A 115343-nucleotide genomic window follows, 5' to 3' on the forward strand; every position below is an offset into this window, starting at 1 on the left:
CCGGGTGCTCCGTGCCGACGAAGACGAGGCCGCCGGGCACCAGCGCGCCGGTGGGCGGAGGCGGCGTGCCCGGCGGCAGCTGTACCTTGATCGTGTCCCAGTCCGGTGTCCTCTGCGCGGTGGTGACATAGCCGGTGGCCGCCACGAAGGCACTGAACTCGTCGTTGGTCACGTGGTGCCGGTCCATCCAGAATCCGTGCACGCGCACCGTGTGCGCCGGACGCTCGTTGTCCTGCGCGAGCGGGCTGTCGCTGCCCATGCGGTAGGCGCCGCCGGGTACCCAGGCCATCCCGCGCGGGCCATGGACGCCATCGCCGAGGATGACCTGGGGCGCGGCCCCGGCCGCGGCGGGCGCCGCCGTGCCGGCTCGCGTGGCGAACATGGCGGCGGCCGCGCCGGCCGCTGCCAAGACGATGGCGGCGCCGATCCATCGCGCCGGGCGTAGCTGCCTGGAGAACATAACGTTGCGGTTTCCGTGTTGCATGATGTCTATCCTCGCGGCGCCCGGCCTGCCGCGTCAATCGAGCCGATCGAACCGATCGAGCCCGCCGCGCGAGCGATGGCCCGCATACCATGTCCTTCCCCGCCCATTTCAATGATTCAGTGGACTAGAACTTGTGGCGGATACCCATGGCCGCGCCGATCTGGCTGTTGCTGCCCGGCGTCAGGTAAGCGCCGTTGGCAAAGCTGATTGCCGCCGAATCGAAGTTCAGGCCGGAGTTCTTCACATAAGCGACCGTCAGATAGACGTCGGTGCGCTTGGAGAAGGCGTAGTCCGCAATCAGGTTCACCTGCCACGGGTTGACCGGATTGAGCGCCGGCTGCACCGCGTTCGTGCGCAGGATCTTCTGATTGTCGTAGTAGTACGCAAGGCTCAGCGACAGCGCCGAAGTCAGGTCGTGGTTGACACCGACCCACCAGAAATCGTCGCGCAGCAGCGTGTTGCCGCCCGCGTCCTTGTTCTGGCCCCAGCGGTAGCCTGCCACGAACTTCGTGCGCGGCAGGTAGTAGGCGAAGGCCAGCGCCGCCTTCTTCACCGTGCCGGGACTGCCGGCCGTTGCGGCGGGGTTCCACTGGTCATAGCTGGCCGTCACGCCGAAGCGGTTGTCCAGGTACATCGCGCCCGCGCCGTAGGCGGTGTTGTCCCTGGCGTGGCCCGGCGTCTCGCCCGCGCCCTGCCCCGCGAGCGGCGTCAGCCCGAAGGCCGGTGTGCCGACGCCGAAGCTGTAGTGGGCCTTGACCGTCACCGGCCCCTTGACCGCCTGGTAGCTGATCACGTTGTCCTGCCCGTAGGTCGTGCCCAGCAGCGCAACGATCGGCTCGAACAGCAGGGCATACTTGCTCGGCGAGAAGTTGCCCAGCATGGTGAACATGGTCGTGTCCTGCCGGCCGAGCGCGATCTGGCCGAGACGGTCGCTCTGCAGGCCGACATAGGCCTTGCGCCCGAACAGGCGCCCGCCCTGCAGCGACTGGCCGGTGTCGGCACCGAAGCCGCTCTCGAGCACGAACAGCCCCTGCAGGCCGCCCCCGAGATCTTCGACGCCGCGCAGGCCCCAGCGCGACCCCGACAGCCCGCCGTTGGTCTCCATGCCGAACTTGTTCCCGCCCGGCTTCGATGTCACGGCGCCGGTGACCGGGTTGATCGTCGGTGCGCTGCCGGCCAGGTGATTGATGTATTCGATCGGCACGTCGATCACACCGTACAGGGTCACGCCGGACTGCGCGTGCGCGACGCCGGCGGCCGATGCCAGCAAGGCCGCGCCGGCCAGGGACTTGGGCCACTTGCGCGATGCGGGCGATGCGGGCGATGCGGGCGATGCGATCGACTTCGTGGACTGGGGAAACCTGATGATCGTCTTCTGCATGATTCTCCTCCTCTTGCTTTGTTCTGGTATGTGCGGGCCCGGCGTGGCGGCGGCGCGCAGGGCGCGGCACCGCCGCCATGGGACTCAACGGCCGAAGGTCCGCTCCTCGAGCTCGGCATCGCCATGCAGGACGAGCTCCCCGGCGGAGCGCCCGAGCGCGAGGCGGTAGCGGCCGGCGTCGATGCGCCAGTGCGCCTCGGCGGCCTGGAAGCGCGCGAGCAGGCGCGCATCGGCGCGCACGCTGACGCGCGCGGACTCCCCCGGACGGAGGAAGACGCGCTGGAAGCCGAGCAAGCGCATGCGCACGTCGCCGGCCGCTTCCGTCAGGTACAGCTGAGGCACGTCCGCACCCTCGTGCGCCCCGGTGTTGGTCACCGTGAAGGTCGCCGTGACGGTCTCGCCGGCATCGATGCGCAGGTCGGCGTAGGCGAACCGGGTGTAGCTCAGTCCATGGCCGAAGGCGAACAGCGCCTGCCTGTCCGTGCGGGCGAACCAGCGGTACCCGACCTCGGCGCCCTCGTGGTAGTGCACGCGGATGGGCGTGCCCAGTTCGACGTCGGCACCCGGCAGGCGCGGATGGGGGGTCTGCTCGACGCTGGCCGGGAACGTGACCGGCAGGCGCCCGGACGGGTTGACGTCGCCCGCCAGCACCTCGGTCATGGCCTGCGCTCCCGCCTGCCCCGGATACCAGGCCTGCACGATGGCCCTTACCTTGGCGTGCCACGGCATCGCCACCGGATTGCCGGTCTGCAGCACGACGATGACGTTGTCATGGACGCTCGCGAGCGCGTCGATCAGGGCGTCCTGCCCGAACGGCAGGGTCATGTCCGGGCTGTCGAAGCGCTCACCCTCGTGCCGGATCGCGTGCACGATGACGGTGTCGCAACGCCTGGCCAGCGCCACCGCCTCGGCGATATGCGCGCCGCTGTCGTAGGACACGGCCGCTTCCGGGAAGCGCTGGCGCAGCGCCGCCAGTGGCGACGGCCCGAACAGCCGCATGGTGGTGGGCCCCAGCAAGGGATGGCTGCGTGCGGGGATCTGCGCCGCATAACCGGCGGGCGGCATGACCTGGCTCGAGCCGTCGCCGGACAGCACGCCGGCCTGGGCATAGCCGCCGATCACGGCGATCCTGCCCTTGCCCGGCGCCAGCGGCAGCGCCTCCCGCTCGTTCTTCAGCAGCACGATGCCCTGGCGCGCCGCTTCCAGCGCCACGCCGTGATGCGCGGCGAAGTCGACCGGCCCGCAGGGGCGTTCCTGGTCGATGCCCACCGCATAGTAGGAGCGCAGCATGCGCCGGACCATCTCGCTGATGCGCGCCTTGGGCACCTTGCCATCCTCGTACGCTTGCCGCAGCGGCCCGTTGAACCATTCCTGCGCATCGAGCTGCGCGCCGGAATGCTGGTCGAGCCCGTTCAGGGCGAACTCCCAGCCGTACACGGCCAGCCAGTCCGACATCACCCAGCCCTTGAAGCCCATCGCGTCCTTGAGCGTCTCCTGCAGGAGGGCGCGGTTGCCGCAGGCATAGGCGCCGTTGACGAGGTTGTACGCCCCCATCAAGGCACCCGGCTCGCTTTGCTCGATGGCGATCTGGAAGGCCAGCAGGTCGCTCTCGCGATGCGCGGCCGGATCGATGACGGCATCCAGGAAGAACTTGTTGGTTTCGCTGGCGTTGAGCGAGACGTGCTTGAGCACCGCGAGCACGCCTTCCTCCTGCGTGCCGCGGACCATGCCGGCCCCCACCAGGCCGGACAGCAGGGGATCTTCGGAGACGTATTCGAAGTTCCTGCCGTTGCGCACCTCGCGCACCAGGTTGATGCCGCCGCCCAGCGCCACGTTGAAGCCGCGCGCGCGCGCCTCCTTGCCGATCACGCAGCCGATGGTCCGCGCCAGCGCCGGATTGAAGCTCGCGCCCAGCGCGAGACCGGCGGGAAAGGCGGTGGCACCGTCGCCCTGGCCGCCGGTGTGGCGCAGCCCCAGGCTCGCATCCGCCATCTTCAGGGACGGGATGCCGAGGCGAGGCACGCCGCTGGTGTAGCCCGCGATGACGGGCAGTTCCGCCGGCACGCGCGGCTCCCTCTCGGTGCGGCCGAAGACCCGCACCATCAGGCTGTACAGCAGCGAGAAGCGTTCGTCGTCGGTCATGCGCGACTCGGTCTCGCTGGCACGCAGGTCGGGATCGGCGCGGGAGGAGCAGGAAGCCGCGGCAGGCGGGGACGACGGCATGGCTTCCCTGCCGGGAGGATGAAGTTCGGGCATCGGGTGGTTCCGGGTTGGAATGGCTGCGCCAAGGGCGCGAGAGTCCGAGCGCGCGGCGGGGACCGCGCGGTCAACGAAGAAACGGAGGTTCAGGGGAAGCTCGCGGCGATCAGGGCGCGGCGCCGGCAGCGGCCCGGCGCCGCCCCAGTTCGTGCAGCAGATCCCGATGCATGCCCGGCGTCACCGGGTAGAAGTAGGCGAACACCATGCCCACCACGAGCAGCGCCATCGGCCCCTGCCACAGCATGGCCCAGATGCCGTCGAGGGTCGCCGGCGCCTGGGCCTGGTTGGCGGCGAAGCCGAGCGCGCCGAGCAGGTGGCCGACGCCGCCGACGGCGATGGCGAGCGCGCCCTTCTGCGCGAAGGCGATCACGCCGAAGATCGTGCCTTCGCCGCGGATGCCGGTGCGCCACTCCCCGTACTCCACGGTGTCGGGGATCATGGCCCACGACGCCAGCAGGGTGGCGGCGCTGGCGAAGCCGATCACGCCCAGCAGCAGCAGCAAGGCGGGCACACCCGGCGTGCCGAGCGCGCCGAGCACGGCATAGGCGCCGATGGCAAGCCCGCCGCCGGCCAGGGCCACCAATCGCTTCGACGTGCGCCGCATCAGCCATGCCCACAGCGGCACGGCGATGAAGACCTGGAGTGCGACCACGCCGAGCGCGGTGCCGATCAGGTCTTCCCGGTGCAGGGCGTACTTCAGCACATAGGGCAGTGTCTTGGACAGGAAGGTACCGGCGGCCATGAGCGCGACCGACATGCCGCAGACCAGCAGGAAGGCGCGGTTGCGCAGCACCACCGCCAGGGCGTCGCGCACGGAGAGGGTGTGCGCATCGGCTTGCACGCGCTCCTCGGTGGAAAGGAAGGTCAGCAGGAAGACCGGCAGCGACACCACCGCGTACAGGGTCATCACCGCCAGGAAGCCCTGCTTCTCGTCGCCCGCGCCGAACCCATGCACCAGCTTCAGTGTCAGCAGCGCCACCAGCAGGCCGGCGCTGCTGGCGCAGACCATGCGGGCGGCGGCCAGGCCGCCGCGCTCCTGGCTGCTGCGCGTCAGCGTCGCCATCAGCGAGTTATAGGGCATCGACAGGACGGTGTAGGCGGTGCGGAACAGCATGTGCGTGCCCAGCACCAAGGCGAGCAGGCGATCGCCGGTGGCCGCGCTCGGATAGAACATCGCGATGAAACTGAGCGCGAGCGGGATGCAGCCGAACAGCAGGTAAGGCCGATAGCGGCCCCAGCGGGTGCGCGTGCGGTTGGCGAGGAAGCCTGCCACCGGATCGCACAGCGCGTCCCACAGCATGGCGGCGCCGAAGATCCACCCCGCCGTGGCCGCGGACAGCCCGACGACGTCCGTGTAGTAGTACAGGAGGTACAGGGTGGTCGCCTGCCAGTACAGGTTGAAGGCGAAATCGCCGATGCCGAAGCCGAGCTTCGTGCGCAGCGTGAGCCTGTCGCCGCCGGCCGGCACGGCGGCCGGGGCCTCCGGCCGGGCCGGCGACGTTACCGAGTCGAGATTTGCAGCCATCGTTCCACGCCCCTCGCCCGCAAGCGATCCCGGCGAGCAGCGTTTCCCCCTGGAAACCGCTGCGCCATCCGCCGTAAAATTATCCACTCGGATAATTTATCAATGGCGCTCCGGAAGCGTCAAGCGAGCGCGGCTCAGTACAATCCCTGAAACGACGCCGTGCGGCGCCACGCGATACGCTCCAGGCCGCGGCGCAGATCGCCTGGACGATCGCGCCATCCGGCGTGAACCCCTGAGGAATCTGTAGATGCGCACTGCCAGGCAGGCACAACAGGAACGAAGTGAACAGACGCGAGCCCAGATACTCGGCATCGCCCTGGAGCAGTTCTCGACACGTGGTTTCGATGCAGTCAGCCTGCGCGAGATCGCGGAGATGGCCGGCGTCAACCACGCCATGATCCGCTACTACTTCGGCGACAAGGAAAGCCTCTGGCGCGAGAGCGTCACCTACCTGTTCGAGCGCTTCGCGCAGGAACTGGAGCCGCCCCGGCCCGGTCCGCAGGGCTACGCCCTGGAGGCGGTGCAGGAGTACATCCGCAACTATGTGCGGTATTGCGCGCGCCATCCCGAGCACGCGCGCCTGATGATGCAGGAGGCCAATCGCGACTCCGAGCGCTTGCAGTGGATGGCGCAGGCCTTCATCCGCCCGCGCCACGACCTGACCGTGCCGCTGATCGAGGTCGTCAGCCGGCAGACCGGCGGACTCGCGCGGATCGATCCGGTGATGCTGCTGTACATGGTGACCGCCATCGCCCAGGTTCCCTACCTGCTCACCGCCGAAATGAAATATGCGCACGGCATCGACGCCTTGCGCGAGAAGACCATCGAGGCGCATTGCGAGGCCGTGCTGGCCTTCATCTTCCGCTGAAGGCCGGCGCGGGCCGGCGCGGGCTCAGGCGCGGCTGCCCGCCGCCGGCGCCGCCGGGGAGGCGCCGGCATCGATACCCAGCGCGGCGATCTTCTTGTACAGCGTGGCGCGCCCGATGCCGAGCGCACGGGCGGCTTCCGCCACGCGGCCGCCGGCGGCGCGCAGCGCCTCGGCCAGCAATTGCCGCTCGAAGGCTTGCATCGCCGCCTCGTAGCGCAGCGGCGCGGCCTCGGCGGGCGGCGCCGGTTCGTCCTCCATGGCGGCTTGCGGCAACACCTCGCTGCCGCGCCCGTCGCCGACGAAGCGCGCCAGCGCGCGCGCGTCGATGCGCTCGCTGTCGGACAGCATCACGGCACGCTCCAGCGTATTGCGCAGCTCGCGCACATTGCCCGGCCAGCGATAGGCGCACAGCAGCCGCAACGCGGCCTCGTCCAGTTCCAGGTGACCGGCCTCGCGCTGGGTGGCGAGCTTGTCGAGGATGGCATAGGACAGCGCCTCGATATCGCCCGGACGCTCGCGCAGGGGCGGCACTTGGATGGTCAGCACGTTGAGGCGGTAGTACAGGTCGGCGCGGAACCTGCCCTGTGCCACCAGCGCCGGCAGGTCGGCCGAGGTGGCGGCGATGATGCGCGCATCGGCGCGCACGATGCGGTTCGAACCCAGCGGCTCGAACTCCTTGTCCTGCAGCACGCGCAGCAGCTTGCCCTGCAGCGGCAGCGGCATGTCGCCGATCTCGTCGAGGAAGAGCGTGCCGCCGTGCGCCAGCTCGAACTTGCCGACCCGCCCCTTGCGGTCGGCGCCGGTATAGGCGCCGGCGGCCGCGCCGAAGAACTCCACTTCGAGCAGCGCATCGGGGATGGCGGCGACGTTGACGGTGACCAGCGGCTGGTCGGCGCGCGCCGAGGCGCCGTGGATCGCATGCGCCAGCAGTTCCTTGCCGGTGCCGGTCTCGCCCAGCAGCAGCACCGGCGAGTCGAGCTGCGCGGCGCGCCGGGCCAGGCGCTTGGTCTCCAGGCTGGCGGCGCTGGTACCGACGAAGCTGGAGAAGGTGTACTTGGCGCGGCGCGCCTGCGCCAGCGACTGCCGCGTGGCGATCAGTTCGGCCTGCAGGCGCGAGTACTGGCTGAACAGCGGCGTCAGCGCACGCAGTTCGTCGAACAGAGCGAAGCCGACCGCGCCGATGGTCTGGCCCTGACCGTCCTTGATCGGCAGGCGCGTGACCACCAGCGGATCGCGGCCGCTCTCCAGGATGTCGAGCAGGATGGGCTCGCCGCTGGTCACGACCTCGCGCATCAGGCTGTTGGGGATGACCGCCTCGCAGTCGCGGCCGATGGCGTCGCGCGGGTCGGTAAAGCCGAAGCGTGCGGCGTAGAGCCGGTTGATCCAGACGATGCGCGCGTCGCGGTCGACCACCACGGTGCCCTCGCTGGAACGGTCGAGCGTGTCGAACAGCGTCTGCATGGCCAGCTTCCTGACGTGGCCGTAGTCGGCCAGCAGCGTGCCGCTGTCACCGCCGGGGTCGATGCCGATGCTGCCGTCGGCGCCGCTGGCGGCGTCGTTGCGCGGAAGATCCATTGTTTTGTCTCGAAGGGGGTCGCGTATCGCTGGCGACCTCGAATTCTCTGGTTGGAGACAATGCGGTCTCGATAGCGAGACAGCATTGCAGCCCTGTCATGCGGGAGACATGGCGGGCTCTTAGGCTTCATCGCGTGCTTCGCGGCGGGGCCCCGCCGCGCGGCGTGGCTGCGGGTGCGCCGGTGGACGTCTCCATTTGGAGACAAATTGTACCTGCCGCCGGCCCGCGCCCCGCGCGCGCGGCCGCCGGCAGGCGCCGAGACACCGCCCCGATGCCTGCCAGGCCGCGCCAGGCAAGGCTTTGCGGGCAAGTGGCACGCTTCGTGCGATGCCACGCCGCCGCACGGCGCGACGTACGCCGCGTGCCATCCCTTCCCCCGACAACGTGTCCGCACGGACCATCCGATTGGAGACAAGATGTCCTTCATCATCGTGATCGCCGCCCTGGCGTTCCTGATGCTGGTCGCCTACCGCGGCTATAGCGTGATCCTGTTCGCCCCCGTCGCCGCCCTCGGCGCCGTCCTGCTGATCGACCCTGGCGCCGTGGCGCCGGTGTTCTCCGGCATCTTCATGGAGAAGCTGGTCGGCTTCGTCAAGCTGTACTTCCCGGTGTTCCTGCTGGGCGCGGTGTTCGGCAAGGTGATCGAACTGTCCGGCTTCTCCGAGTCGATCGTCGCCGCGGCGATCAAGTACATCGGCCGTTCGCGCGCCAACGCGGTCATCGTGGCCGTGTGCGCGCTGCTGACCTATGGCGGCGTGTCGCTGTTCGTGGTGGTGTTCGCGGTCTATCCCTTCGCCGCGGAACTGTACCGGCAGAGCAATATCCCCAAGCGGCTGATGCCGGGCGCGATCGCCCTCGGCGCCTTCAGCTTCACCATGGATTCGCTGCCGGGCACGCCGCAGATCCAGAACATCATCCCCACCACCTTCTTCAAGACCACCGCCTGGGCGGCGCCCCTGCTGGGCACCATCGGCGCGGCCTTCATCGTGGTGGTCGGCCTGTCCTACCTGGAATGGCGCCGCCGCGCGGCGGCCGCGCGCGGCGAAGGCTATGGCGATTCGCTGCTGAATGAACCGGAGCGGGTCGATTCGACCGACCTGCCCAATCCGGTGCTGGCGATCGCTCCGCTGATCCTGGTCGGCGTGGCCAACTTCGCGCTGACCAAGCTGATCCCGCAGTGGTACGGCGACCAGTACACGGTGGATCCGTCGATACTGCCGGGCGTGCACGCTCCGCTGAACGTGTCGATCAAGGGCGTGGTGGCGATCTGGGCCGTCGAGGGCGCGCTGCTGCTCGGCATCCTGCTGGTGATGCTGACCGCCTTCGGCCGCGTGCGCGACCGCTTCGCCAACGGCACCAAGACCGCCGTCTCCGGCGCCCTGCTGGCCACGCTGAACACCGCGTCCGAATACGGCTTCGGCGGTGTCATCGCGGCGCTGCCGGGCTTCCTGGTGGTCGGTGACGCATTGAAGAGCATCCCGAACCCGCTGGTCAACGCCGCCGTCTCCGTCTCGACCCTGGCCGGCATCACCGGCTCGGCGTCGGGCGGCATGAGCATCGCGCTGGCCGCGATGTCGGACACCTTCATCAAGACCGCGCAGGAAATGCAGATTCCGCTGGAGGTCCTGCACCGCGTGGTCGCCATGGCCAGCGGCGGCATGGATACGCTGCCGCACAACGGTGCGGTCATCACCCTGCTGGCGGTGACCGGCCTGTCGCACCGCGAGTCCTATCGCGACATCTTCGCGGTCACGCTGATCAAGACGCTCGCCGTGTTCTTCGTCATCGCCACCTTCTATGTGACCGGCCTGGTCTGATCACGCACAGGATCCCCACCCTCATGACTACCTCCCCCTCTTCCGCCCCGCTCGCGGGCAAGACCGCCCTCGTCACCGGCTCCACCAGCGGCATCGGCCTCGGCATCGCCAAGGCGCTGGCGCAGGCCGGCGCCAACCTCGTGCTGAACGGCTTCGGCGACGCCGCCGGCGCACTGGCGCAGATCGAGGCGCTTGGCGTGCGCGCCGCGCACCACGGCGCCGACATGAGCCGCCCCGCCGAGATCGAGGCCATGCTGGCCTTCGCGGCGCAACGCTTCGGCGCCGTCGACATCCTCGTCAACAACGCCGGCATCCAGTTCGTCGCCCCCATCGAGGACTTCCCCGCCGAGCGCTGGGACGCCGTCATCGCCATCAACCTGAGCGCCACCTTCCACGCCATGCGCGCCGCGCTGCCGGCGATGCGCCAGCGCGGCTGGGGCCGCGTGATCAACATCGCCTCGGTGCACGGCGTGATCGCTTCGGCCGGCAAGTCCGCCTACGTGGCGGCCAAGCACGGCGTGATCGGCCTGACCAAGGTGGCCGCGCTGGAAACCGCGCGCACCGGCATCACCGTCAACGCGATCTGCCCCGGCTGGGTGCTGACGCCGCTGGTGCAGCAGCAGATCGACGCCCTCGCCGCGCGCGAGGGCCTGACAGTGGAAGCAGCCTCGGTGAAGCTGCTGGGCGAGAAGCAGCCTTCGGCGCAGTTCGTCACGCCCGCGCAGATCGGCGCGCTGGCGGTGTTCCTGTGCTCCGACGCCGCCAGCGAGATGCGCGGCGCGGAACTGAAGATCGACGGCGGCTGGACCGCGCAGTAAGGCAGGCGGCTGCAGCAGGCGGGCGCGCGCCGCGCGCTCCCTGCCTGCCGCGCACGCCACCCGGCAGGCGCATGCGCTCGGTGCAGTTGATGTAGCCCTCGATGCACACCGGCGCTTCCCCCCGCGCTTGCGCGACCTGATCCTCTCTCCCCGCCCGCCGGGCGCACACTGCGCCCGCGCAGGCATCCTCGGCGCACCTCGCCTCCCTCCCCGAGTGCATGAAAAAAACGGCGCCCCCGACCCGGGGGCGCCGTAAAGCGGTGCGGGGAAGCACTTACGCTATGCCGGCCAGGCCGGCACCCGTGCAATAACGGCCGGCACCGGGCCGCATTGAGCGCCGAGGCGGCGCCACAGGCCCGCCTGCGGCACGATGTCGCAGTCTGCCGCCACACGAATGCGGCGAGAACGCCGCAATCGCGGCACCGCTTGCCGGAAATTGCCACGGCACCCCGCATCCGCCGTAAATCCCGCCACCCCCCGACCGTTAACCGATGACGACCCTCGCCGCGCAACGCGGCCCGGATCGTCCGCGGGCAGGCCCGTCCGCCCCGCCATCGACAGGACATCGACAGGAGCATCCCCCATGAAGATCCGCGACATGAAGATCGGAACACGCCTTGCCTTCGGCTTCGCGGTCATCCTGGCACTGCTGGTCCTGAACACCGCGTTCAGCGTCTACCGCATGCGCGAACTCTCGCAGCAGACGCGCGCCATGATGAGCGAGCCGCTCGCCAAGGAACGGCTGGTGGCCGACTGGACCTCGCTGGTCGCGGTCGGCATCGTGCGCACCTCGGCCATCGCGCGCAGCAGCGATCCCGCGCTGGCGGGCTTCTTCGCGGAGCAGACCAAGGCCTCCTCGGCACGCGGCGCCGCGCTGATGAAACAGATCGAAGCGCAGGCCGACGAGACCGACAAGCCGGTGCTGCGCCAGGCCGCCGAGGTGCGCCAGGCCTACATCGCCGCGCGCGACGAGATCATGAAGATCAAGGGCAGCGCCAGCGAGGCCGAGATCGAGCGCCTGATGCAGGAGCGCTACCTGCCCAGCGCGAAGGGCTACGAAGAGGCGCTGCGCTCGCTGCTGGACCTGCAGCGGCAATCGATCAACGCCACCGCGCAGCGCATCGACGCGCTGGCCGAACGCACCCGCACGGTGCTGATCGTCACGGCGGCGCTGGTGGCGGCCTTCGCCATCGGCTTCGCCTGGTGGCTGACGGTGGGTATCACGCAACCGATGCGGCACGCGGTGCAGGCGGCCCAGCGCGTCGCGCAGGGCGACCTCTCCGGCCAGGCCGGCGCGCAGGGCGGGCCCTATGCGCGCGACGAGTCGGGCCAGCTGCTGCAGGCGCTGGCCGAGATGCGCGGCAGCCTGAACGGCATCGTGCACGAAGTGCATCGCGGCACGCAGACCATCGGCGGGGCCTCCCGGCAGATCGCCGCCGGCAACCTGGACCTGTCCTCGCGCACCGAGCAGCAGGCCAGTTCGCTGCAGGAGACCGCGGCGTCGATGGAGGAACTGACCTCCACGGTGCGGCAGAACGCCGACAACGCGCGCCAGGCCAACCAGCTCGCCGTGTCCGCCTCGGCCGTCGCCAACCACGGCGGCGAGGTGGTGGCGCGCGTGGTGCAGACCATGGAGTCGATCCACACCTCGTCGCACAAGATCGTCGAGATCATCGGCGTGATCGAAGGCATCGCCTTCCAGACCAATATCCTGGCGCTCAATGCCGCGGTGGAAGCCGCCCGCGCCGGCGAACAGGGCCGCGGCTTCGCCGTGGTGGCCGGCGAAGTGCGCGCGCTGGCGCAGCGCTCGGCCAGCGCGGCCAAGGAGATCAAGAGCCTGATCGACGCCTCGGTGGCGCAGGTCGGCGAAGGCAGCGCGCTGGTCGGCCAGGCCGGCAGCACCATGGCCGAGATCGTCGAGAGCGTGAAGCGCGTCACCGACATCATGGGCGAGATCACCGCCGCCACCCAGGAACAGACCACCGGCATCGAGCAGGTCAACCAGGCCATCACGCAGATCGACGAGACCACGCAGCAGAACGCCGCCCTGGTGGAACAGGCCTCGGCCGCCACCCAGGCGCTGGAAGACCAGGCACGCCTGCTGCTGCAGGCGGTCGGCACCTTCCGGCTGGACGCGGGCGCTGGCATCGAGGCCGCGCCGCCGGCGTCCGCGCAGCCAGTACAAGCCGCCCGCGCCGGCAAACCCGAGGCCGGCGCGGGCGCCACGCAGGGCACGGCGCCGCGCTCCCGCCGGCAGCCGGCGCGTCCGGCCCGGCTGCCGGCGCAGCGCCTGGAGCCGGCGATGGCACAGCCGCAACGGCAGGCCGCGGCGGCGCGCACGACCGCGGCATCGTCGGACGATTGGGAGCAGTTCTGAGCCGCGCTTCGCCGCGCGACGGACCCGCTCAGCGCATCGCTTCCACCTCCACCTGGGAGCGCGGTATCCCGGTCGACGGCGACGGATCGTCGGCGAAAGGCTCGCAGCCGGCCTGGCGGCCGTCCTCGACGAGCCAGCCAGTCATCGATGATGCCCGTCTTCGTTCTCCATGCAGGCCGCCGGCACGGCGCCGGCCGACGATCGTTGCGGTACGCACGGTGCATGCGGCACACCATCGCCGAGCGCGGCGAAACCGCGCGCCAGGTCGGTGATCAGGTCCTCCACGCCTTCCAGTCCGATATGCAGGCGGACCAGCGGCGTGCTGCCGGACCAGTCGCCGACCGAGCGCGCGCGGGCCATGTCGGCCACCGTGGCCAGGCTCTCGAAGCCGCCCCAGCTGGCGCCGATGCCGAACAGCGACAGGCTGTCGACGAAGCGCTCGGCCGCGGCCAGGCCGCCGCTGCGCAGCGCGAACGACAGCAGGCCGTTGGTGCCGCGGCAGTCGCGCCGCCACAGCGCGTGGCCGGGGTCGCCGGGCAGCGCCGGGCAGTACACGCGCGCCACCTCGGGCCGCGCCTGCAGCCACTGCGCCACCGCCAGCGCGCCGGCCTGGTGCTGGGCCAGACGCGCGCCCAGCGAGCGCATGCCGCGCTGCACCAGGTAGGCATCGTCGGCGCTGACCGCCATGCCGAAGGCGTCGGCCAGCGCGGCCAGCCGCGGCCAGGCGGCCTCAGTGGTGCAGACGGTGCCCATCATCACGTCGGAATGGCCGCCCAGGTACTTGGTGGCGGCCATCAGCGAGATGTCGGCCCCCAGCGCGAGCGGCTGGTACAGCAGGCCTGAACCCCAGGTGTTGTCGGCCGCCACCAGCGCGCCGTGCGCGTGCGCCAATGCGGCGATGGCGGGCAGGTCGCACATCTCGTAGGCCAGCGAGCCCGGCGCTTCCACGTAGACCAGCCGCGTCTCGGGCCGCAGGCGGCGCGCGAGGTCGCTGCCGTCGGCGGCATAGAAGCCGGCCGTCACGCCATGCTCGCGCAGGAAGCCGCCGGCCAGGTTGCGCACCGGCTCGTAGACGCAGTCGGGCAGCAGCACGTGCTCGCCGGGACGCAGGCAGGCAAGCAAGGTCATGGCGGCGGCGGCCAGGCCGCTGGGAAAGAGGCGGGTGCGGTAGCCGCCTTCGAGCTCGGTGACCATGTCCTCGAGCGCGAAGGCGGTGGGATTGCCGCGCGCGCCGTAGGTGAAAAGGCGTTCGCTGGCGCGGCGCGCGCGCATCTCGCGCATCTCGGCGGTGGAGGCGAACAGCACCGTGCTGGCGCGGACCACCGGCGGGTTGACCGGCTGCCCGCCCGGCACGTCGGCATGGCGGCCGGCGCGGGCAAGGCGGGTCGGAAGGGTGTGCTTCATGGTTGGCCTTCGGAGTGGACGGGCGGAAGTGGCGGACAGCCGGGGCGCGGCGCGGTCCCGGCGATCGCCTCGCAAGGGCCGTGCCGCCGCGGGGTCTTCAATCCAGGTGCGCGCCCGACAGCTTGACGATCTGCGACCAGCGCGAGATATCGCTCTTGAGCTGCGCGCCGAAGGCCTCGGGCGAACTGGCCACCACGTCGCTGCCGCCTTCGTTGATCTGGCGCACCACGTCGGGCTGGTGCAACACCTGCACCAGCGCGCGGTTCAGGTGCGCCACGCGCTCCGGCGGCGTGCCGGCGGGCACGAAGATGCCGTACCAGTCCTCGAAACGCAGGTTGCGGTAGCCCAGTTCCTCCAGCGTCGGCACCCTGGCGAACACGCCCAGCCGGCGCGGGCTGGTCACTGCCAGCGCGCGCATGCGCCCGGCCTGCACGAAGCCGGCCACCGACGAGGTCGAGGTGATCAGCACGTTCACCTGGCCGCCCAGCAGGTCGTTGATGGCCGGGCCCGCCCCCTTGTAGGGCACGTGCTGCAGCGAGACGCCGGCATCCTTGTCCAGCACCACGCCGACCAGGTGCGACAGCGTGCCGTTGCCCGGCGTGGCAAAGGTGATGCGCTGCGGCTGCGCCTTGGCCTGTGCGGCCAGCTCGGCGAAGGTCTGCCAGGGCGCGTTGGCCGCCACCACGATGGCCAGCGGCGCGGCGTTGATCTGCGTGACGGGCTTGAACTGCTTGACAGGATCGAAGCCCGGCGCGGCGTACAGCGTCGGGTTGACCGCCATCACCGAGACCTGCGAGGTCAGCAGGGTGTAGCCGTCGGCCTTGGACTCGGCCACCGAGCGCGTGCCGATATTGCCGCCGGCACCGCCGCGGTTGTCGACCACCGCCGACTGCCCCAGCACCTCGGCCAGGCGGCTGGAGACGATGCGCGAGACGGCATCGTTGCCGCCGCCCGCCGGGAATGGCGAGACGATGCGCAACGGCTGCGCCGGGTAACCGCTCACCGGTGGCAGCGGCGCCAGCGGCTGCGCGACCGCGGCCAGCGCCACGCTGCCGGCGGCGCCGCACGCCCCGGCCAGCGCCGCCAGGCGCGCCAGCGCGGTGCGTGCACGGCGCCGGACCGGCTGGCAGTGCGCGGGCGGGCCGCCGGACCCGGGGGTATGCAGCGGCGCGCGCAGGGACAGCGGCCGCGCGGCGAGCACGTGCGGCGCCGGCTTCCGGGCGGGCTTCCGGGCGGGCGTCAGGGCGGGCTTCAGGGCCGACGACAGCGCGCGCAGCAAGCGGGCGGAACGGCCTGGCGAGGGAAAGCGGAACATGAGACCTCCTGGGGGCGGATGGGTGAGTCCTGGCAAGGCGCGGGCCGGGGCCCGGCCGCGTGTCTGCACCTTCGAGCAAGGCGGGGAATCGTGGCCGCGCGACTCTGTCCGGCCCGGCGCGTCCGGCGTTGCCACGAGGGCGACGGCGCGGACAGCGGGCTCGGCCTGGCGGGGTCGCTTGCGGCGGTTCATGTCAGGCGGGTGGCGGGTGGCGGATGGATGCCGGGTCGACGGCCGGTGGATCGCAGGTCGAAGGCCGGACGGCGGTGGTTCAGGCCGCCGGCAGGAAGCGGAACAGCGCCAGTTCCTGCGCATCGAGCTGGGCCACCAGCCCGGTTTCCCAGGCCAGGTAGCGGCGCGCCGCCTCCTTGTTGCCGTCATGCCGGTCGTGCACGAAGAACAGGAAGTCGATGCAGCGCGCGTCGGGCAGTGCCTCCGGTGCGCCGTTGCCGCGCCGCAGCGGCAGGCCGGCGGCCTCCCAGGCCTCGATGCCGCCGGCCAGGCGGCGCACGTCGCCATAGCCGAGCGCGGCGAGGTCGGCCGCCGCCAGCGCGGCGAGGTCGGCCTCGCCCACGATCACCAGCGTGGTGTCGCGCGGCACGCCGGCCAGGTCGGCCGCCAGGCGCGGCCGGATCGACCACAGGCTGCCCGGCACGCGCGCGGCGCGGAAGGCCATGCCGGGGCGCAGGTCGAGCGCGGCCATCTGCTGCGCGGCGAGGCCGTCGCGCAGCTCGCCCGGCGCCACCTCGGCCAGTGCGTTGCCGGCACCGGCGGCCAGCGGTGCCGGCGCCGCCAGTCCGGCGGCGCGTCCGGCCTCGAGGCCGCCCGCCAGCACCACCGCGTCGTGGCCCATCTGGCGCAGCCAGCTCGCCACCACCAGCGCGCGCACGCCTTCCACGTCGAACAGCACCAGGCGCGCGCGGCGCACGCCGAGATACTGGTCGGTGGCCTGGATCAGCTGGCCGCCGGGCGTATGCTGCGCGCCGGGCAGCGAACCGGCGGCGAATTCCTCGGGCGTGCGCACGTCGCACAGGAAGGTGCTGCGGTCCGCATCGGCCAGCCATTGCGCGGCGGTGGCGGCATCGATGCGCGGCACGCCGGCGCGACCGGCCAGCGCCTCGGCGGCTTGCCGCGCGGCCTCCTGCCCGGCCGGCCGGGTGTGCTCGGGATAGTGGGCGGTGCCGCCATGCTCCAGCGTGAAATCGTTCAGGTACCAGCCCTGCGTGCCGTTCTCCAGCGCGTAGACCGGGTTGGGCACGCCGAGGTTGATCAGGGTCTGCGCGCCGATGATGCTGCGCGTGCGGCCGGCGCAGTTGATCACGATCGGCGTGGACGGATCGGGCACCAGGTCGCGCAGGCGCCAGGCCAGCTCGCCGTTGGGGCAGCAGCGCGCGCCGGGAATGTTCATCTTGCGGAATTCGCCGAGCGGACGGCCGTCGAGCACCACCGGCGCTGCCGCGCCCGCCTGCAGCGCGGCCAGCTCGGCGGCGCTGACGCGCGGCGTGCCGTAGTGGTGCTCGGCCAGCTCGCCGAAGGTCTTGGACGGCACGTTGACGCCGGCGAACAGCACGTAGCCGGCGGCCTGCCAGGCGGGCACGCCCCCGGCCAGCGTGAAGACGCGGCGGTAGCCCAGGGCCGCCGCAGCGCGCGCGGCCAGCGCGGCCACGCCGTCGCCGTCGTCGGCCAGCACGATGCGCGTGGCCAGGCTGGGCGCGAGGCGGCCGAGGTCGAGCTCGAAGCGGCTGTAGGGCAGCGGCACGGCGAGGAAGGGATGCCCCTCGCCGTACTGGCCGTGCTCGCGCACGTCGAACAAGGCGATCTCCTCGTCGTCGTGCAGCCAGGCCTTCAGGGTGCGGGCATCGATGGATTCCGCCGCGGGGCGGTTGGCGGGGCGGTTGGCGGGGCGGTCAGCAGGCGTGGACATAGGGTGTGTCGGGCAAGATTCGGGCAGGTATTCGGGCAGGTCTCCGGCCAGCACCAGGGGGACGACGCTGGAGGCAACCGGCGGAAAACAGGCAGGAAACAAAAAAACGGGCAAAAGCGGGCCCCGCCTCTCCGCGCGGGGAGGCTCGATCCGCCAAGGTCCGATCAGGCGTGTGGCGATGGCGGCGGCGGGCCGGCACGGCAGTCCGTGCCGGCCCGCCGCTCAGGCGCGCGGCAGGTTCAGCGCCGCGTCTGCACGCCGACCTGCATCACCTGGCAGGTGCCTTGCTCCAGGTCGAAGCTGAGGCGCTCGGTCAGCGTCTCCAGCGCGCGGCCGTACATATGCAGGTGGCGGATGACGTCGTCGCCGCGGATCTCCACCGAGTGGATGTCGTCCGGCAGCAGGGCGATGCCGGTGCCGGGACCGACCTCGACGGTATGCGAGTGCGCCAGCGTGCCGAAGCCGGGACGGCTGCCGTCGTCGGTGCGCCGGTAGACGTCGTTGTATTCGATGCCGCTGACCCCGGCCACGCAGGCCCAGGTGGTGTGGTTGTGCGGCGGGATGCGCTTGCCGGGGCGCATCACGTTCAGGTAGAGCGCGTAGGTCTGGTCGGGATCCTCGGCGATCAGGTAGCGCGCCTGGCGCTCGCCTGCCTCGGGCGGCGGATAGTCGCCCTCCGACCACAGTTCGGGCCGCGCGGCGAGGTCCTGCACGCGCGCCAGCACCTGGGCCAGCGCGGGACGCGTGACGCCCTCCGTCTCTACAATATTCCTGATGGATTGAAGGGTCTCATCCACCGTCGACTTGCGTTGCTGTGCCACCGACATGTCTCTAGAATCCTTATATTGATATGATTTTTTCGTGCGATTTTTCGCATCGGTCATCTCACTGTAAAGAAATCCCTGTGGCGATACCACTTAGCCACCCAAGAAAATCCATTAGCAAACCTGATGAATGGAAACCTTCGATCTTGATCTGCTGCGCACCCTGGTGACCATCGCCGACTGCGAGACATTCGGCGCCGCCGCGGTCAAGCTCGACCGCACCCAGTCGGCGGTCACGCAGCAGATGCAGCGGCTGGAGGAGCAACTCGGCCTGAACCTGTTCGAGCGCCAGGGCCGCAACAAGCAGCTCAGCCGGCACGGCGACAAGCTATTGGAGTACGCGCGCCAGTTGCTGGCGCTCAACGACGAGGCGCTGCGGGTGATGCGCGAGGGTGACCTGACCGGCTCGCTGCGCATCGGCGCGCCGCACGACGTGGCCGATACGCTGCTGCCGGGCCTGCTGTCGCATATCGCGCGCGCCTCGCCCGCGCTGCGGCTGGAGATCCACGTGGGACGGAGCCCCTTCCTGATGGAATCGCTGCGCCGCGGCGAGATCGACCTGACCCTGTCGACGCGCGAGGACAGCGCGCTGGACGGCTTCCCGCTGCGCACCTCGCCCACCATCTGGGTCTGCGCGGCGGACTTCGCCTACGAGCGCGGCGCACCGGTGCCGCTGATCCTGGCCGACGAACCCAGCCTGTTCCGCCGGCTGGCGCTGGACGCGCTCAAGGAAAGCGGTGTGCCGTGGCGCGCGGCCTACCTCGCGCCCAGCCTGATCGGCATCAAGGCCGCCATCCGCGCAGGGCTGGGCGTGACCGCGCGCAGCATCGACCTGCTGGGCGCCGACATGCGGGTGCTGGGGGACAAGGACGGGCTGCCGCGCTTGCCCGACGTGACCTACTACCTGTGGGCGCGGCCGAACGCGGTCAATCCGGTGGCGCGCCAGGTGTTCCTGATGCTCAAGGCGACGCTGCAGCGGGGGTTGGGGGCAGGCTGAAGCAGCGACGCTGCGGTGCGATGGCACTGCGGCGGCGGGCCATGCACCGGGCCGCCGCCCATGCCGCCCGCGCTGCTTGTGTCACGCTGGCTTCGGTCGCCCTCGACTCAATCGCCCTTGAAGCCGGATGCCTTGATGACCGGGCCCCAGCGTTCCGACACGCCGCTGACATAGCGCGCCACCTCCTCGGGCGAGGAACCGGCCAGCAGGTCGTAGCCGGTACGCTCCAGCTTGTCGCGCACATCGCCCATCGCCAGCGCCTTGCGCACCGACTGCTGCCACTGCCCCAGCACAGCGGGCGGCGTGGCGGCCGGCGCATAGAGCAGGTAGCGCGAGGCGGCCACCAGCTCCGGATAGCCGGCCTCGGCAAAGGTGGGCACGGCTGGCAGCGCGTCGGCGCGCCGCTCGCCGGCCACGGCCAGCACGCGCAGCTTGCCGGCGCGATGGTATTCGACGAAGGTGGTGGTGGCATCCATGCCGGCGGCGATCTGCTTGCCCAGCACCTCGGTGACCAGCGGGCTGCCGCCACGGTAGGGCACGATGGTGCTGCCGGTGCGCGCACGCGCGACGAACTCGGTGGCGAGGAAATGCAGCAGCGTGCCGACCGTGCTGATGCCGATCGAGTGAGCCTTCGGCTCGGCCCGCGCGGCCTGCACGAACTGCGCCAGCGTCTTGTAGGGCGCGTCGGCCGGCACCGCCAGGCCGAACTGCACACCCGCCACGTCGGTGATCGCGGTGAAGTCGGTGGCCGGCTGGTAGCGCAGGTTGCTGTAGATCAGCGGCGCGATCACCATGGTGTCGACCGGCGTCAGCAGAACCGTGCCGCCGTCGGCCGGCGCGTGCTTGAGCGCCTCGGCGGCGACGCGGGTGCCGGCGCCGGGCCGGTTGTCGACCAGCACGGTGCGCCCCAGCGTGTCCTTCAGCTTCTCGGCCAGCAGGCGCCCCATGAAGTCCGCCGGGCCGCCCGGCGGGAAAGGTACGATGATGCGCGCCACCGACTGGGCACTCGTGGCACTGGCGGCGCTGGCGGCGCGCGGCAACGCTGCGCCGGCACAGAGCGCGGCGGCGCCGGCCAGCCAGGCGCGCCGCGAATAGCGGGACGCGCCCGCGTGGTTGTCGTCTTGCATGTCTCCTCCTGGTTGCTGCCTGTGTTCTCGCCAGGCTAGTGGTCGTACGGCTTGTTGTCCTGCTGCGCGGCGGCGCACCGCGCGGCGTCGCACCGCATGCCGTGGCCCGGCGCGCTGCGACCGTCCGGGACGCCGCGCGGCGCGGCGCCCGCCGCCGTTCAGCGCGCGCTGAACGGCAGGAAGCCTGCCGCCCGCTCGATGACTTCGCCGGCGCGCAGCAGCAGGTCTTCGCGGAAGCGCCACGCCACCAGTTGCACCCCCATCGGCACACCACCGGCCAGGCCGGTGGGCACCGACAGGCCCGGCACGCCCAGGCCGGCGGTGGCCAGCAGCGGGCTCTGCGCCGCCACCAGCGCGCGCATGTCTTCCACGCTGCCGGTATCCATGTCCTGCCGCACCGGGCGCTGCCACGACACCGGCATCAGCACCAGCGGATAGCGCTCGAAGAACACCGCCCACTGGCGCGCCAGCGTCTGGCGGCGCGCCAGGCCGTCGAGGAAACCGTCGCGGTCGGTTTCGGCCATGCCTTCCATCATGTTGTGCAGGCTGCGGCGGATGGCCTCGTCGCCGTGCTCGCGCACGCCCGCGACGACGCTGCGGCGCGCGTCGTCGGTGGTCAGGGTGCGCCACAGTTCGGCGGCCTCGAGGAAGCCGGGCAAGGCGGCCTCCTCGACCACGTAGCCGGCCGCCTGCAGCCAGCCCGCGGCCTGATCGAGTGCCGCGCTCACGGCGGGATCGACGGCAATGCCCGGGCAGTGCCGGAACAGCGCCACGCGCAGCGGGCCCGCCGGCAGCGGCAGTTCCAGCGGCACCGGTACCCATGACGGATCGCGCGCATCATGGCCGGCCATGGCGTGGAAGCCCAGGCGCAGGTCACCCACGCTGCGCGCCAGCGGCCCTTGCACCGACATCAGTTGCGGCGTGATGCTGCGCTCGGCGGTGGCACTCGGGTTGTAGGCGGGGACGCGGCCCACGGTCGGACGCAGGCCGGCCACGCCGCAGGCATAGGCCGGATAGCGGATCGAGCCGCCGATGTCGTTGCCATGCGCGAGCGCGCCCATGCCGGTGGCCACCGCGGCAGCCGCGCCGCCGCTGGAGCCGCCGGGGGTGACGGCTGGGTCCCAGGGATTGAGCGTGCGTCCGTGCAGGCCGTTGTCGGTGAACCAGCGCCACGAATAGGTCGGCGTATTGCTGCGCCCGACGATGATGGCGCCGGCGGCACGCCATTGCGCCACCAGCGGCGCATCCTCGCGCGCGATGTGGTCGCGCAGCGGGATCACGCCGTTGCTGGTGGCATGGCCGGCCTGGTCGACGTTGATCTTGATGGTGACCGGCACGCCGTGCAGCGGGCCCAGCGCGGCGCCCGCGGCGCGCGCGCGGTCGGCGGCATCGGCGCTGGCCAGTGCCGCGTCGGCCAGCACCTCGGTGAGCGCGTTGACGCGCGGATTGCATTGCGCGATGCGCTCCAGCACGCTGGCGGTGACTTCGCGGCAGGACACATCGCCATGGCGGACGGCCGCCGCGACTTCGGCGGCGCTCAGGGACCACAGTGCAGCTTGGGCAGGCATGGTGCAGGACTCCACAAGTTGAGGGTGAGGGCAAAAGCGATCCCCGCCGCCCGCTTGCGGAAGAAGCGGGCGGTCCAGGCAGCGTCAGGCAACCGTCAGGCAACCGTCAGGCAACGATCAGGCAGCTGTCAGGCAGCGGGGCGGAACCCGGCGCGCGGCTGCCCGCGCGCCGGCGGAAACAGTGGCAGCGCGCTCAGTCGCCTGGCTCGGCGCCGGTCAGCAGGCCGGCGCGGTCCATGCGCGCCTCGGCCTCCAGCGCCAGCGCCTCCGCGCATGCCATGTGCTCGCGCATCAGCTCGCGCGCGCGCGCCGCGTCGCGCGCACGGAAGGCGTCCATCAGCCCGGTGTGGCTGTGCAGGACGTCCTCGTCGAAGCGGTCGAAGCCATCCTGCGCGTGGCGCACGATGATGACGCGGCGGATGATGTCGTTGAGCAGGCGGCAGAACAGTGCCAGCATCGGGCTGTCGCAGGCGTCGGCGAGGCGGTCGTGGAACAGCAGGTCGGCCTCGCGCCGCGCGTTCCAGTCGGCGCTGCCGCCGTGCGCCGGATGGCTGAGGCCGATCAGCGCCTCCAGTTCCGCCAGGTCGGCCTCGCTCAACCGGGTCGCCACGTTCGCGGCCAGTTCGGGCTCAACGGCGCGCCGCAGCGCGTACAGCGTCCTGATGTCGACCGGCTGGAAGTAGAGATAGCTGGACACCGCATCCAGGCAGCGCTCATAGGAGGGCGGCGTCAAGGTGGCGCCGCCGTTGGGCCCGGTGCTGACCGACACCAGGCCCTGCACCTGCAGCGCGGCCAGCGCCTCGCGCACGGTGCCGCGCGAAACGCCGAGCTGCTCGATCAGCGCCGCTTCCTGCGGCAGCCGGTCGCCGGCCTGCTGCTCGGTATCGACGATCCAGCGCTTGATGCCGGCCACCACCTGGTCCGAGCGCTTGATGCGCTTGCCGGCGGGGAGCGGGGGCTTGGGAGGAAGGCTCATCGGCTTCGGTCTATTTATGATGATAAATAGGATAAATAGCACCGGACATCGATTCGATCCAGTGAGGGTGTTCCCTTAGCCGGCGGCGCGGCTGCTCTTCGCCGCCCCGTTGCTCCGCAGCCCCACCGCTAGCGCGAAGCATTGACCTTGCATTGCGTATCGATCGATATAGTATTTTCTATATCGAACGCCACAAAACAGTGCACGCGCTGCCGCCCTCATGCCAAGACCCCGCGAATTCAACGAAGCCGATGTGCTCGACGCCGCCACCGACGCGTTCTGGGCACACGGCTACGAAGCCACCTCGACGCGCGACCTGGTGCGCGAGACCGGCCTGACCCAGCCGAGCCTGTACAACGCCTTCGGCGACAAGCGCGCGCTGTTCCGGCGCGTGCTGGAGCATTACCTGGAGCGCTCGCTGCGCGAGCGCATGGCGCACCTCGAAGCGGCGCACGCACCGGCCGAGGCGATCGCGGCCTTCTTCGGCGAGACCGTCGAGCGCTCGCTGAACGATCCGCTGCGGCGCGGCTGCCTGCTGGTCAACTCGGCGCTCGAGGCACGGCCCGAGGACGCCGACCTGAGCGCCGCCATCGCGCAGGAGATCGGGCAGATCGAGGCCTTCTTCGTACGTTGCCTGCGCGCCGCCCAGGCCCGCGGCACGCTGCCGGCGGCCACCCCGCCCGAAACCGGCGCCGCCCACCTGCTGGCCGTGCTGCTGGGCGTGCGGGTGCTGGCGCGGACACGGCCGGAGCGCACCTTGATCGCGACCGCCGCGGCAAGCGCGCTGCGCCTGCTCGGCCTGCCGCCGATGCCTCCCATGCGACCGATTGCGCCGGCCGACGTCGATGACGGCGTCGCGCCATCCTCGCCGCGCGACTCGCCGCGCCACCGCTAGGTGCCTGCGTGCCCGGCGCCCCACGTTGTCATCTCCGCCGCCGGCGCCAGCGCCGGCCGGCCCCTCTGCGACCCGCGCCATCGTTGCCGCGCGCCGCCAAGGAACCGTCATGCCTGAGTCCAGCCTTGCCGCGACGGCGAATGCGACCGCGAACTCCACCGCGAGCCCTGCGGCCGGCACCATCGCCCTCGCCATCCTGGCCGACTTCAGCGCCAGCCTGCCGGCCCTCGGCCTGGCTCTGCAGGCCATCGGCGCGGCCCTGCTGATGCTATTCTTCCTTCCTTGTCTGTAGAACGACCTTGCCCATTGCGTGTCGTTGTGTAATGGCGTTCAGTGCATCGTTCGCCTCGGCAAGCGGGAAAACCCGATCCACGTGAGCGCGGATTTTTCCCTCGCAGTGCCATGCGAATATCTCGGAGAAGCCATCAGCGACTCTGGAGGGAAACCTGCTTCTGTAGTAACCCCGATAGAACCCGATGAGATCGAGGTTTTTCACTAAAAAAATATTGGGGCGGATCTCCGGCAACTCGCCACAGGCAAATCCGATGACGATGTATCGTGCTTCTGCCTGGCAACATCGAATCGCAAGCTGAGTGAACTCGCCGCCAACAGGATCGAAGACAACATCCACCCCCTCAACGCCCAACGACTCGCGGATAGCTCGCCTCCAATCTGGATGACTGTAGGTTAAGCCCAGATCTGCACCGCCATGCGATACCGCAAAATCGGCACGCGCCTGCGTGCTGGCGGCAGCCACAACCTTTGCTCCTGAGGCCTTTGCCACCTGTACCGCGGCAAGACCGGCACCCCCGCTTGCGCCAAGCACCAGAACGGTCTCCCGGGCGTCAAGCCGAGCCCGCCATTTCAAAGCCCCGATCGCCGTGCCATAGGCAATTCCCAGCGCAGCAGCTTCGATAAACCCCATGGTGTCGGGAATGGGGTGAACCGAACTGGCATCCACTACGGCTTGATCGGCATAGCCGCCAAACTGCATACCCACCATCACCCTGTCGCCCGGGCGAACACCGGAAACTGTGGGACACACCTCAACGACAACGCCGGCAGCCTCCAGGCCCGGAACAAACGGGAAAGATTGTGGCTTTTCCTGATAAGTTCCGCGCAGGAGCAACAGATCCGCAAAATTCAGGCCGGAGGCATGCGTATCCACACGTACTTGACCTGTCAGCAGCGGTGTGTCCGGCAGGTCACCAACCAAAAGCGTTTCGCCAATTCGTTCGCAGTACGCAGCTCGCATGTTGGATACCCCTTGATTGCCATTACGTTAGCGTGCCACTTCCATCGCAAGTCGTCGCTTGGATGCGACCTTGCGATGGAAGATTGCGCCGAGCGCAAGTGCCGCCGCACACAGCGCAATGAATCCACCTATCCATACGCCGACGGCACCGAAGCCATCAAGACCGAATGCGATCCAGGTGCCCAGACCCAACCCGAGACCACAGCGCAAGACCACAGCCACGGCAACCGCCGGCCATCCAATGCGGTAGGAGCGAAGCACCAAGCAGAAGTAGATTTGTATGGCATCGGCTATCTGGCTGACTGCTACCCAGAAGAGCATCCTAGACGCCAAGGCAGCCACATTGACGTCGGTCGTGAACAGCGCGGCGAGTGCATTCCGTCCTGCCAGCAAACCCACTGTCGTCGCTACTGACAGAGAGCAGACCATCAGCAGTCCTGCCCTGAAAGTCACAGACTCCTCAGCCAATGCGCTGGCCCCGGCGGATCTGGCAATCAGGACCCCTGACGCGATGCCGACAGACAGCGGCAGCATGAAGAGGAGGGTAGCGATGTTGGCTGCGATCTGATGTGCAGCAGACGCGTTTGAGCCCGCTCTGGCAATCAGGATTGCCATGCCTGAGAACGACACGATTTCAACGAACTGAACCGCGGAGACTGGAACCGAGGATTGCAGAACAAGCCTTAGTGCGCTCCATGAGACCCGGAGGCCTCCGCTGCGACGAATTCCTCCTAGAACGTTGCCGCGTAGCAGAACTCGGCAGCAGATGGCGAGACTAGCCCACGCAATAATCACGGACGAGGCTGCGCATCCCAGCACTCCCAGCCGCTCGCCCGTGTCGTTGCTGGTTGCCTGCATCAGGATGAAATTGAGCGGAACTTTCAGTACCAGGCCGGCAACATTGATCCACATAAGCACTGCGGGACGTCCCGTTGCCGATTCCATCGCAAACAGCAGCCGGTAAGCCAGGAGTGCAGGCAAGGCAATGGCGAGGACACCGAGGAATGACTGGGTCTTCCTCATGGTTGCAGGATCGGTGTCCACCAGCATGGTGAGGCACATCATGAGCAGAGGATAGGCAAGCATGGCGCACCCGATAGAGAGCACCATGCCAGTCGATAAGACGGCGTGCAATTCGGTCGTCGCACCGCTTCCCCAGAGCCGCGCTGCAAGGGGTGTGATGCCATTGGCGATCCCGGTCAGGATGACCAGCACGGTCACGTAGATGGCGCTGCCGATACCGATCGCTGCAAGGTCCGAAGTTCCGAAGTGCCCCGCCATCACGGTGTCGATGCTCATCATGCCAACGGCGGTAAGCTGCATCCCGAACGTAGGGGCAGCCAGCGCGGCGATCCGGCGGGCTTCAGCGCACATGCGCGCCGACTTGAAGTGCGACGATTGTGGCATCGTCGGAGGTCTTCAATCTCGGCCATGACTGGCAAGTGCGATCGTGGCGCTCAATCTCGCGGATCTTGCGTATGAGTCCCACGCCTCCGATCCTGAAGACTTCGTCCAGCGCCTCTTCATAGGTGCAGGCGCGATACTTCTCGACGAGCCTGGCAGCGCCATCGCTCAACAGCATCAGCGATGGCGGCTCAATAGAATGGAACGATTCGAACCCAAGGGTGGAGGAATCCCAGTTTGGCGCCGCGATGGCATAGCCTCCCGGCTGGTTCATCGTCTTGCGCCTGACAAGCAAGCGCCGCGAGATTTCGGCCAGGATAGCGCTTCGCCGTTCGCTGTCTCCATCTGTCTGCGCGAGGCGGGCTGCGAGTGCATCGAATTCCAGATCGAACGACGGTCCGAGCGTGGATTCCACGATATGGGCCTGTCCTGGGCCCGTCCGTAACACGCCGCAGCAATCCCCGAGTTTGGCGAAGCCAACGAGGTAGCCTCCTGATTGTCGTTGCACCTTTGCCAGGATGACGGAAGCAGAGGGCAGCAGGTGAGCATCGGCCTCGCGATCGTTGATCAATGCACGAAAGTCCGCATTCGCAGCGTCAATGGCAGATGCCAGAAGCATGTCCGAGTCGTGCGATCCACCATGGCAAACGATGGCGCGATGCAAGTGCCAGTTGATCCGGAGTGCGTACCATTCAGCGTCGGAGTGATCGGGCGCCAGCATCAAGGACGGCGAAATTCCGGTAGCGCCATCAATGACCCACGCGTGCACGGACTTGTTATCGGCCACGTAGCCGCAGACGTCCTCGGACGGTTGATTTCCGGAAGAATACGATCCACTCTGGATTTGCTTCAGCATGGGAGTCTGTGTCCTTTCAATATGTCTGAACGACTATCGCCGGTCGGCTTGGCTAGCCGTGACAATGGGTGCGTCACGCAGCAGGAGCGCTTGCTCCCAGTCAATGACCGGCCGGTTCAATGCCTTGTTGCCCAGACCGAAGAAGACAAAATCTGCCGTCCTGGCAGATCCGAACATGATCAGCGGCCCGCGATACGCGACGAGGACATCGACGACTCGCCGCATCGAGAGCGGCGCCTGGATCGCGTCAAAGAGCACGCCGCCGCCATCTTCGAGGAATCGCCCTTGGCCAAGGACGCCATGCTGGTGCGTGACGATATCCAGACCCGGCACACCATACGCTGCCTGTCGGAATGCTGCTTTCACTGCCTGGTATCTGTCGGGGTAGAGATGTGCTGCATCGCTTCTGATCATCCTAGTGGAGTGCGAGGCAGATGCTGGGAAAGACCGGAATACCCAGGCGCGAAGTGCATCCAGCACCGTCTCCGCGGCCACAACCTGCATGCAATAGGGTGGCCGGTCGTCCTTGACGACCACTTCAGGAAAATGGCGCCGAATGGCATTGGCAACGGTGACGCCAAAAGCGGGCTCCGTAGGGTCATACAGGATGCAGGAGCGCAGCCTGTCTTCCTGAAGCGCCGTATGATTGTCGTTTGCGTACGGATAGTTCGCGCTGAAAACATCGTGCACAAAGGCTGGAAACGGCAGCACGCCTGATAAGGCAAATGCTGCGCCATAGCCGAGTGAGTATCCCGCGGTGTGGGTTGGCGCGCTGCGCTGCCGCAGTACCATGGCGGCACAGAGGAACAGTACCAGCTGTGTGACCCTCGCGGTGCGTACGCTTGGCAGGTCGAGCGGGTCAAGCAGCCTGGGCTTTGCCACTTCCTCGAAGACAGAGCGGCCAAATGTTTCCTTGTACCAGCGATTAAGCGGTTGAAGCAGATCCGCATGCGCGTGGAGCTCGCGCAGTGTCGTGTGGGGTGACTGACAGTACCGGCCTTCTTCCACACAGCTGGCGTAGTTGAAAAAATATCCAAGGCACGTCATCGGCATGCCTCCGCCAACGCGGATACGACTCGATCCGCCTGTGCTTCGGTCACGCCCGGCCCCGAAGGAAGCATGATGGCATGTTCATGCAGACGTGCGGAAAACGCGTCGCGTTGATAGTACTCAAAGCGCGAATAGACTGGAAGTTGCGGAAGGGGAATCCAGACTGGGCGCACCATGATCCGTTGCGCCACCAGTTTTTCGATGACGGATCTGGACGGCTGCGGCAACTCAATACAGTTCATCCAGCAGATGCCGGCTGACTCAGGAGCCTGGTGGGCAAACCGCACACCATCCATTCGCTTGCGGATGGCTCTAACGTAGTATTGGTGAAGCCTTTGCTTTCGATGAATGCGGTCGGACAGCATCTCCATCTGGGCAACACCTATGGCGGCATTGATGTTGCTCATGCGGAAGTTCAATCCATAGTCGTCATGAAAGAACGACATCGTGTCAGCCTTGGCGGTGGACGAAAGATGGCGTGCCCTGCGACAAAGCGATTGCGATTTGGCGATAAGCGCACCACCGGCTCCTGTCGTGATGATCTTGTTGGCATTGAAGCTGGTAGTGATGATGATCTGATCGACTTGATCGTCGGGCACGGTCGCTCCCAAGGGCAGTCCCTTGTAGCGAGCACCCAGGCACTGCGCGGCATCATGAATTACCACCAGGTTCCATTGCCTTGCCAGCGCGTGAATGCGATCGAGCCTCGCGAGGTCTCCCCACAGGTGCACGAGGCAGATCGTGGAGACCCGCCTTCCGGAAGCTGTATTGACGACGTGGCCCTCCCGGCGCACGCATCGTTCTTCCAGAAATGCCGCCAGCAATTCATCGTCGACCTGCCAAGTCTTCGGATCCAGGTCTACAAAGACGGGATGCATGCCCGCGCGTACTGCGGCACTGGCGGGCGCGGCAAACGTCAATGCGGGAATCAGGATCTCGGTGTCCCGCTTGCCGGAAAGCTCAAATGCCAACTGCAGGGCGCAGGTACCGCTCGCAACCGTCACCGCGTCAGCACAACCAAACGTCTGTGCGAGCGAAGTCTCGAACTCCCTTACGTACCAGCCGCCGTATGACACCCAGCCTGATTCGATGGCTTGTGCAACATACTCCCGCTCACGTCCATTCAGGAGCGGGGCATAGTTGGCGATGCTTGTTTCCTCAGACGTTTGCATAGCGGCCCCCGTGGAAAGGAAAGAGGTCCAGGCCCAACGCTTCACTGATCTGACGAGCCGAGTAAGCAACACCATATCGTGGCTTGAATCTCAGTTCGGCGGCGACCTTGGCGAAACTTACCCGGTAGTTCCTGCGGTCGGCGCCGCGACCGATATCCGTAAAGCGCGCGGTTCTGCTTGTTGCTTGGGCGATCGTATTAATCAAATCGATCTTCCGATAATTTTCCTCATCCGACCCGACATTGAAGACGTTGACGCCTGCGCGAATTTTTTTGTCGGCGCAGATGTGGCAAATCAAATCCGAAAAATCATTGACATGACAATAAGGTCGCCACGTCTCGGAATCGTAGACATCGAATGGCGAACCCATGGCGATGGCCTGCGCGAACTCATTGACCGTCAGGTCAAAGCGCATCCGGGCCGATAACCCATGCGCCGTTCCAAAACGCAGAATATAGGTTTCGAGTGTGGCTGAATTATCGATAAGCCAGCGCTCAGCCTCCACTTTCGTTTCCGCGTAGAGCGACAATGGATTTAGCGCATTGTCTTCGCTGAGCAAGGCCATCGAATCACTCAGGCCATAGTTGCTGCAGGTCGATGCAAAAATGAAGCGGCTGGTTTTATTTTCAAGGGCTACGCCGAACAGCGCCTTGGTGGCGTCCAGATTTGTTTGCCGGGCCGCCTCTGGCATCTTCTTGCAGGCAGGATCTCCGACAATGGCCGCCAGATGAACCACAGCAAATGGACGGATCCGGTCTAGCTGCTGTTGGAACTGCGAGTGATCTCTTATATCAAGCCGAACAAACTCAAATCGCGGCATTACCAGAAGCGGCAGCAGGCCCGTCGCCCCATACATCAGGCTGTCCATGCCGATGACGCTAAACCCTTCACTCAACAGCTTACGGCAGACCCCGCTTCCAATGTAACCGGCCGCACCAGTGACGAGAACTCGTTTCTCTTCGCTCACGCCACTCCCCTCGCCGAGAAAAGCTCATTGGCTCGATGAAGGTCTTCAATCGTGCCTGCGTCGATCCACTTCCCATGATGCTGATAGGTCGAAATATGCGATCCGCGTTCCAATAGCAAGGACAGAACCTTGTCGATGCCAAGCTCACCATTTCCCACGGACTCCAGAAGTGTGCCGATCGACGGCTGCATCAGGTAGTATCCTGCGAGAACCGGAAACGGAATGGCGGGTTTTTCACTGACCCTCAGCATCCGGGAGTCGTGCGATTCCACCACGCCATATGGCACTCGGTATATGTAATCATTCACCGCAACCGAGAAATCTGTGCCGCTGGCCATGTGGAATCGATGAAAGTCGACGAGATCCAGATCCGATGCGATGTCTCCGTTCAGCACCATCAGCTGCTTGCTTTCGCCGCGATCAATCAGCTGCTGGCACAGTGCGAGGGCCGACCCGAATGTGCCTCTTGGCTCCAGTTCCAGCAGGAGCTGGATATGTACGCCATATCGCGATGCCAGCGCTTCCACGATGCTCCCGAACAGGTCAGCACAGTAATGAACGGCGATAAAAATATCCTGCGATCCAGCTTTTTCCAGCGCACTGACATGCCGCTCCAAAAGGCTGTGATCGCCGATCGGCATGAGCGGTTTTGGTATTACTTTCGTGAACGGGTTCAACCTGGTACCAAATCCACCCGCGACAATTAGTGTTGTCCACATGATGTATACCCTCCATGCTGGGATTCGCCTCAACCCATGTTTTCTCTTTCACTCAGCTTCGCCAAAAAGTCAAATTCGAAACCAGGAAGTCTGCGCAGAGAGAAAAATCCTCTCAGGATCGAAGCTGCGTCATAGCCGGAAAGCATTTCGGAGCCGCTTAAAACAATATCAAGTAGCTCCGTCAGATCGTACCTGACCACCTCGATATCCGGTTCCTGGCTTGCCACGAGAGATTCCTGAGGCTCGGATACGAGCGCTAGGAAGCTATAGCCCATGTTCGAATGCGTCGACGGGTTAACGACCATTCTTCCGGTCAAAAGAAGCGGGGCACATGCTGTTAAGCCGGTCTCTTCCCGCAATTCTCTGACGGCGGCGGCTGCGCAGTCCTCCCCCTCATCGATCAGCCCTCCAGGCAGCCCCGTCAGTATCTCGCCGAAACCGTGCCGATATTCGCGTATCAGATAGACGAGACCATTCCGAGTTACCGGCATTATATTGATCCAGTCCCGCCCGTTAATAATGTAGTACGGATCCACGATGGATCCATCAGACCTCAGGCAGCGATGCCGACAAAGATGAAGCCACTCATCCTTTACCAGATCATCGCTAGCCAAGACATTCCATTTCTTTAAACCGCCATTCAATGAACATCGTTGCATAGCACCTCCCAAGATCCTTAACCACTTGCCCTACCCGCAATTAGCCTCTCGAATACTTGCTCCCGCGCCTCCCCGCCGATCGCTTTTATGGCAGTTCTTGCGCATTTCTTTTTCCATTATCAGCGACATAAAAATGGCCTAATTCTTTGCCTGCAGCAATGCAGCCCCTTCATATGGAGATGCAGCATACGGATTCATCAGGCACAAGGAAATCAGAGGACTACGAAATTGATCATCAATATCTGCAGAGCAGAATTCGGCAAGTTTTAAAGCTCTCGAATTCTGACAAAGGCTGGGCAGGTGGTTCTTTGGTCATGCAACTGGCCGATACAAACTCAACGAGAATGGTCACGACAGAGCCTTCAGCGCACATGCCGAGCGCTTCGCGAAGACTCGTGGTCAGTGCTGCCTCCACGGCTGCACCATCGATGCGGCTGTGCTATCCCTGCGGCTCCCCTTGAGATTCAGCCAGAGCCTGGCGGCTACCGGTACCGGCTTGCCGCCGACCGCATCGAAACGGCATGGGGAGTCGCATTGACCCAGGACGACAGCGGCAGGATGGCCGCTGGAAGCGTCATCGAGCCAGATGGATGCTGGGCTTGCCATAGGGACTCCCTGTGACTGAGCACCCACGGCGATCACTCACTAGACAGTGGCTAGCGGCAGGCTCGCGGGCTGATGGACGTAGATAGGCCTCGGTAACCACGAGCGTGCCCGTCGCTCTGGATCGTGGATATCAGACTATTCATCCCGTACGTATGGGAATGTCTTCACACACAAGGCAGGTAGTCTCTTCTGATGGCTCAGCCTGATGTGTCGCCGCGCATGGACAGGGGAAATGCCATCTCTGACTGGCGCGCCTGCGACGACTCTTGCGCGCAGAACATCGTCGCTCGTCGCAAGCGACGATCGAGCAACACAATTGTGGCACCGGCGGCAATGCGCCGCCGGGCCGGTGCCGCCGCCACCCTAACAGGCGGCGGCCACCTCCCCTCAGTGCGCCGTCCCCGGCTTGCAGTCCTCGACCCACCCCGCCACGCGGTTCTCGCTCATCAGCGGCCGCCATTCGCCCGCGCTGCGGATTTCCACATTGGTGCCCGCCTGGGCCCGGCGCAGGCTGATCAGGTAGAAGTAGCGGTAGTCGGCGCTCTCGGCATAGCCGACCCGCACGTCGACCTTGCCCGGTTCCGGGTAGGCGACGATGCTGGCGTCCTGGTCGAGCCGTGCCTTCAGGCACAGCACGAGGTCGCTGGTGCTGGCCGGCGAGTGGATGCGGCGGGGTTCCTTGGCCTGGATGTAGTCGGCGCTGACGCCGTTGGCGCAGGCGGCGAGCAGGGGTGCGGCGATGGCGCCGGCCAGCATGAGCCGAGCTTTGGACATGCAATCTCCGATGGTGGATGGATCCGCACATGGTACACGCCGGCGGCGGGCCGGCGCGGGGCCGGCGGGCGCTGCCGGGCGGCTGTCGGGCGCAACCGCCGGACACGGCAGTCAGACGCTGCCGGCAAAGCGGCGCAGGCCGGCGAAATCGGTGATCTCGATGGAGCCGCGCGCGCAGTGCAGCAGGCCGCGGCCTTCGAGGTCCTTGAGGATCTGGTTGACGGTCTGGCGCGAGATCGACAGCATGGCGCCGAGCTGGTCCTGCTGCACGCGGATCACGCGCTTGCTGCCGTCGCTGCGCGCGCCGTAGCCGCCGGCGATGGCCAGCAGGCGTTGCGCCAGCCGCAGCGGCGCGGGCAGCAGCACGGTGCCTTCGATGGCCTGGAAGGCCAGCCGCAGCTTCTGCGCGATCAGTTGCCCGAAGGCCTGCCAGTGGGCCGGGTGCCCGGCCAGGAAGGCGTGCAGTTCCGGATGACGGATCTGCAGCAGCAGGGTGTCGGTGTCGATCCAGGCGTCGTGCATATGGGGCTGGGGATCGAACAGGGCCACCTCGCCGAACCATTGCGGCGATTCGGCGATGGCCAGCAGCGCCTGGCGGCCGTCGGCCGAGGTATTGGTCATGCGGATGGCGCCGTCGACGACGAAGTACAGGCCGTCGGGCAGGTCGCCGCGCCCGAACAGGCGCTGCCCCGCCACGAGCGCGCGCGGCCGCGCGGTCTGCGCGATCCACTGCTGCAGTTCAGCGCCGAGGCCGGCGAACCAGGCGCTCGAGCGCAGCGCGGCCTGCCGGGCTTCCGGGGTGGACAAGCGGGACATGGCGTCGAGCGGCGTCAATCGCTGCCTTATGTCGGGAAGACGACATTGTAATCGGGCCTTCCCTGCAAAGATCGTCGCCACTCCGTCCTGTCGCAATCCCTGCCAGAAGGAACCTGCCCATGGCCACCGCGCTCGCCCCCGATCCCTACAAACGTGACTTTCGCACCGCTTTCACCGCGATCCGCAAGTTGCTGCAGAACGGCCACGACACCGCCCAGGTGTTCCTGATCATGCGCGCGCTCAACGGGCCGTCCATGCCGAAGAACTACGCCCGCCTGCTGAGCACGCCCGAGGGACGCCGGCTGGCCTACCGCCGTACCGAGCTGGCCGAGCGCCTCTCCGATCCGGCCTTCATCGCCAGCTTCGCGCCCGGCACGGTCGGCGCTGCCTACCGCGACTTCCTGGAGGCGACCGGCTACAGCGCCAACGGCCTGGCCGAGGTGTCCAACCTCAACAACGAGCCCCTGATCGAAGACGCCTACACCTGGTTCGGCCGGCGTACGCGCGACGTGCACGACATCTGGCACGTGATGACCGGCTACCGCGCCGACGAGAGCCTCGGCGAAGCGGCGCTGGTCGCCTTCAGCTACGCGCAGACGGGCGGCCTGGGCTGGGCCTTCATCGCGGTGGCGGCAGCGCTCAAGAGCCTGCGCCTGACCGGCAGCGCCGCCTTCGCGCGCGCCGTGTGGGAAGGCTACCGCCTGGGCCGGCGCGCCCGCTGGCTGCTGGCCGAAGACTACGAGACGCTGCTGCACGAGCCCATCGAGGCGGCGCGCGAGCGCCTGGGCATCAGCCAGCCGGCGCGCTACCTGGCCTGCAATCCGATGCAGGAGTGGCACGCCTGAGATGCCGCATGCGCCTGGCCTGGCGGCACGGGCCGCGCTCCGCGGCGCGGCGCGGCCTCCCCCACCGGGCCGGCCAGCCCAAGACGATAGCGGCGCGCTGGCGCTGGCAGGAAGTTCGGCCGAGATCGTGCGCCGGCAGCCGGACGGCAGCTGGCGCTACGTGGTGGACCACGCCACCGGCGCCAGCCTGCCGCGCGTGGCCTGACGGCCCAATTCCCTGCCGGCGGCGTGGGATCGCGCTACCGCCGGCAGGATCCGGCCGCCCGGAGTAGACTCGCCTGCCATGCCCGCCGTGGCCGCCGGCCCGGCGCGAACCCGCAGGAGCATCTAGATGAGTCGCCTCTTCTCGCCGCTGTCGATCGGCACGCTGCAGCTCGCCAACCGCATCGTCATCGCGCCGATGTGCCAGTACTCCGCCGAAGACGGCAACGCCACCGACTGGCACATGATCCACCTCGGCCAGCTCGCCCTGTCCGGCGCGGGCATGCTGATCCTGGAGGCCTCGGCGGTCTCCCCCGAGGGGCGCATCACGCCCTACGACCTGGGCCTGTACAACGAAGACAACGCCGCGGCGCTGGCGCGCGTGCTGCGCGCGGTGCGCGCCTATGCGCCGATCGCGGTGTCGATCCAGCTGGCGCACGCCGGACGCAAGGCATCCAGCCGCGCGCCCTGGCAGGGCGGCAGCCAGATCCGCCCGGACGAGCCGCTCGGCTGGAAGACGGTGGCGCCGTCGGCGGTGCCGCATGCCGAGGGAGAAGACCCGCCGCATGCGCTGACCCTCGATGAGATGGCGCAGATCCGCGAGGACTTCGCCGCCGCCGCACGCCGCGCCGCCGCGCTCGGCCTGGACGGCATCGAGCTGCATGCCGCGCATGGCTACCTGCTGCACCAGTTCCTGTCGCCGCTGGCCAACCACCGCGACGACGCCTACGGCGGCAGCCTGGAAAACCGCATGCGCTTCCCCATCGAGGTGTTCGACGCGGTGCGCGCCGCCTTCCCCGCCGACAAGCCGGTGTGGGCGCGCATCTCGGCCACCGACTGGGTGCCGGGCGGCTGGGATATCGATGGCACGGTGGCCCTGTCGCAGGCGCTCAAGGCGCGCGGCTGCGCCGCCATCCACGTCACCACCGGCGGCGTCTCGCCGCAGCAGGCGATCAAGCTGGGGCCGGGCTACCAGGTGCCGTACGCGCAGCGCGTCAAGGCCGAGGTGGGCCTGCCCACGCTGGCGGTGGGGCTGATCACCGAGCCGCAGCAAGCCGAGTCCATCCTCGCCAACGACGAGGCCGACGCCGTCTCGCTGGCGCGCGCCATGCTGTACGACCCGCGCTGGCCGTGGCATGCCGCCGCCGAGCTGGGCGCACAGGTCAGCGCGCCCAAGCAGTACTGGCGCTCGCAGCCGCGCGAGTTCAAGGACCTGTTCCTCGGCGCCAGCTTCGGCCAGCGCTGAGCGTCCGCCCTGCCCTTGCGCGACCTTCCCGATCTACCCCGACCTTCCACGGAGCCTGCCTTGCTGTTCGTCTTCCACCTGCTCGACAAACCCGGCGCCGCCGAGCTGCGCCTCAGCGTGCGCCCTGAGCACAGGGCCTACCTGGCCGCCGCCGCCGAGCGCATCGCCTTCGCCGGTCCGCTGCTGTCCGACGACGGCGCCGCCATGGTCGGCAGCCTGCTGGTGATGGACTTCCCCGACCGCGAGGCCGCGCGGGCCTGGCTGGCGGCGGAGCCCTTCACGCGCGCGGGGCTCTACGCCTCGACCTCGCTGCTGGCCTTCAATAACCTCTGGCCGCAGAAGACGGGCTTCCCCGCGGCCTGAGCCCGGCGTCCGACCGGGCCGGCCATGCGCGGCCGCCGCCGCGCGCCGGCCAGCCGCGCAGCCAGGCGGCGGCGGCGGCCTCGATCAGCAGGCACACCGCCAGGTAGAGCAGCGCCACCGCCGCGAACACTTCGGCGGCGTGGCCCATGCTGCGGCCGTTGACCTGGGCCGCCACCGTGGCCAGTTCGCTCACGCCCACGATATAGGCCAGCGAGGTGTCCTTGGCCAGCGCCACCCAGGTGTTGGCCAGCGACGGCAGCATGGTGCGCAGGGCCTGCGGCAGCAGCACCGAGCCGAGCGCCCGCGCCGGCGTCATGCCCAGCGCCAGCGCCGCCTGGCGCTGGCCGGGACCGAGCGCGGCGATGCCCGCCTGCAGGGTCTGCGCCACGTAGGCCGCGCCGATGGCGGCCAGCGCCACCACCACGGTCGAGACCTCGCCCACATGCACGCCCGCCACCATCGGCAGCAGGAAGTAGGTCCAGAACACCAGCATCAGCACCGGTACCGCGCGCAGCAGCGCCAGCATGGCGCGCAGCGGCGCGGCCACGCCGCGTGGCGCCAGCTCGAGCAGCACCGCCAGCGCGATGCCCGCCAGCGTGGCGCCGGCGCAGGCCAGCAGGGCCATCCACAGCGTCAGTGCCGCGCCGGCCAGCGGCCCTTGCGGAAACGCGCCCTTGAGCAGGTAGGGAAGCTGGTGCCAGACCAGCGCCAGGCCGGACAGGTCGGTGGACAGGTCAACCATGGCGCGACAGGCTCCAGCCAACCCGCCGCAGCAGCGGCGGCACGCCCGCCTGCAGCAGCAGGATCAGCGCCACGTAGAGCAGCGTGGCCAGGCCGAAGGCCTGGAAGGTCAGCAGGCTGTCGGTCTCGACCTGGCGCGCGGCATAGGAGAGTTCGGCGAAGCCGATGGCCATCGCCAGCGAGGTGTTCTTGATGGTCTGGCAGAACTGGCCGAGCATCGGACGCGCGGCGATACGCAAGGCCTGCGGCAGCACCACGCGCCAGAACGCCGACGATGGCGTGAAGCCCAGCGCCAGCGCCGCCTGCGCCTGTCCGCGCGGCACCGCCGCCAGCCCCGCCTCCAGCTCCTGGGCATAGAAGGCGCTGGCATACAGGCCGATGCCGGCCAGGCTGGCCAGGCACTCCAGCGAGGGCGCCGGCAGGTGCAGGCCCGCCACTGTCACGCCGGGCCACGCCGTCAGCGCGGCGATGGCGGCTTCGCCCAGCAGCTGGGCCGCGCCGAAATACCAGAAGAAGAGCTGCACCAGCAGCGGCGTGCGGCGCAGCAGGCCGACCGCCGCCCCGGCACCCGCGCGCAGCGGCCGCCAGCCGGCGCGGCGCAGCGCCAGCCAGCCCGCCGCCAGCGCACAGCCCAGCAGGAAGACCGCCGCCGACAACGCCACGGTCATGCCGAAGCCGGCCAGGATCCAGCCGGCATAGCGTGCCGGCAGGGCCTGCAGCAGGATCGCGGCCTGGCTCATGGCGCACCACCCGGCACACCCAGCGCACCGGACGCGCCGCCGTGGCGACCGGCCCGCCTCACTTCAGCGCACTGCCGATGGTGAAGTCGCGCGGCAGCGGCGCCGCGCTCTTGGGGCCGAACCATTTGTCGTAGATGCGCGCGGCGGTACCGTTCTTCTCCAGGTCCAGCAGGATGCCGTCGATGGCGGCCACCAGCCGGGTCTCGCCCTTGGGAATGCCGACGCCCATGTACTCGCGGGTCAGCGTGAACGGCGAGATCTCGAACTGCTCCTTGCCGGGCAGCGTGGCCAGCAGCGCGCCGAGCTTGGCGCCGTCCTGGGCGAAGGCCTGGATGGCGCCGCTGCGCAGGGCCGCCAGGGCCAGCGGGGAGTCGTCGTAGGCGATCACGCGGGCGTCCGGGTAGCGCTGGCGCAGCGTGGTCTCCTGCGTGGTGCCCTTGTCCACCCCCAGGCGCCAGGACTTGAGGTCGTCGGGCTGCTTGAGCGTGCCTTTGCGGGCGATGAACTGCAGGCCGCTGGCGAAATAGGGCGTGGAGAAGTCGATCTGCTGGCGGCGCTCGTCGGTGATGGTGAAGTTGGCGGCGACGATGTCCACCTTGTGCGAGGCCAACAGCGGCAGGCGGTTGGCGGGGTTGGTGGCGCGGTACTCGATCTTGACGCCGAGCCGGCGCGCGATCTCCTCGGCATAGTCGACGTCGAGGCCGACCGGGGCCGCCTTGGCATCGACGAAGCCGAAGGGCGGGTTGGCGTCGAACACGCCGACGCGCAGCACGCCGGCCTTGCGGATGTCGTCGAGGCGATCGGCCAGGGCCTGTCCCGGCACCAGCGCGGTGCCGGCGGCCAGGGCCGCCAGGGCGGAGAAAACGGCGAGGCGGCGCGGCAGCCGTGGCGTGACGCGGGAGAAACCGAGGGCAGCAAAGGGCGTCCGGGTCGACATGTAACACTCTCGTAAGATGCGATGGAGCGACGATAGCGCCACCCGTGCGCGCCCGGAACGAAGCGTTTCGCAGATGCATATGCCCCACCGGCCGCCTGCCAGGGCGCGCCGGCCGTGGCTCGGCGGCCGGCAGGCAGGCGGCGCCGGCGGCCCGCCGCACGTCCGGGTGGCGCCGGCGCGGCACACATTTGCAGACAATTCTTTACGCTCTCAAATATTTGCTTACAAGACACACAAACCCCGGCGGCAATGGCCTGCTAAGTTGCAGGCTTCGGCGGCCACCGGCTGCCAATATGTAGGAGCCGCCGCATGCGACAAGTCCGCCCAGCCCTCCCTCCGCTACGGCCAGCCGGCCGCACCCGCGCAACCCTTCCGGCCGCCGCCCGCGCGCAGCAGCCGGCCCCCCACGGTACCGATGGCAACCATGGCCGGCGCGCGCGCTGATGAAGTGGTCGACCATCGCCCTCGTGCTGGCGGCCTGGCTCGGCAGTTGCATGGCGATCGGCTGGCTGGTCATGGGCTGCTCGGCGCTGCTGTCGCACTGATGGCCGCCGCGTCCCGCCCGCGCGCCAGCCGCGAGGCGCCACGCTCCGCCGCGCGCCCCGCCCCGCGCCTCCTGCCGGAGATCCCGCCCGACGCGCAGTCCGAGGCCCGTGCCGAAGCGCGGCCGGAGGTCCTGCCGGATGCGCGCATGCTGTCGGAGATCGGCTGGCTGCAGCGCTGCAACCATTGCGGCGAGTACTGGCCGGCCGATGGCGAGTTCTTCCCGCGCGACGCGCGCCGCGCCCACGGCATCGAGCTGACCTGCAAGGCCTGCCGCAAGGAACGCCGGCGCGGGCCCGGCCATGCCGACGAGGAAGCGGCCGAGGCCAGGGCGGCCTGAGCGGCCTGAGCGGCCTGGCGGCACCCGCCCGCGCTACGGCGCGGGCGGCACCAGTTCGAGCCGCTCGCGGCTTTCCTTCTCCACCGCCCTGCGCGAGTAGACCAGCGGGAAGGTCTCGCCACGCACCCACAGCGACGCCAGGTCGCGATAGTGCGGGCTGGCCGGATTGCCCGACTGGCCGGGCGCATTGACCGCCCGCGCGGCATCCCAGTTGCCCACGTCCAGCACCATGCGGAAGGACGCGCCGGCGCTGAGCTGGTAGTCGCCGGCGCGGTAGCTGGCGTTCATCGGCGTGAACGACGAGCCGCCGATGGGGCCGGCGTTGACATCGAACTTCTGCCGCGCCGCGGCGTCCAGCACCGTGTCGAGCGGATGGCGGAAGACGGCGGCATGCAGCTTGCCCCACTGCCAGCCGGCCGGGTCGGCGCCGAGCTTGCGCTCCATCTCGCCCATGGCCTGCTTCAGCGCGCCCAGCATGGCGTCGTTGCGACGTTCCAGCGGCATCCACGGCTCCGGCCGTTCCAGCACCGCCAGCACGCGCGCGGCGTCGCCGCTGCCGACCAGCCGCGCCACCTCGGCCGGCAGCGCCGCGCGCACCACGGCCGGACGCAGGTACTTGCCGAACCAGACCTCGAACAGCGCCGCCGGCGCGCTGTCGGCGCGCTCATTGCCATCCCAGCCGCGCAGCAGGTCCAGGCCCCGGCGCAGCTGCGGATCGGTGCTCTGCAGGTCCTTGAGCAGTGCCACCAGGCGCTGTGCCGGCAGTGACACGGTATCGTTCTGCCAGGCGATCGAGTCCTCCAGCGTGGCGTGCGGGCTGGCCGCCACCAGGCTCTTCAGGCGGCGCGCGCGCGCCGTGTCGCTCCACTCGTAGCCCACGCCCAGGCGGGCCGCCGGATGGTTGGGCGGGATGGTGTTCTCGTTGGCGGTGACGACGTAGCCCGCGGCCGGATTGAAGGCCCATGGCAACTGGTCCATGTCGCGGTAGCCGGCCCACTCATAGCGGCCGTCGCCGGGCACCGGCATCAGCCCGTCCCAGTTCGGCCGCACCGGGGTCAGGCCGGCGGGCAGCCAGCCGATATTGCCGGCGCGGTCGGCATAGACCTGGTTCTCGCCGGGCGCCCCCCAGCGGTTCATGGCGGCGCGGAACTGGTCCCAGTTCTGCGCCCGCATATAGTCCATCGAGCCGAAGTAAGGCGCCATGCCGAGGTCGAGCCAGGCCGCGCGCAGCGCCCAGGCGCGCCCGCCCTTGGCATCGGCGAAGAGCACGGGGCCGTGGCGCGTGAAGTCGATGGCGACCTTGCGCGGCACCGCCTCGCCGCGCACCGCGATCTCCTCGGTGACGCTCTCCATCGGCTCCCAGCGGCCCTTGTAGCGGTACTCGTGCGGGTTGGCCGGATTGGTCTCGTAGCCGTAGACGTCTTCCTGGTCGATGTAGAAACGCGTCAGGCCGAAGGCGATGTGCTCGTTGTGGCCGATCGAGATGCCGGGCAGGAAGGGCTCGCCGGCGCCGATCACCGACAGGCCCGGCGCATTCAGGTGGCTGATGTAGCGCAGGCTGGGCGCGCCATGGGCGCGGTGCGGGTCATTGGCCAGGATCGGGCGTCCGGTGGCGGTGCGGCTGCCGGCGATGACCCAGTTGTTCGAGCCCAGGCTGCGGCCCATGTCGCTCGCCATGTCGACGGTGGCGTAGAGCGCCGCGGGCGGCAGCGCGGCGGCGGCGTTGCTCCACCATTCCTTGGGGAAGCGCGGCGGCGCGGTGGCCAGGTCGTAGGCGCGGCGCAGCTCCGCCACCGGCACCGCGCAGGGATCGAGCCCCTCCGGCACCCTGGGCTCGACCTGCGGGTCGAGCTCGCGGCGCAGCCAGTCGGCGCGCGCGGCCCCGGCGCGCGCATGGCAGTAGAGCTGGGCGCGGTCCAGCTCGCCGGTGAAGTTGGTGGTGAGGCCGTGGTGGCGGATGCGCACGATGTCCTCGGCGCGCCAGCGCGCGGGCTTGTAGCCGAGCACGCGGAACTCCGGCGGCAGCAGCTCGGGGCGGGCCTCGGCCAGCGCCACGTAGGCATTGATGCCGGCGACGAAGGCCTCGGCCACGCGCTTGGCGTCGGAGCCGTAGGCCAGCCATTCGCGGTAGAGGTCGCCGCGGAACAGCACCGCGCGCGCCATGCGGTCGCCTTCCACGTAGGCGGGGCCGAAATCCTTGGCCATCTGGCCCAGGCCGCGCTTGCGCCACAGATCGATCTGCCACAGGCGGTCGCGCGCGGCGACGAAGCCCTGCACGGTGAAGGCGTCGTACAGGGTGTTGGCGTAGATGTGCGGCACGCCCCAGCGGTCGACCAGCACGCTGGCCGGCTTCTCCAGCCCCGGCACCGCGAAGCGCTCGCCGCCGGTGGCTGCCGTGCCGGCATGCGTGGCGGCGGACGGCACCGCCCGCGCCGGCGCGGCGCCCAGCGCGAAGCCGGTGGCGAGCGCCAGCATGGCGGCGCGCAGCAGGCGGAGGGCGCGCGGGCGGCGCCGGGGATGACGGTTCATGGCGGAGCGGACGGAAAAAGGGAGGATCGGCAGGGGCGCGGCAGCCTGCAAGCATAGCGGAAGCCGGCCGGTTCCGGCGCCGCCTGCCGGCGCGCCGCGGCCGGCCTGCCGGTTTCATCCGGCGAAACTTTGATGCATCGCAGAATGACGGCACCAGCGAAGGCGCCTATAACAACGTCGTTGCACAGTGGATTTTCCACACCATCGCGGTGAGAAGCCGGCGCCGAGCCGAATCCAGCCGTTTCATCCAGCAAAACCCAACCGAAACCGAGCGCCGGAGCCCCGCTTGCCCTCTCCCCCCAGTTCCTCCCTGCAGAAGGCCTGCCGGCTGTTGCGCGCCCTGTCCGACGCCCGCAACACGCGCCTGACCGACCTGGCCGGCGCCGCCGGCGTCGACAAGGCCTCCGCGCTGCGCCTGCTGGAGACGCTGGCGGCCGAGGGCCTGGTCCAGCGCGACCCCGACACCAAGGCCTTCAGCCCCGGCACGGAGTGGCTGGCGCTGCGCGCCGCCGCCCTGCACCGCATCGACCCGCGCGCCCTGGCCCGCCCGGCGCTGATCCGGCTGGCCCAGCAGTTCGAGGACACCGCGCTGCTGTCGGTGCCGAGCGGCTGGGAATCGATCTGCATCGAGCTGCGCCTGGGCAGCTTCCCCATCCGCGCCAACTACCTGGACATCGGCAGCCGCCGCCCGCTCGGCGTCGGCGCCGGCAGCCTGGCCCTGCTCGCCGCCCTGCCCGACGCCGAGGTCGAGGCGGCGCTGCAGTGCCTGGCGCCCTCGCTCAAGCGCTACCCGCGCATCAGCACGGCGCTGCTGCGGCGCGAGGTGGAGGCCACGCGCGAGCGCGGCTACGCCGTGCTGCTCGACGTGGTGGTGGAGCGCATGGGCGGCATCGCCGTGGCGCTGCCCGATCCCGACGGCTATCCGCTCGCCGCCCTCAGCATCGCCGCGCTCAACGAGCGCATCAGCGAACGCGAGACGGCGCTGGCACGCGCGCTGCGGCGCGAGGCCGACGCCGTGTGCACCGCCTGGGCCGGCGGCGTGCCGCGGCCGCGCCGGCGTGCCGTGCCGGCGGCGCGCGCCGCGGCCCCCGGCGAGGCCCTGCCCGCCACCCCTGCCGTGCCCGGCATGCCCCGCATGTCCCGCACCTGAGGCACGGCGCGATACGCAGCTCTTCCACCCATATCGACCATGGAGACTACACGCATGCGCTGGAAACAACGTCCGCCCGGATCCAACTGGGGCGACTTCGGAGCCGACGACCAGCTCGGCCGCGTCAACCTGATCGGCCCGGAGCAGGTACGCAAGGGGGCGCAGGAAGTGCAGGCCGGGCTGAGCTTCTGCCTGTCGCTGCCGCTGGACTATCCGGGCGGCAACAAGCTCAATCCGCGCCGCCACCCGCCCGTGCTGCGCCCCACCTTCCGCGATGGCGCGCCCTATGTCAACTTCCCGCTGGCCAAGGTCGACCCCGCCGCCACCGACGTGATCAGCGACGACCAGGTGCTGCTGTCGCTGCAGTACTCCACGCAGTGGGACTCGCTGGCCCACGTGGGCGCGCTGTTCGACGCCGACGGCGACGGCCGCGCGGAGCGCGTCTACTACAACGGCTACCGCGCCAACGAACATATCGTCGGCCCGGTCGACTACGCCGAGGATGACCACTTCGCCGCGCACGGCTGCGGCCACGAACACAGCGAAGCGCGCGCGCTCGGCATCGAGAACTTCGCCGTCAAGGGCATGCAGGGCCGCGGCGTGCTGGTGGACCTGGCGCACCACTACGGGCGCGAGTTCCGCACCGTCGGCTACGACGACCTGATGCGCGTGATGGAAGCCGACCGCGTCGAGGTCGAGCGCGGCGACATGCTGCTGCTGCGCACCGGCTTCGCCGAGGTGGTGCTGTCGATGCAGCGCGAACCCGACGAGACGGTGCTGCACCATAGCTGCAGCGCCCTCGACGGCCGCGATGACAAGCTGCTGCAATGGCTCACCGATTCCGGCGTCGCCGCGCTGATCGCCGACAACTACGCGGTGGAACGCTACCCCGCGCGCCCCGCGCCGGACGACGGCGGCCACCATCCGCTGCTGCCGCTGCACCACCACTGCCTGTTCAAGCTGGGCCTGCCGCTGGGCGAGCTGTGGTACCTGCACGACCTGGCGCAATGGCTGCGCGCGCACGGCCGCTCGCGCTTCCTGCTGACGGCGCCGCCGCTGCGGCTGCCCGGCGCGGTGGGATCGCCGACGACGCCCGTGGCGACGGTATGAGCCCGGCAATATCGGCAGGCCGCTGCTAGTGGAAGCCAGCGGCATGTTGAGGGATATCGCCACCGCGAGTGCCTACCCTCACCCCCAGCCCCTCTCCCACGCAGTGGGAGAGGGGAGCAGACCGCTTGCACTGGCGCAAGCCTTCGCATCACCGACTGCTGTCTCCCCTCTCCCGCTTGCGGGAGAGGGGCCGGGGGTGAGGGCCAGCGCCCGCAGCCGCGACGACACACGACACACGAACCCAAGAAGCGAAAACGCCACACCCAGCCTGAGCAAGGAGGAGATCTCATGCCAACCCGTCCCGCCCAACCCAGCCGCCTGCGCGCCACGCTGACCGCGCTGGCCCTGGCCCTCAGCGCCGCGCTGCCGCTGCACGCAGCCGCGCAGGCCCCCGCCGCCCCCCGCATCTCCGACGACATCGTCAAGATCGGCCTGATCCTCGACATGAGCGGCCTGTACGCCGACGTCACCGGCCGCGGCAGCGCCACCGCCGCGCAGATGGCCATCGACGACTTCGGCGGCAAGGTGCTGGGCAAGAAGATCGAGCTGGTGGTGGCCGACCACCAGAACAAGGCCGACATCGCCGCCAGCAAGGCGCGCGAATGGTTCGATACCGGCCGCGTCGACGCCATCCTCGACGTGGCCGCTTCGGCGCCCGCGCTGGCGGTGCTGGAAGTGGCCAAGCAGAAGAACCGCATCGTGGTGTTCTCCGGCCCCGGCACCGAGCGCATCACCAACGACCTGTGCACGCCGGTCTCGGTGCACTATGCCTACGACACCTACGCGCTGGCCAACTCCACCGCGCGCGCGGTGGTGCAGCGCGGCGGCAAGACCTGGTTCTTCCTGACCGCCGACTATGCCTTCGGCCACACGCTGCAGGAGTCCGCCACCGCGGTGATCAACGAGGCCGGCGGCAAGGTGCTGGGCGCGGCGCGCCACCCCATCGGCGCCAGCGACTTCGCCTCCTACCTGCTGCAGGCCCAGGCCAGCAAGGCGCAGGTGGTGGGCCTGGCCAATGCCGGCGGCGACGCCGTCAACGCCATCAAGGCCGCCAACGAGTTCGGCCTGACCCGCGACGGCAAGCAGCGCATGGCCGGCCTGCTGCTCTACATCAACGACATCCACGCCATCGGCCTGAAGACCGCGCAGGGCCTGCTGCTGACCGAGGGCTTCTACTGGGACATGAACGATGCCACGCGCAAATGGTCGCGCCGCTACTTCGAGAAAGTGAAGCAGATGCCGAACATGAGCCAGGCCGGCGTCTACTCTTCGGTGATGCATTACCTGCAGGCGGTGCAGGCCGCCGGCAGCGATGACACCGCGCCGGTGATGAAGCAGATGAAGGCCGCGCCCATCCACGACTTCTTCGCGCAGAACGGCCGCATCCGCGAAGACGGCCGCATGATCCACGACATGTACCTGTTCGAGGTCAAGGCACCGTCCGAGTCCAGGTATCCGTGGGACTACTACAAGGTGCTGGCCACCATCCCCGGCGACCAGGCCTTCATGCCGCCGGCCAAGTCGAAGTGCCCGCTGCTGAAGCAGGGCGGCTGAGGGACGCGCGCACCATGACTGCCATCAGCGCCATGACTGGAATGCGCACCGTCAACGCCGCCTACCTGCGCGGCTGCGGCAACACCCGCTTCGGCCGCCTCGAAGGCAGCAGCCCGCTGACGCTGATGGCCGCGGCCGCCGACGCGGCCCTGGCCGATGCCGGCCTGGCCCGGCGCGACATCGACGGCGTGCTGTGCGGCTACGCCACCACGCTGCCGCACCTGATGCTGGCCGACCGCTTCTGCGAGTACGCCGCGCTGACGCCGGCCTACGCCCACGGCATGGCCGCCGGCGGTGCCACCGGCGGCGCCATGGCCATGCTGGCGCGCGAGCTGGTGCGCGCCGGCCGCTGCCGCAACGTGCTGGTGGTGGCCGGCGAGAACCGCCTCACCGGCCAGAGCCGCGACCAGTCGATCCAGACCCTGGCCCAGGTCGGCGAGCCGGAGATGGAGGTGCCCAACGGCGCCTCGGTGCCGGCCTACTACGCGCTGCTGGCCTCGCGCTACCTGGCCGAGACCGGCATGGCGGCCGACGACCTGTCAGGCTTCGCGGTGCTGATGCGCGAGCACGCCGCCGGCCATCCCGACGCCCACCTGCGCGAGCCGCTGACGCTGGCCGAGGCACGCGCGGCACGCGCCATCGCCACGCCGCTGCGCCTGTCGGACTGCTGCCCGATCTCCGACGGCGCGGTGGCCGTGGTGGTATCCGCCGAGCCCGGCGCGGGCCGCCCGGTACGCCTGGCCGGCGCCGGCCAGGCACATCGCCACCAGCACCTGTGCGCCATCGGCAGTGTGCTCGACACCGGCGCGGCCGAGGCCGCCGGGCGCGCGCTGGCCGAGGCCGGCTGCAGCGTGGCGCAGCTCGACTGCCTGGCCATCTACGACTCCTTCACCATTACGCTGGCGCTGCTGCTGGAGGAGATCGGCCTGGCCCCGCGCGGCGGCGCCGCGGCGCGGCTGCAGGCAGGCGACTTCGGCCGCGACGGCGCGCTGCCGCTCAACACCCACGGCGGGCTGCTCGCCTTCGGCCATTCCGGCGTGGCCGGCGGCCTGATGCACCTGGCCGAGGCCGGGCGCCAGCTCGCCGGCCGCGCCGGCGCGCGCCAGCTGGCGCGGCGCGAGCGCGCCCTCTTCCATGCCGACGGCGGCGTGCTGTCGGCCCACGTCAGCCTGGTGCTGGAGGCCGCATGAGACCGTCCCGCACCGTACCGCCCGCGCAGTCCTCACGGATGGCGCAGATCACGCAGACCGGACAGACCCGACGGCCCCGGCAGGCCGGGCGAGGCTTCCCTTGCCGGGCGGCAGCGCCCGTCACCGAGGTATCGGCATGACCCAAGCCATCGAACCGGCCGCCGGCCACCCCTACACGGCCGGCCTCGCCGCCGGCGAACTGCGCTACCAGGCCTGCGACGACTGCGGCGCCTGGCAGCCGCTGCAACGCCACGCCTGCCGCGCCTGCGGCAGCACGCGGCTGGGCTGGCGCCGCGCCGGCGGCGGCGCCACCGTCTACGCCGTGACCGAGGTCGCGCGCGCCCCCACCGAAGCCTTCCGCGCACTCGCCCCCTACACGCTGGTGCTGGCCACGCTGGACGAAGGTCCACGCGTGATGGGCCACGCCGAGCCGGGCGTAGAGATCGGCGCGCGCGTGCGCGCCGGCTTCCTGCGCCACGGCGAACAGACCCTGCTGCGCTTCCAGCGCGAATAGGGCGCACCGCGCCCGGGCATGCCCGGGATGCGCGGCGGCCAGGCCGCATCCGCGCCGGCAGCGCCGGCACGCACCACCCCATGGAGAGATCCGATGACACCGAAGCTCCGGCGTCGGCGGGCCGCGCTCGCCCCGCTGGCTGGCACGCTCGCCCCATCGCTGGCCTGGCTGGCCTGGCTGGCCGCCCCCGCGGCACAGGCCCAGCCCCAGACCGCATCCCCGCCCCAGTCCTGGCCCAACCGCCCCGAGCGCCAGGTGGTGCCCTATCCGCCCGGCGGCCCGACCGACATCGTGGCGCGGGTGGTCGGCATGAAGCTGCCGGAGCAGCTGGGGCAGCCGCTGGTGGTGGAGAACCGCCCGGGCGCCGGCGGCAACCTCGGCGCGATCGAGGTGGCGCGCGCCGCCCCGCCTTTTCCGCCCCCTTCCCCGAACCCGCTGCGGGCCCGCCCGTCCGGCCAACCCGCGAACTCCAAGGCCACACCATGCAAGCCAAGCTGCAAGCCCTGCTGACCCCGCGCTCGATCGCCGTGGTCGGCGCCTCCGACCACATCCACAAGATCGGCGGCCGTCCCATCCACTACATGCGCGAGCACGGCTATGCCGGCACGCTGTACCCCGTCAATCCGCAGCGCGACACCATCCAGGGCCTGCCGGCCTACCCTTCGCTCGACGCGCTGCCCGAGGCGCCCGAACTGGCCATCATCGTGGTCGGCGGCGGGGCCGCGGTGCAGGCGGTGCGCGACTGCGCGCGCCTGGGTGTGCAGGCCGCCATCGTGATCGCCTCCGGCTTCGGCGAGGCCGGCGCGGAAGGGCGCCGCCAGCAGCGCGAGATGGTCGAGGCCGCGCGCGCCAGCGGCCTGCGCCTGGTGGGCCCGAACAGCCAGGGCCTGGCCAACTTCGGCAGCGGCGCCATCGCCAGCTTCTCCACCATGTTCATCGAGGTGCCGCCGCAGGACGGGCCGGTGGCGGTGATCAGCCAGAGCGGCGGCATGGCCGCCATGGTCTACGGCCTGCTGCGCGCGCAGGGCATCGGCGTGCGCCACATGCACGCCACCGGCAACGAGGCCGACGTCACCGTCAGCGAGATGGCACTGGCGGTGGCGCACGACCCGGACGTACGGCTGATCCTGCTCTACCTCGAAAGCCTGGTCGATCCCGCCGTGCTGGCCGAGGCGGCGGCCGTGGCGCGCCAGCGCGGCGTGCCGCTGGTGGCGGTCAAGTCGGGCCGCTCCGACGCCGGCCAGCGCGCCGCGGCCTCGCACACCGGCGCCATCGCCAACGAAGACCGCGCGGTCTCGGCCTTCCTGGAACGCCACGGCATCTGGCGCGTCGACGATGCGCATGCGCTGGCGCGCTGCGCCCCGCTCTACCTGCGCGGCTGGCAGGCGCGGGGCACGGGCCTGGTGGTGGTGAGCAACTCCGGCGCGAGTTGCGTGATGGCCGCCGACGCGGCGCAGCCGCTGGGCCTGGCGATGGCGCCGCTGGGCGCGGCCACCCAGGCCGCGCTGGCCGAGCGCCTGCCGGGCTTCGCCGCCACCGCCAACCCGGTCGACGTAACCGCCGCCCTGCTGACCAACAGCGGCCTGTTCGGCGAGGTGCTGCCGCTGGCGGCGGCCGATCCGGCCACCGACCTGCTGCTGCTCGACATCCCGGTCGCCGGCATGGGCTACGACGTGCCGCGCTTCGCCCGCGACGCCGCCGCCTTTGCCACCGAGGCGGGCAAGCCGATCGCCGTCGCCGCCTGGCAGGCGCCGGTGGCCGAGGCCTTCCGCGCGCAGCAGGTGCCCGTCTACGCCAGCGGGCGCGAAGCGCTGGCGGCGCTGGCGCAGCTCGTCCACCACCAGCGGCGGCTGCGCGAGCTGGAGGCCGCGCCGCCGCTGCCGGCGGCGATCGCCACGGCCGCCACACCCGCCACCGGCAGCGCAGGCGGCCACACCCTGAGCGAGGCGGCCAGCCTGGCCCGCCTGGCCGCCGGCGGACTGCCGGTGGTGGCGCACCGCCTCTGCCGCAGCGAGGACGAGGCCGTGGCCGCATGGCGCGAGCTGGGCGGCCCGGTGGCGGTCAAGGCCTGCTCCCCCGACGTGCCGCACAAGAGCGAACACGGCCTGGTCGCGCTGCGCCTCGACGACGCGCAAGCGGTCGCGCAAGCCTGGCGCGCGCAAAGCGCCGCGCTGGCGCGCCTGGGCGCGCGCGCCGAAGGCGTGCTGGTGGCACGCATGGCGGCCGGGGCCCACGAGTGCATGGTGGGCGCGCACTGGGATCCGGTCTTCGGCCCCGTGCTGGTGGTCGGCGCCGGCGGCAAGTATGTCGAAGCGCTGCACGATACCGCCGTCCTGCTCGCCCCTTGCCGCGAAGCCGACGTGGCACGCGCCCTCGCCGGCCTGCGCATCGCGCCGCTGCTGGCCGGCGTGCGTGGCGAGGCCGCCGCCGATGTGGCAGCGCTGTGCCGCGTCGCGGCGGGTGTCGGCGAAATGATGGCGCGCGGCGGCGGCGCCATCCGCGCGATCGACGTCAATCCGGTGATGGTGGGGGCGGAGGGCGTGGTGATCGTCGATGCGTTGATTGAAATGGCGGCGTAGCGGCGTGCGGGGTCGGGGGGTTGGCGAAGGCGATCGTGCTGGCGGGCGCCTGCCCTCTCCCCCGGCCCCTCTCCCGCAGGCGGGAGAGGGGCGCGAACCGGCGCGATGCGCGCCGCATCGCTCCAGACCACACCGGACCGTCACGAACCAAGCCCGGCCGTCAGTACACGTCGCGCCGGTACCGCCCCGTTTCGCCCAGGCGCGTCAGCGTGTAGTCGCCCAGCGCTTCGGCCAGCGCCGCGTGGACGCCGGCGGCCATGCCCTGCAGGCTGCCGCAGACGTAGATGGCGGCCCCGGCCTCGATCCAGGCGCGCACGTCGGCGGCGTTGGCGCGCAGCGCGTCCTGCACGTAGCGCAGCGGTCCGCCATCGCGCGAGAACACGCGGTCCAGCCGTTCGAGCGTGCCGTCGGCCTGCCAGGCGGCGAGTTCGTCGGCGTAGAGGCTGTCATGGGCGGCGGTGCGTTCGCCGAACAGCAGCCAGTTGCGCCGGCTGCCGGCGGCGGCGCGGGCTTTCAAGTGGGCGCGCAGGCCGGCCAGTCCGGTGCCGTTGCCGACCAGCAGCAGCGGCACTTCGTGCGCGACCGGATGGAAGGCGCGGTTGCTGCGCACGCGCAGCGCGATGCGCGCGTCGGCCGGCGCGTGCTCGGTGAGCCAGCCGGAGGCGAGGCCGAGGCGGCCGTCCGCATGGCGGGTCTGGCGCACCAGCAGTTCGAGGCGGCCGTCGGCCGGCAGCGAGGCGATGGAGTACTCGCGATGGGGCAGCGCCGGCAGCGTGTCGACCAGTTGCTGCGGCGGCAGGCCGCGCATGGTGTCGAAGGCGGCTTCGGGCAGCGGCAGGCGCGTCGCCAGCGCCGCCGCCAGCACCGTGTCCTCGCCGTCGCAGCGCACCGGCGTCGCCGCCTCCAGGCCAAGGCGCGCCAGCAGCGCGTCCACTTCGCCGGGTGCGCGGCAGGGGCCGATCTCGGCAATGTCGCCGGCCTGCCAGGCCAGGGCCCCGGGCGTGCCGGGCACTTCCGGCGCTTCCGGCACCAGCGCGAGATGGAAGACCGGCTCGCCGGGACTGCCGGGATTGAGCAGGCGCCGCTCGGCCAGGCGCCAGCGCGCGTAGCGCGGGCGTTCCCAGTCGGCGATCTCGGCGCCGCCGCCCAGCGCGGACAGGTGGTTCTGCCAGTGGCGCAACGCGCCGGCGTCGCCGTTGTCGACCTCGACCATGTCGAACAGCGGCTGCGCCTGCTGCTTGTGCAGCCAGGCCTCGAGCGTGCGGCCGAAGCCGCAGAAACGCGCATAGCTGCTGTCGCCCAGCGCGAGGATGCCGTAGCGCAGCGGGGCCAGTCCCGCCGCGCCGGCACCGGAGAGGAAGCGGCGCATGAAGCCGGAGGCGCTGTCGGGGGCGTCGCCCTCGCCGGTGGTGCTGACCACGAACAGTGCCTGCCGGCAGGCCGCCAGGCCCGCGCCATCGAGATCGGCGAAGGACAGCAGGCGCACCGGCTGGCCGGCACCGCGCAGCGCCTGCGCGGTCTGCTCGGCGATCTGTTCGGCAAAGCCGGTCTGGCTGGCATAGGCCACCAGGGTCGGCACGGTACCTTCGCCGTCCGCACCGCCGCGCGCGGCGGCCCTGGCCTGCCGGCGCGCCAGGTGGCGCGCGGCGATCACGCCGCAGAAGCCGGCATAGGCCAGCACCACGCCGGCGGCGGCCACGCCGCGCGACTGCGCCAGGCCGGCCAGCGCGACGCCGGCGGACATGGCCGCGGCGGACCATGCCGCCGGCGCAAGCACAGGGAATCTCATGACAGCATGGCCTCGAAGGCCGGGCTGAGGCGCTCCTCGAAGCCGTGCGGCGTGCGCAGCAGGAAGCGCGCCGCGAGCTGCCGGCCGCGCGCGAACGCCAGGCCGGCTTCCGGGCCCAGCACGGTCAGCGCGGTCGACAGGGCGTCGGCCAGCATGCATTCGGCATGCAGCACCGTGACCGAGGCCAGCGCGTGGCTGGCCGGATAGCCGGTGCGGGGGTCGAGCGTGTGGGCATAGCGGCGGCCGCCGCAATCGAAGTAGCGGCGGTAGTCGCCCGAGGTGGCCACCGCCAGGCCGTAGAGCGCGACCAGCGTGCGGGCGCCGCCCGTATCCGCGGCGGGCGTTTCCAGCTCCACCCACCACGGCGTGCCATCGGGCTTGGTGCCCGCGCCGCGCAGTTCGCCGCCGATCTCCACCAGGTGGTGCGGCAGGCCGAGCGCCGCCAGCCGGCGCGAGACCGCGTCCACGGCGAAGCCTTTGGCGATGGCGCACAGGTCGAGCGAAAGGCCGCCGGGCTGCTGCAGGCGGCGCTCGGCCGCGTCGAAGCCGACGCGTTGCCAGCCGCAGCGCGCGCGTGCCAGCTCGACCTCGGCCGGCGCGGGCGGCGTGCTGCGCCGTGGCGCCGGCCCGAAGCCCCACAGGTCGACCAGCGGGCCCGCGCTCGGGTCATAGGCGCCGCCGCTGTCGCGCGCCACCTGCAGCGCGCAGGCGACCACCGCGGCCGCGTCGGCGGGCAGGGTCAGCCAGGTGCCGGGCGCGGCGCGGTTGTAGCGGCCGATGTCGGAATCCCCGCGCCAGTTGCTCATCTGCGCGACCACGCCGGCGAGCACGCCGTCGATGGCGGCCTGCACGGCGTCGGTGCTTTCGCCCCCTGCCAAGCCTTCCACCGCGTCCATGCCTTGCGCACCGTCCGCGACGCCGGTGCCCGCCCGCGCGGGCAGCGCCGCCAGGACCGACCAGGTGGTCCCCATCGCTTCGCCCTGCCAGCGGCACAGGCGCGCGCCGGGCGCGTGCGGTGGCGGTGCCTGGCCGGCCGCGGGCGAGAGGGGAATGAGGACGCGGTTCATCGGAGCGGGTGCGGGACGGGACGGTGCGGGACGGTGCGGGACGGCCGCCGCCGTCCCGGCGCGGCTTACTGCGGCAGGACTTCCACGGTGGCGGCGTAGCTCGCGCGGCGCTGCCTGGCCGGCGCGATGGTGGCCTTGTCGTCGCGCACGTCGGCTTCCAGCCAGTACATGCCGGCGGACGGCCACTTGACGCTGAACTTGCCTTCGCCGTCGGTGGTGGCGTGGAGTTCGTTGAGCTGGTCGCGGTAGCGGATGCCGCCCGGCACCACGTCGACCTTGACGTTGGCCGCGGGCTTGCCGTCGAGCAGCAGGCGGAAGCTGGCGGCATCGCCGGCGACGAGATCGTTCGGGTGCGTGATCGGCACCAGTTCGAGGCCGTGCCCGGTGGGCTTGAGCGCGTCGCCACCCGGCTTGCCGGCGGTGACGAAGGTCTCGACGCGGCCTTCGGCCTGGGTCACCTGCAGGTCCTGCGCGTTGGCCGGCACTTCCTTGGCGAAGGCCTCGGCGGTACCGCGCCAGCGCTTGGCCTGGCCATCCACCTTGTAGCTGGCGAACAGGCCGCTGTTGACCACCGCCACGCGGTAGGTGCCGGGCTTGTCCAGGCGCACGTCGAAGGTGCTGCGGTAGCGGCCGGTGGAAGCGTTCTCGGCCTTGGCGGCGGCGCCGTCGGGGGCGGTCACGGCCAGGCCGTCCAGGCGCAGCGGGAAATGCTCGAAGTAGAACAGGTCGTTCGAGACGGCGGCATCCACGGTCACCCAGGCGTCGCTGCCCGACAGCACGGTGGCCGAGGGCAGCAGCCACTGGCGGTGCGCGTGGGCGGCCAGCGGCGCCAGCGCGGCCAGGGCCAGCACGGCCACGCGGGTGGCCAGGCGCCGCGCGGGCCGGGCGGACGGATGGGACGGGTGGAGGCGTGCGGAAGTCTTCATGGTCGTGCTCCTCGTGATGGCGCGATGGCGTGATGGCGGCGGCCTGGCCGCCGGTGGCAGGTGTCGGGGCGGCGGGGCCGCATTACGGCTTCAGTTCGAGCGAGACCGTGCCGAGCTCGTGCTCGCCCTTGGCCTTGGCCGCCTGCACCGCCTTGGGCGGCCAGCTGAACGGCACGCGCAGCAGTTCGCGCCCGCCGACCTCGCGCGCCGCCTCGACCACCAGCTGGTAGTCGCCGGCGGGCAGGCTGCCCAGCGGTGCCTTGCCTTCGCTGAAGGTGAGCGCGTGCTCACCCGGTGCGCGCGTGGCACCCGAGACGCCGTCGGCCGGCATCTTCATGTCGCGGCCGGCCTTGCGCCACCACTGGCGCATGTCCTTGAGCCACTTGGTGCCTTCGCCGTCCTTGTGCTTGACGTCGTACCAGACCGCCAGCGTGGCGGCCGGGCTCTGGTCGGCGCGCTCCAGCCATAGCGCCACATAGGGCTTGTGGTACTCCGCCACGTTCAGGCGCGGGATCTCCACCTTGACGTTCATCTCCGCGGCCAGGGCGGGACCGGCGAGCGGCACGGCGGCCAGGCCGCTGAGGGTGACGGTGAACAATCGGCGCATGGGCAAGACCTCGTCAGGGAAGGGAGTCGGAGAAAACGTCAGTGGATGAACAACATGGCCAGCAGCAGCGGCACCACCAGCCCCAGCCCGACCAGCGGCCAGGTGGCGACCCGCCCGCCGGCATGCAGCTTGAGCAGGAACAGGCCGGTGAGGCAGAACACCAGGCAGGCGAAGGCGAACACGTCGAGGAACAGACTCCATGCCCGTCCTGCGTTGCGGCCCTTGTGCAGGTCGTTCAGGTAGGAAATCCAGCCGCGCGTGGTCTTCTCGTACTGCGTGCGGCCGTCCTCGAGCGCCACGCTGACCCAGGCGTCGCCACCCGGACGCGGCAGCGCCACGTAGACCTCGTCGCCCTGCCATTCGGCTTCGCGGCCGCCGGCATCGATGCCCAGCGCGTCCGACAGCCAGGCCGCCAGCGCCGCCGGCACCGGCCCCTTGGGATCGCCGCCGCCCTGGCCGGCCGCCGGCGTGGCGGCCTTGAGCGCGGCCAGCAGCGGCGCGGGCGCGGTGGCCTCGCGCGTCTCCACCTTGGGGCGCGCCTCGATCTGGCCGGCATGGTTGAGCGTGAATCCGGTGACGGCGAACAGCAGCATGCCGATCAGGCAGATCGCCGAACTGATCCAGTGCCACTGGTGCAGGTGCTTGAGCCAGAAGGCGCGGCGCTGCGAGGCCGCGGCAGGCTGGGAGTCGGTCATGGACATCGGTCGGGTCGTGGCGCGGCTGCGGCCACCGCGCGGCGGCCGTGCCGCGGCGGTTCCCGGCAAACGGCGCCCTCGTCAGAACTCGCGCCCGACGCCGGTGCAAGCGTTCGCGCCTGCATCGCCGCCCGCCGGGCAAGAGCTGAAAAGGATAATGGTTCTCATTTAAAAAGGCAATGACACGCGCACGTCACCCTGTTACAGCGGCTTACAGCACCGACACAGTCGATACGCAGGGCACGCGGGCCGCCGGTGCACCATCGCCCGCGCCGCGCCATCGAGGAATCCCCCTAGTCGCGCAGCGTCAAGTTGTGCCGAAACCAGGTCGATATCTTGAGAAATTCCGGCAATGCGCCGCGACTATGCCTTAAGAGCCACTGATACGGGAGACTTGTGATGTTGGATAACCTCAGCCTGAGGAAGAAACTGCTGCTGCCGCTTGTGCTGAGCTGGATCTGCCTGCTCGGCCTGACCCTGTGGGATGCCTGGCAGATGCGCGCGCTGCGGCTGGAGGAGCGCCGCCTCGACCTGGTCCACGTGACCAACACCGCGATCACGACCGTCGCCACGCTGGAAGCCGAGGCCCGCGCCGGCAAGATGACGATGGACGAAGCCCGGCAGCGCGCCATCGAGCAGGTGCGCGCGATGCGCTTCGGCGGCGACGGCTACTTCACGCTGATGCGTTCCGACGCCGTGGTGGTGATGCATCCGTTCAAGCCGGAGATGAACGGCCAGAACATGGAGCAGACCAAGGACCCGACCGGCACCTTCCTGTTCCGCGACATCGCCGCCATCGGCAAGGGCCCGGGCAAGGGCTACCTCGAATACCAGTGGCCCAAGCCCGGCGCGCAGGAACCCCAGCCCAAGCTGAGCTACGTGGAGAACTTCCGGCCCTGGGACTGGAACTTCATCTCGGGCGTCTACCTCGACGACATCAATGCCGCGTTCCGCCTTAGCCTGATGAAGTCGCTGGGCCTGCTGCTGGGCATCGGCCTGGTGATGACGGTGGTGGTGCTGCGCATCGCCAGGAACCTGCAGGGGCAGCTCGGCGGCGAGCCGACGCAGACCTCGCTGATCGCCACGCGCATCGCCGAGGGCGACCTGTCCACGGCGGTGGACACCCGCCCGGGCGACCAGCGCAGCGTGCTGTTCTCCATGCAGCAGATGCAGCAGCGCCTGACCGGCGCCATCGGCAGCATCCGCGGCTCGGCCGATGCCATCGCCGGCGCGGCCAAGCAGATCGCCGCCGGCAATGCGGACCTGTCGCGCCGCAGCGAAGAGCAGGCCGCCTCGCTGCAGGAAACCGCGGCCAGCATGGAGCAGCTCACCGGCACCGTGCGCCAGAGCGCCGAGAACGCGCGCCAGGCCAGCCGCCTGGCCGAAGGCGCCAGCGAGATCGCGGTGCGCGGCGGCGGCATCGTGACCCAGGTGGTCAGCACCATGGGCGAGATCAAGACGGCCTCCGGCAAGGTGGTGGACATCATCGGCGTGATCGAAGGCATCGCCTTCCAGACCAATATCCTGGCGCTCAACGCGGCGGTGGAAGCGGCGCGCGCGGGCGAGCAGGGCCGCGGCTTCGCGGTGGTGGCGGGCGAGGTGCGCAGCCTGGCCCAGCGCAGCGCCACCGCGGCCAAGGAGATCAAGGCCCTGATCGGCGACTCGGCACAGCGCGTGGAGGATGGCTCCGCCCTGGTGGAGAACGCCGGGCGCGCGATGGAAGAGATCGTCGAGGCGGTCAAGCGGGTGACCGACCTGATGGGCGAGATGCGCGCCGCCACCGAGGAGCAGAGCGGCGGCATCGAGCAGGTCAACCAGGCCGTCACGCAGATGGACCAGATGGCGCAGCAGAACGCCGCGCTGGTCGAGGAAGCGGCCGCCGCCGCGGCCTCGCTGGAGGAGCAGGCCGCCGCCCTGCACCAGGCCGTGGGCACCTTCCGCCTGGCGGCCTGAGCGGCGGCGTTCCGGACGGCCGTGCCGCAGCCGGCATGGCCGTCCGATATCGATATGCACCATCCTTCGTTCGCGCCGCGCGCCGCCGTTCCTACAATCGGAACCCTGGTGCCCCATCAGGTCCCAGGTCCCATAACGCCCCGCAGCGGGCACTCCGATACGGCAAGGCCGGCGCGCGATGTCCCGTCAACTCCACCTCAACCTGTTCATCCACGGCCGCGGCCACCATGAGGCCGGCTGGCGGCATGCCGGCGCCACGCGCCAGGCCCTGACCGATCTCGACTATTTCAGCGCCCTGGCGCAGCGCGCCGAGCAAGGCCGCTTCGACTCGGTCTTCCTGGCCGATGCGCTGGCGCTGGGCGACGGTGCCGCACACGTCGCCACCGGCGCGCTCGAGCCGATCACCACGCTCGCCGCGCTGGCGCAGACGACCCGGCACATCGGCCTGATCGCCACCGCCTCGACCACCTACACCGAACCGTTCAACCTGGCCCGGCAGTTCGCCTCGCTCGACCACATCACGCGCGGCCGCGCCGGCTGGAACATCGTCACCTCCTGGGTGCGCGGCGCCGGCCCCAATTTCGGCCACGCGCACCAGATCGAGCACGCCGAGCGTTATGCGCGCGCGCACGAATTCCTCGACGTGGTGACCGGGCTGTGGGACAGCTGGGCCGATGACGCCATCGTGGACGACGCCGCGGGCGGCCGCTTCCTCGACCCGGCACGCATCCGCCCGGTCGCGCACCAGGGCCGCTTCCACAGCGTGGCGGGCCCGCTCAACCTGCCGCGTCCGCCGCAGGGCTGGCCGGTGCTGGTGCAGGCCGGCTCCTCGCCCTCGGGCCGGCAGTTCGCCGCCCGGCACGCCGAGGCCGTCTTCACCGCCCATCTCGACAAGGCCAGCGCCGCGGCCTTCTACGCCGAACTGAAGGGCGCCGCGGCGGCGCTCGGACGCGCACCGGCGCAGATCGTCATCCTGCCTGGCCTGAGCGCCGCCATCGGCGCGACCGAGGCGCAGGCACGCGCACTGCTCGAAGAACTGAACGCGCTGACCGATGTCAGCGTGGGCCTGGAGCGCCTGTCCAACCGCTTCGGCGGCCATGACTTCTCGCACCTCGACCTGGACCAGCCGCTGTCGGTCGACGACTTTCCCGATCCCGCCACCGTGCAGGCGGCGCAGAGCCGCGCCGCGGTCATCACCGGCCTGGTCAGGCGCGAGCGCCCGACGCTACGGCAGCTGCTGCACGAGCTGGCCGGCGCGCGCGGGCACTTCACCTTCGCCGGCACGCCGGAGCAGGTGGCCGACGTCATCGCCGACTGGTTCGCCACGGGCGCCGCCGATGGTTTCAACCTGATGCCGCCGGTGCTGCCCGCCCAGCTCGATGCCTTCGTCGAGCACGTGGTGCCGCTGCTGCAGCGGCGCGGCCTGTTCCGCACCGAGTACACCGCCACCACGCTGCGCGGCCACTACGGCCTGGCGCGGCCGGCCAACCGCTTCTTCGCCGCCCGCGATGCGGCCTGACGCCATGCACCGTTGCCGCCGTGCCGCCGCCTGCGCGGCCTTTGCCAAGAGGCTGGCGGGCGCGCTCGGCGCCTGCGGCCTGCTCGCCGCCCTGCTCGCCGCCCCGCTGCAGGCCGCGCACGCCGCCGACGCCTGGCCCGGCGAAATCCGCATCGGGGTGCAGAAGGGCGACGGCCTGGTCGCGCTGCGGGCCTCCGGCCGCCTCGAGAAAGCGCTCGCGCCGCATCACGTCACCGTCAAGTGGATCGAGTTCGTCTACGGGCTGCCGATGGTCGAGGGCATCAACAGCGGCGACGTCGACGTCGGCACGGTGGGCTCGACGCCCCCCATCTTCGCGCAGGCGGGCGGCGCGCCGTCCCTGGTCTACGTGGCCTATGCGCCGAAGCTGCAGCGCAGCTACGCCATCGTCGTGCCCAAGGACTCCACGGTGCGCGACGTGCGCGGGCTGCTGGGCAAGCGCATCGCCGTGGCCAAGGGCTCGCAGGGCCATCTGTTCGTGCTCAAGGCCCTGCAGGACGCCGGCCTGGACGCCGGCGCCGTGCAGCTCGCCTATCTCGCCTACGGCGAAGCGCGCGCAGCCTTCGAACGTGGCGACGTCGATGCCTGGGCGGTGCCCGACCCGCGCTATGCGGACGCCGAGCTCGGCGCGGGCGCGCGCGCGCTGCTCGAGATCGGCAAGCTCTCGGTGCCGCAGTATGGCTTCTACATCGCCACGCGCCGCTTCGCCGCCAGCTATCCCGCCGCGCTGCGGCTGCTGTTCGAACAGGTCGAGGCCCAGGCGCGCGACAGCGCCGCCCACCCCGCCGCCACGGCAGCGCTGCTGGCGGACAATACCAAGGTGCCGCTGGCGGTGTGGCAGAAGGCCGTGCCGCGCGTCGACTGGGGCGCGCGCTATCCGCTCGACGCCGCCGTGGTCGATGCCCAGCAGGACAGCGCCGAACTGGCCCTGCGCCACAAGCTGATCCCGCGCCGCGTCTCCATCCGCGATGCGGTGGTCGACATCCGCTGAGGCCGTCGGCCGGGATGTTCCGCGCACGCCATCCCCACACGCCATCCCTTCACGCGCGGCGCTACAACCGCAGTTCCGTCAGGATCTGCTCGGCGAGGAAATCGCAGGGCGGGCGGTTGGAGCGCGCGCTGCGCGCCAGCACGATCTCCAGCTCGGGCAACGCCGGCAGGCCATGCGCGCGGCCGAGCTGCTGCAGCGAGGGCGGCACCGCGCAGCGCGCCGACGGGGCCACCGCCAGGCCGGCCTCGACCATGCTGAGCAAGCCCATCAGGCTGGGACTCTCATAAGAGGTGCGGAAGCCGATGCCGGCGCGCTCCAGCGCGCGGATGGCATTGGCGCGCGCCGTGCTGCCGGCGCCGAACACGGCGATCGGCAGCGGGCGCTCCAGCCATACCTCCCGTCCGCCCGCCGCCGGCCCGGCCCAGACCATGGGTTCGAGCCGGATGAACTCGCCGCCCAGGCCCTTCATGCGCGTGACGCAGGCCAGGTCCAGCTTGTTGTCTTTCAGCAGCGGCGCCAGCGCGTGGCTGGGCAGGCCGATCACGTGGATCTCCACCTTGGGATAGCTGGCCGAGAACTTGCGCAGCACCGCCGGCAGCAGCGAGGAGGCATAGTCGTCCGGCACGCCGATGGCCACGCGGCCCTTGACCTCGGGATGGACCATGGCCGCCCAGGCCTCGTCGCGCAGCGCCAGCATGCGGCGCGCGTAGGCGATCAGCACCAGCCCGTCCGGGGTCGGCGAAACGTGGCGCGGGCCGCGTACGAACAGCGTCTTGCCGAGCGTGTCTTCGAGCGCGCGGATCTGCATGCTGAGCGCGGACTGCGAGCGATGCACCAGCGCGGCGCCGCGCACGAAGCTGCCGGCATCGGCTACCGCCACCACCATCGCCAGCACATCGAGGTCAAGGGATTTCATCGGGACACACCGCTCCAGGTCATGCGCACGCTGCCCGGCCGGCCCCGCCCGGGAAGCGACGGGGCGGGACGGGAAGGCACGGTGGCGCGCGTGGGAAAGCACCCTGCCATCAGAAAACCTGATCAAAAGCATCAATATAACGCGTTTGCCTGAAGGCATGCGCCTCCGCATACTGGCGCCGTTCCCCCACTTTCCGCTCAAGGAGACGCGCGTGACGCCGCACACCTACCACCAGTTCAAGCAGCTCGGCATGCGCCTGGACATGTCGCGCGGCAAGCCCGCGCCGGAGCAGCTCGAGCTGTCCCGCGCCCTGCTCGACGATGCCGCGGCGGCCGGTCACCTGTCGCGCGACGGCATCGACTGCCGCAACTACGGCCACCCCCTGGGCCTGCCCGAGGCGCGCGAGCTGGGCGCCGCGCTGCTGGAGGTGCCGCCGGCGCAGGTGGTCGCCGCCGGCAACTCCAGCCTGGAACTGATGCACGATGCGCTCGCCTTCGCCATGCTGCACGGCATGGCCGGCGGCACGCCCTGGGTGCGCGGCGAGGCCGCCGTGCTGTGCCCGGTGCCGGGCTACGACCGCCACTTCGCCATCTGCGAGGCGCTCGGCATCCGCATGATCCCCGTGCCGATGCGCGCCGACGGCCCGCATATGGAGGCGGTCGAGGAAATGGTGCGCGACATCCCCAGCATCAAGGGCATGTGGTGCATGCCGCTGTACAGCAACCCGAGCGGCGCCATCTATTCGGCCGAGGTGGTGCGCCGGCTGGCGGCGATGCCGACGGCCGCGCCCGACTTCCGCCTGCTGTGGGACGACGCCTACCGCCTGCACCACCTGACCGACACCCCGCACGCCACGCCCGCCGTGCTCGCGGCCTGCGCCGCGGCCGGCCACCCCGACCGTGCCCTGGTGTTCGCCTCGCTGTCCAAGGTTACGATGGCCGGCAGCGGCGTCGCCTTCCTGGCCGGCTCGCCGCGCAACGTCGCCTGGTGGCAGCAATGCAGCGCGGTGCGTACCATCGGTCCGGACAAGCTCAACCAGCTGCGCCATGTGCACTGGCTGCGCGACCGCGCCGGCGTCGAGCGGCTGATGGCGGCGCACCGCGCGCTGCTGCGGCCCAAGTTCGACGCCGTGCTGGCCGCCTTCGGCGAACTGCTGGCAGACGTGCCAGGCGTGCGCTGGACCGTGCCGCAGGGCGGTTACTTCATCAGCCTGTACACGCCGCCGGGACTGGCGGCGCGCACGGTGGCGCTGGCGGCCGAGGCCGGCCTGGTGCTGACCCCGGCGGGCGCCGCCTTCCCCTACGGCCGCGACCCGCACGACAGCCACCTGCGCATCGCGCCGACCTTCCCCTCGCTGGCGGACGTGCGCGTGGCCGCGCGCGGCATCGCGCTGTCGCTGCGGCATGCGCTCGAGACCCGCGAGGCGGCCGTGCCGGCAACCGCGTAGCCGCGCTCGACGGCGACGGAGACGGCGAGGCGACGGCAGCGCGGCACCAGCGCTCTACGGGAAAGCCCGCCCTGAAGGCGCGAGGCGCTTCAGGCTACACTGCGGCACCGCCGCGGCGGCCACATCCCCGCCGCGCCGGCCGGCGCCTGGGCCGGCCGCCCCAGCCAGCCCAGGCGGCGGGCACCGCAGCAGCCACCGGAGACGCCGCCATGGCAGCCCATTCCCCGAGCACCAACGCCGCCATCGTCGAAGCCGGCATCGCCGGCCTGCAAGAGGCGATGCTGGGCGGACGCACCGACAGCCGCAGCCTGGTCGCCGCCTGCCTCGACCGCATCGATGCCATCGACCGCCACGGCCCCTGCCTCAACGCGGTGATCGAAATCAATCCCGACGCCATCGACATCGCGCGCGGGCTCGACGCGGAACGGCAGGCCGGCCGGGTGCGCGGGCCCCTGCATGGCATCCCGGTGCTGCTCAAGGACAATATCGCCAGCGCGGACAAGATGGAAACGACGGCGGGCTCGCTCGCCCTGGTCGGCGCGCGGGCGCCGCGCGACGCCTTCCTGGTCGAGCGGCTGCGCGCGGCCGGCGCCGTGATCCTGGGCAAGACCAACCTGTCCGAATGGGCCAACTGCCGTTCGCCGCGCACCGTGTCCGGCTGGAGTTCGCGCGGCGGGCTGACGCGCAACCCCTATGCGCTCGACCGCAGCGCCAGCGGCTCGAGCTCGGGCTCCGCAGTGGCGGTCGCCGCCAGCCTGGCCGTGGTGGCGGTCGGCACCGAGACCGACGGCTCCATCATCTCGCCGAGCGCGGTCAACGGCATCGTCGGCATCAAGCCCACCGTCGGCCTGGTCAGCCGCGACGGCGTGGTGCCGGTCTCGCATTCGCAGGACACCCCGGGCCCGATGGCGCGCACCGTGGCCGACGCGGCCGCGCTGCTGAGCGTGCTGGCGGGCCGCGATGCGCGTGACCCGGCCACGCTGGCGGCCGACGGGCAGGCGCAGGATTACACCCTCTGCCTGCGCACCGACGGCCTGCGCGGCCGGCGCCTGGGCGTGCTGCGCAGCCATTTCGGCGCGCGCAACGACCTCGTGAGCGCGCGCATCGAGGATGCGCTGAAGGTGCTGCGCGAGCAGGGCGCGACCCTGGTCGAGCTGCCCGAGCTGCCGGGCGAGGCCGGGCTGGGCGCGCATGAGTCGGTGGTCTTGCGGCATGAGCTGAAGGCCGGCCTGGCCGCCTACCTCGCCGAGTTCGCGCCGGGGTCGCCGCACCGCTCGCTGGCCGACATCATCGCCTTCAACGACCGCCACCGCGAACGCGTGATGCCTTACTTCGGCCAGGACACGCTGCGGCGCGCGCAGGCTTGCGGCGGCCTCGACAGCGCCCCCTATCTCGAAGCGCTGGCGCAGGCACGGCGGCTCGCGCGCGAGGACGGCATCGACCGCGTGCTGCGCGAGCACGAGCTCGACGCGCTGGTCGCGCCCAGCGCCAGCCCGGCCTGGCTGACCGACTTCGTGCGCGGCGACTTCGGCGGCGCCGGCTTCGGCAGCGCGGCGGCGGTGGCCGGTTATCCCCACATCACGGTGCCCGCCGGCCTGGTCTGCGGCCTGCCCTGCGGCCTCTCCTTCGCCGCCACCGCGTGGCGCGAGGCCGACCTGATCGCCATGGCCTATGCCTACGAACAGGCCAGCCTGGCGCGGCGCCCGCCCGCCTACGCCGCCAGCGTGCCGCGGCCCGCGACGCCGCGCTAGGACGGTGCCGGTGCCGCGCCGATGCCTGCCGAAGCCTGCCGATGCCGCGCCCCGATGCCGCACCTTTTCCGCACTCCTGCAACGCAGGCGTCACATTTCCCGCTTAGGCTGCCGCTCCGCCCGAAGCCGGCGTGCCGTGCCCCAGGCACGGCCGCGCCTGCGCACCGGTCAACTCTTTTGCGGATCCCGCGTTAAGCGGACATCACGCCACCGCCATCGACGGGATGGCATCGGCCGGGCAGACCGGGGGCGCGATGCACAACGAATCACCAAGCGAAGAACAGAGATAAAGGGAAGGTCACCATGGCAAGCTACAAGGAACTGCTGGTGCAGCGGGAGGCGCTCGACGCCGCCATCGCGCAGGCGCGCAAGGCGGAGATCGGGGCCGTGATCGCGCAGATCCACGGGCTGATGGCGCAGTACGGGCTGAGCACCGATGACCTGACGCCGCGCCGCGGCCGTCCACGCGGCAGCAAGTCCGCATCGGTGGCGAAGTACCGCAATCCGAAGACGGGCCAGACCTGGTCCGGCCGCGGCCGCGCGCCGGCATGGATCGGCAAGCAGCGCGAACGCTTCCTGATCACGCAGGCCTGAGCCGGCGGCGCGGCAGGCGCCGCCACGGCCAGCCCTGGTCCACCGCGCATCACCGGGAGCAGGCGGAGCCCCCTGCTCCCGTGACCCGGCGGATCAGCGCAGCAGCGTGAAGGTCCGCGCGCGCACGGCCTGCGAATCCAGTCCGACCTGCACGGTGAACTCGCCCGGCTCGGCCACATAGTCGAGCCGGTCGTTGAAGAATTTCAGCCTGTCTTCATCCAGCATGAAGCGCACCTGGCGGCTCTCGCCCGCCTTGAGGGCGATCTTGCGGAAGTCCTTCAGTTCCTTGACCGGCCGCACCACCGAGGCCGCCTCATCGCGCAGGTAGAGCTGCACCACGGTCTCGCCGTCGCGCGTGCCGGTGTTCTTGACGGTCACGCTGGCTTCGATGCTGCCCTGGCGCGGCATGGTGGTGGCCGACAAGGTGATCCCGGACAGCGCGAAATCGGTGTAGCTCAGGCCGTAGCCGAAGGGATAGAGCGGGCCGGATTCCTCCTCGAAGTACTGCGAGGTGTAGTTGGGCGGCTTGCCCGGCGTGAACGGACGGCCCAGGCGCAGGTGGTTGTAGTAGGTGGGAATCTGGCCGACCGAGCGCGGGAAGGAGACCGGCAGCTTGCCCGCGGGGTTGTAGTCGCCGAACAGCACGTCGGCGATGGCGTGCCCGCCTTCGGTGCCGGCATACCAGGTCTCCAGCAGCGCGTCGGCGTTGCCCTTCGCCCAGTTGAGGTCCAGCGGGCGGCCGTTCATCAGCACCACCACCAGCGGCTTGCCGGTCGCCTTGAGCGCCTGGAGCAGGGCCAGCTGGCTGCCGGGCAGCGACAGGCTGGTCCGGCTCGAGGCTTCGTGCGACATGCCGCGCGATTCGCCCACCGCGGCCACCACCACGTCGGCGCCGCGCGCCGCCTCGACCGCCTCGTCGATCATCTGCTGCGGCGGGCGCTTGTCCTGCACCACCTCCGGCTTGTCCCAGTTGAGGAAATTCAGGTAGTTCACCACCCGCTCGTCGTCGGTCACATTGGCACCGCGCGCGTAGACCACGCTGCCGCGCCCCGCCAGCGCCTCGCGCATGCCCTGCAGCAGGGTCACCGACTGGCGCGCCTTGGCCGCCGCCGACCAGCTGCCCAGGATATCGATGGGCGCGTCGGCCAGCGGCCCGACCAGCGCCACCGTGCCGCCCCTGGCCAGCGGCAGGGTGCGCTGGCGGTTCTCCAGCAGCACCAGCGAGCGGCGCGCGGCGTCGCGCGCTTCGGCGCGGTGCAGGCGGCCCTCGGCGTCGACGTCGGGCGGATCGTCGCGCGCGCTGCCGATGCGGCGGTAGGGGTCCTGGAACAGACCCATGTCGTACTTGACGCCCAGCACCTCGCGCACCGCCTCGTCGATGCGGGCGACCGGCACTTCGCCGGATCGCACCAGCGCCGGCAGCTCCTTCAGGTAGAGCGAATCGTGCATGCTCATGTCGACGCCGGCATCGATCGCCAGCCGCGCCGCCTCGCGGCCGTCCCTGGCCACGCCGTGGCGCATCAGCTCCTCGATGGCACCGTGGTCGCTCACGGTGACACCGTGGAAACCCCATTGCCCGCGCAGCAGGTCGCGCAGCAGCCAGCGGTTCGAGGTGGCCGGCACGCCGTTGATCGAGTTCAGCGCGATCATCACGCCGCCCGCGCCGGCATCGATGCCGGCACGATAGGGCGGCAGATAGTCCTGGAACATGCGCAGCGGGCTCATGTCGACGGTGTTGTAGTCGCGCCCGCCCTCGACCGCGCCGTACAGCGCGAAATGCTTGACCACTGCCGTCACGCTGTCGGCCCGCGCCGGCGAACTGCCCTGGAAGCCGCGCACGCTGGCGCGCGCGCACTGCGAGACCAGGTAGGGATCTTCGCCGAAGCCCTCCGAGGTGCGGCCCCAGCGCGGATCGCGGGAAATGTCGACCATCGGCGCGAAGGTCATGTCGAGTCCGTCGGCGCTGGCCTCGATGGCAGACACGCGCGCGCTGCGCTCGACCACGTCCATGTCCCAGCTTGCCGCCAGGCCGAGGCTGATGGGGAAGGCGGTGCGGTGCCCGTGCACCACGTCGTAGGCGAAGAAGATGGGGATCTTCAGGCGGCTGCGCTGTACCGCCGCGTCCTGCAGCGGCCGGTTGTCGGCGCGCGTGACCGAATTGAAGGTGCCGCCTACGCGCCCCGCCGCGATCTCCTCGATCAGGCGGGGCTGGGGCATGTCGGCGCCGATGCTGATCAGGCGCAGCTGGCCGATCTTCTCGTCCAGCGTCATGCGCTGCATCAGGGAGGCGATGAAGGCATCCTTGGCGGCGGCGGAGCCGCCCTGGTTGCCGCCGGCCGCGGCCGGCTCCGCGCCGGCCAGCGCCGGCGCTCCAAGCAGGCTGGCGGACAAGGCCAGCGTGGACAACAGTCTCATCAGGTCGGTTTCCCCGGTGACGGTGACGGTGACGGTGACGGTGATGGCGCCGGACACGCCCGCCCTCGCGCACGCCCCGTATGCCCCGTATGCCCCGTATGCCGGCTTGCGCGCGGCCCGGCGGGACACACGGCGGCAAGCGTTACTTTCTGCACTTTCCTTGTGCGCAGTTTACCCCTATTAAACTAGGGGCTTGCCGCGCGGCCGTCCGGGCCACCCACCCGCCGCAGCCGCCGGCATGCGTTTTCACCTGCCTTCCTGGAGAGATCCGTGCTTCTTGCCGCCTTCGCCGCAACGCTGCGCCCCATGATGCGCCCGACGATGCGCGCGCCCCTGCAGACGCTGACGCTGGCCCTGTCCGTGCTGTGCGCCGCACATGCCCACGCCTTCTCGCTGGACGACATACTGGCCCGCGCCCGTACCCTGGCCGACCAGCCCTACCAGGCGCCGGCCAACAACCTGCCGCCGGCCTTCCGCCAGATGCAGTTCGCCGACTACATCAAGATCCAGCCGCGTCGCGACCAGATGGAGTGGAAGGACCAGGGCACGCCATTCCGGCTGGCCTTCTACCACCAGGGCATGCAGTTCAGCAGCCCGGTGCGCATCAACGAGATCGTCGACGGCGCGGTGCAGGAGATCCGCTACGACCCCGCCCGCTTCGATTTCGGCGACCTCAAGCTCGACAAATCGGCCACCGCCCGGCTCGGCTACGCCGGCTTCCGCGTGCTGTACCCGATCAACCAGGCCGGCAAGGACGACGAGATCATGAGCGTGCTCGGCGCCAGCTACTTCCGCGTGGTCGGCAAGGGCCAGGTCTACGGCCTGTCCGGGCGCGGCCTGGCGATCGACACCGGCCTGCCGGTGGCCGAGGAATTCCCGGCCTTCCGCGAGTTCTGGCTCGTGCGCCCCGCCGCGCGCGACAAGCAGCTGGTGTTCTACGCGCTGCTCGACTCGCCGCGCGCCACCGGCGCCTACCGCTTCGAGCTGACCCCCGGCCTCGCCACCTCCGACACCACCCTCAAGGTACAGGCGCGCATCCTGATGCGCGGCCCCGTGGCCAAGCTCGGCGTGGCGCCGCTGACCAGCATGTTCCTGTTCGGCCCCAACCAGCAGCGCGACCCCTACAACTACCGCCCGGCCCTGCACGACTCCAACGGCCTGGCCATCCACACCGGCGGCGGCGAATGGCTGTGGCGCCCGCTCAACAACCCGCGCCAGCTTGCCATCAGCACCTTCCAGGTGACCAATCCGCGCGGCTTCGGCCTGTTGCAGCGCGGCCGGGCGTTCTCCGCCTTCGAAGACCTGAAGGACCGCTACGACCTGCGCCCGAGCGCCTGGATCGTGCCCGAGGGCGACTGGGGCAAGGGCAAGGTCGAGCTGGTGGAGATTCCCACGCCGGACGAAACCAACGACAACATCGTCGCCTTCTGGACGCCGGACACGCTGCCGCCCAAGGGCCAGCCGCTGCGCGCCGACTACACCATCCACTGGACCCTGGACGAACGCGCGCTGCTGGACCAGAAACTGGCCTGGGTCAAGCAGACGCTGCGCAGCGCCGGCGAGGTCATGCAGCCCAACCTGATCCGCCACCTGGACGGCAGCATCGGCCTGACCGTCGACTTCGAGGGTCCGGTGCTGGCGACGCTGCCGGCCGGCACGCCGGTCCAGCTCCAGCTCAGCGCCGGCGACAACGCCGAAATCCTGGAGCAGACGCTGCAGCCCAACCCGCCCATCCAGGGCTGGCGCAGCCAGCTGCGCCTCAAGGTCAAGGATCCGCAGAAGGCCGTGGAGATCCGCGAGGCCCTGGTCTCGGGCGGCCGCACGCTGAGCGAGACGTGGAGTTATCAGTTGCCGCCGAACTCGGTGCCTGCCCGGTAGGAGGAACCTCAACAAGCGCCCCGGGCAGCACCTGGCGCCGGATCCCGGCGCCGCGCCTCCTCCACGGGCTCCGCGCCACCACCGCCAACGGCCCGCCGCGCTGCGCGGGCCCTGTGCAGGCCGCGCGGTCCGTCCGGCCAGCGGCGCCGGCTCTCCCCTGCCTTTTCCTTCACTTCCAGCCCAGCCCTCCCTTCGTCCGTAGGGGGTAAATCGCGGCTTCCGGGCATTCCAATGTGATAAAAATAATACAAAGACTATAAATAGCACTTCGCGGTAATTCGAATACTCCCGTGCATGCTTCACGGGGTTTTGTTCCGGCGACATGGCTGTCGCCGCCTGCGGGCCGGGAAGCCCATGCGGGGAAAGCGATCGATGTCGAAGGCCAGCGCTAAGACGGGCCCGGCGACAGGAACGTCATCCGTGCGGCAGGCGAAGCGCAACAACACAGTACAAGCCAACGCATGGCGATCGCATCGGTTCCGGCGGCTCCGCGCCGGCCCGGACAAGGCGACCGTACCTGCGAGCGAAGAACAAGATAACGGGTAAGCCGGTCGTTCCGGCGGCATCCCGCCCGCGCCCCCATCCGGCGACGCGGCGCGGCCGCTGCGATCGACCGATTCTGGTTTCAAGGGGGTTAGCTTGATCGATATTCACCTGCCACGGCATCCCGCGGTGCCAACCGGACCTGGCCGCGCCACGGCGCACCGGCTCATCGCCACGGCGCGACGGACCGCCCGTTTCGCCATCCCTCTCCAGCACCCACCCTCAGCACTGCCGGCATAAGCCCTCGGCATCCGCCGACCTCTTCGCGTGACGCGAGAGGCCGGGGCCGACGCGCGCCGGTGGCCTGACAGGCCCCGCCTTTTGCTACCCGTGCCAGGCACGGGCGGCTGCGCTCGTCCCGCGATTCGCTCACGCCTCGACAGATTCAAGACACCAAGACAAAGCGAGTGGAATCATGAACAAGACATACCGCCTCATCTGGAGCAAGCGGCATAGCGCCTATGTCGCCGCCTCCGAACTGGCCAGCGCGCACGGCAAGGATGGCGGGGGCACGACGGCGGCACGGCCGGCGCTGGCTCCGGCGCGCGTGCAGGGTCGGCTGTTCGCCCTGAAGCGGCTTGCCGGCGCGGTCCTGCTCTCGTGCGGCTTCGTCGCGCTGGCGGGCGCGACACCGGTGCTGGTGACGGAGAATCCGTGGGGCACCACCGACGACCAGACCGCGATGAATGCCGCCTACGGCATCAACAACTGGACGCTCTATACCAATTACGCCAGCGCGACGACGAATGTCGGGTCGATCTTCAACAGCAGCACCCGCTTCGTCATGCTGGAAGGCAGCGCGAACACCGATATCGACCTGAGCGCCTTCCTGAGCGCCAACTCGTCGACCATCCTGGGCTGGGTCAACAGCGGCGGCAGCCTGCTGCTGCAATCGGCGGGCTGGGATACCTCGATCACGTTCGGCGGCGTCACGCTGAACCATGGCGACGGCTACGCTTCCAGCTCCGGCAGCCTGACGCAGGCCGGCCTCAGTCTGTTCACCTCGACACCGATCGGGGCGACCGGCCGCATCGGCGGCTACCTGGCCCACGACACGGTCACCGCCTCCGGCGGCATCACGCTGACCAGCTATGTGCAGGGCCAGACGGATGGCTTCGGGCTGCAGCCCATCGTTGCCGGATACCAGTACGGGCAAGGCTACCTGATGTACAGCGGCCTGACCGCCTTCAGCTTCCACTCCGCGGCGAACGGCAGCGACCTCGGCGCCGACGGCCCGAGCTGGCTGGTGAACATGATCGGGGCCACCCCCGGTCCCGTGGCCACCGACATCACCGGCGCCGGTTCGCCCCATGCGGCCTCGGGCCTGGCGGGCGGCTCGCTGAACCCGGCCTTCGACGGCGGCACGCTGAAGATGGATACGGCCCAGGGCGCCTACGGGCAGAACTTCACGCTCAACGCCAACGGCGGCACCATCGACCAGAACGGCAACGGCTCCACCTTCAGCGGCGTGATCGCCAACGCGGCCACCGGAGGCGGCACGCTGACCGTCACCAACAGCGGCACCGGCGGCTCGGTGACGCTGACCGGGGTCAACACCTATACGGGTGCCACCGCCATCGACAGTGGCGCCACGCTCGCCCTGGCCGGTGCCGGCAGCATCGCGGCCTCGTCCAAGGTCACCGACAACGGCACCTTCGACATCTCGGGCACCAGCAGCGGCGCGTCGATCCAGTCGCTGGCGGGTAACGGCCTGGTCTCGCTGGGCGGCAAGACCCTGACGCTGACCAACGCCAACGACACCTTCGGCGGCGTGATCGCCGGCGCGGGCGGCGTCACCGTCAACGGCGGCACCGAAACGCTGTCGGGTACCAATACCTACACCGGTGCCACCACCATCGGCAGCGAAGGCACCCTCGCCCTGTCGGGCAACGGCAGTATCGCGGCGTCGTCCAAGGTGACGGACAACGGGACCTTCGACATCTCGGGCACCAGCAGCGGTGCGTCGATCCAGTCGCTGGCCGGCAGTGGCCTGGTCACGCTGGGCGGCAAGACCCTGACGCTGACCAACGCCGCCGACACCTTCGGCGGCATGATCGCCGGCGCGGGTGGCGTCACCGTCAACGGCGGCACCGAAACGCTGAGCGGTTCCAACACCTACACGGGTGCCACCACCATCGGCAGCGAAGGCACGCTGGCCCTGGCCGGCACCGGCAGCATCGCGTCGTCGTCCAAGGTCACTGATAACGGCACCTTCGACATCTCGGGCACCAGCAGCGGCGCGTCGATCCAGTCGCTGGCCGGCAATGGCAATGTCGCCCTCGGCGGCAAGACCCTGACGCTGACCAACGCCAACGACACCTTCGGCGGCATCATCGCCGGCTCGGGTGGCCTCACCGTCAACGGCGGCACCGAAACCCTGTCGGGCGCCAACACCTACACCGGCGCCACCACCATCGGCAGCGAAGCCACCCTCGCCCTGAGCGGCGCCGGCAGCATCGCGGCCTCGTCCAAGGTCACCGACAACGGCAGCTTCGACATCTCCGCCACCACCAATGGTGCGTCGATCCAGTCGCTCGCCGGCAATGGCCTGGCTTCCCTCGGCGGCAAGACCCTGACGCTGACCCATGCCAACGACACCTTCGGCGGCGTCATCGCCGGCTCGGGTGGCGTCACCGTCAACGGCGGCACCGAAACGCTGAGCGGTACCAACACGTTTACGGGTGCCACCACCATCGGCAGCGGGGCCACCCTCGCCCTGACCGGCGACGGCAGCATCGCGGCCTCGTCCAAGGTCACCGACAACGGCACCTTCGACATCTCCACCACCACGAACGGCGCCTCGATCCAGTCACTGGCCGGCAGCGGCAATGTCGCCCTGGGCGGCAAGGCCCTGACGCTGACCAACGCCAATGACACCTTCGGCGGCGTCATCGCCGGCTCGGGCGGCGTCACCGTCAACGGCGGCACCGAAACCCTGAGCGGCGCCAACACTTACACCGGCGCCACCACCATCGGCAGCGAAGCCACCCTCGCCCTGAGCGGCGCCGGCAGCATCGCGGCCTCGTCCAAGGTCACCGACAACGGCAGCTTCGACATCTCCGCCACCACCAATGGTGCGTCGATCCAGTCGCTGGCCGGCAACGGCAACGTCGCCCTGGGCGGCAAGACCCTGTCGCTGACCCATGCCAGCGACACCTTCTCCGGCGTCATCGCCGGCACCGGCAACGTGGTCGTCTATGGCGGCACGCAGACCCTGGGCGGCACCAACACCTACACCGGCCTCACCGGCGTCGATACCGGCGCGACCCTGGCCCTGAGCGGCACCGGCAGCATCGCCGCCTCCCAAGGCCTGATCGCCCTGGGCACCTTCGACATCTCCGGCACCAGCCAGGGGGCCACGCTGCAGGCGCTGGCCGGCAACGGCAATGTGGCGCTGGGCAGCCAGACCCTGACGCTCAGCAACGCCAGCGACACCTTCGACGGCGTCATCGCCGGCGCGGGCGGCCTCACCGTCAGCGGCGGCACCCAGGCCCTGGGCGGTGCCAACACCTACACCGGCGCCACCACCATCGGCAGCGGGGCCACCCTCGCCCTGACCGGCGACGGCAGCATCGCGGCCTCGTCCAAGGTCACCGACAACGGCACCTTCGACATCTCCACCACCACGAACGGCGCCTCGATCCAGTCGCTGGCCGGCAGCGGCAATGTCGCCCTGGGCGGCAAGGCCCTGACGCTGAGCAACGCCAATGACACCTTCGGCGGCGTCATCGCCGGCTCGGGTGGCCTCACCGTCAACGGCGGCACCGAAACCCTGAGCGGCGCCAACACTTACACCGGCGCCACCACCATCGGCAGCGAAGCCACCCTCGCCCTGAGCGGCGCCGGCAGCATCGCGGCCTCGTCCAAGGTCACCGACAACGGCAGCTTCGACATCTCCGCCACCACCAATGGTGCGTCGATCCAGTCGCTGGCCGGCAACGGCAACGTCGCCCTGGGCGGCAAGACCCTGTCGCTGACCCATGCCAGCGACACCTTCTCCGGCGTCATCGCCGGCACCGGCAACGTGGTCGTCTATGGCGGCACGCAGACCCTGGGCGGCACCAACACCTACACCGGCCTCACCGGCGTCGATACCGGCGCGACCCTGGCCCTGAGCGGCACCGGCAGCATCGCCGCCTCCCAAGGCCTGATCGCACTGGGCACCTTCGACATCTCCGGCACCAGCCAGGGGGCCACGCTGCAGACGCTGGCCGGCAACGGCAATGTGGCGCTGGGCAGCCAGACCCTGACGCTCAGCAACGCCAGCGACACCTTCGACGGCGTCATCGCCGGCGCGGGCGGCCTCACCGTCAGCGGCGGCACCCAGGCCCTGGGCGGTGCCAACACCTACACCGGCGCCACCACCATCGGCAGCGGGGCCACCCTCGCCCTGACCGGCGACGGCAGCATCGCGGCCTCGTCCAAGGTCACCGACAACGGCACCTTCGACATCTCCACCACCACGAACGGCGCCTCGATCCAGTCGCTGGCCGGCAGCGGCAATGTCGCCCTGGGCGGCAAGGCCCTGACGCTGAGCAACGCCAATGACACCTTCGGCGGCGTCATCGCCGGCTCGGGTGGCCTCACCGTCAACGGCGGCACCGAAACGCTGAGCGGTACCAACACGTTTACGGGTGCCACCACCATCGGCAGCGAAGCCACCCTCGCCCTGAGCGGCGCCGGCAGCATCGCGGCCTCGTCCAAGGTCACCGACAACGGCAGCTTCGACATCTCCGCCACCACCAATGGTGCGTCGATCCAGTCGCTGGCCGGCAACGGCAACGTCGCCCTGGGCGGCAAGACCCTGTCGCTGACCCATGCCAGCGACACCTTCTCCGGCGTCATCGCCGGCACCGGCAACGTGGTCGTCTATGGCGGCACGCAGACCCTGGGCGGCACCAACACCTACACCGGCCTCACCGGCGTCGATACCGGCGCGACCCTGGCCCTGAGCGGCACCGGCAGCATCGCCGCCTCCCAAGGCCTGATCGCCCTGGGCACCTTCGACATCTCCGGCACCAGCCAGGGGGCCACGCTGCAGGCGCTGGCCGGCAACGGCAATGTGGCGCTGGGCAGCCAGACCCTGACGCTCAGCAACGCCAGCGACGCCTTCGACGGCGTCATCGCCGGCGCGGGCGGCCTCACCGTCAGCGGCGGCACCCAGGCCCTGGGCGGTGCCAACACCTACACCGGCGCCACCACCATCGGCAGCGGGGCCACCCTCGCCCTGACCGGCGACGGCAGCATCGCGGCCTCGTCCAAGGTCACCGACAACGGCATCTTCGATATCTCCGCCACCACCGGCGGCGCGTCGATCCAGTCGCTGGCCGGCAGCGGCAATGTCGCGCTGGGCGGCAAGGCCCTGACGCTCAGCAACGCCAACGACACCTTCTCCGGCGCCATTGCCGGCGCGGGCGGGGTCACCGTCAATGGCGGCACCGAAACCCTGAGCGGCGCCAATACCTACACGGGTGCCACCACGATCGGCAGCGGCGCCACCCTGGCGCTGTCGGGCAACGGCAGCATCGCCGCGTCCGGCAACGTGATCGACAACGGCGCCTTCAGCATCGCCGCCACCAATGCCGGCGCGGCGATCCAGAGCCTGTCCGGCAATGGCAGCGTCGACCTGGGCAGCAAGACGCTGGCCCTGGTCAACGCGAGCGGCACCTTCGCCGGCACCATCGGCGGCAGCGGCATGCTGGCCGTCACCGGCGGCACGCAGACCCTGTCGGGGGCCAATACCTACAGCGGCGGCACGCTGGTCAACGGCGGCGCCACGCTCAAGGTGTCGGCCGACGCCAACCTCGGCACCGGCACGCTGGCGCTGAACGGCGGCACATTGCAGAGCACGGCCACCTTCTCCAGCGGCCGGAACGTGGTGCTGGGCCGCAGCGGCGGCACCTTCAATACCGATGGCGCCACCACGCTGACGCTGAACGGCAGCCTGTCCGGCAGCGGCATGCTGACCAAGGCCGGCACCGGTACGCTGATCCTGGGCGGCGACAACGCCGGCGCTCCGGCGCACACGCCCGGCACCGGCTGGACCGGCGGCCTGACCATCAATGCGGGCCTGGTCGAGGTCACCAATCCGTGGGGCCTGGGCTGGGGCAACGTGATCGTCAATGGCGGCACCATCAACACCACCGTCAACATCCTGACCGGCCAGACCATCGCGCTGGGCGGCGGCACCAACGTCAACACCGCGGCCGGGACCACCACCACCCTGTCCGGCACCATCGGCACCGCCTCCTCGGGCAGCGGCTGCTTCGTCAAGAGCGGCCAGGGCACGCTGGACGTGACCGGCAGCGCGACGCTGTCGAACGGTACCTGCGTGCAGCAGGGCACGCTGCTGGCCAACGGCACCATCAACGGCGATGTCGACGTGACTTCCGGCGCGCGGCTCGGCGGCGCGGGCACCATCCAGGGCACGGTCAACGTGCAGGGCACGCTGTCGCCCGGCAACTCGCCCGGCTACCTGACCGTGGCCGGCAGCGTCAACATGCTGTCCGGCAGTACCTACCAGGAAGACATCTCGGGCAAGCTGCAGGCCGGCCCCGGCACGCCGATCGGCACCCCGGGCTACTACTCCTTCCTGCGCGTGACCAACGGCGGCCAGTTCTCCATCGCCGCCAACACCACGCTGGCGCCGCGCCTGAGCAACCTGTTCTCGCCCAGCGAGGCAGGCTACGGCAGCGCGGCCTACAAGCCGGTGCTGGGCGACACCTTCCGCATCGTCACCGCCGACGGCGGCATCTCCGGGCGCTTCGCCACGCTGGCGCAGCCCGGCGGCATGAGCGACGGCACGCGCTTCGCGGTGTTCTACAACACCTTCGGCAGCAACAGCATCGACCTCAAGGTCCTGCCGACCTCCTACGCGCAGTGGCTGGCCGGCGGCAACCGCAACGCCGTCACCGCGGGCGGCGTGCTGGACCGCATCCTGGGCAGCGACCAGGCCGGCACCGCCACCGCGGCGCAGGACAAGCTGCTGTACGTGGCCGCCAGCCAGAACGCGGCGACGCTGCCCGGCTTCGCGCGCGCCCTGGCCGGCGAGGTGCACGCCGCCATGGCCGCGGCCGCGCCGCAGGCCGGCCTGCGCGTCAACAACACGGTGATCCGCCAGCTCGGCGACACCAGCGTGCTGGGCGCGGCGCCGGCCACCACCACCGCCACCACCAGCGAGCCGGCGCGCCGGCGCGGCCTGTGGGTGGACATCGGCGCCGACCATGGCCGCTGGGACGGCGACGGCAGCGCCTCGCAATTCACCACCAACCGCTCGCAGTTCGTGCTGGGCGCGGACATGCTGGGCGGCGAGTCGACCCGCTTCGGCCTCGGCTTCGCGTACACCAACACCAACGTCGGCGCCACCGGCGGCTCGGGCTCGGTCGCGGAGTACATGGGCTTCGCCTACGGCCAGGGCACGCTCGGCCCGGTGGTGGTGGACGGCATGGCCGGCTTCGGCAGCAATGACTGGAATACCCAGCGCGCCGATCCGACCGGCCTCTCCAGCACCGCGCTGAAGACCGACGCCAGCGGCAACAGCACCCAGGTCGGGATCGGCCTGCGCACGCCGCTGGCGCTGGGCGCGACCACGCTGGAGCCGTTCGCCCGCTTCCTGTGGCAGAAGAGCACGCGCGGCGCCACCGACGAGGGTTCGGCCACGCCGGCCGCGCTCAGCCTGGGCCGCTACGACGCCACCGGCAACCGCGTCACGCTGGGCCTGACGGCACGCTCGGCGCAGCGCAGCCCGCTGTCCGACACGCTGACCTACCAGTTCAGCGCCGGCATCGGCCGCGACAACGGCAACCTGGCGCAGACCACCGTGCAGGCCAACCTGGCCGGCTACAGCATGGGCATCGTGTCACCGCAGGTGGGCCGCCTGTTCGGCCAGGCCAGCTTCACCGGCACGCTGCGCCTGGGCAAGCAGGCCTACGCCTACCTGGGCCTGAACGGGGAAGTGCGCCGCGGCAAGAACGACGTCGGCGTCAACGGCGGCCTGCGCGTGGCCTTCTGATCCCGACCGGTCCGGCATGCCTGCCCGTCCGCCGCCCGGCGGGCGGGTGGGCAGCCTCCCCGAGGGCTTCGGGCCGCGGCCCCCCCGCTGCGGCACGGGCCTGGCGTTCCGCGCCGTGAACACCACCAACGCCATGAACACCACGAACGCTGTCAGCGCCGTGAGCGCCCGTCAGCGCCGTCAGCGCCGCCAGCACCCTCAGCGCTGGCGGCCGCCCGCCAGCGCCGGCGCCGCTTCCCGCGCGCGCTGGCAATCCATGCAGCGCCTGGCCGTCGGATAGGCCAGCAGGCGCGGCGGCGGGATCTCCTCGCCGCACTCGATGCAGAAGCCGTAGGAGCCGTTGGCAAGGCGTTGCCGCGCCGCGCTGATATCGGCCAGCTCCCTGCGGGCATGCGTCTCCACCGCTTCTCCCATGCGCAGGTCGGTGTCGCGGTCGGCCTGATCGGCCTGGTCGCTGGGCTCCGGCGACGGCGGCGCGGCGGCCGATGCGGTCAGCTGCGCGCGCGCGCGCAGTTCCGCCTGGTCCAGCAGGCTCGCCACGCGGGCGAGTTCGGCGTCGGTCAATGCGGTCATCACGGTCCCCTCGGCGGATCGGCCTCCGATGCCCCTCATTGTGCGCCCCTGGCGCGCCGCCGGCTTGGGCTTTGTCTTGGCGAACGAGCGACAGCCATCACTCGGGCACCGCCACGAACCGCAGGCAGCACATGCCGGCGCGTCGCTTCCGGCACACCCGCCCGGCCCTCGGGCGGGCGGCGCGGCCGGGCGGCCTGATCAAGGCCCCGGAGCCGGCCGGACGGGAGCCGGCGCCGCCGCATCCTCGGCCTCGAAACCGTCCAGCCAGGCACCAAACACACGTTGCGCCGCCGCGGCCAGCGCCTGCCCGTGCGCGAGGGCCTGGGCGCGCAGCATGCGTGGGTCGATGCCGGCCAGCTCCAGTTCGCAGGCATGGCCGAGCAGCCAGCCTTCGATGGTGCCGGCATCGGCCTCCAGGTGGCACTGCAGGCCGAGCACCCGGGGCCCGACGGCGAATGCCTGGTTGGGGCAGGCCGCCGTGCCGGCGAGGCGCTGGGCGCCATCGGGCATGGCGAACTGGTCACCATGCCAGTGCAGCACCGCGGCCCCCTGCAGGCCGGCCAGCGCCGAAGCCTGCCCTGCCTCGCTCAAGGCGAGCGGCGCGAAGCCGATCTCCTTCACGCCCATCGGACGCACCGCCGCGCCGAGCGCGCGCGCCATCAGCTGGGCGCCGAGGCAGATGCCCAGCAGCGGGCGTCCGGCCTCGAGACGCACGCGCACGGCCCGCAACTCCGCGGCCAGCCAGGGATAGCGCGGCTCGTCGAAGGCGCCGACCGGGCCGCCCAGCACCACCATCAGCGCCGGCGACAGCACGTCGAGCGCGGCGAGGTCGTCGCCGGCAGGGTCGACGTAGCGCACGTGATAGCCGCGCGCGCGCAGCAGCGGCTCCAGGGTGCCGAGGTCTTCGAAATGGATGTGGCGGATGGCGAGGACGGTCTTCATGGCAGGAGCCTCGGGTTCGGATGGATGCCGGCGGCGCCGACGGGATGCGCGGCGTCCGGGTCGGAAGCCGGGTCGCGGATGGCGTCCGGGCCGGGGCCCGGCCAATAGTAATGGTCCGGCGTGGCGCGCGCGCCGTAGATGGCCTGGCCCACGCGCACCACGGTGGCGCCCTCCTCGATGGCGATCTCGAAGTCGCCGGACATGCCCATCGACAGCTCGTCCAGCGCGATACCGTCGGGCGCCTGCTGGCGCAGCCGGTCGCGCAGGGTGCGCAGGCTGGCGAAACAGGCGCGCACGCGCTCCGCCTCGCCCGACAGCAGCGCCAGCGTCATCAGGCCGCGCACGCGCAGCGCGCCGAAGGCCGGCAAGGCGCGCAGGAAGGCCCCGACCTGCCCGGGCGGCAGCCCGTACTTGCTGTCCTCGCCCGAGGTATTGACCTGCACGAACACGTCGAGCGCGCGCCCCTCGGCCTGCAGGCGCCGGTCCAGCACCTCGGCCAGGTGCAGGCTGTCGAGCGCCTGGAACTCGTCGGCGAAGCGCGCCACCACCTTGGCCTTGTTGCTCTGCAGGTGGCCGATCACCGACCAGCGCAGCCCGGGCAGGTCGGCCAGTGCCGCCTGCTTGCGGCTGGCTTCCTGCACCTTGTTCTCGCCCAGCATGCGGCAGCCGGCCGCATAGGACAGGCGGATGCGCGCCTCGTCCACCGTCTTGCTGACCGGCAGCAGGCGCACTTCGGCGGGATCGCGGCCGGCGCGCCGCGCGGCGGCCGCGATGCGGGCCCGCACCTCGGCCAGGTTACGGCGGAAGTCGTCGACCGTGCGGGCGTGCGGATAGAGGCCGTGGTGTTCGTGCCGGGTCGGCGTGGGGAACGGGGATGGATCGGGCGGAGCAGGCAAGTCGTGGTCCTCCAGCGCGTGGCGGCAGCCTCGCGGCGGGATGCCGGAGACGGCCGTGTAGAATGTCCTGTGCCAAATTATATATTGTCATAGGACAAAATGGATATCTCCGGGAAGACTGCGGCCGAGATCTTCGACAACGTGCGCCAGCAGGTGCTGTCCGGCCGCCTGCGGCCGGGCGAGGCGCTGCCGCCGGTGCGCGAGCTGGCGGCACGGCTCGACGTCAACCGCAACACGGTGGCCGCCGCCTACAAACGCCTGGTCACGGCCGGGGTCGCGCTGACACAGGGCCGGCTCGGCACCGTGATCCGCCACTTGGCCGAGGCCGGCGAGCAGGAAGGCACGGCGCCCGGCAGTGCGCTGGCCGACCTGGCCGGCGGCAATCCCAACCCCGCCTGGCTGCCCGACGCGGCGGCGGCGCTGGCGGCCCGGCCCTGGCGCCCGCGCTTGTATGGCGAGACGCTGGTCGACGCGCCGCTGGCGCAGCATGCGCAGGCCTGGTTCGCCCGGGACTGTCCGCCCGGCTTCGCCGTCGACCTCAGCTACGGCGCGGTCGACGCGATCGAACGCCTGCTGGCCGCGCACCTGGTGGCGGGCGACAAGGTGGTGGTGGAACACCCCTGCTTCCTGGGCAGCATCAACACGCTGCGCGTGGCCGGCCTGCAGGCGGTGGGGGTGCCGGTCGATGCGCAAGGGCTGCGCGCCGATGCGCTGGAAGCGGCGCTGGAGGCGGGCGCCCAGGCCGTGATCCTGACCCCGCGCGCGCACAACCCGACCGGCTGCAGCCTGAGCGCGGCGCGCGCCCGCGCCCTGCGCGACGTACTGGCGCGCCATCCGCACGTGCTGCTGGTGGTCGACGATCACTTCGCGCTGCTGTCGGCCGCGCCCTACCATGACGTGATCCCGCCGGCGGCGCAGCGCTGGGCCCTGGTGCGCTCGGTGTCCAAGGTGCTGGGGCCCGACCTGCGGCTGGCCTGCATCGCCTGCGACCCGCACACCTCGCAGCGGCTGCGCCTGCGGCTGGCGCCGGGCACGCAGTGGGTCAGCCACCTGCTGCAGGACATCGTCGCGCGCTGCCTGTCGTCGCCGGCGGTCGCCGGCCGGGTTGCGCAGGCCCGCGACGACTATGCGCGGCGGCGTGCCTGGCTGGCGCGGGCGCTCGCCGCGCAGGGCCTCATGCCGGATGCACCGGACGCAGCGGCCACGCCGGCCGACGGCCTGAACCTGTGGCTGCCGCTGGCCGCCGACAGCCAGCCGCTCGTCCTCGCGCTGGCGCGCCGCGGCTGGCTGGTGCGCAGCGGCGAGCCGTTCGGCGTGGCGGCGCCCGCGCACGGGCTGCGCATCACGGTGTCGACGCTGGAGGAAGAGGATGCCGGGCGCCTGGCGCTCGATATCGCGCGCTGCCTGGCCGAGGCCTGACGATACGAGGCGGCGCAGCGGCGCCGGCATGAGGGCCGGCGCGGCGCGGGAATGAAGGAAGGAGCGGGAAGGAGTGGGAAAGAGCCGGACCAAAGGAAGAGGAAGGGCGTGGCCGGCGCCACGCCCGGAGCGGCCACCACGCGGCGCGGCCCCGGAAGAGCGGGCCGCGCGCCCTCAGTCGTCACCGACCTTGCGCGACTTCCAGCGGCCGTCCGCCTGCTTGCAGAACCAGCCGGTCCACTCGTCGTGGCTGCTGCCGCGCGTCAGTTCCGCCTTGAGGCGGCGGCACGACTGGCCCTGGTCGGTCTTCGAACGCAGCGGCGTGATGCTGGCCTCGACGGCCTCGCGGCCACGGCGCGCGGGGGCGCTCCAGGCCGACGGCGCGCCGTCCTCGCCGTCGGTCAGCACCTTCAGCACAGCCTTGGCGAACGAGGCAGCCTCGGCCTTGTTCATCGATCCGACCACGGTGTTGTGGATGAAGTTGTCGAAATAGGCAAACGCGGGGCTGGCCACGGTCAGCGGCAGCAGGCAGGCCGCCACCGTCAGTGCACGTCGCATGGGCATGGGCATGGAAACTCCTGAATCTGGGACTGGGACTGGGCGGGCACGGAGCCCGCGGGCCCCCGAGTTTACTCCACGGCTTCGCGCGAAGTGAAGCAAGGTGCGCCAGGCCGCGCGGCGCCGCCCGCGCTGTGCGGCCAGCGTCTCGGCGTTTTCCCGCACTGTCACCGTATGCAAAGAACTTGTCCCGCAATGTCAAACCATCTTTGACCTATCCCCGATACTCCCAGCCACCGAACGCGCACGCCACCACCGGCGGATGCGCAGCCGAAGCGCCGGGCCTCGCGCCACATACATGGCGCCGGCCTGCCGAGAGGAGCTGACATGCTGGGACAACATCCGAATCGTGCCGCCATGGCCGCCGGCGCCGAGCGCGCCGCAGCCAACGCGGCTTCCAGGGCGGCCGAGGCCACGGCCGGCGGCGCGGCCAGGCGCTGGTATCCGTGGCTGGTCTTCGCGCTCAGCTTCGCCCTGCTGCTGTCGGACTACATGTCGCGCCAGGTGCTCAACGTGGTCTTCCCGCTGCTCAAGGCCGAATGGGCGCTGAGCGACACGCAGCTGGGCGCGCTCGGCGGCGTGGTCGCGCTGATGGTGGGCGTGCTCACCTTTCCGCTCTCCATCCTGTGCGACCGCTGGGGCCGCGTGCGCAGCCTGGCCTGGATGGCGGCGATGTGGAGCCTGGCCACGCTGGGCTGCGCGCTCGCCACCAACTTCGGCGAGATGTTCCTGGCGCGGCTGTGCGTCGGCGTCGGCGAGGCGGCCTACGGCAGCGTGGGCATCGCCCTGGTGCTGTCGGTCTTCCCGCGCCACCTGCGCGCCAGCCTGAGCGCCGCCTTCATCGCCGGCGGCGCCTTCGGCTCGGTGCTGGGGATGGCGCTGGGCGGCCTGCTGTCGTCGCACTTCGGCTGGCGCTGGGCCTTCGCCGGCATGGCGCTGTTCGGCCTGGCGGTCGTTGCGCTGTTCCGCCTGTGCATCACGGAGTCGCGCGTGCTGGCGCAGCGGCGGGCCCTGGGCGAGGAAGAGGCCGCGGCCGCGGCCGCCGCCCCCGGCCGGACCGCGCTGCGCCCGCTGCTGGCCGCCCTCTTCTCGGCACCGTCCATTCTCTGCGCCTACGTCGGCAGCGCGCTGCAGCTGCTGGTGATGAGCGCCCTGCTGGCCTGGATTCCCAGCTTCCTGTCGCGCTACTACGGCATGGCGACCGATCGCGCGGGCGTCACCGCGGCCGGCTTCGTGCTGGCCGGCGGGACCGGCATGATCGCCTGCGGCGCGCTGACCGACTGGCTGGCCCGCCACGCGCCGGCGCGCAAGTGGCTGGTGTCGATCGCCTATAGCGCGCTGTGCTGCGTGCTGCTGGCCGTGGCCTTCCGCCTGCCGGCGGGCGGCGCGCAGCTCGCGCTGCTGGGCGCCGGCATGCTGCTGGTGGGCGGCACCGCGGGTCCGGCCAGCGCCATGGTGGCCAACCTCACCGACCCGCGCATCCACGGCACCGCCTTCGCCACGCTGACGCTGGCCAACAACCTGCTCGGCCTCGCGCCCGGCCCCTTCCTCACCGGCATGCTGTCCGATCACATCGGCCTGCTCGCCACGCTGCAATGGATTCCGCTGGCGGGACTCGGCGCCACCGTGGCCTTCGCCCTCGGCCGGCGCCACTACGCGGCCGACCTGGCGCGGCTGCAACGCCGGTGCGCGGCACGCGCGGGCTGAGCCATCGCTCCACCGAGCCACACCGAGCCATACCGATCCGCACCACCACCCGGACATTCCGGACACCCGAAGCATCCCAGGCATTCCATGACGTTCGATCCCTCCCTCACCTTCCTCCTGGTACCCGGCCTGCGCGACCACGTGCCCGAGCACTGGCAGACCCTGCTGCAGGCACAACTGCCGAACACCCGCTCGGTGCCGCCGCTGGAGCACGACAAGCTCAGCCGCGACGCCCGCGTGGCCGCGCTCGACGCCGCGCTGGCCGACATCGACGGCCCGGTGGTGCTGGTGGCCCACAGCGCAGGGGTGATGATCACCGTGCACTGGGCCGCGCAGCACCGGCGCCCGATCCACGCCGCGCTGCTGGCCACGCCGCCGGACTTCGACCAGCCGCTGCCGGCCGGCTATCCCGACAAGGCCGCGCTCGAAGCGAACGGCTGGCTGCCGGCGCCACGCGCGCCCCTGCCCTTCCGCAGCCTGGTGGCGGCCAGCCGCAACGACCCCCTGGCCGCCTACGAACGCGTGCGCGGCATGGCCTATGCCTGGGGCAGCCGCCTGGTCGACCTGGGCGAGGTGGGCCACCTGAATCCCGCCGCCGGCTACGGCCCGTGGCCGCAGGCGACGGAGCTGTTGGCCGAGCTGCTGGCCGACGGCTGAGGCGCGCCCGACGGCACGCGCCGACACGGCCGCGCGGCAGGCCGCGCGATGGCCGCGCGATGGCCGCGCCCGCCCCGACCCCAACAATATTCCCCCACCACATCGAAGAAGGAACGAGGAGACACCATGCCATTGAAGAAGGCCGCCCTGGCCGCCCTGATCGCCTGCCCGGCCCTGGCCAGCGCCCAGTCCAGCGTCACGCTCTACGGCGTGGCCGACATCAACGTCGAGTTCGCCAACCATGTCGGCGCGATTCCCTCCGCCGCCAACGGCTTCAACCCCGGCACCTCCAACAGCGTCTACCGCATGGACTCCGGCGGCCTGTCCGGCTCGCGCTGGGGCCTGCGCGGCACCGAAGACCTCGGCAACGGCCTCAAGGGCGTGTTCGTGCTGGAAAGCGGCTTCAACCTCGACACCGGCACCTCGCAGCAGGGCGGCCGCCTGTTCGGCCGCCAGGCCTACGTCGGCGTGCAGTCGGCCACGCTCGGCCAGATCAGCCTCGGCCGCCAGTACACCTCGATGTTCGAGGCCCTGGCCAACTTCGCGCCGGCCGCCTACGCGACCCAGTACGAACCCGTCGTGCTGCAGTCCGGCGCCAACTTCCGCGAGGACAACACCGTCAAGTACACCGGCCAGTTCGGCCCCGTCACCGCCCTCGCCCACTTCTCCTTCGGCACCGGCCTGGCCCTGCCGCAGACCGGCGCCTCCGCCATCGCCGTCGGCGGCAACGGCGAGGTCCCCGGCGCCTTCCGCCGCGACTCCGCCTACGGCGCCGCCGCCACCTATATGGCCGGCCCCCTCGGCATCGCGCTCGGCTACGACCAGTGGAATCCCACCATCGGCACCGGCAGCGGCACCTTCCGCAAGGCCGCCGTCGCCGCCAGCTACACCTTCGGCCCCGCCAAGGTCATGGGCGGCTACCGCTGGGGACAGAACAAGAACGCCGCCGGCGCCGGCATCGCCCGCGACGACTTCTACTGGGTCGGCGCCAACTACCAGGTCACCCCGGCACTGGGCCTGACCCTGGAGTACGACTACGACAAGGTGCACAACCTCTACGGCAGCACCCAGGTCGCCAATCCGTGGCAGGTCGCGCTGGTGGCCGACTACAACCTGTCCAAGCGCACCGACGTCTACCTGTCCGCCGCCTACGCCCGCAATGCCGGCCTGACCCTGGACTCGGTGGCCACCGCCTATGCCACCAGCCTCTCGCTGGGCAACAGCTACGCCCTGGCCAGCGGCCAGAACTCCATGGTGGGCGTGGCCGTGGGCGTGCGCCACAAGTTCTGATCCCGGGCAGGCGCCGCTGCGCGCGGCGCCCGCCCCGCCGTTCCCTGCTCGACCTTGGCGCCGCCGCTCGGACTTCGTCCGGTGGCGGCTTTTTTTGTGCGGCGGCGGCAGGATCGGGCGTGAGGCGTGAAGGTTGAGGGGTGTTCCCTCTGGCCACAAGAAGACGTTCGATGAGCGCCCCGGCGAACGATCCCGCCGGATAAAAAAAAAACGCCAACCCGCGATGGGTTGGCGTTTTGCTTCAGGTATGACGATTACGAGAACTGGTTCATCGTGTTGTCCTTGCCCGCTGCCTTCAGGGCTGCTTCGCCGCTGAAGTACTCCTTGTGGTCGTCGCCGATATCCGAGCCGGACATGTTCTGGTGCTTGACGCAGGCGATGCCCTGGCGGATTTCCTTGCGCTGCACGCCAGCCACGTAGCCCAGCATGCCCTGGTCGCCGAAGTATTCCTTGGCCAGGTTGTCAGTCGACAGCGCGGCGGTGTGGTAGGTCGGCAGCGTGATCAGGTGGTGGAAGATACCGGCTTCGCGCGATGCATCGGCCTGGAAGGTGCGGATCTTCTCGTCGGCGAGCTTCGCCAGTTCGGTCTGGTCGTATTCCACGCTCATCAGCTGGGCGCGGTCGTATGCCGACACATCCTTGCCCGCAGCCTTCATCGCGTCATAGGCCTGCTGGCGGAAATTCAGGGTCCAGTTGAACGACGGGCTGTTGTTGTACACCAGCTTGGCGTTCGGGATGACCTTGCGGATCTCGCTGACCATGCCGCCGATCTGCGCGATATGGGGCTTTTCGGTTTCGATCCACAGCAGGTCGGCGCCGTTCTGCAGCGAGGTGATGCAGTCCAGCACGCAACGCGCTTCGCCCGTGCCGGCGCGGAACTGGAACAGGTTGCTCGGCAGGCGCTTCGGACGCAGCAGCTTGCCGTCGCGCTTGATGACCACGTCACCGTTGCCCAGCTGGTCGGCCGACAGTTCTTCGCAGTCGAGGAACGCGTTGTACTGGTCGCCCAGGTCGCCCGGCGTGTTGGTCACGGCGATCTGCTTGGTCAGGCCGGCGCCCAGCGAGTCGGTACGGGCCACGATGATGCCGTCGTCCACGCCCAGTTCCAGGAAGGCGTAGCGGATCGCGCGGATCTTGGCCAGGAAGTCCTCGTGCGGCACGGTGACCTTGCCATCCTGGTGGCCGCATTGCTTCTCGTCGGACACCTGGTTCTCGATCTGGATGCAGCAGGCACCCGCTTCGATGAACTGCTTGGCCAGCAGGTAGGTGGCTTCCGCGTTGCCGAAACCGGCGTCGATGTCGGCGATGATGGGCACGACGTGGGTGACGTGGTTGTCGATCTTCTGCTGGATGGCGGCCTTGGCGGCGGCATCCTTGGCAGCATCCAGCTCGCGGAACAGGCCACCCAGTTCACGGGCGTCGGCCTGGCGCAGGAAGGTGTACAGCTCGCGGATCAGCGCGCTGACGGAAGTCTTCTCGTGCATCGACTGGTCCGGCAGCGGGCCGAACTCCGAGCGCAGCGCGGCGACCATCCAGCCGGACAGGTACAGGTAGCGGCGTTCGGTGCTGTTGAAGTGCTTCTTGATCGAGATCATCTTCTGCTGGCCGATGAAACCGTGCCAGCAACCCAGCGACTGGGTGTACTTGGACGGGTCGGCGTCGTAGGCGGCCATGTCGGCACGCATGATCTTGGCGGTGTACTTGGCGATGTCCAGACCCGTCTTGAACTTGTTCTGGGCACGCATGCGGGCGGCATACTCGGGGTTGATGGCATTCCACGCGCTGCCGTGGTTCTCCTTCAGACCAGCAACTGCCTTGATGTCGTCTTGATACTGGGACATTTGAATTTCCTAAGAGTGAAGCGCGTTTGAGAGAAATCGCGGGTGCCGCTACGGGTGCCGAAGCAGGATGTCGAAGCAAGCAGCGTGAAGTCATTGTATGGCGTTCTTGGTGCGTTGCGGCGAACTCTTATATAAGACATAAGACTTGCTTTATCCTTATTTTTCAATGAGATAGCAACAAGATCCTGCGATGTGGAACACGTTTTCAAGAGCCGAAAAGCCAAGACGGGAAAAATCCGGCCCGGATTCCACAATATGAAAAGCGCTTTCAGTTCTCGGAGAATGGGCCCGCGCGGATGGCTCGGGCAACGATAGCGGGAGGGAATGACAGCGGTCTGTCGACGCACAACGTCATGAGCCGGCGCGGCGCACGGCCCAGGCGCCGGCGCCCGACGCGACGAGCGCCAGCACCAGCACCAGCACCAGCACCAGCACCTGGGACGTGCGCCTGGCCGGGTTCCGCTAGCCGGCCCGGCACCACCGCCCCGAGTCGGGACTGACGGTCACCCTCTCACCTTGCCGCCGCACCTGCTCCGCGTCGAGCGTCGCCGCGGTCGCAGGGTCGGCATCGAAGACGACCTCGAGGGACCTTGCGACATGGACATCCTCGACCGGCAGCTCCCAAGTCAGGAACAGCTGTGAGTCGTCCCGGCCGTCCGGGAAGTCGGCGGCGGCGAAGCCATCGCTGCCACGTCGGATCACCCCATGCGGCTGGCAGGTATCGAACACCACGGCCAATCCTCGCCTGAGCGGAATGCGCAGGTCCAGCGACGGGAAATGCAGGTCCTGCCCCTTGTCCTCGCTCAGGAAGAGATTGCAGAAGACCGCGCCGCCGTACTGCTCGCCGTCATGGTGGTACCTCGCGCCGCGGCACACCATCAGCGCGACGTCGCTGCCGGCCAGCACGCCGGGCAGGCCAAGCCGGCCGGTCCAGTCGGACACCGCCCGCACGCACTGCGAGTACTGCGGCCAGCGCATGCGTGCGCGGGCCAGGGGCATCACCTCGACATCGCCCGCGTCCAGGGTCATGTGCGACGAGATCTCCCGTGCCCAGTCGGCACGCAGCCGCGCCGGCGGTTCCGGCACCTCGAGCATTCCGCTCAGCACGACCTCGCTCACGCGCCGGCTGCGCATGGTGTCACCGCTCCAGAAATAGGAAAGCGGGGAGGACCGGGCGTGCGGTGGCGTGGCCTTGTCCAGCAGCCCCAACCGCTCGTCGTAGCCGACGGTGCCGCGCGATACGCCCGCCCGCTTGCAGAGTTCGCCGATCCGCATGATGGACTCCCATCCCAGTCGTGAAGTGCTATTTACGCTTGACCGTTGCCTATAGTCAACGGTTTGGAGTGCATCGCATGGCACGGCGATGGCGAGCCTGTGCAACGACGCCGACTGCCTGGCGGCGCTGTCGGTCGCGAGTGCCTTACGCATGACGCTTCACAACTAGTCGGAGTGTATTGAGCTGCCGGAACGCGGGCTGGCCGGCGGCGCCTTCCCGCCACCGCCGGCGCGCCAGCGCGTCACGCTGCAGCCGAAGCGGTCGGCGAACCAGCGCGAAAACGCGCTCAGGGAGGAGAAGCCGAGCAAGGTGGCCACTTCGGACAGCCGGCGTTCCGGATTCTCGATATAGCGCTGCACCAGGCTGGCGCGCGCCTCCGCCACGATCTCCAGGTAGGTGGTGCCCTCCTGCTCCAGGTGGCGGTGCACCGTGCGCCGGTCCACGCCCAGGTGCTGCGCCACGCGCTCGACCGAACACATGCCGGAAGGCAGCAGCAGGTAGACCAGCTTCCTCACCTTGTCCCGCAGCGTGGTGCTGGACTGCGCCAGCAGCGTGCCGAGATAGCGTTTGACCTGCTGTGCCATGACCGGATCGTAGGACGGCAGCGGCGCCTCCAGGTCGGCGGCGCGGCAGACGATGCCGTCGAAATCCTGGTTGAACAGCGCCGGCATGCCGAACACGCGCTGCCAGGTGGCGGTGCTGGCCGGGGCCGCGTGCGAAAAGCTGATGCTGCGCGGGCGCCAGGACGGGCCGAGGAACACGCTCAGGATGCGGAACACCACGCCGACCGCCAGGTCGGTGGCCTGGCGCAGCGGGCTGGCCTCGTCGCTCAGCAGCTGCAGGCGGATGATCACCAGTTCGCCTTCGCGCTCCACGCGCATCGACAGCGACTCGTTCTGCAGGTCCATGTGGCGCACCATCGACTCCAGCGCGCGCAGCAGGTTGGGCTGCTCCTGCACCACGAAGGCCAGCGGGCCGAGGTTGGACAACTGGCGCAGCTCGGCCATGCGCAGGCCGAAGTCGTCGACGCCGGCAGCCTTGGCCGAGGCCTCCATCAGCCGCCCCACCTGGGCCGCCGGAATGCGGATGTCGGGATCCAGCAGCACGCTGCGGCCGATCCGCGCCGCGCGCAGCTGCTGGTAGGGATCGAGCCCCAGGGCACGCGCGACTTCGACGTAGTTGGTGAGACTGGCGCTGCGAAGGTAGTAGGACATCGTGTTTTCCCTGACTGTCCCTGAATGTAAATTGATCGTCCCGGATCGTCAAATGCCCGGGCGCCGTTGCACGATACTTCCGACACCGGAAGCGATCCGCCCGCAGGCTCCCGCCCGGCTCGCGATATGCATCATGCGCCGGCGAGGCCAGAACACTGAACTGGAGAGACGACATGCAATTCCTCGACGATTCCCTGCACCCCGAGAACCAGGACAAGGTGGTCATCACCGTGGCCCCCTACGGCCCCGAATGGATGCCGCAGGACTTCCCCGAGGACATCCCGGTGACGATGGAGGAGCAGATCCAGAAGGCGGTGGACTGCTACAACGCCGGCGCCACCGTGCTGCACCTGCACGTGCGCGAGCTCGACGGCAAGGGCTCCAAGCGCCTGTCCAAGTTCAACGAGCTGATCGCCGGCGTGCGCGCGGCGGTGCCCGACATGATCATCCAGGTGGGCGGCTCGATCTCCTTCGCCCCCGAGGACGAAGGCGAGGCCGCCAAGTGGCTGTCGGACGACACGCGCCACATGCTGGCCGATCTGACCCCGAAGCCCGACCAGGTCACGGTGGCCATCAACACCACCCAGATGAACATCATGGAACTCCTGTATCCGGAGTACCTGAAAGGCACGTCGCTGGAAAACCCCGCCTACCAGGCCGCCTACAGCGAGATGACCGTGCCGGCCGGCCCCGCCTGGGTCGAGGAGCACCTGCGCCGCCTGCAGGCCTCGGGCATCCAGCCGCACTTCCAGCTGACCGGCATGCACGCGCTGGAAACGCTGGAGCGCCTGGTGCGCAAGGGCGCCTACAAGGGGCCGCTGAACCTGACCTGGATCGGCATCGGCGGCGGCTTCGACGGCCCCAACCCCTTCAACTTCATCAACTTCGTGCATCGCGCGCCGGACGGCTGCACGCTGACCGCCGAATCGCTGCTGAAGAACGTGCTGCCCTTCAACATGATGGCCATGGCCATGGGCCTGCATCCGCGCTGCGGCATCGAGGACACCATCATCGACCAGCACGGCAAGCGCATGACCTCGGTGCAGCAGATCGAGCAGTGCGTGCGCGTGGCCCGCGAGCTGGGCCGCGACATCGCCTCGGGCCAGGAAGCGCGCCGCATCTACCGCATCGGCACCTGGTACGACAGCGCGGAAGAAACGCTGGCGGCCAACGGCATGGCGCCCAACCGCCGCGCCGGCGAGCGCAACCTGCCGCTGCGCAACGCGGCCTGAACCGCGGCCTGAACCGCTACCTGAGCGACCGCCTGAAACGCTTGCCCGGCCCCGGCTGCGCGACTTTCCCGCGCGGCCGGGCCAACCGGGCCTCTTCGCCGCGCCGCGCGCGCAGGAGGACACCGATGTCCCACACCGATCCCGCCCCGGCCGATGCCGCCATCGGCAATCCCTGCATCAACATCTGCCGCATGGACGTGGCCGGCAAGTACTGCCAGGGCTGCGGCCGCACCGCGCTGGAGATCGGCCGCTGGGACCGCTTGACGGCGCAGGAGCGCGGCGCCGTGCTGGCCGAGGTCGCGCAGCGGCGGCCGTCGCTGCGCGGCCTGGCCGCCATGCCGCAGACACTGCAGCCGCCGCAGCCGCCGCGCGGCTGAAGCGCTGACGGGCCGGTGCGCCGGCACGGCACCCCCGCTTCCCCTGACCCCGCCGCCGCCCGCCGGGCCGCGGCAATCTTTCCGTCCGCCTCGCCATGACCCTGCAGCCTTGCTTGACGGTCGACGTGTACTTCGACCTGATCTGCCCCTGGTGCCTGATCGGCAAGCGCCATCTCGACGCGGCCCTGGCCCGCTGGGCGCACGAGCGGCCCGAGGTACCCGTGCGCGTCCGCTGGTGTGCCTATCCGCTGCTGCCCGCCGTGCCGGCCGCCGGCCTCGACTACCGCGCTTTCTACCTGGCCCGCCTGGGCGACGCCCGCGCCGTGGCGACGCGCCGGGCCCAGGTGCAGGAAGCCGCGCGCGCAGCCGGCCTCGAACTGCCGCTGGCGCTGGAGCGCATCGAGGTGCTGCCCAACACCCTGGCCGGGCACCGGCTGATCCAGTACGCCGCGCGGGCGCATGGTGCTGCCGCCGCCGGCGCGCTGACCGAGGAGCTGTTCACGCGCTACTTCATCGCGGCGCAGCACATCGGCGACCCCGAGGTGCTGCGTGCGGCGGCCGACGCCTGCGGCATCCGCGCGCCCGGCCCCGTGCACGACGACGCGCCATGGCTGCCGCCGCTGGCCGTACCGCAGGCGCCGCCGCGCTGGGCCGGCCAGGGCGTGCCCCTGTTCGTCTTCGGCGGCAGGCATGGCGTCAGCGGCGCGCGTCCGGCCGCCGTCCTGTTCGACGCCATGCAGCAGGCGCTGGCTTTCGCGCCGCGGGACCTCGCCGCCTGCGGTTGAACCGCGGCGGCGAAGCGGTGCCGCGGATGCCGGCCCGAACGGCCGGGGCGGCCGGGCATGGCGGGACAAACGCAACGACAAACGCAACGACAAACGCAACGACAAACACAACAACAAACACAACGACGGACGCAGGCACGCCAAAGCGTCCGCCCCCCACCAAGAGGAGACACCATGCCACGCATCATCCGACCTTCCACGCTGCGCCGAACCGGCGCTGCCCTGGCCCTGGCGCTGGCCGTGCCGGCCGCACTGGCCTGGACCGGCAAGCCCGTCCGCATGCTGGTGCCGGCCCCGGCCGGCGGCACCATGGACGTGATCGCGCGCCTGCTCGCCGATCAGTTGTCGGCGGACCTGGGACAGCCGGTGGTGGTCGACAACAAGCCCGGCGCCGGCGGCAGCATCGCCATCAGCACCCTGCTGGCCGCGCCCGCCGACGGCCAGACCATCATGGTCACCGCCAGCAATGTGCTGACCGAGGTACCGCACGTGCTGAAGACGCCGTTCGATCCGCTCAAGGACGTGCGCCCGATCGCCGCGGTGGCCCGCTCCCGCCTGCTGCTGGTCGGCACGCCTTCGCTGCCCGCCAGGGACCTGGCGGGCCTGGTCGCCTACGCCAGGGCCAATCCCGGCAAGCTGTCCTTCGCCTCGTACAGCGCCGGCACCGCCTCGCACTACGCCGGCGCCATCCTGAACCAGAAGGCCGGCCTGGACCTGCAGCACGTGCCCTTCGCCGGCTCCGGCCCGGCGCTGGCCCAGGTCATGGGCGGGCAGATCCCGCTGATGTTCGACGGCATGGTGACCTCGCTGCCGCTGCTCAAGGGCGGCAAGCTGCAGGCCTATGCGGTGGCGTCGAAAACGCGCTCGCCGCTGCTGCCCCAGGTGCCCACCTTCGCCGAACTGGGCTACCCGGAACTGGACTTCAGCAACTGGGTCGGCGTGATCGGCTCGGCGCGGCTGCCCGAGGCGCTGGCCGCCAGGATCGCCGCGGCCAGCTACCGCGCCGCGGCCACGCCGCGCGTGCACGAACGCATGAAGGATCTCGGCTACGAACCCATCGAGGCCCAGTCCCTGCCCCAGCTCGGCCAGGCCGTACGCACGGAATTCGAGCGCAACGCGGGCATCGTCAAGGCCTTCGGCATCCAGCCCTGAGTCGCCGCCGCACGCCGTGCCGCCGTGCCACCAGCCGGCGCGGCGCACGCGCCGGATCCCTGCAGGATCCGATTCTTGCGCGCGGCCGATTTCTCTTCTGCGGCCAGCCCGCTGTTTCGCCGCGCGGGCGGCCCGTAGAGTGGCTCCGTTCTCAACCCGGAACGGAGTTTCCATGCAAGCGGTACAGATCCAGCAATACGGCGCGGCGGATACGCTCGCCTTGGTCGACGTCGCCACCCCGGCCCCGGGGCCGGACGACGTCGTCGTTCGCGTGCACGCCGCCGGCGTCAACCGGCTCGACGTGCTGCTGCGCGATGGCAGCGTGTTCCAGGTGCCGCTGCCGCGCATCCCCGGCACCGACTTCGCCGGCGAGATCGTCGAGGCCGGGGCCAATGTCGACCGCCGCCGCATCGGCGAGCGCGTCTTCGCCGCCCCCATCCTCTCCTGCGGCCACTGCGAACACTGCCTGCGCGGCGAAGACAACCGCTGCAGCCACTTCGGCACGGTCGGTTCCACCATCGACGGCGGCTATGCGCAGTTCGTGCGCGTGCCGTCCCGCAACGCCGTCGCGCTGCCCGAGGCGCTCGACTACGTGCGCGGCGCGAGCTTCGCCCTCACCTACGCCACGGCGGCGGCCATGCTGCGGCGCGGGCGCCTGGCGGCAGGCGAGTCGGTGATGATCCTCGGCGCCAACGGCGGGCTGGGCTACGCCGCGGTCGAACTGGCCAGCGCCATGGGCGCGCGCGTGATCGCCATCGGCCGCAGCGCCGACACCGACGAGGCACTGCGCCGGGCGGGCGCCACCGCCGTGGTGCTGGCCGGCCCCGCCATGGCGGACGAGGTGCGCGAACTGACCGGCGGGCGCGGCGTGGACCTGGTCTTCGAGCATGTCGGCGCCGCCACCTTCGAACAATCGGTTGCCGCGCTCGCCATGGACGGCCGGCTGGTGCTGGGCGGCGTGACCACCGGCACCATGGCGCCGCTGGACCTGAAGGCGGTGTTCACCCGGCGCCTGGAGGTGCTGGGCTGCCGCGGCAGCGGGCGCCGCGACCTCGACCACGTGCTCGACCTGGTGGCGCGCGAACGGGTCCGCCCCTGCATCCAGCAGGTGCTGCCGCTCGCCCAGGCCGCGCAGGCGCACCGCCTGCTGGAGTCGGGCGTCACGCTCGGCAAGATCATCCTGACCGTCTGAGGCAACCATCATGTTCATCGTCCTGCTTCACTACGTGCAACCGCTGGCCGCCATCGAAGCCAGCCTGGCGGAGCATCGCGACTTCCTCGACCGCCACTACCGCGCCGGCCATTTCCTGGCGTCGGGACCGCAGGTACCGCGCATCGGCGGTGTTATCCTCGTGCGCCGGCTCGATCGCCGGCAGCTCGACGCCGTGCTGGCCGAAGACCCCTTCTACCGCGAGGGGCTGGCACGCTACGACATCATCGAGTTCACTCCCAGCAAATTCGCCGACGGCGCCGAACCGCTGTTCGTCCCGGCCGGCTGACAACCGATGGACCCCCCGGCATGGACCTGCTGAGCGCGATGCGCGTCTTCCAGAAAGTGGCCTCGACGCTGAGCTTCACCGAGGCCGCCGATCTGCTCGGCATCGCCGCCTCCAGCGTGTCGCGCCAGGTCGACGCGCTCGAAGCCAGGCTGGGGGTCAAACTGCTGACCCGCACCACGCGCCGGCTCGCCCTGACCGAGCCCGGCCGCACCTACAAGGAACAGCTCGCCACCTTGCTGGCCGAGTTGGACGCCGTCCACGAGGGAATCGCGTCCTACGCCGGCCAGCCGCGCGGCCGCCTCAAGGTCAGCTCGCCGCGGGTGTTCGGCAAGCGCCTGCTGACGCCGCTGATTCCGGCCTTCCTGGCCGCCAACCCCGGCGTCACGCTGGAACTGTCGCTGACCGACGACTACGTCGACCTGGTCGAGACCGACACCGACCTCGCCATCCGCATCGGCACGCTGGCCGAATCCAGCCTGGTCAGCCGCCCGCTGGGCCGCTACCGGCGGCTGGCCGTCTGCCATCCCGACTACCTGCGGCAACGCGCCGCACCCGCCGCGCCGGCCGACCTGCTCGCGCACAACTGCCTGCGCTACCGCCGCGCCGGCGAGCGCGTGGTCTGGAGCTTCGCCGGACCCGATGGCGAAGCCGGCATTGAAGTCGTGCCGCAGGGCGACCTGGTGGCCAATGACGTCGAGGTCCTGCTGGAAGGCACGCTGGCCGGCAGCGGCATCGCCCTGCTGCCCTACTGGCTGGTGCGCGACGCGCTGGAGGCCGGACAGCTGGTCCAGGTGCTGCCCCGCTACCCCTCGGCCAGCACGCTGCAGAGCGCCGGCATCCACTTCGTCTACGCCATCAACCGGCGGCAGTCGCGCAAGGTGCATGCGTTCATGGATTTCGTGGTGCAGCGCACGGCCGGGCTGCTGGTGTGAGGGCTTGTCGCGGATAGACGCCGAAAGGGAATAGCAGCCTTCCGCAGCGGGGGCAGGGCACACCATTCCCCCCTTGCGGCGTTTTGACAACCAGGACTGCCCCGATCACACTGCCACAAAATCGAACGCATCGATGACAGGAACGACATGCGGATTGACGACAGATGGGAATCGCAGACGGACGGCATCCGGGCAAGGGATCTGCGGCGCGACGCGCTGGTCCGCCTGCGCGAGGCCGTTTCCCGCACCCGCGCTCAAGCGGATACCCAAGCGGATACACAAGCGGATCGGCTGGCCGCCGATGCCTGCGTGGTGCGCAACGGCTGCTTCGACCATGCTTGATACCGGCGCCCAAGCCCTCGTGCTCGGCGGCGTGCTGAGCGCCGCCGCCGCCGCGGCCCACCTGGCCTGCATCGCCGTCGGTGCCCGCGCCTATCGGTTCATGGGTGCGGGCGAGCGCATGGCGCGCGCGGCCGAGGCCGGCCAGATCCGGCCGGCATTGCTGACCTTGTTCATCGCCGGCGTGCTGCTGCTCTGGGCCATGTACGCCTTCTCGGGCGCCGGCATCGGTCCTCGCCTGCCATGGACGAAACCAGCGCTCGCCTGCATCGGCGCGGTCTACCTGGCACGCGCCGTCTGCTTCCCGCTTCTCAGGCCCGCGTTCCCCGAGAACTCCACGCGCTTCTGGCTGGTGTCGTCGGGCATCTGCGCGGTGCTCGGTTCGCTCTACGCGGTGGGTGTCGTCGCGGCCTGGGCGGATCTGTGATCCGTCGTGGCGTCGCTGCCTGGGCTGACGCGGCCCGGCGCATCGTCCATCGGGTGGGAATCGATCATCGGGATCCGGTGGCAGGGGTCCTGATCTGGATGCCGGCCTGCGCTTTCGCCGCCGCAAAGAAAAAACGCCAGCCGCGCTGCGGCTGGCACTGAGCTTTCCCTTCCTGCCTGGGCTGCATGCGTGCGCAGCGTCTTGTTATCGATCCGGCCTGCGCCCGCCTTCGGGATCCCGCCCACGAAGACGACGCGCTCGCCGCCGCTCAGAACGGCCTGCTGCCGATAATGCCCGCCCGCTCCATCTTGCGGTGGCAGGGCGGGTAGTCCATCACCGCATAGTGCTGGGTCGCGCTGTTGTCCCAGATCGCCACGCTGTCCGGTTCCCAGCGCCAGCGCACCTGGAACTCGGGGATATAGGCCTGGCTGATCAGGTAGCGCAGCAGGTCCGCCGCGCCGGGGTTGCCGTCCTGCCCGAAGCGTACGCGCGCCGGCGTGTGGTAGTTGGTGAAGTGGGTGGTGAAGCCGTTCACGTAGAGGATCTTCTCGCCGGTCTCGGGGTGGGTGCGCACCACCGGATGCTCGGCGTCGGGATACTGCGCCTTCAGCGCGAGCCGCTTCTCGATCGGCATCGCCGCGCCGAAGCTGGCTTCGATGCTGTGGCGCGCGCGCAGGTCGGCGATCTGTTCCTTGACGTGGGCCGGCAGGTTTTCGTAGGCCAGCACCATATTGGCCCACATGGTGTCGCCGCCCACCGGCGGGCACTCCACGCAGCGCAGCACCGCGCCGAACTGCGGCGCCTCGCGCCAGGTGGTGTCGGAGTGCCAGGCGTTCTCGTAGCGGTCGTTGGGCTGGTCCGGCGTCTTGTAGATGCGTACCAGGCCGGGGTGCTCGGGATCGCTGCCGGCGACCGGATGGTCTTCCAGTTCGCCGAAACGGCGCGCGAAGGCCACGTGCTCGGCGCGGCTCAGTTCCTGCTTGCGCAGGAACAGCACGCGATGGCGCAGCAGCAGGGCGCGGATCTCGGCGAACAGGCCGTCGTCGCGCACGGCGTCGGCAAGCTGCACGCCGCGCAGTTCGGCGCCGAGCGCACAGGTGAGTTGGCTGACTTGCATGGCGGCCTCCTCAGATGACGAAGATCGACGAACCGGTGGTCTTGCGCGCTTCCAGGTCGCGGTGCGCCTGCACGGCATCTTCCAGCGCGTAGTGCTGGTGGATCTCGATGCGGATGCGGCCGGCGCCGACGTGGTCGAACAGCTCGCCGGCCAGCTCGGCCTTCTCGGCCGGATCGGCGATGTAGTCGGCCAGCGCCGGGCGGGTCAGGAACAGCGAGCCCTTCATGGCCAGCAGCACGGGATCGAAGGGCGGGATCGGGCCCGAGGCGGTGCCGACGCAGACCATGGTGCCGCGCCGCTTGAGCGAATCCAGCGAGGCCATGAAGGTGTTCTTGCCGACGCTGTCGAACACCACCGATACGCCCACGCCGTCCGTCAGCTCGCGCACGCGGCGGGCGACATCCTCGTGGCTGTAGTTGATCACATGGTCGCAACCATGGGCGCGCGCCACCTCGGCCTTGGCCTCGGACGAGACCGTGCCGATCACGGTCAGGCCGAGCAGCTTGGCCCACTGCGAGACGATCAGGCCTACGCCGCCGGCGGCGGCGTGCAGCAGGACGGTGTCGCCGGCGCGGAAGGCGTGGATGCGGCGCGTCAGGTAGGCCGAGGTCAGGCCGCGCATGGTCATGGCGGCCGCGATCTCGCAGCTGATGGTCTCGGGCAGGCGGATCAGCGGCGCCGCCGGCACCAGGCGCTCGGTGCTGTAGGCACCCAGCGTGTTGACAAAGCCGGTGTAGGTGACGCGGTCGCCGACCGCCACGTTGTTCACGCCCGGCCCCACGGCCTCGACGATGCCGGCAGCCTCCACGCCAATGCCGCTCGGCAGCGGCACCGGATAGATGCCCGTGCGGAAATAGGTGTCGGCGTAGTTCAGCCCGACCGCCACGTGGCGGATGCGGACCTCGCCGGGGCCGGGATCGCCGACTTCGACCTGTTCGCAGCGCAGCACTTCGGGACCGCCGGTTTCATACATGCGGATGACCTTGGCCATCGGTTGTCTCCTGTCGTGATCGCGGCGCGCGACGCGCGCCATGCATGCTGTGCACTGTAGGTGCCGGCGCCGCGGCGCGCTTTGCATTGCGCACCGGGAACTTTGCATTTCATGCCAGGCACATCTATGATCGCTGCGCGTGCCGGGGCGGCCGGCACGCCAGGCCAGCCCGGGGGCAACCCGGGACAACCCGGGACAACAATACGGAGACAGTCGGGACGTGGAGACGCTGATACGTGCCGCGGCACTGAGCCATTTCTTCGAGGTCGCGCACAGCCTCGGCCTCAATCCGCAGCCGCTGCTGCGCCGGGTCGGCCTGAGCCGCGCCATGCTGCAGGACCCGGACCGGCGCGTGCCGGCCGCCGCCGTGGTGGCGCTGCTGGAAGCCTCGGCCCAGGCCAGCGGCTGCCTGACCTTCGGCCTGCGCATGGCTGAAACCCGCCAGTTGTCCGATTTCGGCGCGATGAGCCTGTTGATCGGCCAGCAGCCCACGCTGCGCGCGGCGCTGGCCACGCTGATCCGCTACCGCCACCTGGTCAACGATTCGATCGCGCTGCTGCTGGAGGACGTCGGCAAGACGGTCGTGATCCGCCACGAACTGGTGTCCGCACCGGGCTCACGCCAGGCCACCGAACTCGCCATCGGCGTGCTGGCGCGCCTGGGCAGCGCGCTGCTGGGCGCGCGCTGGCAGCCGGTCAGCGTGAACTTCACGCATGCGGCGCCAGCCGACCTGCGCGCACATCGCCGGCTGTTCGCCTGCCCGCTGGTCTTCAACAGCGAATTCAACGGCATCGTCTGCCTGGCGGCCGACCTGGACGCGCCCAATCCCGGCGCCGACCCGGTCATGGCGCGCTATGCGCAGCGCTTCGTCGATGCCCTGCCGGCCCCCGGCGGCGGCGCCATCGGCCACGAGGTGCGCGCTGCCATCTACCTGCTGCTGCCGATGGGGCGGGCCACCAGCGCCGCGGTGGCGCAGGGGCTCGGCCTGAGCCTGCGTACCATGCAGCGCCAGCTCGACGAGGCGGGCGAGACCTTCACCGGCATCCTCGACGAAGTGCGCCGCGAACTGGCCCGGCGCTACGTGGAAAACCCGCAGTACTCGCTCACACGCGTGTCCGGGCTGCTCGGCTACGGCTCGCCGGCCGCCTTCTCGCGCTGGTTCTCGGCCCGCTTCGGCATGGCGCCGGTGGCCTGGCGCAAGCAGGCCGGCGGGCGCGCCGGCTGATCCCCTGTGCAGCGCAAGGCGCCTGGCCGCTCAAGTTTCGCTCCGGCTGTCCGTAAAGGGTTCCCATTGCCATCCGATGTGGCATACGCCATCCCTGGACCCGGACATGCGAAGCATTCTTTTGCTCGAGGACGAGGCGGAACTGCGCGAGGAAATCGCCGCCTTCCTGCAGAAGCGGGGCTGGACGGTGCTCCAGGCCGGCAGCCTGGCCGAGTCCGCGCCCCTGATCGAACAGGCCGATATCGCCGTGATCGACGTGATGCTGCCGGACGGCACCGGCTTCGAAGCCGTCGCCCGCCTGCGCCGGCAGCGGCCGGGCTGCGGCATCGTCATGCTGACCGCGCGCGGCGAGACGCAGGACAAGGTGCGCGGCTTCGAGGACGGCGCCGACCACTACCTGGTCAAGCCCATCAAGCTGCTGGAATTCGACGCGGCACTGCGCGCCCTGAGCCGGCGCGTGGCCGCGAGCTGGCAGCTCGACCGCCAGGCCAGCGAACTGATCGCGCCGGAAGGCTCGCGCATGATGGTCTCGGTCAACGAGGGCAGCCTGCTCGAACTGCTGGCACGCCACCCGGGCCAGCCGGCCAGCCGCCGCGAAATCGTGGAGAACTTCGGCCAGGAGTGGCTGCACTACGACGAACGGCGCCTGGAAACCCTGGTCAGCCGGTTGCGCCAGCGCTGGCGCAGCCTGACGCGCAGCGAACTGCCGCTGCGCACGGCGCACCGCGTCGGCTATATCTTCGCCGCGCCGCTGGCGCTGGCCTGAGCGGTCCTGGCGGGAGGGCCACGCCTCCCTGCCGGCCCTCCCGCCTTTTCCGCTCCCCCCCGTTTCCCCCGTTTCCCCCGTTTCCCGCCCGTTTCTTACTCCCCGTTTCCACCGGTTGCCGGCAGGACTTGAGCCTTCTCGCTACCGCCGGTTTGCTCCCCTCTCCCGCTTGCGGGAGAGGGGCCGGGGGAGAGGGCAGGCGCCGGCCGGCCGCAGCTTGGGATTACACCATCGGCTTCGTCCCGATGCTCGCGTGCTGGACCACACCGACGGCTTCGTCATGCGTGGCGCCTTGCTAAACCACCCCTCTCCCCCGCCCTCTCCCCATGCGGGGAGAGGGAGCCAAGACCGTGTGCTTGGCGTTCTGTGTTGGTGCACTCGTCGGCATCGTCCAGCGCGTCGTGTTTCGCACCGCGCCGGCCTGTTCCTCCATCACTCCCCCTTCGCTCCCCATCGGTTCCCCCTTGCTGCCATTAAAGGCGCCGAAGCGGCGCAAATGGTGGCGACATTGTGAAAGCACATGCCCCGCCGTCTCCGGCACGCCGCCGCATGCCCCTCCCATGGGGGGGGCGGGCGCGCCGACGGGGCCGGACCGGCGTGGCATAATCGGGCGGCCCATGCCGCTTCCGGCACGCCGCCTCCGCTGGACCCGAGCCGAAGGGATCGATGCCAGACTCCGCCGCCATCTCCGCCATTCCCCCCGATACGCCACAGTGCCTGCAGGTGCTGGTCGTCGACGACATGCCGGCCAGCCGCGCCGAGACCGCCCAGCGGGTGCGCGAAGCCGGGCACCGGGCGGTCGAGGCAGGCAGCGGCGAGGAAGCCCTCGCCGTGGTCGCGGCCCGCCATGTCGACCTGGTGCTGCTGGACCTGCTGATGCCCGACATGGACGGCTTCGAGGCCACGCGCCGCCTGCGCGCGCGCGAGCCATACAGCTGGCTGCCGGTGGTGGTGATGTCGTCGATGAGTGGCGCCGACCATTTCGTCAAGGCCATCGAGCAAGGCGCCGACGACTACCTGCTCAAGCCGGTCAGCCCGGAACTGCTGCAGGCCAAGCTGCGCAATATCGGCCGCGCGCTCGAGCTGCAGACGCGGCTGGCGGCGCAGGCCATGCACAACCGCGCGCTGTTCGACCATGTCGGCGACGCCGTGCTGGCGCTCGACGGCGCGCAGCGCATCTGCGACGCGAACCGCGCCGGCCTGGCGCTGCTGGGCTTGTCCGCCCTGCCACCCGACGGCATCCCGCTGCACTCGCTGATTCCCTCCGGGCTGCCGCCGCTGGAGCCGGGCGACGCGCGCCAGGTCCGCATCGAGCGCAACCTGCGCCGCGCCGACGGCCGCGAGAGCGCCGCCGAGATCGGCATGACCGGCTGGCCCAGCGGCAGCGCGGCACGCGTGTCGCTGGTGCTGCGCGACCTCAGCGAGCGGCGCCGCCTCGAACGCCTGAAGGACGAATTCCTCAGCACCATCAGCCACGAGCTGCGCACCCCGCTGACCTCGGTGCTGGGCGCGCTCGGCCTGCTCGCCGGCGGCGCCGCCGGCGAGCTGCCGGAGCAGGCGCGGCGCCTGACCGAGGTCGCGCAGCGCAACGGCGAGCGGCTCGGCCGGCTGATCGACGACGTGCTCGACCTGACCAAGCTGGAAGCCGACCGCATGATGCTGAACCTGCGTGTGCAGGCGCTGGAACCGCTGCTGGCGGAAGCGGTGCAGGCCAATGCCGACTATGCGCGCCGGCTCGGGCGCACGCTGCAGGTGGTGGCGCCGCCGCCGCCCGGACTGCGGGCCGAGATCGACGCCGACCGCTTCCTGCAGGTGATGGCCAACCTGCTGTCGAACGCGGTCAAGCACTCGCCGCCGGAGCAGCCGGTGGAAATCCGCTGCCACTGCGCCCAGGGCCGCCTGCGCATCGCCGTGCGCGACCACGGCCCGGGCATCGACCCGGCCTTCCGCGCCAGGCTGTTCGAGAAGTTCTCGCAGGCCGAGCAGACCGACCGCCGCAGCGGTGCCGGCACCGGCCTGGGCCTGCACATCAGCCGGCTGCTGATCGAACGCATGGGTGGCAAGGTCAGCGCGGTGTCCACCGCCGGGCACGGGGCCGAGTTCGTGGTCGACCTGCCGGTCTGGCGGGGCGGCGCCGAACGCACGCTGTCGCAGCCGCAGGTGATGGTGATCGATGGCGATCCCCGCGCGCGCGACCGCATCGCGGCGCTGCTGTCGCCGCTGTGCGAGTTGCATTGCCTCGACGACCTCGGGCAGGCGGTGGACGAAGCGGCCCCGGCGCCTGCCCTGCTGATCGCCGACCCGGCCGGCGCGGACGGCCCCCTGGACACGGTCTGCGTGCGCCTGCGGCGGCTGGCCGGACCGGCACCGGTGCTGCTGTACACCGACGCGATCGGCGCGGAGCAGGCCGGCGCCCATGGCTTCACCCTGCTGAGCAAGCGCGGCACCGGCAACGATGCCTTCCTGCGCGCCGTGCGGCTGGCCGCCAACCTGGCCGGAGACTGACGCCATGGACGCATTGCGGCGGGTGCTGTGCGCCGAGGACGACCCCGACATCCGCACCATTCTCGAACTCAGCCTGGCCACCGTCGGCGGCTACGAGGTCTGCATGTGCGCCGACGGGCGTGCGGCGGTCGAGCAGGCACCGGGCTTCCGGCCCGACCTGATCCTGCTCGACGTGATGATGCCGGGCATGACGGGGCCCGAGGCAATGCAGGCCATCCGCGCCATGCCGGCGCTGCGCGGCACGCCGGTGGTGCTGATGTCGGCGCGCGCCCTGCCGCACGAGATCGAGGCGCTGCTGGAGCATGGCGCCACCGGCGTCATCGTCAAACCCTTCGATCCCATGACGCTGGCGGACAACCTGCGCATCTACTGGGAACACGGGCGTGGCATCGGCGCCGGATAGCGCGGCGGCCGCGCAGCGGCAACTGCAGCGCCTGCGCGAGCGTTTCCTGGCCGGCCTGCCCGGCCGCGCCGACGAGCTGGCCCGGGCCGTCGAGGCCTGGGCCGAGGCGGCGCCGGAAACGGCGGCACAGGCCCGCCTGGCCGCCGCCGCCGTGCTGCACCGCCTGGCCGGCGCCGCCGGCCTGCATGGCCTCGCGCCGCTGGGCGCGCAGGCGCGCGCGCTGGAAGACGCGGTCATGGCCGCCGCCGCCCCGTCCCCCGCCCTGCTGGCCACCCTCGCCGGCTTGCGCGCCACGCTCTCCACCCTCGCCACGCCCGCGGGCCCCGGCGGCACCTCCGGCGCCGATGCCGACGGCCTTGCCGGCTGATGCCGGTGCGCGGCAAGCGCGCGCGAATTCACAAAGCGGTGACATTGTGAACGCCCTTCCCGCATTTAATCACCCTGCGGCCGGCGCCTTTTTCCGCCCGGCCGGAGAACAAGGAGCTTGCCATGCAATTGACGGCCATCCGGGAAACCTCCGGCGTCCTGCTGATCCGGCTCGACGAGGCCCACCTCGACGCCAGCAACGTCAAGGCATTCAAGGAAGCCATCAACCCCTTGCTGGAAGACTACCAGCGCGTCGTCTTCGACATGTCGGCGCTGAGCTTCGTCGACAGCTCGGGCCTGGGCGCGCTGATCGCCTGCCTGCGCCGCACCCACAAGAGCCAGGGCGATTTCAAGCTGTGCGGCATGCTGCGCCCGGTGCAGGCCCTGTTCGAGCTGATGCGCATGCACCGCGTGTTCAGCATCCACGCTACCGCCGAAGACGCCGTGCGCGCCTTCGCCTGAGCCACGCCAACGGAGGTCACCATGCCCGCCCCGACCTGCCTCTACGCCGCCGCCCCCCAGGCCGGCCGCATGCCTGCCGCAGCGACCGCCGCCAGCCAGCCGCGCCGGCAGCCCTCGCGCCGGCACGCACGGGCCGCGGCCGCGCGCTGCCAGCACCTGGCTTCGTACCGCCTGCCGCGCGGCAACGCCGCGCGCCCGACCGCCAGCCGCCACGGCTGAGAGCCTGCCCGGCCGGAGCCGCGGGCCCCGGCCGGCATGACGCATGACGAAGGCCGCTTGCCGCACCGCCTGGCCGCCGGCACGGCAGCATCCGCAGGAGGTCACCTGCGGCGCCCCCTGCCTTCCCCCAGCACGACGCACACCGGACGACGGCGGACACCGGGAAGTCGCCCTGGTGCCGGGACACCGGGGTTGAGCCGGGCGCCGGCCGCGCACGAGGATGGCCGACAAAGTTCACAAAGCGGCCACATTGTGTCGGCCACGGTGCGCTTCAATCCAGGTACCGATTCAGGTACCGATTCCCCGGGGAGCCGCCATGTCCATCGCCCACCATGCCAAGCCGACACCGACGGCCGTCCTGGCCATGCTGCGGCGCGGAGAAACGGACTTCCCGGCGGGCCGCCAGCCACCCCGCCTGCCCGCCCGCCGTGCCGGGCCGCCGCTGGCACTGTCCCACGCCCGATGGATGAAATATGGACCGTGGACCCCATTCCTCATCCTGAGCAGCGCCGCCGGCATGCCGGCGTCCCGCATCGACAGCGGCACGCTGTCCATGGCCGCGCTGGCGACGCTGGCAGCGCTGGCTGCCCCCGCCGCACTGGCCGCACTGGCCACACTGCCGGCCGCCCCGTGGCCGGGCTGCCGCGCCGGCCGGCTGCGCGGTCGGCGCGCATGAACGCGTACCCCGCACCGCCGGCCACGGCGCCAGCCTCACGCGCGAAGAGGCCGACGTGATCCGCTTGCCCAAGCGCCATCCAGCCAAGAGCGGCAGCGCCGATTCCGGCCACGCCAGCCGCCAGATTGCCGCAGGCCCGACCGCGCTGACGGTCGGCGCCCGGCCCGAGTCATTTGCATTGCAAGGGGAAAACCAGAACATGACACCTGAACCCGACACCCGTCGCGGGGGCGCCGCTGCGCGCGCGCAGGCCACGCTGGCGCAGCGCGGCCCGTGGCGGATGGCCTGGCTGCTGGCCCTGGCCGCCTGCTGCCTGGCGGCGACGGTGCCGCACGCCCACGCCGGCGTGGTCGCCGAACGAGTCAAGAGCCGGCACCAGGTGCGCGTGTGCATCTGGCCGGATTACTACGGCATCACCTACCGCGACCCGCGCACCCAGCAGCTGCGCGGCATCGACATCGACCTGTCGGCGGCGCTCGGCGCCGACCTCGGCGTCAAGGTGGCCTATGTCGACTCGTCCTTCGCCACGCTGATCGACGACGTGCGCGGCGACCGCTGCGACGTGGCCATGTTCGCCGTCGGCGTGCTGCCGCAGCGCCAGGCCGTGCTGCGCTTCAGCCAGCCCTACCTGCAGAGCGACATCTACGGCATCACCATGCGCGCCAGCCGCATCGTGCGCAGCTGGGCCGATATCGACAAGCCCGGCGTCAACGTGGCGGTGCAGGCCGGCACCTTCATGGAACCGGTGATGCGCGCCAGCCTCAAGCAGGCCAACCTGGTGGTGCTGGCTCCGCCGCAGACGCGCGAACAGGAGTTGCAGGCCGGCCGTGTCGATGTCTTCATGACGGACTACCCTTACAGCCGCCGCCTGCTCGATAATGCGGACTGGGCGCGGCTGGTCTCGCCGTCCCAACCCTTCCACCGCATACCCTACGCCTACGCCATGCGCCAAGACGACGAGGAGTGGTACCGGACCATCAACGCCTTCGTCGAGCGCATCAAGCACGACGGCCGGCTGGAACAGGCTGCGCGCCGCCACGGGCTGACCGAGGTGCTGATCCGCCAGTGAAACCACCCGAGGCGCCGCCCGGCCGCGGCACCGGCCATCCGCCTGCCTGGCTCACCAGCACCATGGTGCTGTGGGCCGCGGCCGCCATCGCCAGCCTGATGGTCGCCGCCGCCGCCGGCTTCGCCTGGTGGGAGCGCAGGAACGCCATCGACAACGAGCTCGACAACGTCGAGATGCTGGCGCGCGCGCTCGACGACCAGTCGAGCCGCGCGGTCGGCACGGCCGCCATCCTCGGCGACGCCTTCCGCGAAGACCTGGCCGCCTACGACAGCCCGGCCAGCCGCGAACGCATCGACCTGCTGCTCACCCAGGCCATCGCCGGCACGCCCTCGGTGCGCAGCTTCTCGCTGGTCGCCGCCGACGGACTGATCCTGGCCAGCTCCAACCCGCAGGCGCGCGGCAAGCGCATCGATCCGGAGCGCCTGCCGCGCCTCGCGGACACCGACAACGCCGACGCGCTGCGGATCGGCAAGCCGGTGGCGGGCCGCGACCTGGCCGATTCCGAACTGGCCCGCCATCCCGACCCGGCCCTGCGCATGCTGCCGCTGAGCTTCGTGCCGCTGGTGCGGCACGTGGCCCTGCGCAGCGGCGGCGACGCCTACATGGTGATCGCGCTGAACACCGACTACCTGGCCAATACCTTCGGACTGATGCTGTCCGACGCCGGCCGCACCGCCGCGCTGCTGCACTACGACGGCACGCTGCTGGCGGCCACCGAGGGCATCCAGGCGGCCCCCGGCGCCAACTTCTCGGCCAATCCGGTCTTCCGCGAGCTGCTGTCGCAGCGCGACCACGGCAGCCTGTCCGGCATCGGCCTGGACGGCGAGCCGGCCCTGCTCGCCTACCGCGCCTCGCGCCGCTGGCCGCTGGTGGTGATGGTCGAGCTGGGGCTCGACACAGCGCTGGCCGGCTGGCAGGGCCTGATGCACTGGGTGGCCATCGCGCTGGCCGCCGGGCTGGCCCTGCTCGGCCTGGTGGCGGGGGCGGCCTGGCGCAGCCTGCGCAGCAACGAACAGGTGCGCGCCGCCCTGTTCGCGCTGCACCGCGAGATCGCCGCCAGCGAGGCACGCAAGAGCGCCATCCTGGCCTCGGCCATGGACGGCATGGTCACGCTGGACGCGCGCGGCCACATCCTGGAGTTCAACCACGAGGCCGAACGCATCTTCGGCCACCGCGCGCAGGATGCGCTCGGGCGCTCGCTGGACGCCCTGGTGTTCCCGCCGGAATCGCGCGGCGCGCTCGACGGCGTGGCGCGCACGCTGCGCGGCGGCATCCACGCCCAGCACGCGGGACAGCGCTGGGAGCTGCCGGCCATGCGCGCCAACGGCGAGCGCTTTCCGCTCGAAGTCTCGGTGGTGCCGGTGGAGTCCGACGGCGAGAGCATCCTCTCCTGCACCCTGCGCGATATCTCCGAGGCCAAGCAGGCAGCCGAGGAGCGCGAGCAGCTGCTGGAGCGCTACCGCGAATCGTCGGCGAGCCTGCGCGTGCTCAAGCGCGCGCTGGACCAGCACGCCATCGTCAGCATCTACACACCCGAGGGCGTCATCGCCTACGCCAACCGCAAGCTGGCCGAAGTCAGCGGCTACCGGCGCGAGGAGCTGGTCGGCCAGGACCTGCGCCTGCTCGCGCCGAAGGGCCAGCGCGAACCGATCGAGCACGACCCGCTCGCCCTGGTCCGGGCCGCGCAGGCCTGGGCGGGGCAGCTGGTGCACCAGAAAAAGGACGGCACCCTGTACTGGGCCGCCTCCACCATCGTGCCGGACCTCGACGCGCACGGACGGCTGCGCCAGATCTTCCTGATCCAGACCGACATCAGCCGCCAGATCGCCGGCGAGCGCGCCATCGAGGCGGCGCGCCGCGCCGAGCTGGAACTGGGGGCGGGCATCCAGCGCGCCCTGCTCACGCGCGACCTGCCGCCGGCCGTGCTCGACTGCTTCCTGTCTGGCTTCAATACCGCCTCGCAGGGCATCAACGGGGATTTCTTCGACCTGTTCCAGTTCAGCGAGGGCTGCTTCGACATCCTGGTCGGCGACGCCATGGGCAAGGGCGTGCCGGCCGCGCTGCTGGGCGCCGGCCTGAAGATGCAGTTCGCGCGCTCGCTGGCCGAACTGGTCACCCGCGGCGGGCCGGCCGACCGTGCCCCCCAGGCCGTGCCGGCGATCGCGGCCGGCGCCGCGCGCGGCAACCGGCGCGCGCCGCCGCAGCCGGCCGAGATCATCGCCCACGTGCAGCGGGCCATGCACCGGCAGCTGGAAGAGCTCGAGAGCTTCGTCACCGTGTGCTACCTGCGCATCGACCGCAACCGCAACACCCTGACCTGGGTCGGCTGCGGCCACGAGGAGACGCTGCTGCTCGGCGCCGACGGCAGCCACCGCTTCCTGGCCAACCAGCATCCGCCGCTGGGCGTGCTCGAGAGCGCCGACATCGAGCAGTCCGAGGTGGCGCTCGGTGCCGGGCAGACCGTGGTGCTGTATTCCGACGGCGTGACCGACGCGGTGGGCACCGATGGCGAGCGTTTCGGCCTGCCGCGCATGACCGACACGCTGCACCGGCTGCTGGGCACGCACCAGCGCCCCGGCACCATCGCGCGCGGCATGCAGCACGTGATGCAAGCCTACACGGCGGACGGCAGGATCGCCGACGACATGACCATGCTGGTGCTGCAGACCCCGGCCGAGGCGGCCGGCGCGCGCGAATGGCGCTTCGAGATGCCGCGCGCGATGACGCAGCTCAAGGCCCTGCACACCTTCGTCGAGGCCCATGGGCGCGACGGCGGGCTCGACGAAGTGCAGGCCAGCGCCCTGGCCCTGGCCGCGGTGGAACTGGCCAGCAACGCGGTCCGGCACGGCGGCCACGCCGAAGACGGCGGCCCGCTGGAGTTCATCTTCCGCGCCGCGCCCGACGCCTGCCAGCTCGAACTGTTCTACACCGGCACGCCGTTCTCGCCGCCGCGCACGCTGGCACCGGACTTCAGCGGCGGCTCCGAAGGCGGCTTCGGCCTCTTCATCATCCGCGAAAGCTGCGACGCCGTGCGCTACGGCCACGCCGACGGCGTCAACCATGCCACCCTGGTCAAGCGCCTGCACGCGGCGCTGGCCGCCAGCGCGGGCGGCTGAGGCCGGCGCGGCCGCGCGCCCGATCCTGGCGGGCCACCGCGGTTTTGCAATCGTGTAACCATCCCGGCGCCGCTCCGCGGTGCAATGGCATCCAGAACAACATGCTGGATGTCCATGATGGCCACGCCTCTCCTCTACATCCTCCCCAGCGGTGAGCTATCCGGCACCGAGCGGATGGCCATCCGCACGCTGCAGCACCTCGCCGACAGCTTCGACGGCGTGATCGTGGCGCCGCCGGGACCGGTGCATGCGCACGCCAGCCAGTGCGGGCTGCGCAGCGAGAGCTTCCGGTCGAGCGCCGGCCTGGCGCGCCTGCTGTGGCGCGCCGCGCGCCGCGAGCCCGAGCTCGCGGTGGCCTCGCTCGACCTGTCGCAGGCCTTCCTGGTGGTGCTGGCGCAGGCCCTGGGGCGCGCGCGCGTGCGCCACCTGCACATCGTGCGCGGGGGCAGCGACGAACGCCTCAGCTACGGCTACAAGCGCCTGCTGCAGCCGTTCCCGGTGGCTTTCGTCGCGGTCTCCGACTTCGTGCGCGAACGGCTGGTCGCGCACGGGGTGGACGCCGCGCGCATCAGCGTGGTGGAGAACTTCATCGAGCCGTCGGCGGTGGCCTGGCGCCCGGTGTTCCGCGAGGCCGGCGTGCGGCGCGTACTGATGCTGAGCCGGCTCGACCGCATCAAGCGCGCGGGCCTGCTGCTGCAGGCGGTGCGCAGCCATCCGGCCCTGGGCGCCATGCAATTCGACCTGTACGGCAGCGGTGAACAGGAAGCGGAACTGCGCGCGGCCGCGGCCGGGCTGCCCAATGTCACGCTGCACGGCTTCCGTGCCGACGCGGCCGGCCAGCTGCGCAGCTCGGACCTGCTGGTCCACACCTGCGCCGAGGAGCCGTTCGGCCTGGTGGTGCTGGAAGCCTTTGCCGCCGGCGTGCCGGTGCTGGTGCCCAATGCCGGCGGTGCCGGCGGCCTGGTGCGGCACGGCGAGACCGGCTTCCACTATGCGGCCAACGATCCCGACGCGCTTGCCGACGCGCTGCAGGCACTGCAGTCGGCCCCGGCCGCGCTGCTCAACGCGGTGGTGGCCAATGCCCGCGCCGAACTGTCGGACCGTTTCCACCCGGCCCGGCTGGCGCAGCGCTACCGCGACCTGCTGCAGCCGCGCGGCTGAACCCGCGCCGTACCGACGCACACCGACACAGACTGGACCGACCAAGCGGAGCCGACCATGCCGAATCCTCCCCTGCACCACACCCGCGACAGCCTGTACGGAACGGCCGGCCACCCCGGCTGCACGACCGCCCCCGACATCTCGGTGGTGGTGATCGGACACGACGACGGGGCCCGCCTGCGGCGCTGCCTCGACAGCGTGCACGGCGCCGACTGGCGCGGCCTGGCCTACGAGCTGATCTACGTCGAGGCCGGTCCGGTCGGTGGCAGCCCGGCCCAGGGCATCCGCCCCGGCAGCGCGGCCGGCCGCAATGCGGGCTGGCGGAGCGCGCACGCCACCGCGGTGCTGTTCCTCGACGGCGATACCCTGCTCGCCCCCGCCTTCCCCCGGCTGGCGCTGGCCGCGCTGCGGCGCGGACGCTACGCCGCCGTATGGGGCGACGGGCACGAGGCGGCCTCCGGCCGGGCCGCCGATCGCGGCGCCAACGCCCTGTTCCGCCTCGACGCGCTAATCGAGGCCGGCGGCTTCGACGACAGCCTGGACACCGGCGCGGGACCGGAGCTGTGCCGCCAGCTGCGCGCCACGGGCTGGCGCATCCTCCTGCTGGACGCACCCGCGACCCCGCACGAGGTTGCCGTCCCCCGCACCGTCCCCCCCGTCAGCCAGGCCCGGTGCGGCACCACGCGCGCAGGCCGGGCGCAGGCCAAGGTCCCGGCGCACTGCCGCCAGCGCGACAACGCGCAGCAGCTGCGCGACATCCACCGCAACCTGCTGCATGGCGCCGCCATCGCGGCGCTGCCCCTGGTACTGGCCGCCGCCCTGGCGGCGGGGCCGGCGGCCAGCGCGGCCGTGGCCGGCGCGGCGCTGCTGGCCATGCTGCGCGCGGCCATGCACAGGTGCCTGGTGGACGGCAACGAACGCTCCGCCGCGCTTCACCTCGTGCACTCGCCCCTGCGGAAGCTGCCGATCCCGTGGCACCGGCTGCGCAGCGGCTGGCCGGCGCGGCACGGCGGTGCTCCCGCGCTGACCGACTACACGCTGCGGGCGTACGACGCTTCCCTGCACGCGCACCCCGGCATCACCTTCGCCGCGCGGCGCCGCGCCGGGCAGGGAGAGCCGCGATGAGACCGGGCACCTTGCTGCGGCTGGCCGAGGGCCGGCGCGCGCCCGCTGCGCCCGCCGGGAGACCCGCCATGCCGACTGAAACCTCGTACTACCAGTCCAACGGCCCGTCCCGCGACACGCGCCGCCACAAGCCCCGCGCGCCGGCACACGGCCTGGCGATCCTGGTCGTCACCCGCAACTCGGCGCACGGCATCCTGCGCCTGCTGGACGGCCTGCGCCCCGGCGTGCGGCCGGCCGACTGGCAGCTCATCGTGGTCGACAACGCCTCGCGCGACGGCAGCGCCGAGCTGGTCGCCGCGCAGCACCCCTGGGTCACGCTGGTGCGCAGCCCGCGCGACCTCGGCTTCGCCGGCGCGGTCAACCTCGCCGCCAGCCGCGCCGATGCGCACATCCTGCTGCTGCTCGATCCCCGCGTATCGGCCACGCCGGCCTGCATCGCGCAAGGCCTGCAGCGCATGTGGTCGGAACCGGGCGTCGGCATCGCCGGCGGGCGCCTGCTGGGTGACGACGGCAGCGACCGGCCCTCGGCCCGGCGCTTCCCCTCGCTGCTCAACGAAGCGCTGGCGCTGAGCGGCCTGGCGGCGCGCTTCCCGCGCTCGCGCCTGTGCGGCCGCGCGGACCGCACCTGCTGCGATCCCGCCGTGCCCGCCGAAGTCGACTGGGTGCCGGGCGCCTTCGCCTTCGTGCGCACGACACTGTTCGCGGCGCTCGGCGGCTTCGACCTGCGCTTCTTCCGCTACTACGAAGAGGTGGACCTGTGCCGTCGCGCGCGCGGCCACGGTTACACGGTGCAGTACTGGCCGGAACTGCGCGTGCGCCATGCCGGCGGTGACCTCCCCGGCGCCGGCGCCCAGCTCACGCCGTGGCACATGCGCAGCGCACTGCTGTATCACCGCAAGCACCACGGCTGGCTGACGGCCTGGGCCAGCAACCGGCTCGCATCCGCCTGGCACGGCCTGCGCGCGCTGCGCCACTGGCGCTTCGCCAAGGCCGGCGGCGCGCGCGGCGACAAGTACCGGCAGTCGCGCCAGCACGTGGCGCAGCTGCGCCGCGCCTGGCACGACACCATGGGCGGGCGCGTCTCGCCGCCCACGCCGTGGTGAGGCGCCCCGCCCCGCCCAGGCCAAGGCCAAGGCCGGCCCCCGGCGCGCGCCCGCGCCGGTAGCACCGCGCGCCGGATCCCCGTGCCGGGCTTGATCTTCATCAACAGGAGGCGGGAAAGTGGAGCCGAGCCGTCAACGCGCCGGGGCCGATATCGGTTCTCCTGGCAGGCGCCGCAATCGTCCACCGCCCCGGAACGTGCGGACGCCTGGAATACGGCCCCGGCGGGGTGATGACAGCGACAGCACCGCACGTGCCGCCTGCGTGCCATCTGCGTGCCATCTACGTGCCACCTGCGTGCCGCTCGCCAGCCCCTGTCACTGATAAGTAAAAAGAAAAGCATGACGATGTTACGCAGCCTGTATCGCCGGCTCGGCCTTGGGCACCTGGTCCTGGCCCTGGCGGTCTTCTCCTTGCTTGCTGCCTTCGCGAATACCTTCTATTCCGCCTACCGCGTGCAGCGCGAGATCCTGCTGACCAACGCGCTCGAAGCCAACCGGGTCTATGCGGCGAAACTGGCCGACAGCACCTCCAACTTCGTCAGGTCGGCCCAGCAGCAACTGGCCGTCAGCGCCTCCCTGCTGGGCGCCAGGCCCTTCGGGCGGCAGGCGCTGGAAGACGAAGCCTGGCGCCTGCTGCACCAGACCGACTCGTTCAACTCGGTGCTGATCGTCGACGCGCGCGGCACGGTGCTGGCCGTGATGCCGACCACGCTGAACCTCGCCGGCAAACAACTGGACAGCGAAGGCGCGCGCGCGGCGCTCGATGCCCGGCAGCCGCGCATCACCCAGGCCTACGTGTCCGCCGCCGGCAACCTCGTGGTCAATATCTCGCAGCCGATCCTGGGCAAGGACGGGCGCTACCTCGGCTATGTGGCGGGCTCGATCTACCTGCGGGAAAAGGGCATCCTGCATGCGCTGCTGGGCGAGCACTACTATCGCGACGGCTCCTACCTCTATGTGGTCGACCGCGCCGGCCGCATTCTCTACCACCCGGACAGCGGCAGGATCGGCAAGGTCGCCAGGGACAACCCGATCGTCGCGGACGTCATCGCCGGCAAGGCCGGCACGCGCCGGATCGCCAATAGCAGGAACATCGACATGCTCGCCGGCTTCGCTCCGGTGCCGGTCGCGGGCTGGGGCATCGTGGCGCAGCGCCCTGTCGCGGCGACACTGGCCGAGATGGACCGCCTCACGCTCGCCGTGCTGCGCGATACCGTGCCGCTCGTGATCGCTTCGCTGCTGGCCGCCTGGTACCTGGCCGGGCTGATCGCCAAACCCCTGCGCCAGCTCGCGCAGGCGACCGGGGAAAAGGACACGGCGGCCACCCTGCGCAGCATCCAGGGCATCCGTGCCTGGTACTTCGAGGCGAGGCAGCTCAAGCAGGCGGTGCTGGAAGGCCTCGCCACGCTGCAGGCGCAGATCGGCGCCCTCAACGAGGCCGCCGTCACCGACCCCATGACGGGCCTGCGCAACCGGCGCGCCCTGTCGGCGCAGCTGCGCAACTGGGGCGCCGCCGCCCAGCCCTTCGCGGTCATCGCCATCGACGTGGACCGCTTCAAGCGCGTCAACGACACGTACGGGCACGAGGCGGGGGACAAGGTGATCTGCCACATCGCCAGGCTCATGCGCGAATGCTCGCGCCAAGGCGATTTCCTGTGCCGGGCCGGTGGCGAGGAATTCCTCATGCTGCTGCCCGGCTGCGGCGCGGCCGAGGCCATGCTGATCGCCGAACGGCTGCGCCAGCGCACCGCCGCCACGCCCGCGCCAGGCGTCTGCGCGGTGACGGTCTCGCTCGGCGTCGCCAGCTG

96 protein-coding genes and 1 pseudogene (2 of these 97 only partly in view) are annotated in these 115343 nt (G+C 70.5%); 55 read left to right on the forward strand and 42 right to left on the reverse strand.

What is annotated here, in order from left to right:
- The 4 genes from BKK80_RS33230 to BKK80_RS33245 all read right to left on the reverse strand — a co-directional run.
- A protein-coding gene (locus BKK80_RS33230; RefSeq protein ID WP_418235907.1) for a formylglycine-generating enzyme family protein crosses the window boundary here: on the reverse strand, positions 1-484 show its 5' portion. Its footprint begins 734 nt before the window's first position; 484 of the gene's 1218 nt are visible here — the first part of the coding sequence; the start codon lies at positions 482-484; its stop codon lies off the left edge, out of view.
- 124 nt (positions 485-608) lie between these two features.
- Positions 609-1865, reverse strand: a complete 1257-nt coding sequence (locus tag BKK80_RS33235; RefSeq protein ID WP_084545855.1) for a porin — start codon at positions 1863-1865, stop codon at positions 609-611.
- Positions 1866-1949: 84 nt separating this feature from the next.
- Entirely contained in the window at positions 1950-4121 is a 2172-nt protein-coding gene (locus tag BKK80_RS33240; protein WP_205683732.1) for a beta-glucosidase family protein, read from the reverse strand.
- Positions 4122-4230: 109 nt separating this feature from the next.
- Positions 4231-5649: an MFS transporter gene (locus BKK80_RS33245; RefSeq protein WP_084545856.1), complete on the reverse strand. Its 1419-nt coding sequence runs from the start codon at positions 5647-5649 to the stop codon at positions 4231-4233.
- Positions 5650-5896: 247 nt separating this feature from the next.
- Here BKK80_RS33245 and BKK80_RS33250 point away from each other — a divergent pair, with 247 nt between their 5' ends.
- A complete protein-coding gene (locus BKK80_RS33250) occupies positions 5897-6517 on the forward strand; it encodes a TetR/AcrR family transcriptional regulator (RefSeq protein ID WP_071018014.1) in 621 nt (206 codons plus the stop codon).
- A 24-nt stretch (positions 6518-6541) separates the two neighbouring features.
- Here BKK80_RS33250 and BKK80_RS33255 read toward each other — a convergent pair whose 3' ends face one another.
- Positions 6542-7978 (reverse strand): sigma-54 interaction domain-containing protein, encoded by a 1437-nt coding sequence (locus tag BKK80_RS33255; RefSeq protein ID WP_071073524.1) that lies wholly within the window; start codon positions 7976-7978, stop codon positions 6542-6544.
- 531 nt (positions 7979-8509) lie between these two features.
- On the opposite strand from BKK80_RS33255, the gene BKK80_RS33260 reads away from it, so the two are divergent.
- The 3 genes from BKK80_RS33260 (at position 8510) to BKK80_RS33270 (ending at position 13105) form a co-directional block, all read left to right on the forward strand.
- The gene (locus BKK80_RS33260; protein ID WP_071018012.1) at positions 8510-9910 is read left to right on the forward strand and encodes a GntP family permease; all 1401 of its coding nucleotides are present in this window, start codon (positions 8510-8512) and stop codon (positions 9908-9910) included.
- 23 nt (positions 9911-9933) lie between these two features.
- Positions 9934-10728: a 3-hydroxybutyrate dehydrogenase gene (locus BKK80_RS33265; protein ID WP_071018011.1), complete on the forward strand. Its 795-nt coding sequence runs from the start codon at positions 9934-9936 to the stop codon at positions 10726-10728.
- 583 nt (positions 10729-11311) lie between these two features.
- A complete protein-coding gene (locus BKK80_RS33270) occupies positions 11312-13105 on the forward strand; it encodes a methyl-accepting chemotaxis protein (protein WP_071072926.1) in 1794 nt (597 codons plus the stop codon).
- A gap of 141 nt (positions 13106-13246) precedes the next feature.
- Here the strand turns inward: BKK80_RS33270 and metC are convergent, their stop codons facing one another.
- The 4 genes from metC to BKK80_RS33290 form a co-directional block, all read right to left on the reverse strand.
- Positions 13247-14509, reverse strand: a complete 1263-nt coding sequence (metC, locus tag BKK80_RS33275; protein ID WP_083384368.1) for a cystathionine beta-lyase — start codon at positions 14507-14509, stop codon at positions 13247-13249.
- A 97-nt stretch (positions 14510-14606) separates the two neighbouring features.
- Positions 14607-15824, reverse strand: coding sequence for a Bug family tripartite tricarboxylate transporter substrate binding protein (locus BKK80_RS33280; protein WP_335582970.1), 1218 nt, complete (start codon positions 15822-15824; stop codon positions 14607-14609).
- 271 nt (positions 15825-16095) lie between these two features.
- Entirely contained in the window at positions 16096-17748 is a 1653-nt protein-coding gene (locus BKK80_RS33285) for a rhodanese-like domain-containing protein (protein ID WP_071072928.1), read from the reverse strand.
- 239 nt (positions 17749-17987) lie between these two features.
- Positions 17988-18575, reverse strand: coding sequence for a cysteine dioxygenase family protein (locus BKK80_RS33290; RefSeq protein ID WP_071072931.1), 588 nt, complete (start codon positions 18573-18575; stop codon positions 17988-17990).
- Between the two features lie 127 nt (positions 18576-18702).
- Here BKK80_RS33290 and BKK80_RS33295 point away from each other — a divergent pair, with 127 nt between their 5' ends.
- Positions 18703-19569 carry a LysR substrate-binding domain-containing protein gene (locus BKK80_RS33295; protein ID WP_071018004.1) on the forward strand — a complete coding sequence of 289 codons (867 nt, stop codon included), beginning with the start codon at positions 18703-18705 and terminating at the stop codon, positions 19567-19569.
- Between the two features lie 107 nt (positions 19570-19676).
- On the opposite strand, the gene BKK80_RS33300 is transcribed toward BKK80_RS33295, so the two are convergent.
- The 3 genes from BKK80_RS33300 to BKK80_RS33310 form a co-directional block, all read right to left on the reverse strand.
- Positions 19677-20696: a Bug family tripartite tricarboxylate transporter substrate binding protein gene (locus BKK80_RS33300; RefSeq protein ID WP_071072933.1), complete on the reverse strand. Its 1020-nt coding sequence runs from the start codon at positions 20694-20696 to the stop codon at positions 19677-19679.
- Between the two features lie 158 nt (positions 20697-20854).
- A complete protein-coding gene (locus tag BKK80_RS33305; RefSeq protein WP_071018000.1) occupies positions 20855-22264 on the reverse strand; it encodes an amidase family protein in 1410 nt (469 codons plus the stop codon).
- A 193-nt stretch (positions 22265-22457) separates the two neighbouring features.
- Positions 22458-23240, reverse strand: a complete 783-nt coding sequence (locus tag BKK80_RS33310) for a FadR/GntR family transcriptional regulator (RefSeq protein ID WP_071017998.1) — start codon at positions 23238-23240, stop codon at positions 22458-22460.
- Positions 23241-23460: 220 nt separating this feature from the next.
- Between BKK80_RS33310 and BKK80_RS33315 the strand changes: the two genes are divergently transcribed.
- Both BKK80_RS33315 and BKK80_RS33320 read left to right on the forward strand, forming a co-directional pair.
- Positions 23461-24135, forward strand: coding sequence for a TetR/AcrR family transcriptional regulator (locus BKK80_RS33315; protein WP_071072935.1), 675 nt, complete (start codon positions 23461-23463; stop codon positions 24133-24135).
- 109 nt (positions 24136-24244) lie between these two features.
- Entirely contained in the window at positions 24245-24427 is a 183-nt protein-coding gene (locus BKK80_RS33320) for a hypothetical protein (protein ID WP_071072937.1), read from the forward strand.
- On the opposite strand, the gene BKK80_RS36000 is transcribed toward BKK80_RS33320, so the two are convergent.
- The 10 genes from BKK80_RS36000 to BKK80_RS33365 form a co-directional block, all read right to left on the reverse strand.
- The gene (locus tag BKK80_RS36000) at positions 24404-25390 is read right to left on the reverse strand and encodes an NADPH:quinone oxidoreductase family protein (protein ID WP_084545858.1); all 987 of its coding nucleotides are present in this window, start codon (positions 25388-25390) and stop codon (positions 24404-24406) included. The two genes, BKK80_RS33320 and BKK80_RS36000, sit on opposite strands and share 24 nt — an antisense overlap.
- Positions 25391-25417: 27 nt before the next feature.
- Complete coding sequence (locus BKK80_RS33325) at positions 25418-26692, reverse strand: MATE family efflux transporter (protein ID WP_157903386.1); 1275 nt, start codon at positions 26690-26692, stop codon at positions 25418-25420.
- Between the two features lie 61 nt (positions 26693-26753).
- Complete coding sequence (locus BKK80_RS33330; RefSeq protein WP_071072941.1) at positions 26754-27650, reverse strand: hypothetical protein; 897 nt, start codon at positions 27648-27650, stop codon at positions 26754-26756.
- A gap of 33 nt (positions 27651-27683) precedes the next feature.
- The gene (locus tag BKK80_RS33335; protein WP_157903387.1) at positions 27684-28703 is read right to left on the reverse strand and encodes a hypothetical protein; all 1020 of its coding nucleotides are present in this window, start codon (positions 28701-28703) and stop codon (positions 27684-27686) included.
- Positions 28694-29872 carry an aminotransferase class I/II-fold pyridoxal phosphate-dependent enzyme gene (locus BKK80_RS33340; RefSeq protein ID WP_157903388.1) on the reverse strand — a complete coding sequence of 393 codons (1179 nt, stop codon included), beginning with the start codon at positions 29870-29872 and terminating at the stop codon, positions 28694-28696. Before BKK80_RS33340 ends, BKK80_RS33335 begins: the two co-directional genes overlap by 10 nt.
- Entirely contained in the window at positions 29859-30839 is a 981-nt protein-coding gene (locus BKK80_RS33345; protein WP_071072947.1) for an NAD-dependent epimerase/dehydratase family protein, read from the reverse strand. Before BKK80_RS33345 ends, BKK80_RS33340 begins: the two co-directional genes overlap by 14 nt.
- Complete coding sequence (locus BKK80_RS33350; protein ID WP_084545861.1) at positions 30836-31558, reverse strand: sugar phosphate nucleotidyltransferase; 723 nt, start codon at positions 31556-31558, stop codon at positions 30836-30838. Before BKK80_RS33350 ends, BKK80_RS33345 begins: the two co-directional genes overlap by 4 nt.
- A 29-nt stretch (positions 31559-31587) precedes the next feature.
- Positions 31588-32094 (reverse strand): NUDIX hydrolase, encoded by a 507-nt coding sequence (locus tag BKK80_RS36005; protein WP_157903389.1) that lies wholly within the window; start codon positions 32092-32094, stop codon positions 31588-31590.
- Between the two features lie 1116 nt (positions 32095-33210).
- Positions 33211-33597, reverse strand: coding sequence for a hypothetical protein (locus BKK80_RS33360; protein ID WP_071017992.1), 387 nt, complete (start codon positions 33595-33597; stop codon positions 33211-33213).
- Between the two features lie 111 nt (positions 33598-33708).
- Positions 33709-34413 (reverse strand): Crp/Fnr family transcriptional regulator, encoded by a 705-nt coding sequence (locus BKK80_RS33365; RefSeq protein WP_071022097.1) that lies wholly within the window; start codon positions 34411-34413, stop codon positions 33709-33711.
- Positions 34414-34532: 119 nt separating this feature from the next.
- Between BKK80_RS33365 and BKK80_RS33370 the strand changes: the two genes are divergently transcribed.
- From BKK80_RS33370 to BKK80_RS33385, 4 genes are all read left to right on the forward strand, one after another.
- Entirely contained in the window at positions 34533-35258 is a 726-nt protein-coding gene (locus BKK80_RS33370) for a Coq4 family protein (RefSeq protein ID WP_071017990.1), read from the forward strand.
- Position 35259: 1 nt separating this feature from the next.
- Positions 35260-35463, forward strand: coding sequence for a hypothetical protein (locus BKK80_RS33375; protein WP_071072953.1), 204 nt, complete (start codon positions 35260-35262; stop codon positions 35461-35463).
- Between the two features lie 126 nt (positions 35464-35589).
- Positions 35590-36705 (forward strand): NADH:flavin oxidoreductase/NADH oxidase, encoded by a 1116-nt coding sequence (locus BKK80_RS33380; RefSeq protein WP_071039089.1) that lies wholly within the window; start codon positions 35590-35592, stop codon positions 36703-36705.
- 60 nt (positions 36706-36765) lie between these two features.
- On the forward strand, positions 36766-37068 hold the full coding sequence (locus BKK80_RS33385) for a YciI family protein (RefSeq protein ID WP_071017985.1): 303 nt from the start codon (positions 36766-36768) through the stop codon (positions 37066-37068).
- On the opposite strand, the gene BKK80_RS33390 is transcribed toward BKK80_RS33385, so the two are convergent.
- Genes BKK80_RS33390 through BKK80_RS33400 form a run of 3 tightly spaced genes read right to left on the reverse strand, consistent with a single transcriptional unit; the run spans position 37025 to position 39486 of the window.
- Positions 37025-37810, reverse strand: coding sequence for an amino acid ABC transporter permease (locus BKK80_RS33390; protein WP_084545863.1), 786 nt, complete (start codon positions 37808-37810; stop codon positions 37025-37027). The genes BKK80_RS33385 and BKK80_RS33390 overlap by 44 nt on opposite strands.
- Positions 37803-38549: an amino acid ABC transporter permease gene (locus tag BKK80_RS33395; RefSeq protein ID WP_198173394.1), complete on the reverse strand. Its 747-nt coding sequence runs from the start codon at positions 38547-38549 to the stop codon at positions 37803-37805. The genes BKK80_RS33390 and BKK80_RS33395 overlap by 8 nt, the downstream gene beginning before the upstream one ends.
- Before the next feature lie 58 nt (positions 38550-38607).
- A complete protein-coding gene (locus BKK80_RS33400) occupies positions 38608-39486 on the reverse strand; it encodes an ABC transporter substrate-binding protein (RefSeq protein WP_071039090.1) in 879 nt (292 codons plus the stop codon).
- Between the two features lie 544 nt (positions 39487-40030).
- Here BKK80_RS33400 and BKK80_RS33405 point away from each other — a divergent pair.
- Complete coding sequence (locus BKK80_RS33405; RefSeq protein ID WP_071017983.1) at positions 40031-40369, forward strand: hypothetical protein; 339 nt, start codon at positions 40031-40033, stop codon at positions 40367-40369.
- A gap of 33 nt (positions 40370-40402) precedes the next feature.
- On the opposite strand, the gene BKK80_RS33410 is transcribed toward BKK80_RS33405, so the two are convergent.
- A complete protein-coding gene (locus BKK80_RS33410; RefSeq protein WP_071072955.1) occupies positions 40403-42898 on the reverse strand; it encodes a penicillin acylase family protein in 2496 nt (831 codons plus the stop codon).
- 286 nt (positions 42899-43184) lie between these two features.
- On the opposite strand from BKK80_RS33410, the gene BKK80_RS33415 reads away from it, so the two are divergent.
- The 7 genes from BKK80_RS33415 to BKK80_RS33445 all read left to right on the forward strand — a co-directional run bounded on the left by BKK80_RS33415 (position 43185) and on the right by BKK80_RS33445 (position 50995).
- Positions 43185-44048, forward strand: coding sequence for an IclR family transcriptional regulator (locus BKK80_RS33415; protein WP_071072956.1), 864 nt, complete (start codon positions 43185-43187; stop codon positions 44046-44048).
- 54 nt (positions 44049-44102) lie between these two features.
- A complete protein-coding gene (locus BKK80_RS33420) occupies positions 44103-45158 on the forward strand; it encodes a cyclase family protein (RefSeq protein ID WP_071017979.1) in 1056 nt (351 codons plus the stop codon).
- Positions 45159-45446: 288 nt separating this feature from the next.
- The gene (locus BKK80_RS33425) at positions 45447-46712 is read left to right on the forward strand and encodes an ABC transporter substrate-binding protein (protein ID WP_071072958.1); all 1266 of its coding nucleotides are present in this window, start codon (positions 45447-45449) and stop codon (positions 46710-46712) included.
- A gap of 14 nt (positions 46713-46726) precedes the next feature.
- The gene (locus tag BKK80_RS33430; protein ID WP_418235908.1) at positions 46727-47902 is read left to right on the forward strand and encodes a thiolase family protein; all 1176 of its coding nucleotides are present in this window, start codon (positions 46727-46729) and stop codon (positions 47900-47902) included.
- Between the two features lie 136 nt (positions 47903-48038).
- The gene (locus tag BKK80_RS33435; RefSeq protein ID WP_071017974.1) at positions 48039-48416 is read left to right on the forward strand and encodes a Zn-ribbon domain-containing OB-fold protein; all 378 of its coding nucleotides are present in this window, start codon (positions 48039-48041) and stop codon (positions 48414-48416) included.
- Between the two features lie 93 nt (positions 48417-48509).
- A complete protein-coding gene (locus tag BKK80_RS33440; protein WP_071072962.1) occupies positions 48510-48926 on the forward strand; it encodes a tripartite tricarboxylate transporter substrate-binding protein in 417 nt (138 codons plus the stop codon).
- A complete protein-coding gene (locus BKK80_RS33445) occupies positions 48899-50995 on the forward strand; it encodes an acetate--CoA ligase family protein (protein ID WP_071072964.1) in 2097 nt (698 codons plus the stop codon). The genes BKK80_RS33440 and BKK80_RS33445 overlap by 28 nt, the downstream gene beginning before the upstream one ends.
- Before the next feature lie 160 nt (positions 50996-51155).
- On the opposite strand, the gene BKK80_RS33450 is transcribed toward BKK80_RS33445, so the two are convergent.
- From BKK80_RS33450 to BKK80_RS33470, 5 genes are all read right to left on the reverse strand, one after another.
- A complete protein-coding gene (locus BKK80_RS33450; RefSeq protein ID WP_071017971.1) occupies positions 51156-52784 on the reverse strand; it encodes a sulfite reductase subunit alpha in 1629 nt (542 codons plus the stop codon).
- Complete coding sequence (locus BKK80_RS33455) at positions 52781-53851, reverse strand: FAD:protein FMN transferase (RefSeq protein ID WP_071072966.1); 1071 nt, start codon at positions 53849-53851, stop codon at positions 52781-52783. Before BKK80_RS33455 ends, BKK80_RS33450 begins: the two co-directional genes overlap by 4 nt.
- A gap of 65 nt (positions 53852-53916) precedes the next feature.
- Positions 53917-54777, reverse strand: coding sequence for a DUF4198 domain-containing protein (locus BKK80_RS33460; protein ID WP_071039098.1), 861 nt, complete (start codon positions 54775-54777; stop codon positions 53917-53919).
- An 82-nt stretch (positions 54778-54859) separates the two neighbouring features.
- Positions 54860-55384: a DUF2271 domain-containing protein gene (locus tag BKK80_RS33465; protein ID WP_071017966.1), complete on the reverse strand. Its 525-nt coding sequence runs from the start codon at positions 55382-55384 to the stop codon at positions 54860-54862.
- 38 nt (positions 55385-55422) lie between these two features.
- Positions 55423-56079: a PepSY-associated TM helix domain-containing protein gene (locus tag BKK80_RS33470; protein WP_071022082.1), complete on the reverse strand. Its 657-nt coding sequence runs from the start codon at positions 56077-56079 to the stop codon at positions 55423-55425.
- 399 nt (positions 56080-56478) lie between these two features.
- Between BKK80_RS33470 and BKK80_RS33475 the strand changes: the two genes are divergently transcribed.
- From BKK80_RS33475 to BKK80_RS33485, 3 genes are all read left to right on the forward strand, one after another.
- Positions 56479-58032 (forward strand): methyl-accepting chemotaxis protein, encoded by a 1554-nt coding sequence (locus BKK80_RS33475; RefSeq protein ID WP_071017964.1) that lies wholly within the window; start codon positions 56479-56481, stop codon positions 58030-58032.
- 178 nt (positions 58033-58210) lie between these two features.
- Positions 58211-59551: an LLM class flavin-dependent oxidoreductase gene (locus BKK80_RS33480; protein WP_071017962.1), complete on the forward strand. Its 1341-nt coding sequence runs from the start codon at positions 58211-58213 to the stop codon at positions 59549-59551.
- A gap of 4 nt (positions 59552-59555) precedes the next feature.
- A complete protein-coding gene (locus BKK80_RS33485; RefSeq protein WP_071073530.1) occupies positions 59556-60560 on the forward strand; it encodes an aliphatic sulfonate ABC transporter substrate-binding protein in 1005 nt (334 codons plus the stop codon).
- Positions 60561-60621: 61 nt separating this feature from the next.
- Here BKK80_RS33485 and BKK80_RS33490 read toward each other — a convergent pair whose 3' ends face one another.
- A complete protein-coding gene (locus tag BKK80_RS33490; protein ID WP_071017958.1) occupies positions 60622-61476 on the reverse strand; it encodes a LysR substrate-binding domain-containing protein in 855 nt (284 codons plus the stop codon).
- A 250-nt stretch (positions 61477-61726) separates the two neighbouring features.
- Here BKK80_RS33490 and BKK80_RS33495 point away from each other — a divergent pair, with 250 nt between their 5' ends.
- The 4 genes and pseudogenes from BKK80_RS33495 (at position 61727) to BKK80_RS38135 (ending at position 65268) form a co-directional block, all read left to right on the forward strand.
- Complete coding sequence (locus BKK80_RS33495; RefSeq protein ID WP_236904010.1) at positions 61727-62923, forward strand: aspartate aminotransferase type Ic; 1197 nt, start codon at positions 61727-61729, stop codon at positions 62921-62923.
- 209 nt (positions 62924-63132) lie between these two features.
- Positions 63133-64674 (forward strand): amidase, encoded by a 1542-nt coding sequence (locus BKK80_RS33500; RefSeq protein ID WP_071072970.1) that lies wholly within the window; start codon positions 63133-63135, stop codon positions 64672-64674.
- A 339-nt stretch (positions 64675-65013) separates the two neighbouring features.
- Positions 65014-65139 (forward strand): annotated as a pseudogene (locus BKK80_RS38130) (DNA-binding protein); the annotation flags it as partial.
- Between the two features lie 21 nt (positions 65140-65160).
- Positions 65161-65268 carry an H-NS family nucleoid-associated regulatory protein gene (locus tag BKK80_RS38135; protein ID WP_442873318.1) on the forward strand — a complete coding sequence of 36 codons (108 nt, stop codon included), beginning with the start codon at positions 65161-65163 and terminating at the stop codon, positions 65266-65268.
- Positions 65269-65361: 93 nt separating this feature from the next.
- Here BKK80_RS38135 and bglX read toward each other — a convergent pair whose 3' ends face one another.
- On the reverse strand, positions 65362-67683 hold the full coding sequence (gene bglX, locus BKK80_RS33510) for a beta-glucosidase BglX (protein ID WP_084085621.1): 2322 nt from the start codon (positions 67681-67683) through the stop codon (positions 65362-65364).
- A 306-nt stretch (positions 67684-67989) separates the two neighbouring features.
- Between bglX and BKK80_RS33515 the strand changes: the two genes are divergently transcribed.
- Positions 67990-69561, forward strand: coding sequence for a glucan biosynthesis protein G (locus BKK80_RS33515; protein ID WP_071073532.1), 1572 nt, complete (start codon positions 67990-67992; stop codon positions 69559-69561).
- Positions 69562-70519: 958 nt separating this feature from the next.
- On the forward strand, positions 70520-78115 hold the full coding sequence (locus BKK80_RS37805) for an autotransporter-associated beta strand repeat-containing protein (RefSeq protein WP_071072972.1): 7596 nt from the start codon (positions 70520-70522) through the stop codon (positions 78113-78115).
- A gap of 198 nt (positions 78116-78313) precedes the next feature.
- Here BKK80_RS37805 and BKK80_RS33525 read toward each other — a convergent pair whose 3' ends face one another.
- The 3 genes from BKK80_RS33525 to BKK80_RS33535 all read right to left on the reverse strand — a co-directional run bounded on the left by BKK80_RS33525 (position 78314) and on the right by BKK80_RS33535 (position 80526).
- On the reverse strand, positions 78314-78688 hold the full coding sequence (locus tag BKK80_RS33525; protein ID WP_071017951.1) for a TraR/DksA family transcriptional regulator: 375 nt from the start codon (positions 78686-78688) through the stop codon (positions 78314-78316).
- 198 nt (positions 78689-78886) lie between these two features.
- On the reverse strand, positions 78887-79630 hold the full coding sequence (locus BKK80_RS33530) for a glutamine amidotransferase (RefSeq protein ID WP_071072974.1): 744 nt from the start codon (positions 79628-79630) through the stop codon (positions 78887-78889).
- Positions 79627-80526 (reverse strand): YggS family pyridoxal phosphate-dependent enzyme, encoded by a 900-nt coding sequence (locus BKK80_RS33535; protein ID WP_236903874.1) that lies wholly within the window; start codon positions 80524-80526, stop codon positions 79627-79629. The genes BKK80_RS33530 and BKK80_RS33535 overlap by 4 nt, the downstream gene beginning before the upstream one ends.
- 99 nt (positions 80527-80625) lie before the next feature.
- Between BKK80_RS33535 and ptsJ the strand changes: the two genes are divergently transcribed.
- Positions 80626-81945 carry a MocR-like B6 salvage transcription factor PtsJ gene (gene ptsJ, locus BKK80_RS33540; protein WP_071072977.1) on the forward strand — a complete coding sequence of 440 codons (1320 nt, stop codon included), beginning with the start codon at positions 80626-80628 and terminating at the stop codon, positions 81943-81945.
- Between the two features lie 174 nt (positions 81946-82119).
- On the opposite strand, the gene BKK80_RS33545 is transcribed toward ptsJ, so the two are convergent.
- Entirely contained in the window at positions 82120-82509 is a 390-nt protein-coding gene (locus BKK80_RS33545) for a hypothetical protein (protein ID WP_071022073.1), read from the reverse strand.
- A gap of 321 nt (positions 82510-82830) precedes the next feature.
- On the opposite strand from BKK80_RS33545, the gene BKK80_RS33550 reads away from it, so the two are divergent.
- From BKK80_RS33550 to BKK80_RS33560, 3 genes are all read left to right on the forward strand, one after another.
- Entirely contained in the window at positions 82831-84210 is a 1380-nt protein-coding gene (locus BKK80_RS33550; RefSeq protein ID WP_157903390.1) for an MFS transporter, read from the forward strand.
- A gap of 87 nt (positions 84211-84297) precedes the next feature.
- The gene (locus tag BKK80_RS33555; protein ID WP_071072979.1) at positions 84298-84867 is read left to right on the forward strand and encodes an RBBP9/YdeN family alpha/beta hydrolase; all 570 of its coding nucleotides are present in this window, start codon (positions 84298-84300) and stop codon (positions 84865-84867) included.
- Positions 84868-84993: 126 nt separating this feature from the next.
- Entirely contained in the window at positions 84994-86157 is a 1164-nt protein-coding gene (locus tag BKK80_RS33560) for a porin (protein WP_071017943.1), read from the forward strand.
- A 254-nt stretch (positions 86158-86411) separates the two neighbouring features.
- Here BKK80_RS33560 and BKK80_RS33565 read toward each other — a convergent pair whose 3' ends face one another.
- The 3 genes from BKK80_RS33565 to BKK80_RS33575 all read right to left on the reverse strand — a co-directional run bounded on the left by BKK80_RS33565 (position 86412) and on the right by BKK80_RS33575 (position 90488).
- On the reverse strand, positions 86412-87998 hold the full coding sequence (locus tag BKK80_RS33565; protein ID WP_071017941.1) for an isocitrate lyase: 1587 nt from the start codon (positions 87996-87998) through the stop codon (positions 86412-86414).
- 462 nt (positions 87999-88460) lie between these two features.
- Positions 88461-89132, reverse strand: a complete 672-nt coding sequence (locus BKK80_RS33570) for a hypothetical protein (protein ID WP_232346498.1) — start codon at positions 89130-89132, stop codon at positions 88461-88463.
- A gap of 306 nt (positions 89133-89438) precedes the next feature.
- Positions 89439-90488, reverse strand: a complete 1050-nt coding sequence (locus tag BKK80_RS33575; protein ID WP_071017939.1) for an AraC family transcriptional regulator — start codon at positions 90486-90488, stop codon at positions 89439-89441.
- A 173-nt stretch (positions 90489-90661) separates the two neighbouring features.
- Here BKK80_RS33575 and BKK80_RS33580 point away from each other — a divergent pair, with 173 nt between their 5' ends.
- The 9 genes from BKK80_RS33580 (at position 90662) to BKK80_RS33620 (ending at position 97231) form a co-directional block, all read left to right on the forward strand.
- A complete protein-coding gene (locus BKK80_RS33580; RefSeq protein WP_071017937.1) occupies positions 90662-91720 on the forward strand; it encodes a beta-keto acid cleavage family enzyme in 1059 nt (352 codons plus the stop codon).
- Between the two features lie 125 nt (positions 91721-91845).
- Positions 91846-92097: a DUF1289 domain-containing protein gene (locus BKK80_RS33585; protein WP_071072981.1), complete on the forward strand. Its 252-nt coding sequence runs from the start codon at positions 91846-91848 to the stop codon at positions 92095-92097.
- A gap of 113 nt (positions 92098-92210) precedes the next feature.
- Positions 92211-92882: a DsbA family oxidoreductase gene (locus BKK80_RS33590; RefSeq protein WP_236903875.1), complete on the forward strand. Its 672-nt coding sequence runs from the start codon at positions 92211-92213 to the stop codon at positions 92880-92882.
- A gap of 174 nt (positions 92883-93056) precedes the next feature.
- Complete coding sequence (locus tag BKK80_RS33595; RefSeq protein WP_071072985.1) at positions 93057-94034, forward strand: Bug family tripartite tricarboxylate transporter substrate binding protein; 978 nt, start codon at positions 93057-93059, stop codon at positions 94032-94034.
- Between the two features lie 172 nt (positions 94035-94206).
- Positions 94207-95226 (forward strand): alcohol dehydrogenase catalytic domain-containing protein, encoded by a 1020-nt coding sequence (locus BKK80_RS33600; protein WP_071072987.1) that lies wholly within the window; start codon positions 94207-94209, stop codon positions 95224-95226.
- Between the two features lie 10 nt (positions 95227-95236).
- A complete protein-coding gene (locus BKK80_RS33605) occupies positions 95237-95533 on the forward strand; it encodes a YciI family protein (protein WP_071017929.1) in 297 nt (98 codons plus the stop codon).
- A 20-nt stretch (positions 95534-95553) separates the two neighbouring features.
- Positions 95554-96465 (forward strand): LysR family transcriptional regulator, encoded by a 912-nt coding sequence (locus BKK80_RS33610; protein ID WP_071072989.1) that lies wholly within the window; start codon positions 95554-95556, stop codon positions 96463-96465.
- Positions 96466-96612: 147 nt separating this feature from the next.
- Positions 96613-96807, forward strand: a complete 195-nt coding sequence (locus BKK80_RS33615; protein WP_071039107.1) for a hypothetical protein — start codon at positions 96613-96615, stop codon at positions 96805-96807.
- The gene (locus BKK80_RS33620) at positions 96800-97231 is read left to right on the forward strand and encodes a hypothetical protein (protein WP_071017886.1); all 432 of its coding nucleotides are present in this window, start codon (positions 96800-96802) and stop codon (positions 97229-97231) included. Before BKK80_RS33615 ends, BKK80_RS33620 begins: the two co-directional genes overlap by 8 nt.
- Positions 97232-97499: 268 nt before the next feature.
- Here the strand turns inward: BKK80_RS33620 and BKK80_RS33625 are convergent, their stop codons facing one another.
- Both BKK80_RS33625 and BKK80_RS33630 read right to left on the reverse strand, forming a co-directional pair.
- On the reverse strand, positions 97500-98348 hold the full coding sequence (locus tag BKK80_RS33625; protein ID WP_071017884.1) for a TauD/TfdA dioxygenase family protein: 849 nt from the start codon (positions 98346-98348) through the stop codon (positions 97500-97502).
- 10 nt (positions 98349-98358) lie between these two features.
- A complete protein-coding gene (locus tag BKK80_RS33630; RefSeq protein WP_071072991.1) occupies positions 98359-99339 on the reverse strand; it encodes a quinone oxidoreductase family protein in 981 nt (326 codons plus the stop codon).
- A 220-nt stretch (positions 99340-99559) separates the two neighbouring features.
- Here BKK80_RS33630 and BKK80_RS33635 point away from each other — a divergent pair, with 220 nt between their 5' ends.
- The 14 genes from BKK80_RS33635 to BKK80_RS33700 form a co-directional block, all read left to right on the forward strand.
- Complete coding sequence (locus BKK80_RS33635) at positions 99560-100564, forward strand: AraC family transcriptional regulator (protein WP_071017880.1); 1005 nt, start codon at positions 99560-99562, stop codon at positions 100562-100564.
- Between the two features lie 106 nt (positions 100565-100670).
- Positions 100671-101330 carry a response regulator transcription factor gene (locus BKK80_RS33640; protein ID WP_071072993.1) on the forward strand — a complete coding sequence of 220 codons (660 nt, stop codon included), beginning with the start codon at positions 100671-100673 and terminating at the stop codon, positions 101328-101330.
- A 666-nt stretch (positions 101331-101996) separates the two neighbouring features.
- Positions 101997-103835: a hybrid sensor histidine kinase/response regulator gene (locus BKK80_RS33645; protein WP_071039110.1), complete on the forward strand. Its 1839-nt coding sequence runs from the start codon at positions 101997-101999 to the stop codon at positions 103833-103835.
- 4 nt (positions 103836-103839) lie between these two features.
- Positions 103840-104238 (forward strand): response regulator, encoded by a 399-nt coding sequence (locus tag BKK80_RS33650; RefSeq protein ID WP_071017874.1) that lies wholly within the window; start codon positions 103840-103842, stop codon positions 104236-104238.
- Positions 104219-104605, forward strand: coding sequence for an Hpt domain-containing protein (locus BKK80_RS33655; protein ID WP_071072995.1), 387 nt, complete (start codon positions 104219-104221; stop codon positions 104603-104605). Before BKK80_RS33650 ends, BKK80_RS33655 begins: the two co-directional genes overlap by 20 nt.
- A 122-nt stretch (positions 104606-104727) precedes the next feature.
- Positions 104728-105066 carry an STAS domain-containing protein gene (locus BKK80_RS33660; protein WP_071017871.1) on the forward strand — a complete coding sequence of 113 codons (339 nt, stop codon included), beginning with the start codon at positions 104728-104730 and terminating at the stop codon, positions 105064-105066.
- Positions 105067-105087: 21 nt separating this feature from the next.
- Complete coding sequence (locus BKK80_RS33665; RefSeq protein ID WP_071039111.1) at positions 105088-105285, forward strand: hypothetical protein; 198 nt, start codon at positions 105088-105090, stop codon at positions 105283-105285.
- Between the two features lie 316 nt (positions 105286-105601).
- On the forward strand, positions 105602-105961 hold the full coding sequence (locus tag BKK80_RS33670; RefSeq protein ID WP_071072997.1) for a hypothetical protein: 360 nt from the start codon (positions 105602-105604) through the stop codon (positions 105959-105961).
- A 280-nt stretch (positions 105962-106241) separates the two neighbouring features.
- The gene (locus BKK80_RS33675; protein ID WP_071022058.1) at positions 106242-107030 is read left to right on the forward strand and encodes an ABC transporter substrate-binding protein; all 789 of its coding nucleotides are present in this window, start codon (positions 106242-106244) and stop codon (positions 107028-107030) included.
- Entirely contained in the window at positions 107027-110146 is a 3120-nt protein-coding gene (locus tag BKK80_RS33680; protein ID WP_071072999.1) for a SpoIIE family protein phosphatase, read from the forward strand. Before BKK80_RS33675 ends, BKK80_RS33680 begins: the two co-directional genes overlap by 4 nt.
- A 114-nt stretch (positions 110147-110260) precedes the next feature.
- Positions 110261-111307 carry a glycosyltransferase family 4 protein gene (locus tag BKK80_RS33685; protein ID WP_162287362.1) on the forward strand — a complete coding sequence of 349 codons (1047 nt, stop codon included), beginning with the start codon at positions 110261-110263 and terminating at the stop codon, positions 111305-111307.
- Positions 111308-111364: 57 nt separating this feature from the next.
- A complete protein-coding gene (locus BKK80_RS33690; RefSeq protein ID WP_071073001.1) occupies positions 111365-112432 on the forward strand; it encodes a glycosyltransferase family 2 protein in 1068 nt (355 codons plus the stop codon).
- Between the two features lie 68 nt (positions 112433-112500).
- Positions 112501-113535: a glycosyltransferase family 2 protein gene (locus BKK80_RS33695; RefSeq protein WP_083384354.1), complete on the forward strand. Its 1035-nt coding sequence runs from the start codon at positions 112501-112503 to the stop codon at positions 113533-113535.
- Positions 113536-113874: 339 nt separating this feature from the next.
- Positions 113875-115343: the 5' portion of a sensor domain-containing diguanylate cyclase gene (locus tag BKK80_RS33700; RefSeq protein ID WP_236903878.1), read on the forward strand. It continues 154 nt past the right edge of the window; 1469 of the gene's 1623 nt are visible here — the first part of the coding sequence; it begins with the start codon at positions 113875-113877; the stop codon falls past the right edge of the window.

It is taken from the genome of Cupriavidus malaysiensis (assembly GCF_001854325.1).
GTDB classification, from domain to species: domain Bacteria; phylum Pseudomonadota; class Gammaproteobacteria; order Burkholderiales; family Burkholderiaceae; genus Cupriavidus; species Cupriavidus malaysiensis.

Excerpts from the sequence above, each read along its gene's own strand:
- BKK80_RS33235 (WP_084545855.1), bottom strand. The coding sequence starts at position 1,865 with ATGCAGAAGACGATCATCAGGTTTCCCCAGTCCACGAAGTCGATCGCA.
- BKK80_RS33240 (WP_205683732.1), bottom strand. The coding sequence starts at position 4,121 with ATGCCCGAACTTCATCCTCCCGGCAGGGAAGCCATGCCGTCGTCCCCG.
- BKK80_RS33245 (WP_084545856.1), bottom strand. The coding sequence starts at position 5,649 with ATGGCTGCAAATCTCGACTCGGTAACGTCGCCGGCCCGGCCGGAGGCC.
- BKK80_RS33250 (WP_071018014.1), top strand. The coding sequence starts at position 5,897 with ATGCGCACTGCCAGGCAGGCACAACAGGAACGAAGTGAACAGACGCGA.
- BKK80_RS33255 (WP_071073524.1), bottom strand. The coding sequence starts at position 7,978 with ATGCAGACGCTGTTCGACACGCTCGACCGTTCCAGCGAGGGCACCGTG.
- BKK80_RS33260 (WP_071018012.1), top strand. The coding sequence starts at position 8,510 with ATGTCCTTCATCATCGTGATCGCCGCCCTGGCGTTCCTGATGCTGGTC.
- BKK80_RS33265 (WP_071018011.1), top strand. The coding sequence starts at position 9,934 with ATGACTACCTCCCCCTCTTCCGCCCCGCTCGCGGGCAAGACCGCCCTC.
- BKK80_RS33270 (WP_071072926.1), top strand. The coding sequence starts at position 11,312 with ATGAAGATCCGCGACATGAAGATCGGAACACGCCTTGCCTTCGGCTTC.
- metC (WP_083384368.1), bottom strand. The coding sequence starts at position 14,509 with ATGAAGCACACCCTTCCGACCCGCCTTGCCCGCGCCGGCCGCCATGCC.
- BKK80_RS33280 (WP_335582970.1), bottom strand. The coding sequence starts at position 15,824 with ATGTTCCGCTTTCCCTCGCCAGGCCGTTCCGCCCGCTTGCTGCGCGCG.
- BKK80_RS33285 (WP_071072928.1), bottom strand. The coding sequence starts at position 17,748 with ATGTCCACGCCTGCTGACCGCCCCGCCAACCGCCCCGCCAACCGCCCC.
- BKK80_RS33290 (WP_071072931.1), bottom strand. The coding sequence starts at position 18,575 with ATGTCGGTGGCACAGCAACGCAAGTCGACGGTGGATGAGACCCTTCAA.
- BKK80_RS33295 (WP_071018004.1), top strand. The coding sequence starts at position 18,703 with ATGGAAACCTTCGATCTTGATCTGCTGCGCACCCTGGTGACCATCGCC.
- BKK80_RS33300 (WP_071072933.1), bottom strand. The coding sequence starts at position 20,696 with ATGCAAGACGACAACCACGCGGGCGCGTCCCGCTATTCGCGGCGCGCC.
- BKK80_RS33305 (WP_071018000.1), bottom strand. The coding sequence starts at position 22,264 with ATGCCTGCCCAAGCTGCACTGTGGTCCCTGAGCGCCGCCGAAGTCGCG.
- BKK80_RS33310 (WP_071017998.1), bottom strand. The coding sequence starts at position 23,240 with ATGAGCCTTCCTCCCAAGCCCCCGCTCCCCGCCGGCAAGCGCATCAAG.
- BKK80_RS33315 (WP_071072935.1), top strand. The coding sequence starts at position 23,461 with ATGCCAAGACCCCGCGAATTCAACGAAGCCGATGTGCTCGACGCCGCC.
- BKK80_RS33320 (WP_071072937.1), top strand. The coding sequence starts at position 24,245 with ATGCCTGAGTCCAGCCTTGCCGCGACGGCGAATGCGACCGCGAACTCC.
- BKK80_RS36000 (WP_084545858.1), bottom strand. The coding sequence starts at position 25,390 with ATGCGAGCTGCGTACTGCGAACGAATTGGCGAAACGCTTTTGGTTGGT.
- BKK80_RS33325 (WP_157903386.1), bottom strand. The coding sequence starts at position 26,692 with ATGATGAGCATCGACACCGTGATGGCGGGGCACTTCGGAACTTCGGAC.
- BKK80_RS33330 (WP_071072941.1), bottom strand. The coding sequence starts at position 27,650 with ATGCTGAAGCAAATCCAGAGTGGATCGTATTCTTCCGGAAATCAACCG.
- BKK80_RS33335 (WP_157903387.1), bottom strand. The coding sequence starts at position 28,703 with ATGCCGATGACGTGCCTTGGATATTTTTTCAACTACGCCAGCTGTGTG.
- BKK80_RS33340 (WP_157903388.1), bottom strand. The coding sequence starts at position 29,872 with ATGCAAACGTCTGAGGAAACAAGCATCGCCAACTATGCCCCGCTCCTG.
- BKK80_RS33350 (WP_084545861.1), bottom strand. The coding sequence starts at position 31,558 with ATGTGGACAACACTAATTGTCGCGGGTGGATTTGGTACCAGGTTGAAC.
- BKK80_RS33360 (WP_071017992.1), bottom strand. The coding sequence starts at position 33,597 with ATGTCCAAAGCTCGGCTCATGCTGGCCGGCGCCATCGCCGCACCCCTG.
- BKK80_RS33365 (WP_071022097.1), bottom strand. The coding sequence starts at position 34,413 with ATGTCCCGCTTGTCCACCCCGGAAGCCCGGCAGGCCGCGCTGCGCTCG.
- BKK80_RS33370 (WP_071017990.1), top strand. The coding sequence starts at position 34,533 with ATGGCCACCGCGCTCGCCCCCGATCCCTACAAACGTGACTTTCGCACC.
- BKK80_RS33375 (WP_071072953.1), top strand. The coding sequence starts at position 35,260 with ATGCCGCATGCGCCTGGCCTGGCGGCACGGGCCGCGCTCCGCGGCGCG.
- BKK80_RS33380 (WP_071039089.1), top strand. The coding sequence starts at position 35,590 with ATGAGTCGCCTCTTCTCGCCGCTGTCGATCGGCACGCTGCAGCTCGCC.
- BKK80_RS33390 (WP_084545863.1), bottom strand. The coding sequence starts at position 37,810 with ATGGTTGACCTGTCCACCGACCTGTCCGGCCTGGCGCTGGTCTGGCAC.
- BKK80_RS33395 (WP_198173394.1), bottom strand. The coding sequence starts at position 38,549 with ATGAGCCAGGCCGCGATCCTGCTGCAGGCCCTGCCGGCACGCTATGCC.
- BKK80_RS33400 (WP_071039090.1), bottom strand. The coding sequence starts at position 39,486 with ATGTCGACCCGGACGCCCTTTGCTGCCCTCGGTTTCTCCCGCGTCACG.
- BKK80_RS33405 (WP_071017983.1), top strand. The coding sequence starts at position 40,031 with ATGGCCGCCGCGTCCCGCCCGCGCGCCAGCCGCGAGGCGCCACGCTCC.
- BKK80_RS33410 (WP_071072955.1), bottom strand. The coding sequence starts at position 42,898 with ATGAACCGTCATCCCCGGCGCCGCCCGCGCGCCCTCCGCCTGCTGCGC.
- BKK80_RS33420 (WP_071017979.1), top strand. The coding sequence starts at position 44,103 with ATGCGCTGGAAACAACGTCCGCCCGGATCCAACTGGGGCGACTTCGGA.
- BKK80_RS33425 (WP_071072958.1), top strand. The coding sequence starts at position 45,447 with ATGCCAACCCGTCCCGCCCAACCCAGCCGCCTGCGCGCCACGCTGACC.
- BKK80_RS33430 (WP_418235908.1), top strand. The coding sequence starts at position 46,727 with ATGACTGCCATCAGCGCCATGACTGGAATGCGCACCGTCAACGCCGCC.
- BKK80_RS33435 (WP_071017974.1), top strand. The coding sequence starts at position 48,039 with ATGACCCAAGCCATCGAACCGGCCGCCGGCCACCCCTACACGGCCGGC.
- BKK80_RS33440 (WP_071072962.1), top strand. The coding sequence starts at position 48,510 with ATGACACCGAAGCTCCGGCGTCGGCGGGCCGCGCTCGCCCCGCTGGCT.
- BKK80_RS33445 (WP_071072964.1), top strand. The coding sequence starts at position 48,899 with ATGCAAGCCAAGCTGCAAGCCCTGCTGACCCCGCGCTCGATCGCCGTG.
- BKK80_RS33450 (WP_071017971.1), bottom strand. The coding sequence starts at position 52,784 with ATGAGATTCCCTGTGCTTGCGCCGGCGGCATGGTCCGCCGCGGCCATG.
- BKK80_RS33455 (WP_071072966.1), bottom strand. The coding sequence starts at position 53,851 with ATGAACCGCGTCCTCATTCCCCTCTCGCCCGCGGCCGGCCAGGCACCG.
- BKK80_RS33460 (WP_071039098.1), bottom strand. The coding sequence starts at position 54,777 with ATGAAGACTTCCGCACGCCTCCACCCGTCCCATCCGTCCGCCCGGCCC.
- BKK80_RS33465 (WP_071017966.1), bottom strand. The coding sequence starts at position 55,384 with ATGCGCCGATTGTTCACCGTCACCCTCAGCGGCCTGGCCGCCGTGCCG.
- BKK80_RS33470 (WP_071022082.1), bottom strand. The coding sequence starts at position 56,079 with ATGACCGACTCCCAGCCTGCCGCGGCCTCGCAGCGCCGCGCCTTCTGG.
- BKK80_RS33475 (WP_071017964.1), top strand. The coding sequence starts at position 56,479 with ATGTTGGATAACCTCAGCCTGAGGAAGAAACTGCTGCTGCCGCTTGTG.
- BKK80_RS33480 (WP_071017962.1), top strand. The coding sequence starts at position 58,211 with ATGTCCCGTCAACTCCACCTCAACCTGTTCATCCACGGCCGCGGCCAC.
- BKK80_RS33485 (WP_071073530.1), top strand. The coding sequence starts at position 59,556 with ATGCACCGTTGCCGCCGTGCCGCCGCCTGCGCGGCCTTTGCCAAGAGG.
- BKK80_RS33490 (WP_071017958.1), bottom strand. The coding sequence starts at position 61,476 with ATGAAATCCCTTGACCTCGATGTGCTGGCGATGGTGGTGGCGGTAGCC.
- BKK80_RS33495 (WP_236904010.1), top strand. The coding sequence starts at position 61,727 with ATGCGCCTGGACATGTCGCGCGGCAAGCCCGCGCCGGAGCAGCTCGAG.
- BKK80_RS33500 (WP_071072970.1), top strand. The coding sequence starts at position 63,133 with ATGGCAGCCCATTCCCCGAGCACCAACGCCGCCATCGTCGAAGCCGGC.
- bglX (WP_084085621.1), bottom strand. The coding sequence starts at position 67,683 with ATGAGACTGTTGTCCACGCTGGCCTTGTCCGCCAGCCTGCTTGGAGCG.
- BKK80_RS33515 (WP_071073532.1), top strand. The coding sequence starts at position 67,990 with ATGATGCGCCCGACGATGCGCGCGCCCCTGCAGACGCTGACGCTGGCC.
- BKK80_RS37805 (WP_071072972.1), top strand. The coding sequence starts at position 70,520 with ATGAACAAGACATACCGCCTCATCTGGAGCAAGCGGCATAGCGCCTAT.
- BKK80_RS33525 (WP_071017951.1), bottom strand. The coding sequence starts at position 78,688 with ATGACCGCATTGACCGACGCCGAACTCGCCCGCGTGGCGAGCCTGCTG.
- BKK80_RS33530 (WP_071072974.1), bottom strand. The coding sequence starts at position 79,630 with ATGAAGACCGTCCTCGCCATCCGCCACATCCATTTCGAAGACCTCGGC.
- ptsJ (WP_071072977.1), top strand. The coding sequence starts at position 80,626 with ATGGATATCTCCGGGAAGACTGCGGCCGAGATCTTCGACAACGTGCGC.
- BKK80_RS33545 (WP_071022073.1), bottom strand. The coding sequence starts at position 82,509 with ATGCCCATGCGACGTGCACTGACGGTGGCGGCCTGCCTGCTGCCGCTG.
- BKK80_RS33550 (WP_157903390.1), top strand. The coding sequence starts at position 82,831 with ATGCTGGGACAACATCCGAATCGTGCCGCCATGGCCGCCGGCGCCGAG.
- BKK80_RS33555 (WP_071072979.1), top strand. The coding sequence starts at position 84,298 with ATGACGTTCGATCCCTCCCTCACCTTCCTCCTGGTACCCGGCCTGCGC.
- BKK80_RS33560 (WP_071017943.1), top strand. The coding sequence starts at position 84,994 with ATGCCATTGAAGAAGGCCGCCCTGGCCGCCCTGATCGCCTGCCCGGCC.
- BKK80_RS33565 (WP_071017941.1), bottom strand. The coding sequence starts at position 87,998 with ATGTCCCAGTATCAAGACGACATCAAGGCAGTTGCTGGTCTGAAGGAG.
- BKK80_RS33570 (WP_232346498.1), bottom strand. The coding sequence starts at position 89,132 with ATGCGCAGCCGGCGCGTGAGCGAGGTCGTGCTGAGCGGAATGCTCGAG.
- BKK80_RS33575 (WP_071017939.1), bottom strand. The coding sequence starts at position 90,488 with ATGTCCTACTACCTTCGCAGCGCCAGTCTCACCAACTACGTCGAAGTC.
- BKK80_RS33580 (WP_071017937.1), top strand. The coding sequence starts at position 90,662 with ATGCAATTCCTCGACGATTCCCTGCACCCCGAGAACCAGGACAAGGTG.
- BKK80_RS33585 (WP_071072981.1), top strand. The coding sequence starts at position 91,846 with ATGTCCCACACCGATCCCGCCCCGGCCGATGCCGCCATCGGCAATCCC.
- BKK80_RS33595 (WP_071072985.1), top strand. The coding sequence starts at position 93,057 with ATGCCACGCATCATCCGACCTTCCACGCTGCGCCGAACCGGCGCTGCC.
- BKK80_RS33600 (WP_071072987.1), top strand. The coding sequence starts at position 94,207 with ATGCAAGCGGTACAGATCCAGCAATACGGCGCGGCGGATACGCTCGCC.
- BKK80_RS33605 (WP_071017929.1), top strand. The coding sequence starts at position 95,237 with ATGTTCATCGTCCTGCTTCACTACGTGCAACCGCTGGCCGCCATCGAA.
- BKK80_RS33610 (WP_071072989.1), top strand. The coding sequence starts at position 95,554 with ATGGACCTGCTGAGCGCGATGCGCGTCTTCCAGAAAGTGGCCTCGACG.
- BKK80_RS33615 (WP_071039107.1), top strand. The coding sequence starts at position 96,613 with ATGCGGATTGACGACAGATGGGAATCGCAGACGGACGGCATCCGGGCA.
- BKK80_RS33620 (WP_071017886.1), top strand. The coding sequence starts at position 96,800 with ATGCTTGATACCGGCGCCCAAGCCCTCGTGCTCGGCGGCGTGCTGAGC.
- BKK80_RS33625 (WP_071017884.1), bottom strand. The coding sequence starts at position 98,348 with ATGCAAGTCAGCCAACTCACCTGTGCGCTCGGCGCCGAACTGCGCGGC.
- BKK80_RS33630 (WP_071072991.1), bottom strand. The coding sequence starts at position 99,339 with ATGGCCAAGGTCATCCGCATGTATGAAACCGGCGGTCCCGAAGTGCTG.
- BKK80_RS33640 (WP_071072993.1), top strand. The coding sequence starts at position 100,671 with ATGCGAAGCATTCTTTTGCTCGAGGACGAGGCGGAACTGCGCGAGGAA.
- BKK80_RS33645 (WP_071039110.1), top strand. The coding sequence starts at position 101,997 with ATGCCAGACTCCGCCGCCATCTCCGCCATTCCCCCCGATACGCCACAG.
- BKK80_RS33650 (WP_071017874.1), top strand. The coding sequence starts at position 103,840 with ATGGACGCATTGCGGCGGGTGCTGTGCGCCGAGGACGACCCCGACATC.
- BKK80_RS33660 (WP_071017871.1), top strand. The coding sequence starts at position 104,728 with ATGCAATTGACGGCCATCCGGGAAACCTCCGGCGTCCTGCTGATCCGG.
- BKK80_RS33665 (WP_071039111.1), top strand. The coding sequence starts at position 105,088 with ATGCCCGCCCCGACCTGCCTCTACGCCGCCGCCCCCCAGGCCGGCCGC.
- BKK80_RS33670 (WP_071072997.1), top strand. The coding sequence starts at position 105,602 with ATGTCCATCGCCCACCATGCCAAGCCGACACCGACGGCCGTCCTGGCC.
- BKK80_RS33675 (WP_071022058.1), top strand. The coding sequence starts at position 106,242 with ATGGCCTGGCTGCTGGCCCTGGCCGCCTGCTGCCTGGCGGCGACGGTG.
- BKK80_RS33685 (WP_162287362.1), top strand. The coding sequence starts at position 110,261 with ATGATGGCCACGCCTCTCCTCTACATCCTCCCCAGCGGTGAGCTATCC.
- BKK80_RS33690 (WP_071073001.1), top strand. The coding sequence starts at position 111,365 with ATGCCGAATCCTCCCCTGCACCACACCCGCGACAGCCTGTACGGAACG.
- BKK80_RS33695 (WP_083384354.1), top strand. The coding sequence starts at position 112,501 with ATGCCGACTGAAACCTCGTACTACCAGTCCAACGGCCCGTCCCGCGAC.